The organism is Faecalibacterium sp. Marseille-Q4164 (genome assembly GCF_017377545.1).
Classification (GTDB): Bacteria; Bacillota; Clostridia; order Oscillospirales; family Ruminococcaceae; genus Faecalibacterium; species Faecalibacterium duncaniae.
Genome location: NZ_JAFREJ010000001.1, coordinates 400,361 through 515,703 on the forward strand (window position 1 = coordinate 400,361; position 115,343 = coordinate 515,703).

111 protein-coding genes, 1 tRNA gene and 1 other annotated feature (2 of these 113 running past the window's edge) are annotated in these 115,343 nt (G+C 57.1%); of the genes, 48 read left to right on the forward strand and 64 right to left on the reverse strand.

Features of this window, described 5'->3' with window-relative positions:
* The 11 genes from J3352_RS01915 to tyrS form a co-directional block, all read left to right on the forward strand.
* Positions 1-288: the 3' portion of a glycoprotease gene (locus J3352_RS01915; RefSeq protein ID WP_005933703.1), read on the forward strand. 651 nt of this gene lie to the left of the window's left edge; only the last 288 of its 939 coding nucleotides appear in the window; its start codon lies off the left edge, out of view; the stop codon is at positions 286-288.
* Positions 279-1,502 carry an exodeoxyribonuclease VII large subunit gene (xseA, locus tag J3352_RS01920; RefSeq protein ID WP_005933704.1) on the forward strand — a complete coding sequence of 408 codons (1,224 nt, stop codon included), beginning with the start codon at positions 279-281 and terminating at the stop codon, positions 1,500-1,502. Before J3352_RS01915 ends, xseA begins: the two co-directional genes overlap by 10 nt.
* Positions 1,480-1,695, forward strand: coding sequence for an exodeoxyribonuclease VII small subunit (gene xseB / locus J3352_RS01925; protein ID WP_223383781.1), 216 nt, complete (start codon positions 1,480-1,482; stop codon positions 1,693-1,695). Before xseA ends, xseB begins: the two co-directional genes overlap by 23 nt.
* Before the next feature lie 12 nt (positions 1,696-1,707).
* Complete coding sequence (locus J3352_RS01930; protein WP_097771969.1) at positions 1,708-2,589, forward strand: polyprenyl synthetase family protein; 882 nt, start codon at positions 1,708-1,710, stop codon at positions 2,587-2,589.
* 28 nt (positions 2,590-2,617) lie between these two features.
* A complete protein-coding gene (locus J3352_RS01935; RefSeq protein WP_005934165.1) occupies positions 2,618-3,088 on the forward strand; it encodes a divergent PAP2 family protein in 471 nt (156 codons plus the stop codon).
* 36 nt (positions 3,089-3,124) lie between these two features.
* The gene (gene dxs, locus J3352_RS01940) at positions 3,125-5,002 is read left to right on the forward strand and encodes a 1-deoxy-D-xylulose-5-phosphate synthase (protein WP_005934168.1); all 1,878 of its coding nucleotides are present in this window, start codon (positions 3,125-3,127) and stop codon (positions 5,000-5,002) included.
* Entirely contained in the window at positions 4,999-5,802 is an 804-nt protein-coding gene (locus J3352_RS01945) for a TlyA family RNA methyltransferase (protein ID WP_035394439.1), read from the forward strand. The genes dxs and J3352_RS01945 overlap by 4 nt, the downstream gene beginning before the upstream one ends.
* A 34-nt stretch (positions 5,803-5,836) precedes the next feature.
* Positions 5,837-6,688: an NAD(+)/NADH kinase gene (locus tag J3352_RS01950; protein ID WP_097771968.1), complete on the forward strand. Its 852-nt coding sequence runs from the start codon at positions 5,837-5,839 to the stop codon at positions 6,686-6,688.
* A gap of 28 nt (positions 6,689-6,716) precedes the next feature.
* On the forward strand, positions 6,717-7,205 hold the full coding sequence (locus J3352_RS01955; protein WP_005934198.1) for an arginine repressor: 489 nt from the start codon (positions 6,717-6,719) through the stop codon (positions 7,203-7,205).
* 18 nt (positions 7,206-7,223) lie between these two features.
* Entirely contained in the window at positions 7,224-8,900 is a 1,677-nt protein-coding gene (gene recN, locus J3352_RS01960; protein WP_005934201.1) for a DNA repair protein RecN, read from the forward strand.
* A gap of 34 nt (positions 8,901-8,934) precedes the next feature.
* Positions 8,935-9,187 (forward strand) — a binding site (T-box leader).
* Positions 9,188-9,253: 66 nt separating this feature from the next.
* Complete coding sequence (gene tyrS, locus J3352_RS01965) at positions 9,254-10,471, forward strand: tyrosine--tRNA ligase (protein WP_097771967.1); 1,218 nt, start codon at positions 9,254-9,256, stop codon at positions 10,469-10,471.
* A 96-nt stretch (positions 10,472-10,567) separates the two neighbouring features.
* Here the strand turns inward: tyrS and J3352_RS01970 are convergent, their stop codons facing one another.
* The 5 genes from J3352_RS01970 to asd all read right to left on the reverse strand — a co-directional run bounded on the left by J3352_RS01970 (position 10,568) and on the right by asd (position 15,265).
* Entirely contained in the window at positions 10,568-11,035 is a 468-nt protein-coding gene (locus J3352_RS01970) for an ACT domain-containing protein (protein ID WP_097771966.1), read from the reverse strand.
* A gap of 36 nt (positions 11,036-11,071) precedes the next feature.
* Positions 11,072-12,364 carry a CapA family protein gene (locus J3352_RS01975; protein ID WP_242699840.1) on the reverse strand — a complete coding sequence of 431 codons (1,293 nt, stop codon included), beginning with the start codon at positions 12,362-12,364 and terminating at the stop codon, positions 11,072-11,074.
* Positions 12,365-12,410: 46 nt separating this feature from the next.
* Positions 12,411-13,169, reverse strand: coding sequence for a 4-hydroxy-tetrahydrodipicolinate reductase (gene dapB / locus J3352_RS01980; RefSeq protein ID WP_097771965.1), 759 nt, complete (start codon positions 13,167-13,169; stop codon positions 12,411-12,413).
* Positions 13,170-13,247: 78 nt separating this feature from the next.
* Positions 13,248-14,141, reverse strand: coding sequence for a 4-hydroxy-tetrahydrodipicolinate synthase (gene dapA / locus J3352_RS01985; RefSeq protein ID WP_156065737.1), 894 nt, complete (start codon positions 14,139-14,141; stop codon positions 13,248-13,250).
* Between the two features lie 41 nt (positions 14,142-14,182).
* Entirely contained in the window at positions 14,183-15,265 is a 1,083-nt protein-coding gene (gene asd / locus J3352_RS01990; RefSeq protein ID WP_097771963.1) for an aspartate-semialdehyde dehydrogenase, read from the reverse strand.
* Positions 15,266-15,417: 152 nt separating this feature from the next.
* On the opposite strand from asd, the gene queA reads away from it, so the two are divergent.
* The 7 genes from queA (at position 15,418) to J3352_RS02025 (ending at position 20,393) form a co-directional block, all read left to right on the forward strand.
* A complete protein-coding gene (gene queA / locus J3352_RS01995; RefSeq protein ID WP_097771962.1) occupies positions 15,418-16,446 on the forward strand; it encodes a tRNA preQ1(34) S-adenosylmethionine ribosyltransferase-isomerase QueA in 1,029 nt (342 codons plus the stop codon).
* A 143-nt stretch (positions 16,447-16,589) separates the two neighbouring features.
* On the forward strand, positions 16,590-17,735 hold the full coding sequence (tgt, locus tag J3352_RS02000; RefSeq protein WP_097771961.1) for a tRNA guanosine(34) transglycosylase Tgt: 1,146 nt from the start codon (positions 16,590-16,592) through the stop codon (positions 17,733-17,735).
* Between the two features lie 83 nt (positions 17,736-17,818).
* Positions 17,819-18,139, forward strand: coding sequence for a preprotein translocase subunit YajC (yajC, locus tag J3352_RS02005; RefSeq protein ID WP_005934224.1), 321 nt, complete (start codon positions 17,819-17,821; stop codon positions 18,137-18,139).
* A 65-nt stretch (positions 18,140-18,204) separates the two neighbouring features.
* Positions 18,205-18,591: a TIGR04086 family membrane protein gene (locus J3352_RS02010; RefSeq protein ID WP_097771960.1), complete on the forward strand. Its 387-nt coding sequence runs from the start codon at positions 18,205-18,207 to the stop codon at positions 18,589-18,591.
* A gap of 35 nt (positions 18,592-18,626) precedes the next feature.
* A complete protein-coding gene (locus J3352_RS02015) occupies positions 18,627-19,409 on the forward strand; it encodes a hypothetical protein (RefSeq protein WP_097771959.1) in 783 nt (260 codons plus the stop codon).
* Between the two features lie 167 nt (positions 19,410-19,576).
* Positions 19,577-19,652, forward strand: a tRNA-Thr gene (locus J3352_RS02020).
* 180 nt (positions 19,653-19,832) lie between these two features.
* Complete coding sequence (locus J3352_RS02025; protein ID WP_005934230.1) at positions 19,833-20,393, forward strand: TetR/AcrR family transcriptional regulator; 561 nt, start codon at positions 19,833-19,835, stop codon at positions 20,391-20,393.
* Positions 20,394-20,608: 215 nt separating this feature from the next.
* Here J3352_RS02025 and J3352_RS14460 read toward each other — a convergent pair whose 3' ends face one another.
* Entirely contained in the window at positions 20,609-20,869 is a 261-nt protein-coding gene (locus J3352_RS14460) for an NINE protein (RefSeq protein ID WP_163397097.1), read from the reverse strand.
* A gap of 369 nt (positions 20,870-21,238) precedes the next feature.
* On the opposite strand from J3352_RS14460, the gene J3352_RS02035 reads away from it, so the two are divergent.
* The 10 genes from J3352_RS02035 to J3352_RS02080 all read left to right on the forward strand — a co-directional run bounded on the left by J3352_RS02035 (position 21,239) and on the right by J3352_RS02080 (position 32,210).
* Complete coding sequence (locus J3352_RS02035) at positions 21,239-22,111, forward strand: sugar phosphate isomerase/epimerase (RefSeq protein ID WP_005934239.1); 873 nt, start codon at positions 21,239-21,241, stop codon at positions 22,109-22,111.
* 27 nt (positions 22,112-22,138) lie between these two features.
* On the forward strand, positions 22,139-23,365 hold the full coding sequence (locus J3352_RS02040; RefSeq protein WP_005934242.1) for a Gfo/Idh/MocA family protein: 1,227 nt from the start codon (positions 22,139-22,141) through the stop codon (positions 23,363-23,365).
* A gap of 56 nt (positions 23,366-23,421) precedes the next feature.
* A complete protein-coding gene (locus J3352_RS02045) occupies positions 23,422-24,432 on the forward strand; it encodes a Gfo/Idh/MocA family protein (protein ID WP_005934245.1) in 1,011 nt (336 codons plus the stop codon).
* A 32-nt stretch (positions 24,433-24,464) separates the two neighbouring features.
* A complete protein-coding gene (locus tag J3352_RS02050; RefSeq protein WP_005934249.1) occupies positions 24,465-25,352 on the forward strand; it encodes a sugar phosphate isomerase/epimerase in 888 nt (295 codons plus the stop codon).
* A 219-nt stretch (positions 25,353-25,571) separates the two neighbouring features.
* The gene (locus J3352_RS02055) at positions 25,572-26,534 is read left to right on the forward strand and encodes a PhoH family protein (protein WP_035394446.1); all 963 of its coding nucleotides are present in this window, start codon (positions 25,572-25,574) and stop codon (positions 26,532-26,534) included.
* A gap of 52 nt (positions 26,535-26,586) precedes the next feature.
* A complete protein-coding gene (gene ybeY, locus J3352_RS02060) occupies positions 26,587-27,078 on the forward strand; it encodes an rRNA maturation RNase YbeY (RefSeq protein WP_005934255.1) in 492 nt (163 codons plus the stop codon).
* 51 nt (positions 27,079-27,129) lie between these two features.
* Entirely contained in the window at positions 27,130-28,050 is a 921-nt protein-coding gene (era, locus tag J3352_RS02065; RefSeq protein WP_005934257.1) for a GTPase Era, read from the forward strand.
* Positions 28,051-28,101: 51 nt separating this feature from the next.
* A complete protein-coding gene (gene recO, locus J3352_RS02070; RefSeq protein ID WP_035394449.1) occupies positions 28,102-28,848 on the forward strand; it encodes a DNA repair protein RecO in 747 nt (248 codons plus the stop codon).
* A 33-nt stretch (positions 28,849-28,881) separates the two neighbouring features.
* On the forward strand, positions 28,882-31,293 hold the full coding sequence (locus tag J3352_RS02075) for an endonuclease MutS2 (RefSeq protein WP_005934261.1): 2,412 nt from the start codon (positions 28,882-28,884) through the stop codon (positions 31,291-31,293).
* 86 nt (positions 31,294-31,379) lie between these two features.
* Complete coding sequence (locus tag J3352_RS02080; protein WP_156065739.1) at positions 31,380-32,210, forward strand: N-acetylmuramoyl-L-alanine amidase; 831 nt, start codon at positions 31,380-31,382, stop codon at positions 32,208-32,210.
* A 279-nt stretch (positions 32,211-32,489) separates the two neighbouring features.
* Here J3352_RS02080 and J3352_RS02085 read toward each other — a convergent pair whose 3' ends face one another.
* The 19 genes from J3352_RS02085 to hprK form a co-directional block, all read right to left on the reverse strand.
* Positions 32,490-32,999 (reverse strand): N-acetyltransferase, encoded by a 510-nt coding sequence (locus J3352_RS02085; RefSeq protein ID WP_156065741.1) that lies wholly within the window; start codon positions 32,997-32,999, stop codon positions 32,490-32,492.
* Positions 32,996-34,183: a tyrosine-type recombinase/integrase gene (locus tag J3352_RS02090; RefSeq protein WP_005934271.1), complete on the reverse strand. Its 1,188-nt coding sequence runs from the start codon at positions 34,181-34,183 to the stop codon at positions 32,996-32,998. The genes J3352_RS02085 and J3352_RS02090 overlap by 4 nt, the downstream gene beginning before the upstream one ends.
* Positions 34,184-34,201: 18 nt before the next feature.
* Positions 34,202-35,614, reverse strand: coding sequence for a DNA repair protein RadA (radA, locus tag J3352_RS02095; protein ID WP_082210792.1), 1,413 nt, complete (start codon positions 35,612-35,614; stop codon positions 34,202-34,204).
* A gap of 97 nt (positions 35,615-35,711) precedes the next feature.
* On the reverse strand, positions 35,712-36,320 hold the full coding sequence (locus J3352_RS02100; protein WP_005934277.1) for a SpoIIIAH-like family protein: 609 nt from the start codon (positions 36,318-36,320) through the stop codon (positions 35,712-35,714).
* A gap of 30 nt (positions 36,321-36,350) precedes the next feature.
* Entirely contained in the window at positions 36,351-36,860 is a 510-nt protein-coding gene (locus J3352_RS02105) for a hypothetical protein (RefSeq protein WP_005934280.1), read from the reverse strand.
* A complete protein-coding gene (locus J3352_RS02110) occupies positions 36,857-37,150 on the reverse strand; it encodes a hypothetical protein (RefSeq protein WP_005934282.1) in 294 nt (97 codons plus the stop codon). Before J3352_RS02110 ends, J3352_RS02105 begins: the two co-directional genes overlap by 4 nt.
* Positions 37,150-38,235: a stage III sporulation protein AE gene (locus tag J3352_RS02115; RefSeq protein ID WP_097771957.1), complete on the reverse strand. Its 1,086-nt coding sequence runs from the start codon at positions 38,233-38,235 to the stop codon at positions 37,150-37,152. Before J3352_RS02115 ends, J3352_RS02110 begins: the two co-directional genes overlap by 1 nt.
* Positions 38,232-38,615, reverse strand: a complete 384-nt coding sequence (locus J3352_RS02120; protein ID WP_005934290.1) for a SpoIIIAC/SpoIIIAD family protein — start codon at positions 38,613-38,615, stop codon at positions 38,232-38,234. The genes J3352_RS02115 and J3352_RS02120 overlap by 4 nt, the downstream gene beginning before the upstream one ends.
* On the reverse strand, positions 38,612-38,806 hold the full coding sequence (gene spoIIIAC, locus J3352_RS02125) for a stage III sporulation protein AC (RefSeq protein WP_005934292.1): 195 nt from the start codon (positions 38,804-38,806) through the stop codon (positions 38,612-38,614). The genes J3352_RS02120 and spoIIIAC overlap by 4 nt, the downstream gene beginning before the upstream one ends.
* Before the next feature lie 25 nt (positions 38,807-38,831).
* Positions 38,832-39,290 carry a stage III sporulation protein AB gene (locus J3352_RS02130; protein WP_005934294.1) on the reverse strand — a complete coding sequence of 153 codons (459 nt, stop codon included), beginning with the start codon at positions 39,288-39,290 and terminating at the stop codon, positions 38,832-38,834.
* Complete coding sequence (locus tag J3352_RS02135; protein WP_242651656.1) at positions 39,287-40,207, reverse strand: ATPase, T2SS/T4P/T4SS family; 921 nt, start codon at positions 40,205-40,207, stop codon at positions 39,287-39,289. The genes J3352_RS02130 and J3352_RS02135 overlap by 4 nt, the downstream gene beginning before the upstream one ends.
* 96 nt (positions 40,208-40,303) lie before the next feature.
* The gene (gene ligA / locus J3352_RS02140; protein WP_097771956.1) at positions 40,304-42,301 is read right to left on the reverse strand and encodes an NAD-dependent DNA ligase LigA; all 1,998 of its coding nucleotides are present in this window, start codon (positions 42,299-42,301) and stop codon (positions 40,304-40,306) included.
* A 126-nt stretch (positions 42,302-42,427) separates the two neighbouring features.
* Entirely contained in the window at positions 42,428-43,381 is a 954-nt protein-coding gene (locus tag J3352_RS02145) for a ketopantoate reductase family protein (protein WP_097771955.1), read from the reverse strand.
* A 288-nt stretch (positions 43,382-43,669) separates the two neighbouring features.
* On the reverse strand, positions 43,670-44,644 hold the full coding sequence (gene pfkA / locus J3352_RS02150) for a 6-phosphofructokinase (RefSeq protein ID WP_097771144.1): 975 nt from the start codon (positions 44,642-44,644) through the stop codon (positions 43,670-43,672).
* A 238-nt stretch (positions 44,645-44,882) separates the two neighbouring features.
* Positions 44,883-48,398, reverse strand: coding sequence for a DNA polymerase III subunit alpha (locus tag J3352_RS02155; protein ID WP_156068730.1), 3,516 nt, complete (start codon positions 48,396-48,398; stop codon positions 44,883-44,885).
* Positions 48,395-49,339 (reverse strand): DNA-binding protein WhiA, encoded by a 945-nt coding sequence (gene whiA, locus J3352_RS02160; RefSeq protein ID WP_156065744.1) that lies wholly within the window; start codon positions 49,337-49,339, stop codon positions 48,395-48,397. Before whiA ends, J3352_RS02155 begins: the two co-directional genes overlap by 4 nt.
* A 36-nt stretch (positions 49,340-49,375) precedes the next feature.
* Positions 49,376-50,239 carry an RNase adapter RapZ gene (gene rapZ, locus J3352_RS02165; protein ID WP_097771954.1) on the reverse strand — a complete coding sequence of 288 codons (864 nt, stop codon included), beginning with the start codon at positions 50,237-50,239 and terminating at the stop codon, positions 49,376-49,378.
* Between the two features lie 13 nt (positions 50,240-50,252).
* A complete protein-coding gene (murB, locus tag J3352_RS02170; protein ID WP_005934317.1) occupies positions 50,253-51,191 on the reverse strand; it encodes a UDP-N-acetylmuramate dehydrogenase in 939 nt (312 codons plus the stop codon).
* 27 nt (positions 51,192-51,218) lie between these two features.
* On the reverse strand, positions 51,219-52,154 hold the full coding sequence (gene hprK, locus J3352_RS02175) for an HPr(Ser) kinase/phosphatase (protein WP_005934318.1): 936 nt from the start codon (positions 52,152-52,154) through the stop codon (positions 51,219-51,221).
* 328 nt (positions 52,155-52,482) lie between these two features.
* On the opposite strand from hprK, the gene J3352_RS02180 reads away from it, so the two are divergent.
* From J3352_RS02180 to J3352_RS02190, 3 genes are read left to right on the forward strand one after another with little or no spacing between them, the layout of a single operon-like run.
* A complete protein-coding gene (locus J3352_RS02180) occupies positions 52,483-54,285 on the forward strand; it encodes a Na/Pi cotransporter family protein (RefSeq protein WP_005934320.1) in 1,803 nt (600 codons plus the stop codon).
* Positions 54,282-54,971 carry a response regulator transcription factor gene (locus J3352_RS02185; RefSeq protein ID WP_005934321.1) on the forward strand — a complete coding sequence of 230 codons (690 nt, stop codon included), beginning with the start codon at positions 54,282-54,284 and terminating at the stop codon, positions 54,969-54,971. Before J3352_RS02180 ends, J3352_RS02185 begins: the two co-directional genes overlap by 4 nt.
* A complete protein-coding gene (locus J3352_RS02190; RefSeq protein ID WP_156065746.1) occupies positions 54,968-56,317 on the forward strand; it encodes a cell wall metabolism sensor histidine kinase WalK in 1,350 nt (449 codons plus the stop codon). Before J3352_RS02185 ends, J3352_RS02190 begins: the two co-directional genes overlap by 4 nt.
* Here the strand turns inward: J3352_RS02190 and J3352_RS02195 are convergent.
* The 3 genes from J3352_RS02195 to J3352_RS02205 all read right to left on the reverse strand — a co-directional run bounded on the left by J3352_RS02195 (position 56,314) and on the right by J3352_RS02205 (position 59,578).
* Positions 56,314-57,300, reverse strand: a complete 987-nt coding sequence (locus J3352_RS02195; RefSeq protein ID WP_156065747.1) for a hypothetical protein — start codon at positions 57,298-57,300, stop codon at positions 56,314-56,316. The genes J3352_RS02190 and J3352_RS02195 overlap by 4 nt on opposite strands.
* Positions 57,297-58,052 carry a hypothetical protein gene (locus J3352_RS02200; RefSeq protein ID WP_156065749.1) on the reverse strand — a complete coding sequence of 252 codons (756 nt, stop codon included), beginning with the start codon at positions 58,050-58,052 and terminating at the stop codon, positions 57,297-57,299. The genes J3352_RS02195 and J3352_RS02200 overlap by 4 nt, the downstream gene beginning before the upstream one ends.
* A gap of 71 nt (positions 58,053-58,123) precedes the next feature.
* Positions 58,124-59,578: a spore germination protein gene (locus J3352_RS02205; protein ID WP_156065751.1), complete on the reverse strand. Its 1,455-nt coding sequence runs from the start codon at positions 59,576-59,578 to the stop codon at positions 58,124-58,126.
* 66 nt (positions 59,579-59,644) lie between these two features.
* Between J3352_RS02205 and J3352_RS02210 the strand changes: the two genes are divergently transcribed.
* On the forward strand, positions 59,645-60,352 hold the full coding sequence (locus tag J3352_RS02210) for a DUF421 domain-containing protein (RefSeq protein ID WP_156065753.1): 708 nt from the start codon (positions 59,645-59,647) through the stop codon (positions 60,350-60,352).
* On the forward strand, positions 60,349-60,717 hold the full coding sequence (locus tag J3352_RS02215) for a DUF4363 family protein (protein ID WP_156065755.1): 369 nt from the start codon (positions 60,349-60,351) through the stop codon (positions 60,715-60,717). The genes J3352_RS02210 and J3352_RS02215 overlap by 4 nt, the downstream gene beginning before the upstream one ends.
* Positions 60,718-60,815: 98 nt before the next feature.
* Here J3352_RS02215 and nrdR read toward each other — a convergent pair whose 3' ends face one another.
* From nrdR to J3352_RS02385, 34 genes are all read right to left on the reverse strand, one after another.
* Positions 60,816-61,283 carry a transcriptional regulator NrdR gene (gene nrdR, locus J3352_RS02220; protein ID WP_005934334.1) on the reverse strand — a complete coding sequence of 156 codons (468 nt, stop codon included), beginning with the start codon at positions 61,281-61,283 and terminating at the stop codon, positions 60,816-60,818.
* 48 nt (positions 61,284-61,331) lie between these two features.
* Positions 61,332-63,677 carry a protein translocase subunit SecF gene (secF, locus tag J3352_RS02225; RefSeq protein ID WP_156065757.1) on the reverse strand — a complete coding sequence of 782 codons (2,346 nt, stop codon included), beginning with the start codon at positions 63,675-63,677 and terminating at the stop codon, positions 61,332-61,334.
* An 87-nt stretch (positions 63,678-63,764) separates the two neighbouring features.
* A complete protein-coding gene (locus J3352_RS02230) occupies positions 63,765-65,048 on the reverse strand; it encodes an aminotransferase class I/II-fold pyridoxal phosphate-dependent enzyme (RefSeq protein ID WP_098922302.1) in 1,284 nt (427 codons plus the stop codon).
* Between the two features lie 218 nt (positions 65,049-65,266).
* Positions 65,267-66,586 carry an ATP-dependent Clp protease ATP-binding subunit ClpX gene (gene clpX / locus J3352_RS02235; protein WP_097771158.1) on the reverse strand — a complete coding sequence of 440 codons (1,320 nt, stop codon included), beginning with the start codon at positions 66,584-66,586 and terminating at the stop codon, positions 65,267-65,269.
* A gap of 59 nt (positions 66,587-66,645) precedes the next feature.
* Entirely contained in the window at positions 66,646-67,242 is a 597-nt protein-coding gene (locus J3352_RS02240) for an ATP-dependent Clp protease proteolytic subunit (protein WP_097771159.1), read from the reverse strand.
* 153 nt (positions 67,243-67,395) lie between these two features.
* The gene (gene tig / locus J3352_RS02245; RefSeq protein WP_156065759.1) at positions 67,396-68,712 is read right to left on the reverse strand and encodes a trigger factor; all 1,317 of its coding nucleotides are present in this window, start codon (positions 68,710-68,712) and stop codon (positions 67,396-67,398) included.
* 223 nt (positions 68,713-68,935) lie between these two features.
* Positions 68,936-69,619 carry a metallophosphoesterase gene (locus J3352_RS02250; protein ID WP_097771945.1) on the reverse strand — a complete coding sequence of 228 codons (684 nt, stop codon included), beginning with the start codon at positions 69,617-69,619 and terminating at the stop codon, positions 68,936-68,938.
* Between the two features lie 37 nt (positions 69,620-69,656).
* Positions 69,657-71,117, reverse strand: coding sequence for a threonine synthase (thrC, locus tag J3352_RS02255; protein WP_156065761.1), 1,461 nt, complete (start codon positions 71,115-71,117; stop codon positions 69,657-69,659).
* Positions 71,118-71,215: 98 nt separating this feature from the next.
* Complete coding sequence (locus tag J3352_RS02260) at positions 71,216-71,578, reverse strand: YraN family protein (RefSeq protein WP_156065763.1); 363 nt, start codon at positions 71,576-71,578, stop codon at positions 71,216-71,218.
* On the reverse strand, positions 71,578-72,222 hold the full coding sequence (gene rnhB / locus J3352_RS02265; RefSeq protein ID WP_156065765.1) for a ribonuclease HII: 645 nt from the start codon (positions 72,220-72,222) through the stop codon (positions 71,578-71,580). The genes J3352_RS02260 and rnhB overlap by 1 nt, the downstream gene beginning before the upstream one ends.
* The gene (ylqF, locus tag J3352_RS02270; RefSeq protein ID WP_005934353.1) at positions 72,219-73,139 is read right to left on the reverse strand and encodes a ribosome biogenesis GTPase YlqF; all 921 of its coding nucleotides are present in this window, start codon (positions 73,137-73,139) and stop codon (positions 72,219-72,221) included. Before ylqF ends, rnhB begins: the two co-directional genes overlap by 4 nt.
* Positions 73,136-73,687 (reverse strand): signal peptidase I, encoded by a 552-nt coding sequence (gene lepB / locus J3352_RS02275; RefSeq protein WP_005934355.1) that lies wholly within the window; start codon positions 73,685-73,687, stop codon positions 73,136-73,138. Before lepB ends, ylqF begins: the two co-directional genes overlap by 4 nt.
* A gap of 92 nt (positions 73,688-73,779) precedes the next feature.
* Positions 73,780-74,121, reverse strand: coding sequence for a 50S ribosomal protein L19 (gene rplS, locus J3352_RS02280; protein WP_035394456.1), 342 nt, complete (start codon positions 74,119-74,121; stop codon positions 73,780-73,782).
* A gap of 215 nt (positions 74,122-74,336) precedes the next feature.
* Positions 74,337-74,981 carry a TIGR03936 family radical SAM-associated protein gene (locus tag J3352_RS02285; RefSeq protein ID WP_156065767.1) on the reverse strand — a complete coding sequence of 215 codons (645 nt, stop codon included), beginning with the start codon at positions 74,979-74,981 and terminating at the stop codon, positions 74,337-74,339.
* Positions 74,956-76,818, reverse strand: coding sequence for a TIGR03960 family B12-binding radical SAM protein (locus tag J3352_RS02290; protein WP_005934358.1), 1,863 nt, complete (start codon positions 76,816-76,818; stop codon positions 74,956-74,958). The genes J3352_RS02285 and J3352_RS02290 overlap by 26 nt, the downstream gene beginning before the upstream one ends.
* Before the next feature lie 40 nt (positions 76,819-76,858).
* The gene (locus tag J3352_RS02295; protein ID WP_156065769.1) at positions 76,859-77,344 is read right to left on the reverse strand and encodes a peptidase; all 486 of its coding nucleotides are present in this window, start codon (positions 77,342-77,344) and stop codon (positions 76,859-76,861) included.
* The gene (locus J3352_RS02300) at positions 77,341-77,904 is read right to left on the reverse strand and encodes a M23 family metallopeptidase (protein WP_156065771.1); all 564 of its coding nucleotides are present in this window, start codon (positions 77,902-77,904) and stop codon (positions 77,341-77,343) included. The genes J3352_RS02295 and J3352_RS02300 overlap by 4 nt, the downstream gene beginning before the upstream one ends.
* Positions 77,905-78,001: 97 nt before the next feature.
* Complete coding sequence (gene ppk1, locus J3352_RS02305) at positions 78,002-80,323, reverse strand: polyphosphate kinase 1 (RefSeq protein ID WP_156065773.1); 2,322 nt, start codon at positions 80,321-80,323, stop codon at positions 78,002-78,004.
* Positions 80,324-80,371: 48 nt separating this feature from the next.
* Positions 80,372-80,722 carry a helix-hairpin-helix domain-containing protein gene (locus tag J3352_RS02310; RefSeq protein ID WP_156065775.1) on the reverse strand — a complete coding sequence of 117 codons (351 nt, stop codon included), beginning with the start codon at positions 80,720-80,722 and terminating at the stop codon, positions 80,372-80,374.
* A 71-nt stretch (positions 80,723-80,793) separates the two neighbouring features.
* Positions 80,794-81,630, reverse strand: a complete 837-nt coding sequence (locus tag J3352_RS02315) for an HAD hydrolase family protein (RefSeq protein WP_156065777.1) — start codon at positions 81,628-81,630, stop codon at positions 80,794-80,796.
* Entirely contained in the window at positions 81,627-82,571 is a 945-nt protein-coding gene (locus tag J3352_RS02320) for an RluA family pseudouridine synthase (RefSeq protein WP_097771932.1), read from the reverse strand. Before J3352_RS02320 ends, J3352_RS02315 begins: the two co-directional genes overlap by 4 nt.
* Positions 82,572-82,574: 3 nt before the next feature.
* Positions 82,575-83,060, reverse strand: a complete 486-nt coding sequence (gene lspA, locus J3352_RS02325) for a signal peptidase II (RefSeq protein ID WP_097771174.1) — start codon at positions 83,058-83,060, stop codon at positions 82,575-82,577.
* A 101-nt stretch (positions 83,061-83,161) separates the two neighbouring features.
* On the reverse strand, positions 83,162-85,954 hold the full coding sequence (gene ileS / locus J3352_RS02330) for an isoleucine--tRNA ligase (RefSeq protein WP_097771931.1): 2,793 nt from the start codon (positions 85,952-85,954) through the stop codon (positions 83,162-83,164).
* Between the two features lie 39 nt (positions 85,955-85,993).
* Complete coding sequence (locus J3352_RS02335; protein WP_097771930.1) at positions 85,994-86,791, reverse strand: DivIVA domain-containing protein; 798 nt, start codon at positions 86,789-86,791, stop codon at positions 85,994-85,996.
* A 21-nt stretch (positions 86,792-86,812) separates the two neighbouring features.
* Positions 86,813-87,634 (reverse strand): RNA-binding protein, encoded by an 822-nt coding sequence (locus J3352_RS02340; RefSeq protein ID WP_097771929.1) that lies wholly within the window; start codon positions 87,632-87,634, stop codon positions 86,813-86,815.
* A complete protein-coding gene (locus tag J3352_RS02345) occupies positions 87,618-88,082 on the reverse strand; it encodes a cell division protein SepF (protein WP_035394461.1) in 465 nt (154 codons plus the stop codon). The genes J3352_RS02340 and J3352_RS02345 overlap by 17 nt, the downstream gene beginning before the upstream one ends.
* Before the next feature lie 107 nt (positions 88,083-88,189).
* Positions 88,190-89,497, reverse strand: coding sequence for an HlyD family efflux transporter periplasmic adaptor subunit (locus J3352_RS02350; RefSeq protein ID WP_227610638.1), 1,308 nt, complete (start codon positions 89,495-89,497; stop codon positions 88,190-88,192).
* Between the two features lie 5 nt (positions 89,498-89,502).
* A complete protein-coding gene (gene miaA / locus J3352_RS02355; protein WP_097772320.1) occupies positions 89,503-90,423 on the reverse strand; it encodes a tRNA (adenosine(37)-N6)-dimethylallyltransferase MiaA in 921 nt (306 codons plus the stop codon).
* Between the two features lie 13 nt (positions 90,424-90,436).
* On the reverse strand, positions 90,437-92,587 hold the full coding sequence (gene mutL, locus J3352_RS02360; RefSeq protein ID WP_097771927.1) for a DNA mismatch repair endonuclease MutL: 2,151 nt from the start codon (positions 92,585-92,587) through the stop codon (positions 90,437-90,439).
* A 39-nt stretch (positions 92,588-92,626) separates the two neighbouring features.
* Positions 92,627-95,242 carry a DNA mismatch repair protein MutS gene (mutS, locus tag J3352_RS02365; RefSeq protein ID WP_097771180.1) on the reverse strand — a complete coding sequence of 872 codons (2,616 nt, stop codon included), beginning with the start codon at positions 95,240-95,242 and terminating at the stop codon, positions 92,627-92,629.
* A 120-nt stretch (positions 95,243-95,362) separates the two neighbouring features.
* Positions 95,363-95,770, reverse strand: a complete 408-nt coding sequence (locus J3352_RS02370; RefSeq protein WP_005934385.1) for a YlbF family regulator — start codon at positions 95,768-95,770, stop codon at positions 95,363-95,365.
* A gap of 69 nt (positions 95,771-95,839) precedes the next feature.
* Positions 95,840-97,222: a tRNA (N6-isopentenyl adenosine(37)-C2)-methylthiotransferase MiaB gene (gene miaB, locus J3352_RS02375; protein ID WP_005934386.1), complete on the reverse strand. Its 1,383-nt coding sequence runs from the start codon at positions 97,220-97,222 to the stop codon at positions 95,840-95,842.
* Positions 97,223-97,322: 100 nt separating this feature from the next.
* A complete protein-coding gene (locus tag J3352_RS02380; RefSeq protein WP_005934387.1) occupies positions 97,323-97,709 on the reverse strand; it encodes a Fur family transcriptional regulator in 387 nt (128 codons plus the stop codon).
* Between the two features lie 23 nt (positions 97,710-97,732).
* Complete coding sequence (locus J3352_RS02385; RefSeq protein WP_005934388.1) at positions 97,733-99,007, reverse strand: replication-associated recombination protein A; 1,275 nt, start codon at positions 99,005-99,007, stop codon at positions 97,733-97,735.
* A 188-nt stretch (positions 99,008-99,195) separates the two neighbouring features.
* Here J3352_RS02385 and nth point away from each other — a divergent pair, with 188 nt between their 5' ends.
* The 12 genes from nth (at position 99,196) to J3352_RS02445 (ending at position 109,343) form a co-directional block, all read left to right on the forward strand.
* Positions 99,196-99,897 (forward strand): endonuclease III, encoded by a 702-nt coding sequence (nth, locus tag J3352_RS02390; protein ID WP_005934391.1) that lies wholly within the window; start codon positions 99,196-99,198, stop codon positions 99,895-99,897.
* A complete protein-coding gene (locus J3352_RS02395) occupies positions 99,894-100,226 on the forward strand; it encodes a GlsB/YeaQ/YmgE family stress response membrane protein (RefSeq protein WP_005934393.1) in 333 nt (110 codons plus the stop codon). The genes nth and J3352_RS02395 overlap by 4 nt, the downstream gene beginning before the upstream one ends.
* 137 nt (positions 100,227-100,363) lie before the next feature.
* On the forward strand, positions 100,364-100,681 hold the full coding sequence (locus J3352_RS02400; protein WP_005934395.1) for a PadR family transcriptional regulator: 318 nt from the start codon (positions 100,364-100,366) through the stop codon (positions 100,679-100,681).
* Complete coding sequence (locus J3352_RS02405) at positions 100,678-101,184, forward strand: DUF2812 domain-containing protein (RefSeq protein WP_097771920.1); 507 nt, start codon at positions 100,678-100,680, stop codon at positions 101,182-101,184. Before J3352_RS02400 ends, J3352_RS02405 begins: the two co-directional genes overlap by 4 nt.
* Positions 101,185-101,336: 152 nt before the next feature.
* A complete protein-coding gene (locus J3352_RS02410) occupies positions 101,337-101,837 on the forward strand; it encodes a MarR family winged helix-turn-helix transcriptional regulator (RefSeq protein WP_156065779.1) in 501 nt (166 codons plus the stop codon).
* Positions 101,830-104,079, forward strand: coding sequence for an ABC transporter ATP-binding protein (locus tag J3352_RS02415; RefSeq protein WP_156065781.1), 2,250 nt, complete (start codon positions 101,830-101,832; stop codon positions 104,077-104,079). Before J3352_RS02410 ends, J3352_RS02415 begins: the two co-directional genes overlap by 8 nt.
* A 1-nt stretch (position 104,080) precedes the next feature.
* The gene (locus J3352_RS02420) at positions 104,081-105,892 is read left to right on the forward strand and encodes an ABC transporter ATP-binding protein (RefSeq protein ID WP_156065783.1); all 1,812 of its coding nucleotides are present in this window, start codon (positions 104,081-104,083) and stop codon (positions 105,890-105,892) included.
* A 127-nt stretch (positions 105,893-106,019) separates the two neighbouring features.
* The gene (locus J3352_RS02425; protein ID WP_156058160.1) at positions 106,020-106,781 is read left to right on the forward strand and encodes an AzlC family ABC transporter permease; all 762 of its coding nucleotides are present in this window, start codon (positions 106,020-106,022) and stop codon (positions 106,779-106,781) included.
* Positions 106,778-107,089 (forward strand): AzlD domain-containing protein, encoded by a 312-nt coding sequence (locus J3352_RS02430; protein WP_005934408.1) that lies wholly within the window; start codon positions 106,778-106,780, stop codon positions 107,087-107,089. Before J3352_RS02425 ends, J3352_RS02430 begins: the two co-directional genes overlap by 4 nt.
* Before the next feature lie 144 nt (positions 107,090-107,233).
* Positions 107,234-107,725 carry an RNA polymerase sigma factor gene (locus tag J3352_RS02435; RefSeq protein WP_117476140.1) on the forward strand — a complete coding sequence of 164 codons (492 nt, stop codon included), beginning with the start codon at positions 107,234-107,236 and terminating at the stop codon, positions 107,723-107,725.
* On the forward strand, positions 107,722-108,513 hold the full coding sequence (locus J3352_RS02440; protein WP_097771915.1) for a zf-HC2 domain-containing protein: 792 nt from the start codon (positions 107,722-107,724) through the stop codon (positions 108,511-108,513). Before J3352_RS02435 ends, J3352_RS02440 begins: the two co-directional genes overlap by 4 nt.
* Positions 108,510-109,343 (forward strand): sugar nucleotide-binding protein, encoded by an 834-nt coding sequence (locus tag J3352_RS02445; protein WP_156065785.1) that lies wholly within the window; start codon positions 108,510-108,512, stop codon positions 109,341-109,343. The genes J3352_RS02440 and J3352_RS02445 overlap by 4 nt, the downstream gene beginning before the upstream one ends.
* Before the next feature lie 170 nt (positions 109,344-109,513).
* On the opposite strand, the gene spoIVA is transcribed toward J3352_RS02445, so the two are convergent.
* Positions 109,514-111,010 (reverse strand): stage IV sporulation protein A, encoded by a 1,497-nt coding sequence (gene spoIVA, locus J3352_RS02450; protein WP_097771913.1) that lies wholly within the window; start codon positions 111,008-111,010, stop codon positions 109,514-109,516.
* 184 nt (positions 111,011-111,194) lie between these two features.
* Between spoIVA and J3352_RS02455 the strand changes: the two genes are divergently transcribed.
* Positions 111,195-112,208 carry a hypothetical protein gene (locus tag J3352_RS02455; protein ID WP_156065787.1) on the forward strand — a complete coding sequence of 338 codons (1,014 nt, stop codon included), beginning with the start codon at positions 111,195-111,197 and terminating at the stop codon, positions 112,206-112,208.
* A gap of 50 nt (positions 112,209-112,258) precedes the next feature.
* On the opposite strand, the gene J3352_RS02460 is transcribed toward J3352_RS02455, so the two are convergent.
* Positions 112,259-113,110 (reverse strand): MurR/RpiR family transcriptional regulator, encoded by an 852-nt coding sequence (locus J3352_RS02460; protein ID WP_005934417.1) that lies wholly within the window; start codon positions 113,108-113,110, stop codon positions 112,259-112,261.
* Between the two features lie 506 nt (positions 113,111-113,616).
* Between J3352_RS02460 and J3352_RS02465 the strand changes: the two genes are divergently transcribed.
* Together J3352_RS02465 and J3352_RS02470 are read left to right on the forward strand one after the other, a co-directional pair.
* Positions 113,617-114,969 (forward strand): ABC transporter substrate-binding protein, encoded by a 1,353-nt coding sequence (locus tag J3352_RS02465; RefSeq protein WP_156065789.1) that lies wholly within the window; start codon positions 113,617-113,619, stop codon positions 114,967-114,969.
* Between the two features lie 135 nt (positions 114,970-115,104).
* A protein-coding gene (locus J3352_RS02470; protein WP_035394544.1) for a carbohydrate ABC transporter permease crosses the window boundary here: on the forward strand, positions 115,105-115,343 show its 5' end (the start). The gene runs 688 nt beyond the window's last position; 239 of the gene's 927 nt are visible here — the first part of the coding sequence; it begins with the start codon at positions 115,105-115,107; its stop codon lies off the right edge, out of view.

Below are 115,343 nucleotides of genomic sequence, written 5' to 3' on the forward strand. Positions count from 1 at the left end.
GAAAATCAGTGCAACGCCCTGCTGAATGAGGGCAAAACCCCGGAGTATGTCTGCAAATACTGCCTGCTCTGTGTGGCAGACACTGTGGTCAAGATGACAAAAGCCGCCCAGAAGGAATACCCCGGCCTGCCGGTGGTTTGTGCGGGCGGTGTGATGAGCAGTGATATCATCCGCGCCTGGGTGCAGCAGCGCCTGCCGCAGGTGTATTTCGTGCCCGGGCAGTATTCCAGCGACAACGCCATCGGTGTGTCCATTCTTGCCGCACAGGGGGCTGGATTATGGCTGTAGTGATCTCAGTCTCGGCCCTGAACCGGTACGTCAAGAATCTGCTGGACGTGAATGATGTTCTGTTCGATCTGGCCCTGCGGGGCGAGATCGCCAACTTTGTGCAGAACGCCCGGAGCGGGCACTGCTACTTTTCCCTGCGGGACGAAGCCGCCAGCGTCAGGGCTGTGATGTTCCGCTCCGATGCGCGGCGGCTGGGCTTCCAGCCCGAAGAGGGCATGAAGGTGGTGGTGCGCTGCCGTGTGACCCTCTACGAGCGGGACGGTGCGTTTCAGGTCTATGTCAACGACATGTTTCCGGACGGCATCGGTTCGACACAGCTGGCCTTTGAACAGCTGAAGGCAAAACTGGACAAAGAAGGACTGTTTGCACCGGAGCATAAAAAGCCGCTGCCCCGGTTCCCGCAGTGTATCGGCCTTGTTACCAGCAAGACCGGTGCTGCACTGCAGGATATCCGCAATGTCATCGGTCGGCGCTGGCCCGCAGTGCGTCTGCTGCTGGCTCCTGTGAATGTGCAGGGCTTTGAAGCGGCAGAGGAGATCGCCGATGCCATTACCCGGCTGGACAAAAGCGGGCTGGTGGACGAGATCATTGTAGCGCGCGGCGGCGGAAGCCGGGAGGATCTGTGGGTATTCAACGCCGAGGTCATTGCCCGGGCGGCCTACCGCTGCAAAACGCCCCTCATCAGCGCCATTGGTCACGAGATCGATTTTACGATCCTGGATTTTGTGGCAGATCAGCGCGCGCCCACGCCCTCAGCGGCGGCAGAGCTTGCTGTGCCCGACCGTGCCGAACAAGGACGAAAATTATGCACTTTGGAAGAAAATATTCACAATTGTATCCAATTTAAGCTGAGTTTATGTTATAATAGGCTGGAACAGACCGAACAGCTGCTTTCCCGTGCTGGTGTACAGGCAGCGCTGGAGGAACGTGCTGCCCGCCTGGATACTCTGGCCGGGCGGCTGCAAACTGCCGCCAGAGGTAAGCTGCAGGCCGGAGAGCTGCGTCTGAAGCATACGGCAGCACTTGCCGCATCCCTGAACCCCTACGGTGTGCTGGCCCGCGGCTATGCCATGGTGCAGGACAATAGGGGAAGGATCTGCACGCCGGATGCGCTCCGGCCCGGGCAGACCTGTAAACTCCGGGGCACGGAACACCGCGTGACCTGCACGGTCAATACAGTGGAGGAACTGGATGAGAGCACCCAAAAGCTTTGAGGATGGAATGACCCGGCTGGAAGCCATCCTTGAACAGATGCAGCAGCCGGAAACAACGCTGGCGGAATCGGTCAAACTCTATGCCGAAGCCGCATCCCTGATGGATTATTGTAACGGTACGCTGGAAAAGGCCACGCTGCAGCTGGATGAGATCGACGCGCAGCGGGCCCCCCGGCCGGATGCCGCACATTAAGGAGGAAGTTTCATGGATTACGCGAAGCAGTATCAAGAGTATCTTGCCCGGGCAAATCAGGCACTGGAAAAGGCCTGCGAGACTTTTTTGCCCGAGGAATCTGAGGTCTGCCGGGCTGCCCGTTACAGCCTGCTGGGCGGCGGCAAACGCATCCGCGCAGTGCTGGTTCTGGCCGTGTGCGATATGCTCAACGGCAGCGCTGAAGCAGCCGAGCAATTTGCGGCGGCGGTCGAGATGCTGCACTGCTATTCTCTGATCCATGATGACCTGCCCTGCATGGACAACGATGACCTGCGCCGGGGCAAGCCCAGCTGCCACAAGGCCTTTGGTGAATCCACTGCTATGCTGGCCGGCGATGTACTATTGACCGAGGCGTTCAACGTGGTCGCAAATGCGCCGGCTTCGCCCATTGTCAGTGTGCAGGCCGCAAAGGCCTTGGGCGCTGGTGCGGGCAGCCATGGCATGGTTTACGGGCAGGAGCTTGACCTGAAATATGAGGCACTGGCTGCCACCGAGGAGCAGCTGCGGCTGATCCACCGGAACAAGACCGGTGCGCTCATCAATGCTGCTGTTCAGATGGGTGCTGCCGCTGCTCAGGCCAATGAGACCCAGTGCAAGGAGCTGGAGGACTATGCTTTCGGCATTGGTCTGGTGTTCCAGATCGTGGACGATGTGCTGGATGTGACCAGCACCGCCGAACAGCTGGGCAAACCCATTGGCAGCGACAGTGAGAACGGCAAGACCACCTTTGTGACCTTGTATGGGGCCGAGGGTGCCATGGAGCTGGCAAAAAAACTGAACAACGAGACCTGCGCCTCCCTGCACGAGGAATTTGGCGAAAAGGCCGCTTTCCTGGAGCAGCTGGCAAAAGAGCTGCTGGTGCGCCGCAGCTGATCCGAAAAAATAAGAAGGTGGAACTACCATGCAATTTATCCATAGCGTCCTGACGTTCAATGAGATCCTTACAGTATCCCTGTTGTCCTGGTTTGTGGCGCAGGTGCTCAAGACCATCATCAACTTCGTCCTGCTGGGCAGGTTCCAGCTGGAGCGGATGTGGGGCGATGGCGGTATGCCCAGTGCCCACAGCGCCACGGTAACGGCCATGGTCATTGCTACGGCACGCAGCGAGGGTATCCATTCGGCTATCTTTGCGGTGGCCGCAGTTGTTGCCATCATCACCATGCACGATGCTATGGGTGTGCGCCGCGAGACCGGCGAGCAGGCCAAGGTGCTGAACAAGATGCTGGAGCAGTGGATCGAAGTGACCGAGAAAAACAATCCCTTCCTGCAGAATATGCACCTGAAAGAGATGGTTGGTCACACTCCGCTGCAGGTTATGGCCGGTTTTGCACTGGGTATACTGGTCGGCTTCCTCTATCCTATGGGCCTCTGAGCGCCCCATTTCAAAACGTGAGAAGGACGTGAATTTATGAATTCGCCTTTGCTGGAGAAAATCTCTCAGCCCAGCGATCTGAAAAAGCTGTCCAGTCAGCAGACCGTGCAGCTTTGCGCAGAAATCCGTGAATTTCTTCTGGATAACGTATCAAAGACCGGCGGCCATCTGGCATCCAATCTGGGTGCTGTGGAGTTGACGGTGGCTCTGCACCGGGTGCTGACCACCCCCACGGATGAGATCGTGTTTGATGTGGGCCATCAGTGCTATACCCACAAGCTGCTGACCGGCCGCCGCGAGGGCTTTGCCAAGCTGCGGCAGCTGGATGGCATTTCCGGTTTCCCGAACCCCAACGAAAGTGAGCATGATGCTTTTATTGCCGGTCACGGCAACACCGCGCTCTCGCTGGCTGTGGGCATTGCCTGGGCCAAAAAGCTGCGGGGCGAGCCGGGACAGGTGGTTGCCCTCATTGGTGACGGTGCCTTTACCGGCGGTATGGTCTACGAGGGGATGAACAATATCGGCGGGCTGGACAATCTGCTGGTCATCCTGAACGACAACAAGATGTCCATTTCCAAGAATGTGGGCGCGTTGTCCCGCTACCTGAGCCATCTGCGCACCACCAGCCGCTATTACGATGCCAAGGAAAATGTGCGTTCCTTTCTGGATGGCGTGCCTGTCATCGGCCCGCCGCTGAAATCTGCGATCCAGAACAGCAAGGCTATGGTGCGCAGGGCAATGTATCATTCGACCATGTTTGAGGATATGGGCTTCCACTATTATGGTCCTTTTGATGGTAACAATGAGCCGGAGCTTGAAGGAATCCTGCGCGATATCCACAGGCAGCCCGGCCCCCATTTCCTACATGTCGTGACCAAGAAAGGCAAGGGCTATGCCCCGGCTGAGAGCAACCCCGGTAACTTCCACGGTGTTTCGACCTTTGATCTGGTCAACAGCATCCCAGACCCTGAGGTGGCTCCCAAGGAGTCTTTCTCGACGGTGTTCGGCAATGTCCTGAACAAGGAGGGCGCGGAAAACCAGAAGATCTGTGCCATCACGGCCGCAATGAAGTATGGTACGGGCCTGCAGTTCTTTGCACACACCCACCCCAAGCGCTTCTTTGATGTGGGCATGGCAGAGCAGCATGCTGTGACCTTTGCAGCGGGCCTTGCCAGCCAGGGAATGCTGCCGGTAGTCTGCATCTACTCCACCTTCCTGCAGCGTTCCTATGACCAGATCATCCATGATGTGAACCTGCTGAAGGAGAATGTTGTCCTTGCCATCGACCGTGCCGGTTTTGTTCCGGCAGACGGCGAGACCCATCAGGGAATCTTCGACCCGGCCTTCCTCAGTCAGGTGGGGATCCCTGTCTATTCGCCCTCCAACTATGCCGAACTGCGGCACTGGCTGCCCATCCTGCTCAGTGATGAGATGCAGGGCCCCCGGGCAATCCGGTATCCCCGCGGTGGTGAGAGCGTAGCACTGGCGCAGTTTGGCTGTTCCGGCAGGGAATATGACCGGCTCTATACCGCCCCTGATGCCAAGGCTGTAATGGTCAGTTACGCCGACGAAGTCGAGGATGTGCTGACTGCGGCGAAGCTTCTGGGCAAAGAGAACGTTCCCTGTGATGTTTATAAGCTTGTAAAGATATATCCCTTTACACCTGAGCTTATTTCTGAAATTTCAAGATATGACGTTGTTTTGTTTGCGGAGGAATGCGTAGCCTGCGGCGGCATCGGTGAGCATCTGGAAATGGCTCTGCAGAAAGCAGGCTGGCAGGGTGCTTATATCCACCGTGGTGTGGAGGATGTGCGTCTGCCCCATGCGACGGTTCCGCAGATCAAGCAGAGCACCGGCCTGGATGCTGAACATCTGGCACAGGCCATCCGTACATGGAAAGGAGCAGAATCTTGAAGATTCGTTTGGATCAATATCTGGTTCAGCATGGTCTGATCCAGAGCCGTGAGCGCGCCAAGGCGATGATCATGTCCGGCGTGGTCTTTGTCAATGAACAGAAGGTAGACAAAGCCGGTGAGATGATCAAAGAGGATGCCAAGGTGGAGGTGCGCGGCCATGATATCGGTTATGTCAGCCGCGGCGGCCTGAAGCTGGAAAAGGCGATGCAGTGTTTTCCGCTGACCCCCAAGGGGAAAGTCTGCATGGACATTGGCGCATCCACCGGCGGCTTTACCGACTGTATGCTGCAAAATGGGGCAGTCAAGGTCTACGCAGTGGATGTGGGCTACGGTCAGCTGGCATGGAGTTTGCGCACCGATGAGCGAGTGGTCAATATGGAGCGCACAAACATCCGCAACGTGACCCTTGACCAGCTGGCAGAGCCAATCGAGTTTTTCAGTGTAGATGTCTCTTTTATCTCGCTGCATCATATTTTCCCGGTGGCGCAGGCCATCACCACTCCGGACGCTATGGGTGTCTGCCTGGTCAAGCCTCAGTTTGAGGCTGGCCGCGAAAAGGTGGGCAAAAACGGCGTTGTCCGTGACCCTGCCACCCACCGTGAGGTGCTGCACAATGCCATGGGCTATGCTGCTGCCAACGGCTTCAAGGTCTGCGGACTGGATTTCAGCCCCGTCAAGGGCCCTGAGGGAAACATTGAATATCTGATGTTCGTTCAGAAGAGCGATGAACCCGGTGCGCTGGATGATTCGGTTGCTGAACAGGTGGTGGTATCCAGCCATTCTACGCTGGACCGCTGAACCATAATCCATAAAATCAGGGAGGGCGCGGACGATGACCGTCTACATTTCCCCAAACCCCGGCAAGGCTATGGCCTACGGCATTTCCCAGCGTGCGGCGCAGATCCTGCTGACCCATGGGGCACAGGTGCTGATGCAGGACGGCCTGCAGGCCGAGTGCATGACCATGGGCGTGGAGTATCTGACCCAGAAGGAATGCCTGGAACGGACGGATGTCATCCTGACCATCGGAGGAGATGGCACCATCCTGCATGAAGCCAACCTCTCACTGGAATACAGAAAGCCCATTCTCGGCATCAATCTGGGCCGGTGCGGCTTTCTGGCTACCTGTGAGGTCGATGAAATGGAAGCCAAGCTCTCCGCCGTAGCCCGGGGTGAATATTTTCTGGATAACCGGATGCTGCTTTATGTCCGTGTGCTGGGGGATGACAGCTGGGAGGGCCATGCCCTGAATGATGTGGTTATGACCAAGGGCCGCCTGCAGCAGGCAGTGGATTTCAGCATCTATTGTGATGATATCCTGGTGGAGCATTACCGGGGCGATGGTGTCATTGTGGCAACGCCCACCGGCTCCACCGCTTATTCTCTGGCGGCAGGCGGGCCGATCCTTGATTCTCAGACCAAGGGCATCGTTGTCACACCCATCTGCCCCCACAGCCTTGCCAGCCCGGCCATGGTTTTTGCGCAGGAGCGCAAGATCAACCTCTGTGTGGGCCAGGTGGCAGATGAAGAAGTTTTTATCAGTTGTGATGGGAATGCGGGCTATTCCGTAAAAGCCGGAGCCACCGCGGAGGTGCGGCTGTCTGATCAGGTCGTGCAGCTCATCACCTTCAGCAAGGCCGACCAGTTCCAGGCCATTGACCAGAAACTGCGCGGCAGACGATGACACAAACACAACGAAGGGAGAAGATCACATGGGACGCACCAGCCGAGGGGATAACAAAAGCAAGCAGCAGCGGCAGCAGACCATCCTGCGTCTGATCCAGGAGAATCCCATCAGCCGACAGGAGACTCTGTTGGAGTACCTGAGCAAGGAAGGTTTTGATGCCACACAGGCGACCATTTCCCGCGATATCCGGGAGATGAACCTTGTCAAAGCTGCCACCACCACCGGCTACCGCTATGTTTCCAGCCACAGCGAGGCACTTAACCCCAAGATGCAGGCCCGGTTTGAGACCATCTTCCATGAATCTGTCCTGGGGGTGGACTTTGCGGGCCATGTGGTGCTGGTAAAGTGCTACTCTGGCATGGCCAATGCGGCCTGCGAGGTGTTTGACGCACTCAAGTGGAAAAATGTGGTCGGCACCCTTTCTGGTGACGATACCTTTCTGATCGTGGCCCGCTCAGAGCGGGACGCAAAGACCATTTGCACCGAGCTTGGGCATTACATCGGGCAGAAATAAAGGCAGGAGAGAACGAACATGTTGAGCAGTCTGCAAATTGAAAATGTTGCAGTCATCCAGAAGGCCAACGTGCATTTTGAGAAGGGCCTGAATGTCCTTACCGGCGAGACCGGTGCGGGCAAATCTATCCTGATCGACTCCATCAATGCCATTCTGGGCAACCGCACCTCCAAGGATCTGGTGCGCACGGGGGCTGCAAAAGCAGTCATCCGGGCGGCATTTGATGATGTTCCGCCTGCAGTGCTGGACAGCCTGGAAAAGGCAGGATATGAGCGCTCAGAAGCGCTGACCCTGAGCCGTGAGATCACTGCCGAGGGCAAGAGCACCTGCCGCATCAACGGAATGCCTGCCACAGCAGCCATTCTGCGGGAACTGTGCGGTGGGCTCATCAACATCAACGGCCAGCACGATTCCGTAGGCCTGTTGAACCCGGCCCGCCATGAGGGTATCCTGGATGCCTACGCCCAGAACGGGGCGGTGTATCAGGAGTATTATGCTGTTTACCGGGAGCTTATCAAGGTCAAAAAGGAGCTGGATGCCATCATCACCGATGAGGGTGAAAAACAGCGAAAGATCGATCTGCTGAGTTATCAGGTACAGGAGATCGAGGATGCCAGCCTGACCGCAGGCGAAGAGGAGACGCTGATGGCCCGCCGTAAGGTGCTGGCAAATGCCTCCACCATCCGGGAGCGCATCTCCCAGAGCTATGCGCTGCTTTCGGGCGGAGATGATGCCCCGGGTGCCGTTGATCTGCTGGGGGAAGCCTCCAATGCGATCGATGGAGCCGCCCAACTGGACAGCGGCCTTTCTGCTGCCGCCGGACAGCTGCTGGATCTTTATTACACCGCAAAAGACCTTTCTGCTGACCTGATCGGGCGGCTGGAGGGCTACGAGACGAATGATGCAGAGCTGGATGAGATCGAACAGCGGATGGATCTGATCTACAAGCTCAAGCGAAAATACGGTGATACTGTGGAAGATATCATCGCCTTTGGACAGCAGGCAAGGGAAGAGCTGGACCGCATCCAATTCTCACAGGAGCGGACAGAGCATCTGCAGGCTGAAAAGCATCGGCTCTATGTACTTGCCCGGGATAAGGCCGAGGTGCTGACCCAGACCCGCCTGAAAGCCTTTGAGGAATTGAACAGGCGCATCTCCGGCACACTGGATTTTTTGAACATGCCCGGTGTCCGCATGACCCTGCGCCATACCCGCGGCCCGTTGGCCAGCCATGGCCAGGACAGCGTGGAGTTTTATATTTCCACAAACCCCGGTGAGGATCCCAAGCCGCTGGCAAAAATCGCTTCCGGCGGTGAACTGAGCCGTATCACGCTGGCAATCAAAAATGCCATGGCCGATAAGGACGCAGTGCCTACGGTCATCTACGATGAGATCGACAGCGGCGTATCCGGCAAGGCGGCCAGCCGCATCGGTGAGGTGCTCAAACAGAGCGCAAAAGATCACCAGATCCTCTGCATCACCCACACAGCGCAGATCGCTGCACTGGCCGACTGCCATCTGCTTATCCAGAAGAATATCACGAATGAGCGAACCTATACCGAGATCCACCCGCTGGATACCGAGGGAAGAGTGGACGCACTGGCGCATATCATTTCTGGTGACCATGTCACGGAGCTTTCCCGTGCCAATGCCAGAGAGATGCTGGGGCTGGCCGAGCATGAAACCGGTGATTGACAACCCTGCTGATTTGTGCTAAACTGATTTTTGTTGAAAGACGTTGAAGGGAACAAGTACCTTGTTAGTGTCTGCCCAGAGAGACCCCGGTTGGTGCAAGGGGTGTGCAGAACAACAGGGGAAATACCTCCCGGAGTTGCAGGCTGAATGCTTTGGCTAGTAGGCTGTGCCGCGTGCGAGCGTTACAAACGCAGGAGTGTATCCCATCTCTGTGGGGCGCACTCGTGAGGCCGTTTCCGTGAGGGGGCGGCAAACAGAGGTGGTACCGCGATTTTCTCGCCCTCTGCCAAATTCATTTTTGGCAGGGGGCGTTTTCTTTTGTCCTCTGCCCGATAAAACAGGAGGATAATCCCATGACCCTTTACGAAGAACTGCAGGCTCGCGGTCTGGTAGCCCAGATCACCGACAATGAGATCATTGACCTCATCAACAACGGCAAGGCCACTTTCTATATTGGCTTTGACTGCACTGCAGACAGCCTGACTGCAGGCCATTTTATGGCCCTGACCCTGATGAAGCGCTTGCAGATGGCTGGCAATAAGCCCATTGCCCTGATCGGCGGCGGCACCACCATGATCGGTGACCCCTCTGGCCGTACCGATATGCGCAAAATGCTGACCAAGGAGGATATTGCTCACAATGCAGCCTGCTTCAAGAAGCAGATGGAGAAGTTCATCGATTTTTCTGAGGGCAAGGCTCTGATGCTGAACAATGCCGACTGGCTGCTGAACCTGAATTATGTTGAGCTGCTGCGTGATGTGGGTGCCTGCTTCTCCGTCAACAACATGCTCCGCGCCAAGTGTTATGAGCAGCGCATGGAGAAGGGCCTGTCCTTCCTTGAGTTCAACTACATGATCATGCAGAGCTACGACTTCTACTACATGTTCCAGCACTACGGCTGCAATATGCAGTTCGGCGGCGATGACCAGTGGAGCAACATGCTGGGCGGCACTGAGCTGATCCGCCGCAAGCTGGGCAAGGATGCCTACGCGATGACCATTACTCTGCTGACTGATTCTCAGGGCAAGAAGATGGGCAAGACTGCAGGCAATGCGGTCTGGCTCGACCCCAACAAGACCAGTCCCTTTGAGTTCTACCAGTACTGGCGCAATGTCGGCGATGCTGATGTGATGAAGTGCATCCGGATGCTGACCTTCCTTCCGCTGGAGCAGATTGATGAGATGAGCACCTGGAAGGATCAGCGTCTGAACGAGGCCAAGGAGATCCTGGCCTACGAGCTGACCAAAATGGTGCACGGCGAGGAAGAGGCTGAGAAGGCCCAGAACGCTGCCCGTGCCCTATTCAGCGGTGCTGCCGACACTGAGCACATGCCCTCCACTCAGCTGACCGAAGCGGATCTGACCGATGGCTCCATCGGCATTCTGACTCTCATGGTCAAGGCCGGTCTGGCCGCTTCCAACGGCGAGGCCCGCCGCCTGGTTGTGCAGGGCGGTGTCCTGGTGGATGGTGAAAAGGTGGGCGCTCCCACTGTCAGCTTTACCGCTGATCAGCTGAAGAACGGTATCGTCATCAAGAAGGGCAAGAAGATCTACCACAAAGTGACTCTGTAATCTTTTAGAACCAGCGTATGATAAAAGCCCGGCGGCATCCGATTTTGGATGCCGCCGGGCTTTTTACGTTTGTGTAATGTTTATAGAGAAGGGCACTTACAGCCCAAAGGCCTTCTTCAGCACATCGTAAGCGGAGTCCTCGTTCTCACTACGCACCAGCAGAGAAATATCCAGATCGCTGGTGGTGATGAGCAGAACCTCGATGTCAGCCATGGCCAGTGCGTTCAGGGCCCGGGCAGCTACACCGCAGCTGGTGACCATGTCCTCACCGAAGAGGTTCAGCTTGGAGTAACCAACGCTGATCAGCGGGGAAGCCTTGGCATCCTTGTCGAGATTGGCGGCAGAAATGGCCTTCATCACCAGTGTCAGATCACTGGCAGATGCGGTAAAGCTGAAATCAATGTTGGTACCGTGAGGGGCGCTCTGACTGATCATATCCACCACAACGCCGGTATCGGCAAAGATCTGCAGGTAGCGGGCCAGGCTGTTGCCCTTGAACTCCACATCCTGCACACTGATCATCATCAGGCTGGGCTCAATGTTGATTTTGGAAACACCATACATAATGAACACTCCAATCTGCCCCAAAGGGCTGCAAATTCAGGCGAGCGCCAAAAACGCGCTGTTGATGTTGGTCTGTAATACGTTCTGGATGTACTCTATCCCAAAGCTGGGGTAGGCGGCCCGGACACCGTGCGCCTGCGCCAGCTCCGGCGTATATTCCTGGAAGAGGTAGGTGCGGACGTTGGATTTACCGGCATCATAGTGGGTCACGGTGGGATGTAATTGCGGGGAAGCGACAACGCAGTAAACGCTGCCATCCGGGTCCGTCGTCTTGTTCAGCTCCAGTGTCAGGATGGCACCGATGAGCTGATCCGGTTTGCTCTGGGTGCTGAGGAAATTTCCCAGGGAATAGGCTACAAAGGTCTGGCGGCCATCCACAGAGATCTTCCACTCGGCATCCTGCACCACATGAGGGTGCGTGCCCAGAATAACATCCGCACCCCAGTCGGAAAGCTGCTGGGCGAGGTCCCGCTGGGTCTGGGTGATCTTGTGGCTATCCTCCACGCCCCAGTGAACTCCCACCACCACAAAATCGGCCAGCTCACGCGCCCTGCGCACCTGCTGTTCCATCACGTCCCGCTGGCTGGTGTAGATGACATTGGCCGTCATTGCACTGCTCTGCGGGATGCCATTGGTGTGGTCGGTGTAGGAGAGGTAGGCGATCGTCACACCGTTCACCGTCTGCAGGGGGATGGTGCCATAATCGCTCTCTCCGTACCACAGGCCGGTCGTGACCACATCTTCCGGCATCTCGTCCCAGAACCGCAGCGTTGCTGTGATACCTTTGGCACCTTTATCGTAGGTGTGATTGTTGGAAAGACTGAATACCCGGATGCCTGCCCGGTAAAGAGCCTCTGCGCATTCACCGGGGGTAGAAAAGCAGGGATAGGTGGAAGGCTCCAGTTCCTTGCTGCAGAGCGTTTCCTGGTTGATCCAGTTTACATCCTGCGCGGCATAAAAATCCAGCAGGTGCTCGTAGCAGTAGTCAAAATTATAACGCTGGCCTTCCGCTGCCCGGCGGGCTGCTTGTTTATAGATGGGAGCATGGATCAGATTGTCCCCGGTGGCCGAAAAACGCAGTGTGGTTGTAACAGGCTGCGGTTCCGGTTCGGGCGGGGGAACGCTTTCAGCGGTCGAAGGCTCGTCCTCAAAGGGGCCAAGCACGATGCCGGGAGTCTGGAAGCGCCAGAAGCCAAAGCAGGCCAATGCCGCACCAGCCACCAGCAGCACTCCCATCATCCTCAGAAAAACGGGTTTTCGTTTTCGCCGGTTCTGCAGTTCGTGCCGCGAATGTCGTTTCGTGGATGCAGCGTGTCTTGCCTGCTCCATTCCGTCAGCCCTCCTGCCGCTCAAAATGGTGGAAGACGCAGAGACCTTACAGCTCTGCGATCATGTTACCCATATTGTACAGGCCCGGCTCCTTTTTTGCAAGATAGACAGCAGCATTTATTGCGCCATTTGCAAAAACACTGCGGGAATATGCAGTATGCTTGAGAGTGATGACCTCGTCCGGACCGCAGAACAGCACCTCGTGGTCGCCCACGATGCTGCCTCCGCGCACAGAGCTGATGCCGATTTCCTTCGGGTCGCGCTTCTGGCGCACAGAGGAACGGTCGTAAACATAATGATATGCGCCGTTGTTCTCTTCGTTGATGGCATCGGCCAGCATCAGGGCAGTGCCGCTGGGGGCATCCAGCTTGTTGTGGTGGTGCTGCTCCACGATCTCCACATCATAGTCTGCACCCAGAATGGCCGATGCACGCTTGCACAGCTCCGACAGCAGGTTGATGCCGATGGACATGTTGGCGCTCTTGAACACGGGCACAATGCGGGACAGCTGCACCACCTTCAGCTGCAGCTCTTCGGAAAGGCCAGTGGTGCAGACCACGATGGGCATCTTGTGTGCTTCGCAATAGGTCAGTGCCTTTTCCACAGCAGCAGGAGCGCTGAAATCAATGATGACATCGCCCTTGCCGTCCAGCTTTTCCAGACTGTCGTATACGGGGATGCCGTTCTGTTCACCGTCCTGCTGGTCGATCCCGGCGACCACGCGGCAGTCACTCCGGTTTGCAATCATCTCGCAGAGGGCGTGACCCATCCGGCCGCCAATGCCCTGAATGATAATATCCGTCATTTTTGTTTCCTCGTTTTCTGTTGTAACGGCAAATGCCCGGGAGGAACCAATTCCACCGGGCATTGTGCGTTGTTTCGTTTATTCCCGAATCAAACCTTCGGCCTCCAGTGCCTGCTCGATCTTCTCCTTGTGGGCATCACTGGGCTCGACCAGCGGCAGACGGCAGGAACCGGCCTCCCAGCCCAGCACATTCATGGCGTACTTGACAGGGATGGGATTTACTTCGCAGAAGAGTGCATCCGCCAAGGGCAGGATCTCCAGCTGCAGCTTGCAGGCAGTTTTGGTGTCGCCCTCAAACCATGCCTTGCAGCAGTTGTGCACCAGCTCAGGCTTGACATTGGAGACCACACTGATGACACCCTTACCGCCCAGAGACAGCAGGGGAACCACCTGATCATCGTTGCCAGAGTAGATGTTCAGCTCGTCACCGCACAGCTGAGCGATCTTGGCCACCTGAGAGATGTTGCCGGAGGCCTCCTTGATGCCGTTGATGAGCGGATTCCGGCTCAGCTCCAGCGCTGTCTCGGGGGTGATGTTCAGGCCGGTACGGGAAGGCACATTATACAGGATAACAGGGATGCCGCCCGCCTCGGCCATAGCGGTAAAGTGGGCCACCAGACCTGCCTGCGTGGTCTTGTTGTAATAGGGGGTCACAAGCAGCAGGGCATCGGCACCGCAGGCAGCAGACTTTGCTGCCAGTGCACAGCCGTGATCGGTATCATTGGAACCAGCACCCGCAATAACAGGCACCCGGTGATTGACCGTCTCGACCGTAAACTTGATGGCGGCCAGCTGCTCCTCATCGGTCATGGTAGAGCATTCGCCGGTAGTTCCGCAGATCACAATAGCATCGGTGCCCCGTGCAATCTGATCTTCAATGATGCGGCCCAGCTCATCAAAGTTGATGCTGCCATCTTCGTACATGGGGGTGATGATCGCCACCGCCGCGCCGGTAAAGACAGGATTCTTCATAGTATAAAACTCCTTTGTACGCTCCGTCAGGAATGTGTTGTTCAGTCAAAATAGCCCTTTGCTGCCAGCAGCTCAGCCAGCAGCACGGCACCGCCGGCAGCGCCGCGCAGGGTGTTGTGGCTCATGCAGGCGAACTTGTAGTCAAACAGGGTGTCCTCGCGCAGGCGGCCGATGCAGACAGCCATGCCGTTCTCTGTGTTGCGATCCAGCTTGGGCTGAGGACGATCGGGCTCAGTGAAGTAGTGCAGGAACTGCTTGGGTGCACTGGGCAGGTTCAGCTCCTGTGCAGGGCCGCGGAAGTTAGCCCAGGCCTCGAGCATCTGCTCCTGGGTGGGCTTTTTGTCAAAGCTTACAAATACGGCAGCGGTGTGGCCGTCAGAAACGGGGACACGGAAGCACTGCGCAGTGATCGTGGGCTTCTCGGCGTTGACGATCTGATCGCCCTCGATGTGGCCCCACAGCTTCAGCGGCTCGCGCTCGCTCTTCTCTTCCTCACCGCCGATGTAGGGGATGACGTTATCTACGATCTCGGGCATCCGGTCAAAGGTCTTGCCTGCACCGGAAATGGCCTGATAGGTGCAGACCAGAGCCTTGTTGACACCAAACTCCTTCATCAGAGGATGCAGGGCAGGCACATAGCTCTGCAGGCTGCAGTTGGACTTGACCGCAATGAAGCCGCGCTTGGTACCCAGACGCTTGCGCTGGGCAGGGATGATCTCAATGTGGTCCGCGTTGATCTCAGGCACGACCATGGGCACATCCGGGGTAAAGCGGTTTGCGCTGTTGTTGGAGACCACAGGGCACTCGGCCTTTGCGTAAGCCTCTTCCAGTGCCTTGATCTCGGCCTTGGGCATATTGACTGCGCAGAAGATGAAATCGACCTGAGAAGCGACCTCTTCCACCTTGGCGGCATCCAGCACGACCATCTTCTTGACGCTCTCGGGCATCGGGGTAGTCATTGCCCAGCGGCTGCCAACGGCCTCCTCATAGGTCTTGCCTGCGCTGCGGCCGGACGCGGCCAGCGTGGTCAGCTTGAACCAGGGATGATTCTCAAGCAGGGTCACAAAACGCTGCCCCACCATGCCCGTTGCGCCAACGATACCAACTTTATACTGTTTTTCCATTTCCAGCACCTTTCCTTTCAATAAAAGCAAATTTACATCGAACACGGCTTGCAAACCAGCCGACCTTGCAATATAATAGATACTGTTTATACAGATTTTATGATAACATTGATACGGCACTCGTGTCAATCATCGGAAAGGCAAATGCAAAGATGTTAAAAAAAGATTTTTGGTACGATTTACCCAAAGAACTCATTGCACAGGAGCCTGCAGACCCCAGAGACTCGGCCCGGCTCATGGTTCTGAGCCAGAAGGACGACAGCATCCAGCACCGGATTTTCCGCGATCTGCCGGAATATCTTGAGCCGGGTGACCTGCTGGTGGTCAACAACTCCAAGGTGCTGCCCGCTCGCATCGTGGGTGTCAAGCAGCCTACCGGTGCTGTGTGCGAGCTGCTGCTTCTGCGGCAGGTCAAGGGAGATCAGTGGGAGTGCCTGGCAAAGCCCGGCAAGCGGATGCAGCCCGGTACCAAGGTTAGTTTTGGTGACGGCACCCTGACCGCTGTGGTGGACGAAACGCTGGAGGATGGCAACAAGTTTGTTACATTCTATTATGACACCGAGACCCTTTATGAAAAACTGGATGAATTTGGCAAGATGCCATTGCCACCCTACATCACCAAGCAGTTGGAAGATCAGAGCCAGTATCAGACGGTCTATGCCAAGGAGCTGGGCAGCGCTGCTGCACCCACGGCAGGCCTGCACTTCACCCCGGAGCTGATGGATACCATCCGTTCCAAGGGTGTCGGCATTGCCGAGGTTACCCTGCATGTGGGTCTGGGAACCTTCCGCCCCGTGCAGGAGGACGAGATCTCGGATCACAAGATGCACAGTGAGTGGTATTCCATCAGCGAGGAGACTGCTCAGCGCATCCAGGAAACCAAGGCCGCTGGGCACCGCGTGATCGCCGTTGGCACCACCAGCTGCCGCACGCTGGAAGCCGCCGCCGCAAAATATGGCGAGATCAAGGCCTGCAGCGGCAATACCTCTATTTTTCTCTACCCGGGTGTCAAGTTCAACTGCATCGATGGCCTGATCACCAACTTCCACCTGCCGGAAAGCACCCTCATCATGCTGGTCTCTGCCCTCTACGGCTACGAAAAGACCATGGCTGCCTATAAAGTTGCCGTAGAGGAAAAGTACCGCTTCTTTTCCTTCGGCGATGCGATGCTGATCCTGTGATCCCTCAGCACCCGCTCTCCCAAAAGCCCAAAACACTGCCGGAACCGTTTCGGCAGCTCGGTATCCACCACTTCTGAACCTGCCGCCTGCCCGGCGGCACAAGGCTGTACGGCTGTTTTCCGTACACAGAAAGGAAAAAACTTATGCCTTCTTTGACCACTTTTAAGCTGCTCAAGCAGGAGCACAACGCCCGGCGGGGCGAGTTCAAGACCGTACACGGCACGGTGCAGACCCCGGCTTTCCAAAATGTTGCCACCGCCGGTGCCATCAAGGGTGGCCTGTCCGCGCAGGATCTGCAGCAGATCGGCACCCAGGTGATGCTCTGCAACACCTACCACCTGCATCTGCGCCCCGGTGATCAGCTGGTAGCCGATATGGGCGGCCTGCACAAGTTTACCCGCTGGAACGGCCCCATCCTGACCGACAGCGGCGGATTCCAGGTGTTCAGCCTGTCCAAGCTGCGTAAGATCACGGAGGAAGGCGTGACCTTTGCCTCTCATCTGGACGGCCACCGCATCTTTATGGGCCCTGAGGAGAGTATGCAGATCCAGGCAAACCTGGGCTCCACCATCGCAATGGCCTTTGATGAGTGTGTGGAGAATCCTGCCCAGCACGCGTACTCCAAAGCCAGCTGTGAGCGCACCACCCGCTGGCTCAAGCGCTGCAAGGCTGAGATGGCCCGCCTGAAGCAGGAGGGTAAGGCCACCAACCCTGACCAGCTGCTGTTCGGCATCAATCAGGGATGCACCTTTGCTGACCTGCGTGTAGAGCACATGAAGCAGATTGCGGAGCTGGAGCTGGACGGCTACGCCATCGGCGGCCTGGCCGTGGGTGAGCCTGCTGAGGTGATGTACGAGATGATCAGTGAGGTGGAGCCTTATATGCCCAAAGATAAAATCCGCTATCTGATGGGTGTCGGCACCCCCGGCAACATGATCGAGGCAGTTTCCCGCGGCGTGGATCTGTTTGACTGCGTCATGCCCAGCCGCAATGCCCGCCATGGCCACCTGAACACCTGGGGCGGCATTATCAACATCAAGAACGCAAAGTACGAGCGGGACGAGCGTCCCATTGACCCCACCTGTGGCTGCCCGGCCTGCCGGAACTACTCCCGTGCCTATATCCGCCACCTGTTCAAGGCAGAGGAGCTGCTGGGCATGCGTCTGGCCGTTATGCACAACCTGTGGTTCTACAACCACCTGATGGAGCGCATCCGCGATGAGTTGGATGCAGGCACCTTTACCGCATTCCATGACCGTTATGTCAAGCTGCTGGATACAAGAATTTGAGCTTTTTCATGCTTTTCCCTTGCAAGAGGGAGCAGAAGCGGTTATAATGAGTTTATCTGAATTTTGAGAGGAGACTTTGTCCCATGCAATTTCTGACTACTACCACTGAAAGCTATATCAGCCTGTTCTTCACACTGGCTCTGATGCTGGTCCTGCTCTACTTTATGATCTATCGTCCCCAGAAGAAGCAGGAGAAGAAGGATGCTGCCATGCGTGCAGCTCTGGAGATCGGTGATCAGGTCGTGACCATCGGCGGTATTGTTGGCCGTGTGGTCGCCATCAAGGATGACACCTTTGTTCTGGAGACCGGTTCTGACCGTGTGAAGATCCGCTTCACCAAGAATGCGATCAGCTCTGTTGAGAAGCTGAACATGGACAATGCTCCTGCCAACGCAAAGAAGTAATCTCTAAAAGCAAGGTCTTTTTTACCCGCCCCTCTGCATACAGTAGTGCAGGGAGGCGGGTTTTTATGTTGGAACAGAAGAAGTTACCCATCCTGGAAGCACTGGCTGCATTCGGCATTGGTGGGATATTCACCGCCGCCTGCATGGCCGGGCTGGCCTACCTGATGGCAAACCAGAGCCTTGCGCAGAGCATTGCCTGGCCCATGGTCAGTGCCATTGTCTGTGCCGGGAGCTTTTGCAGCGGCTGGCTCATGGCGTTTTTCTATCACAGCAGAGGCCTTATCTGCGGTGCTGTACAGGGCGGACTGTTTGTTCTGCTTCTGCTGGGGTTCGGTCTTTCGGAGGGCATTGAACCAACGGAAATGCAGCTAACCCGCTTTGCACTGGTATTCGTTTTTGGCTGTCTGGGCGGGGTGTTCAGCATCTTGCGTACAGAACGGCACCGGCATTGAGAATTTACAGCAGAAAAACAGGAGGACAGGGAAGTATGTGGGTCTATCAGGAAACACCGGAAACCGCAGCGGCAAAAGCACTGCCCGAAGCAATCATGCCGACAGCACAGGAAGAGCAGCTAAAACAGAAAAACGGTGGAGTTCTTCCTGAGATATCGCAGGAAGAAAGGCAATCCATCCCGGCGGCGTTCTCTGAAAGGTACGGAAATACACCGGAGAGAGCCGCTGCATGCCGCAGCAAGCCGAGTGAAGGAAGTGCCCTTCTGGCGGCGGCGTACCTTCTGGGAACCTTTCTGGCGGGTGTGGCGGCAGCGCGTTGTGTGGCAGGCGATGCTGAAACGCTTTCCTATTACTTGAACTGCTGGCAGGGCCTGTTTTCTGTGCAGGATGCCGCCGGGGCAGTGCGCCTGTTCCGAACGGAATTTTTCACTGTGGCAGGTGCACTGACGGCAGTGCTGTTCCTTGGGCTTTCCGCCCTGGGGCCGCTGCCCATCTTCCTTTTTACGATGCTGTATGGGACAGGCTCCGGATTGCTTTCGTCCAGGCTGCTTGTGGATTTGAACCCACGGACAGCATTTGTGCTGCTCTGTGTCTGCGGTATCCCTGCATCCCTTGCGGCCGGAACGCTGTGCACATTCGGCGCATCCGCACTGCAGGTAAGCGGAAGGCTCTGTTCAGCCGCCTTCGGGCGCGGAGGACAGGCCCCCAGCACAGGCGCGCTTTTGGGTCAGTTTGCCTGGATGCTGTTTCTGCTCCTGCCACTTTGCGGTGCGGCAGTGGGAATGCTGTATCTGGCAGGGCAGGCGAAACTTATATGAGCTGAAAAAATTCCCTGGCAAAAGAGTTCGTGAAGCTTACGATAAGAATTGAATAGGGCAAATCATTACGAGATGGCTTTTTGCAAAGTTCCGGAATTGTTTTTGCGTAGGGAGTACTTGACAGGTATTCTCTTTTATGCTAAACTATCTATCGTTGCAGAACGCGTGCTACTGTGGCTCAGCTGGTAGAGCAGCTCACTCGTAATGAGCAGGTCGCCTGTTCGAATCAGGTCAGTAGCTCCAAAAGTCCTATGAATCTACGATGAATTTCGTCTGGTTTATAGGACTTTTTTGTTATTCTGTTTCTGTACAAAAAAGATTCTCGCATCGTTTTTGCATCTGTAATGTGATTGTTTGCAGATTTCAGAGAATATGGTACAATAAAGCCAATCATTTTGAGGAAGGAGCTGAACACAGCGCACAATGTACACGAACCATATCAACCCCGTTGCGCAGAAAAATCAGGATGCATTTTGTACGGCACTGTTTCAGCTTTTAATGAAAAAGCCGCTGGAAAAGATCTCCGTCACAGAGCTGTGTCACATGGCAGACCTCGACCGAACCACCTTTTACCGCAGCTTTGAATCCAAGGACGATGTGCTGGATTACTATCTCGACCGGCAGATGACCCTGCTTGCGGGGCAGTTGCCTGCGTACAGTACCCTGGAAAAAAACCTGACTGCGCTGTTCCGCTGGACGTATGCGGAGCGAAAGAACCTTTGTGTCCTGATGGATTGCCATCTGACCAGTTTTTTCAGTGATGCGTTGAGCGAGAAGATCATCCTTGTTCTGATCTCCAACATCGAAGTCGGGGATGCAAGACAGTTTGTGCCATGGCCCGTTTCATTGCCGGGCGAAAATCGATACTTCCGCAACTCGTTCATCGGGGCATATATGGGTTTTTTCAACAGCTGGCGCTATGGAAACTTTGCAGAACGACCAGAGGATCTGGCCAAATGTATGGCTTCGTTCTATCTTCGCTGAGAAGGGTGAGACGGGATGGCGGACTTGCGGAAAGAGGAGTTGTTCCCAGCGGATGCATTTGGCTTGTTCTATCTGCAGATTACACGTATCCCCGGCGGATGGCACCGCCATGCAGAGTATGAGATCTTCTACCACATGCATAGAAAAATCCCCTCAGAGATTTCTGACAGCATTGTCAGAGCTCTGAGGGGATTTTGCGTGTCATGAAACGGAGATCAGATTTCGATCATTCCATTTTCATCCTTCGCGATGGGGAGCGCAATCAGGAGGTCAACCAGAGCAAATGCAAGGCCGAGACCGGTCCAGCCGACAAGCAGGTAGAAGATGCCCAGTTTCCAGCGGTGCTCCAGAAAGCGGTGTGCTCCGCACCAGCCCAGAAAAATGGTGAAGTAGGGACGCTGCTCAGGGTCATTGGTCAGGCAGGACTGAGCCGACTTGGTAACGACGCACTGGCAGGTGTAGCCGATGATGTACAGCCTTTTCGATTCTTAAAAGTCTGCCACGGCCCTTAAGAATCAAAGGAGCCGATCTCCAAGACCTAATATATCAGTTTGTTCGATGATTGTCGTGTGTAAATCCTGTGCCATTCACATTGTAAATCCTGCTGTTCTGTTTTTCGCTGCCAAAAAATCAAAGTCAAAGATGGACATTTTGCACAGTTTTTCTCCCTTTTTCACCCCACAAGATTGGTTTGATGCACCTTGTTTTATGATATGCAACAAAACGGCAAAAACTGTTGCACAATGTGCTAAAAAAACCAAAAAAGATTTGTGCGGCATTTTTTTAACAATTGTGATATATTAGTTACAGTAAGGCTTGTATCCTACACAAAAAAGGAGATTTTTATGAAGGATATTTATATTTCCGGCTTTGCCGATGAGATCAGCTCTTCTTTTGATGAGCAGCTCAAGACAGTCCGTGAGCTTGGAATGCAGTACATCAGCCTGCGCAGTGCAGATAAAAAGGGAATCGCTGACTTTACCGTTGAGGAAGTCAAGACCGATCTGCTGCCCCGCCTGCAGGCCGCTGGTGTTGGCGTTTCCAGCCTGGGCAGTCCCATTGGCAAGGTCAAGATCGACGATGAAGAGGGCTTTGAAAAGCAGTGTGCTCAGCTGGAAACGCTGTGCGAGATCGCTAAGGTCCTGAATTGCAAGTACATCCGCATGTTCAGCTTCTTTATGCCGGAAGGCAAGGATCCTGCCGACTATCGTGACGCTGTCATCGAGAAGCTGCGCAAGTTCATTGCCATTGCTGAGAAGCACGACGTGATCCTGATGCACGAAAACGAGAAGGATATCTATGGTGATGTTCTTTCCCGCTGTGTTGACCTGATGCAGACGCTGAACAGCGCGCACTTCAAGTCCGCATTCGACTTTGCAAACTTTGTACAGTGCGGCGAGGATACCGCCAAATGCTGGGATGCTCTCCGCCCGTACATTGTATATATCCACATCAAGGATGCCGTTTCTACCGACAAGGAGAATGTGCTCTGCGGTACCGGCGAGGGAAAGATCCCCGAGCTGCTGCACAAGGCCATCGTGGAAGAGGGCTATACCGGCTTCCTGACCCTTGAGCCGCATCTGGTGCTGTTTGACAGCCTGCAGAGCCTTGAGACCACGGATGCAAAGAACATCATCCGTGAGAACAAGTATAAAAACGGTGCTGAAGGTTACGCCGCACAGTATCACGCACTGTGCGATATTCTGGCAAAATTCTAACGTAACAGAAAAAAGGAGAAGATTCAAATGGAAAAGACTGAAGGAAAGATTCGTTATGGCCTGATCGGTATCGGTGCTCAGGGCGGCAGCTATGCTCGCTTCCTGACCAACGCTCCCGCTCCGTTCCCCGGCATGGTCTGCGCACCGTGCCCGGACAACTGCGCACTGGGCGCTCTGTGTGATATCGACCCCGAGAAGGAGAAGATGTGCAAGGAGCAGTACCCCGATGTTCCCTTCTTCAAGGATTGGAAGGATATGATCGCCAGCGGCACTGTTGATGCCATCATCACCACCGTTCCTCACTACCTGCACCACGAGATCTCCATCTACGCTATGGAGCATGGCATGAACGTTCTGTGCGAGAAGCCCGCCGGTGTCCGCAGCAAGGATGTTCAGAAGATGATCGCCTGCGCTAAGGCTCATCCCGAGGTTTCCTTCGGCATCATGTTCAACCAGCGTACCAACAAGCTGTATCAGAAGATCAAGGAAATCGTTGCCAGCGGTGAGCTGGGCGAGATCCGCCGCTCTCAGTGGATGATCAACTCCTGGTGGCGTCCTGACAGCTACTACCAGCAGAGCGCATGGCGTGCTACCTGGGGCGGCGAAGGCGGCGGTGTCCTGGTCAACCAGGCTCCCCATCAGCTCGACCTGTGGCAGTGGATCTGCGGTATCCCCGTGAAGGTTTTCTCCAAGAACATCAACGGCTGCCATCGTAACATCGGCGTTGAGAACGACGTGACCATGCTGGTCGAGTTCGCTAACGGCGCTACCGGAACCTTTACCACCTGCACCCACGATGCCATCGGCACCGATCGTCTGGAGATCGACCTGGACGGCGGCAAGATCGTTGTTGACAACAGCAAGACCGCTCATGTCTACCACTACATCGATAAGGAAGGCAACCCCTGCACTGAGGATTACCTGAACGAGCACATGAACATGATGGAAGTTGCCATGCTGACCAGCGGCAACGGTGCAGGCTCCAAGCTGTACACCGAAGAGACCTTTGAGAACAACGATGGCTGGGGCTTCCAGCACACCACCGTTATGCAGAACTTTGCTGCTCACATCCTGACCGGCAGCCCGCTGCTGGCTCCCGGCGAGGACGGCATCAATGGTGTCAACCTGGCAAACAGCAGCCAGCTGTCTGCATGGACCGGCCGCGAAGTCTCCAACCCCTGCGATCCCGAGGAGTATGCTGCTGAGCTGAACAAGCTGATCGAGGCTGAGGGCAAGTTCCCCGTCCGCGAGTAATCAGTATCCCTGAAAAAAGCAATGCCTGTTCCAGGCTTACAAGGAGTTGCGTTTCCATGAAAAGAGCTGCGATCATTGGCTGCGGCACCATCTTTCAGGTTCATCTGCCCATCATTGTGGCAAATCCTGAGATCGAACTGTGTGCCGTGTGCGATAACAATCCCGCTGTGCAGGAAAAGCTGCCTGCTGCAGCAAAGGCCGTGCCGTTCTATACGGACTATGAGGAGCTTCTGGAAAAGGAGCATCCCGATGTGGTACATCTCTGCCTGCCGCATTACCTGCATGTGCCCGTGTCGGAGTACTTTGCTTCCCACGGTGTGAATGTCTTCTGCGAGAAGCCGGTGGGTCTGAACACCGCACAGGCCAAGGAGTTCGTGGAATTTGAGGCTGCGCACCCTGAGGTCAAGATCGGCATCTGCCTGCAGAATCGTCTGAACCGCACCACCGTTGAACTGAAAAAGATCATTGATGGCGGCGAATATGGCAAGGTCATCGGCTGCCGCGGCTTTGTACCCTGGTTCCGCGGCAAGGCTTACTATGACGAACAACCCTGGCGCGGCCAGCTGGAAACTGCTGGCGGCGGCTGCATGATTAACCAGAGTGTCCACACGCTGGATCTGCTGTATTATCTGTGCGGCGACATCGATGCCATCCATGGCTCGGTGAATCAGCTGGCAGATTACGGCATTGAGGTCGAGGACACCGTAGCTGCCCGCCTGCACTTTGCTAATGGTGCAAACGGTGTGTTCTTTGCCACCAACTGTGATTACACCAACGAGAGCGTCCAGATCAAGGTTGCCTGTGAAAAGGCTTCCTTCCTGATCGAGGATGATGCTTTGTTCCGGATCGACGCAGATGGTGTGCGCACCAAGCTGTGCGAGAATGAGAAGCTGCCCGGTGCCAAGTTCTATTTTGGTGCTTCTCATGGCATCCTGATCAACAAATTTTACCGTGCCATTGAGAACAACACAGACGATTACATCCATGTAAGAGATGCGGAAATGAGCATCCGGCTGATCGATGCCATCCATGCAAGCAGCAAGGCTGGCCATCCCGTTGCTCCGTGACCGCAAAACACAGATAGAAGGAGAAATGAACCATGGCAAACAAAGGTTTGATCGGTGTTCAGATGAGCACCATTGCCCCCGCTAAGATGCCTCACTTCGACGCATACGAGAGCATGGGCAAGCTGGCTGATATCGGCTATCACTGCGTTGAGATCTCTCAGGTCCCCATGACCGCTGAGAACGTTGCAGGCTTCCGCAAGGCTATCGACGAGCTGGGCCTGAATGTCTCTTCCTGCACCGCATCCACCTCTCCCATGCTGCCCGGTATGCCCGGCGAGTTCCTGTGCAATCCCGACGACTATAAGAAGATCGTTGAGGACTGCCGTAAGCTGGACTGCGATATGCTGCGCATCGGCATGCTGCCCATGACCTGCATGGGCAACTACCAGAAGGCTGTGGATTTCGCCAAGGAAGCAAATGAGTATGCTCTGAAGCTGAAGGAAGACGGCATTGACCTGTACTACCACAACCATCACGTAGAGTTCGTTCGTTACGACGGCGAGTTCCTGCTGGACATCATCCGCGCAAATGCTCCTGCTCTGGGCTTTGAGCTGGACAGCCACTGGATCCACCGCGGCGGCCAGGACCCTGTTAAGTTCATCAAGAAGTATGCCGGCAGCATCCGTCTGGTCCACCTGAAGGATTACCGCATCGGTGAGATGCCCATCCCCGAGGGCGGCGTGGACTTCACCAGCAAGGAAGGCATGATGAAGTTCATGAGCAACTTCACCAACATTGTGCAGTTTGCTGAGGTTGGCGAAGGCACTCTGGATATGCCCGCTATCATCCAGGCTGGCCTGGAGGGCGGCGGCGAGTACTTCCTGGTGGAGCAGGATGACTGCTATGGCCGTGATCCGTTCGATAGCCTGAAGATCAGCCACGACAACCTGGTCAAGATGGGCTTCGGCGACTGGTTCTAATTGAAAAGTTTCTGAGGAGTCGTTTTTTACGATCCGATAAAATGAAATCGATGCTGTTTTGCGGAAATGCAGAGCAGCATCGATTTTTTATGTTTCAGGGTTCTGCTTTGTAACACGCTCCAAAATGTTGAAAATATTTTGTGCAAGTTTCACAGTTTTCTATTTGAGCCTTTGGTGGTACAATAGATGTGGAAATTCATAAACCGCTGGAGGAGCTACATGGCCGAAAAAAGTATTGAGTTGGATAGTGTGGAGATCGCCGCTGCCATCTTTGGCAACTGTGACCGCAACATTCGTCTATTGGAAAAGGAGTTCTCTGTCACGGCAGTCTGCCGGGGTACGATGCTTCGCCTCTCTGGCGAGGAGGCCAACGTGGCCGCTGCTGTGCGTGCCGTGGAGGGGATGCTGCTCCTGATCGAAAACCACACGCCGCTGGAGGATCAGACGGTGCGCTACTGCCTGAGCCTTGCTCACGATGGAAAGGAGCAGCGTGTCCGGGAGCTGACTGAGGATTTTGTCACGGTCACGGTCAAGGGCCGCCCCATCCGCCCCAAGACACTGGGCCAAAAGGAATATCTGAATGCTATCCGCAAGAACGCGGTGACCTTTGGCGTGGGTCCCGCCGGTACCGGCAAGACCTATCTGGCCGTTGCAATGGCGGTCAAAGCGTTCAAGGCCAAGGATGTTTCCCGCATTGTGCTGACCCGCCCCGCCGTGGAAGCAGGTGAGAAGCTGGGTTTTCTACCCGGTGATCTGCAGCAGAAGGTGGACCCTTACCTGCGCCCTCTCTACGATGGCCTGTTCGATATGCTGGGTGCTGAGACCTATGAGCGCCTGGTGGAAAAGCAGATCATTGAGGTTGCTCCGCTGGCATATATGCGCGGCCGCACGCTGGATGATTCCTTTATCATCCTGGATGAGGCGCAGAACACTACACCGGAGCAGATGAAGATGTTTCTTACCCGTATGGGTGTAGGTTCCAAGGTGGTTGTGACCGGCGATGTGACCCAGATCGATCTGCCGGACCGTACCCGCAGCGGCCTTGTGGATGCGCTGCACATTCTCAAGAACGTGGATGGCATTGCACAGTGCTATTTTACGGAGAAGGATGTTGTCCGCCATCGTCTGGTGCAGGAGATCATCAAGGCCTACGAAGCGGCTGCGCACCCGGCCAAGCGTTGAAACCGACGCGGAAAGCTGCAATTGCAGCATAAAATGAAGGGAGAGGAATGTTATGTCCAATAAAGTTTTGATCACCAATTCACAGAAAGCCGTAAAAGTGCCTTCGGGCCTGCGGATCCTGATCCGCCGCGCCTGCAACGCTGTGCTGGAATATGAGCACTTCGATGAGCCTGCTGAGATCAGCGTGACTTTTGTGGATAACGCTGCCATTGCAGAGCTGAACAACCAGTATCGCAACAAGCCGATGCCCACCGATGTGTTGAGCTTTCCTCTGGGAGAAAACGGCGTTTACGACGTGGATGAGAACAACGGCTGCAAGATGCTGGGGGATATCGTCATCAGCATGGAACGTGCTCAGGAGCAGGCAACGCTCTACGGCCATCCGCTGCAGCGTGAGGTCGCCTTCCTGACCGTTCACTCCATGCTGCATCTGCTGGGCTATGACCATGAGAACGGTGGTCTGGAAGCTATGCGGATGCGCGAAAAGGAAGAGGCTGTGCTGACCCAGCTTGGCCTGCCCCGCACCGTCAGCTATACGGAATGATCACAGATTTCGGCAAAGGATAGGAGTTCAATTTTGAAAAACGCAGCACCCATGCAGCAGCATTACGATACCTCATCTGTGTTCGTGGCGGTCATCGGCCGCCCGAACGTGGGCAAATCCAGCCTAACCAATCGTCTGGTGGGGGAGAAGGTGGCCATTGTTACCTCCAAACCCCAGACGACCCGCACCCGCATCACCGGCGTTGTGACCCGCGGCCCTCTGCAGTATGTTTTGCTGGACACCCCGGGCGTGCATAAGGCCCACAATAAGCTTGGCAAGCGGATGGACAAGACGGCCAGCGATTCCATCGCGGATGTGGATGTCTCCATGATGCTGTTTGAGCCATACGGTGCCCTGAATGAGCCGGAAATGGTTCTGGTGGACGCTCTGCGCAGCAGCGGCGGCCCTGCCATTGCAGTCATCAATAAAACCGATCTTGTCAAGGAGCCTGCTGATCTGGAAGCCCGCAAGGCTGAGCTCAAGGAGCTGGGTGTGTTTGATGCCATTTACACCGTAAGCGTCCGGGCAGACGACCACTGTGAGGAACTGTTCGATGCCCTGAGCCAGTATGCTGTGGAGGGCCCGCACTACTTTGACGATGATGCCTACACCGATATGCCGGAAAAGGAACTGGTGGCGGAGGTCATCCGTGAAAAGGCACTGCTGTATATGCGGGATGAGATCCCGCACGGCATTGCGGTCGTGGTGGAGCGTTTCAAGGAGCGCCCCGGTACAGATCTGGTGGATATCGATGTAAATATCTACTGCGAGCGCGAGAGCCATAAGGGCATGGTCATTGGCAAGGGTGGTGCGATGCTGAAAAAGATCGCCAGCTCTGCCCGTGCGGACTGCGAAGAGTTTCTGGGCTGCCGGGTCAACCTGCAGTGCTGGGTCAAGGTCAAAGCAGATTGGCGGGACAATGAGTTTCTGCTGAACAACTTTGGCTTCAAACAGAACCCGAATAATCGTTGATTTTTCTCTTTACATTGCCCGGGACACTGCTCGGGCAGGGAGAATATGCAGATGGATACGATCGTAACACCTGGGCTTGTGTTAAAAGAGACCCGGTACAAGGAATCTGACCGGATTCTGACCATTCTTACACCGGAGCTGGGGGTCATTTCGGCCTCAGCACAGAGCAGCCTGCGGCTGAAGAACAAATTATTCAGCGCCTGCGGGCTTTTTTGCTACTCTGAATTTGTGCTGCTGCCCGGCCGGAATATGTACACCATCCGAGAAGCGGAAGTGCGCAACGTATTTCATGGCATTTCCTCCACCATCGAGGGGATGAGCCTTGCCATGTATCTTGCCGAGATGGCGGCGGCACTTTCTCCTACGGGGGAGGAAGCTGCCAAGGAACTGCGCCTGCTGCTGAACTGCCTGTATATGATCAGCGAGGGTAAAACCGACCTGCATGTGGTCAAGGCTGTGTTTGAGCTGCGCACCATGAGCGAGTGCGGCTTTCTGCCGCAGCTGGTCTGCTGCAAGATCTGTGAAAAATACGATGGCCCCGCGTTTTATCTTGACCCGCAGGAGGGCATTCTGCTCTGTGAGGACTGTGCGAAAAAGGCGGGCAAGACCTGCAATCTGGACACGGGTGCCTTGTATGCCTTGCGTCATATCTGCCTTGTAGAAGATAAGAAAATATTTGCATTCAAAATCTCGGTCGGCAGTCTGGCAAAGCTGTCTGCGGTGGCAGAGCGCTACGCTTTGACCCACCTGGACAAACCGCTGAAAAGTTACGACTTTTTGAAATCCGTTCTGCCTTGACCGGGATAAACAATTTTGATATAGGGAACAAACATGGAAACAAGCTATTTGAAAACTTTAGAGCTTGATAAGATCATTGCGCGTGCATCCGAGGGCTGCGTGTGCAAGGAAGCTAGAGAGCAGCTGCTGGCTCTGGAGCCTCAGTGCGACCCTGATGAGGTGCGTTACGCGCTGGAACAGACCGATGCCATCAACAGTCTGCTCATCAAAAACGGGTCTCCGCGCTTTGGCGGGGTAGAGGGTGTCAGCTCTCTGGTAGCCCGTGCGGTCAAGGGCGGTGTGCTCTCCATGGGGGAACTGCTGATGGTGGCCGGCGCTCTGCGCAACTTTCAGAACCTGACCAGCTGGTATGGCTCCTCGGAACATGATGCCCTGCCTACAGATGATCTGTTCTACGCGCTGGCACCTCAGCCCGGGCTGGAGCAGCAGATCTCCAGCGCCATTCTGGCTCCGGATGCCATGGCAGACACGGCTTCCCACACCCTGAACGAGCTGCGCAAAAAGATCCGCGCTACGGAGAACAGCATCCGCGACCGGCTGGAAAGCATGGTTCGCAATATGGATACCTCCAAGTATTTGCAGGAGAGTGTGGTCTCCATTCGCAATGGACGGTATGTTGTGCCCGTTAAGAGCGAGTATCGCGGCGAGGTGAGCGGCATCATCCATGATGTCTCGTCCACCGGTGCTACTGTCTTTGTGGAGCCGCAGGCGGTCGTGGAAGCAAATGCACGCATTCTGCAGTATCGTGCACAAGAAGCGCAGGAGATCGAACGCATTCTGGTGGCATTTACGGCACAGGTAGCTGCCATTGAGCCTCAGTTCCAGTACAGCTACAAGGCAATGCTGGAAATTGATGTGCTGTTGGCAAAGGCTCGTCTGGCTCTGGATATGAAGGCATTCAAGCCCTCTGTCCGCACCGACAGCTCCTTTTCGCTCATCCGGGCGCGTCATCCGCTCATTGACCCCAAAAAGTGTGTACCTGTGGACATTGCGTTGGGTAAAGAGTACGATTCGCTCATCATCACCGGCCCGAACACCGGCGGTAAAACCGTCACCCTGAAAACGGCGGGTCTGCTGTGTGCAATGGCACAGTGCGGCTTCCTGATTCCTGCCGATGAACGCAGTGAGATCTGCGTGTTCGATGAATTTCTTGTGGACATCGGTGATGAGCAGAGCATCGAACAGAGCCTTTCTACTTTCTCCGGCCACATGAAGAAGATCACCGGTATTCTGGAACTTGCCATGCCGCACACGCTGGTCTTATTGGATGAGCTTGGCGCGGGTACTGACCCTGCCGAAGGTGCAGCGCTGGCCGTGGCCATCATCGAGGAACTACGCCGCCGCGGTGTGCTGCTGATGGCAACCACTCACTACGCCGAACTGAAGGTGTTTGCGCTGGAAACCAAGGGTGTAGTCAATGCCAGCTGTGAGTTTGATCTGGAGACACTGCGCCCGACTTACAAGCTGAGCGTAGGTGTGCCCGGCAAGTCCAACGCCTTCCTCATCAGTGAGAAGCTGGGCATCCCGGAGCGTGTCATTGAGGCAGCCCAACAGCATCTGTCTGCCGAGGATAAGCGCCTGGATGCAGTTTTGGGCCAGCTGGACGACCTGAAGCTACAGCTGAAAGAGAGCCAGGACGAGGTTGAGGAGCTGAAGAATGAGGCTTCTCACCAGCTGGAGGCCGCTCAAAAAAAGCGGGATGAATTGATCCAGCAGGGCGAAAACGAGTTGGAAGCTGCCCGTGCCAAGGCCCGTGCGCTGGCACAGCAGGTGGAAAGCAAGGCGTATGCACTGACCGATGAGCTGCGCCAGCTGCAGAAGGACGAGCGCCTGAGCACCCAGCAGAAAGCCCAACGTGCCCGCGAGATTGCAAAGAAAGAGTCTGAAAAGCTCTTTATCGGTACCGAGGTGGTGCATAACCCTGTCAAGGAGTTTGTCCCACTGAAAGAAGTCAAGGTAGGGCAGGAGGTCTGCATTGCAGAGCTCAACCAGCTGGCCACCGTGCTGGCACTGCCGGATAAAAACGGCGATGTTCTGGTGCGTGCCGGCATCATCAAGACCAAGATCCCGCTCAAGGGCCTGAAGCAGCCGGATAAGCTCATCAAAGAGCCTCAGCCCAAAACCAAGGCACAGCAGCGCTATTCCCGCCTGACGGGCGATGCAAACCGGCTCAACGGCAGAGTAGAGCGTGTGCAGCGTTCGGCCAAAATGGAGCTGAATCTGCTGGGCCTGACTGTGGATGAAGCTCTGCCTGAGGTGGATGCTTATATCGATCGCGCCATTCTGAACGGTCAGACAGTGGTGTATCTGATCCATGGCAACGGTACCGGTGCTCTGCGCACCGCGATTCATAAACATCTGCGCGGCAACCGGATGGTCAAAAGCTTCCGGCTGGGACGTTACGGTGAGGGCGAGAGCGGTGTGACCGTGGTTGAATTGAAGTAAAAACATACCGGGAGTTTCCCGGCAGCGCCCGTCCGGAAGATCATTCTTTGGGCGGGCGTTTCTTATAAAACGGCAGGGATGTCATCATGGCAAAACATTCGGTACAGCGCAAAAGAAAGAAAAGGAGCAATAGTTTTTCCTTTGGCAGAGCAGTGGTTCTGGTTCTCTGTTTTATTGGTGTCAGTTTTGGGCTGTATCTGTGGCAGGCGGCTTTCTCCATTGGACAGCCAACACCGACCGTAGACGATGATGATTTTCGTCCGACCATTGGTGAGCCGCCGTACCGTATTGTGATCGATGCAGGACATGGCGGCTCAGATCCAGGGGCAAGGGGAGTGGTGCAGGAAAGCGAGATGACCGCTGCCACAGCGGAGGCTTTGAGCGCCTGGCTGGAGCGTGACCCCAATTATATCCCACTGACCACCCGGGAAAGTTACGACAGCACCGCAAAACCTGCTGAACGCGCCGCTGCCGCCAATGCACAGGATCCGGATCTGTTGTTGTCTGTCCACGGCAATTCGGCACCCGAAGGCTCCAGCGCAGCCGGGTTTGAATGTTATCCGGCTGTTCCGGGACGAGCATACCATCAGGAGAGCTATTATTTTGCAAAGCAGCTTGCCGGGGCTATGCAGGCGGCAGGGGCCAGCCTGCGGGGACGCGGGGGAATCCGATATATCTATTACCAAGGGGAAGTAAAACAGTTGGTGGAGAGCAGCCACAAGGAAGTGCGGGTAGAGCGCAGCTTTACGATTCTGGAAGATGTAAATTGTCCAGCAGTGCTGGCAGAGCAGTGTTTTGTGACCAGCGATACCGATGTAGCCCAGTTCGGCAGTAAGGACGGATGTAAGCGGACTGCGCGTGCATACTATGAAGCAATCTGCGCATACTTTGAAACCACACCATTGTCGGAAGAGTGATGGGTACATATTTTCTATAACAACAGTTGATCGGTCAGACCCTCTGAGATCTCAGAACCAGCAGCGGGAAGAGAGAGGAGGGTCTGATTTTTTGATTATTCTCTTTTCATATAATGCAGGTTATGCGAAACATAGGGGAGTGAAAAAGCCCTCTTTTCCAGTTTTAGGCGTTTTTAAGGCCGCCTCGGCTCAATCTGAGCTCCGGCGGCCTGTTTTACAATAACTGTGTATTTTGCGTTTTTTACACACGTTTTTCCTGTTATTGATCTGTTTGATCTGTTACAGCATCCGATTCATTACAACGACCGTATAGTCCTGCGTGTGATTTCTCAATCCGGTATCTGTGAACTGATTCTTTATCCAGAACGATTCACTTTGCTTGTTGCCATCCACATAACCCAGCCGGATATACTCGTAACCCAGACTGTGCAGATACACACACAGCTCTGTGATGATCCTGCTTCCAATGCCATGTCCCTGTACAGAACGTTCCATCATAAAGAATCCGATGAAGCAGCTTCGTTCCGTTGGATAATGGTCAATAAAGTCCATCACAGCCACAAGCTGCTCGGCATCATCAAAAAATCCGAGATAATACTTATCCTGAGGTTCGTCCATTTTGCGCTGCGGCAAGGCACACATATCATCCCGAATGCTTCCCTCAGTTACAAATGGCGGACAATGTTCATAAAACTGTGTGTTTTTCTCACAAAGAGCTAAAATCAGCGGAATATCGCGCTTTGTCAACATCTGCACATGATAACTCTTAGAGAAGTTGATATAGTTCATACAGTTTCCTTATCCCCGGGCATAGAAGAGATATCCACCCGGATGCCATCATTGGCAGCACCCTCAAAAGCTTCCATCGGGCTGGCAGCTTCTTCAACATCCATCGAATCGGCGTTATTTTTCACTCTGTTCTCCCCTGCTGCCCGTTTTGTTGTATCCAAGCGTGCTTTTTCGGGTGTGACCGTGCCCAGCGGGTTCTGCTCAATGGCGGCACGCACCTGAAATTCTTGCAGATGCGTATAAATTTGCGTTGTACCCACACTGCTGTGACCCAGCAGCTGCTTAAGGGTCAGAATATCCACATTGCCGGTCTGATACATCAGCGTTGCCGCAGTGTGACGCAGCTTATGGGTGGAAAAGCCCTTGAGCCCGGCCGCTTTCATGGCACCGGTGACGAGCTGCTCCACCCTGCGGTTGGAAATGCGCTCCTTCCGGCGGCGCGTCACAAACACAGCCTTTTCCTTTGGATTCAGGCCCTCCATCGTGTTGCGTTTGGCCAGGTAGAGCTGCAGGGCTTCGACGCAGGCCTCATTCAGATAGACCATCCGTTCCTTGTGGCCCTTGCCAAAGAGCCTGATCTGCCGCTGTTCCAGGTCGATATCGCCCAGATCCATGCCCACCAACTCAGAAAGCCGCATTCCGCAGTTCAGGAACAGAACCACCATGCAGTAATCCCGCTCCGGAAAATCGCTCTGATATTGCGTGCTCTCCAGCAGATCCATGGACTGTTCCGCTGTCAGATATTTTGGCAGGACTTTATCCTGCTTGGGCGGCTTGATGGAGGCAGTCGGGTTCTCTGTCAGCTTATTGACCTGATTGACCAAGTAATCATAAAAGCCGTGCAGGCTGGCCAGCCGCCGGGCGGTCGAGGATTTCTTGTTGCCGCATTCGCGGTTCAGAAAATAGAGGTATTCATAGATGTCCTCTTTGCTCACACTGCCCCAGAAGGCCGTATCCAGACCCTTGGGGTCAATATCCTTGATCTCCGTATCTGCCGGAACCAGCCCGCGGCGGCGTTTCATAAAACGGGAAAAACCGCGCAGATCGCAGTAATAACTGAAGGCCGTGTTGGCGCTTTTGCCCGCGATCACCTCCAGGTACCGCACATATTCCACAATATCCGGCGAAGCATCATCAAACGGCGGATGCTTGCCCGGATTTTTTTCATCAAGATAGATCGACATAGTTTCTCCGTAAATTCGTTACAACCGGTCTGATTTCAATGCATGGATCGCATCCGAGATATAAGCCGCACCTATCAGCTTCATGCCCGGATAATCTGCCGGGTTCAGGTGGGCAAGGCTATGTTTTGGCACCACAGCCCGCTCAAAGCCGATGCGCTCGGCTTCCCGCAGGCGTTGTTCAAGGTTGGGCACACTGCGCACCTCACCGCCCAGACCCACTTCCCCAATGGCAATGAGCTTATCGCTCACGGGGCAGTCCAGCAGAGACGACACCATACACAGGCAGACCGCCAGATCGCAGGCAGTATCCCGCAGGGCAATGCCGCCCACTATGTTGATATAGACATCCAGATTGCCAAAGAAATACCCTGCCCGTTTTTCCAGAACGGCAATGAGCAGATTCATGCGGTTATAATCATAGCCGCTGCAGGCACGGCGCGGTGCCGGGAAATTCGTTTTGGTGGCAAGGGCCTGGATCTCGCTTAGAATGGGGCGGCTGCCCTCCATCGTACAGGCGACGCAGTTACCGGAAACCCCCAGCGGACGGCCTTCCAAAAGCATCTGGGAAGGGTTTTCGATCTCCTCCAGCCCCTGCCCTGTCATATCAAACATGCCCAGTTCATTGGTGGAGCCATAGCGGTTCTTGGCAGCTCGCAGAATGCGATAAGGCAGCATTTTGTCGCCCTCAAAGTAGAGCACAGTATCCACGATGTGCTCCATGACCTTGGGGCCTGCAATGGCTCCGTCTTTGTTGACATGGCCCACAATGAACATGGGGATCTCCTGCTTTTTGGCTACCGCCAGCAGACGGGCGGCGCTCTCCTTGACCTGACTGACCGTACCGGCCGAGGAAGAAAGATCCATACAGCGCATCGTCTGGATAGAGTCGATGACTACAAGCTCCGGCTTTTCCTTTTCAATCAGGCCGCAGATCTCGTCCACATCGTTCTCCGCAGCAAGATAGATGTTCTCCTGCGGCACTTTCAACCGCGCAGCACGCAGTTTGACCTGACGGACAGATTCCTCACCCGTGATATACAGAACAGAATGCTGGTTGGAGATGGCACCGCAGAGCTGCAAAAGCATCGTAGATTTGCCAACACCCGGTTCTCCGCTGAGCAAAACCACGCCGCCCAGCACGATGCCGCCGCCCAGCACCCGGTCAAGCTCCGATATGCCGGTCAGGATGCGGCTTTTCTCTTCCGTAGTGCTGATATCGGCCAACCGCCGGGCCGTCAGCGAGGTGACACCCTCCTGCCGGGCAGGTGCTGCCGCTTTGCTGCTGGAAAGCCCTGCCTTGGGCGCTTCCGCAACAACATCCTCATTCATGGTATTCCAGCTGCCGCAGCTGGGGCAGCGGCCCATCCAGCGCGGGCTGGTTTCACCGCAGTTGGAGCAGACGTAAACAGTTTTGAGCTTTGGTTCCTTCATGGTGCACTCCCTGCAAAAACGCCGCTGGAAAAGCGGCGCTCAATTTCATTGTTCTGTTTTAGTTTACCACATTCTGTTGTCTGCCGCAACTGCTCCCTTACTTTACCTCAACAACGGTGATATTTTGGGCTGTCACACTGCTCTTGCTCAACACAATGTCACGGATCTGCGCTACCTGTGCAGCCGTTAAGGCATCGCCCGAGGTCATAACAGTCAGATCGGCCCGACCTGACTGCAGAAAGCAGAGACAATCCGCAAACCCCTTGGCCTTGACCAGTGTCTCGATCTCGTTTTCCGCGTTGAGATCCGCAAGGTTTCCGGTCAGCTGGCTGGTATACTCCTTCTTTTCTTCCGTGGAGAGAGAAGCGGATTTCAGCGCTTTCTGAATGCTGTCCATGGCTTCATCGTGGGCTTTGGTCCGCTTGAGCCGCGCTTCTTCAAAGAACTTGGAGCCGCTGTTGTTTGCAACGCTCACAAGCTGAGCTTCGCCATAATTCTTGTTGGCACTGGAAACCGCTTCGGCTTCAGTCATCAGTTCATCCGTAACGGGAACGGTCTCCTGACTGACGGCAGAGACGTTGACTGCATCCTCTTCCAGCGTCACACCGGTGCGGGCATACTGCCAGTTCAGATAAACGGCAATGACCAGTGCTGCTGCCAGAGTAATGGCTGTTGCTTTGCGGGTATTCTTCGAGATGGCTCTCATAGCTGTTTCCTCCTTATATTACATGGTGCGTTATCCTTTGCGCTGTTCTACACAAATTCGATTGGCCGAAAGATCCAGCAGTGCCCGGACAAGCTCTGTGATACGAGCGGCGACCCGGACATCTCCCCCACCATCACAGACAACAGCCACACCGCAGACGGCAGGCAGATAGGTCGTCTCTTCCAGGGCGGAGCCATCCTCCAGCAGAACATGGGTCTCCTGGTTCTGCATCTGGCCGGACTGCGTATCCACAGCATAGATCGTTTCTTCCCCACTTTCCAGTGTCACCATCACAACGGTTTTTCCTGCCCCATCGAGCTGTTCGATCAGCTCTGTCAGCTGTGTTTCCAATTGCTCCCGGTAGGCAGTTTCTGAAACAGCAGCAGAACTGCCTGCATTTGCTGCGGTTTTTGCGGGGGTCGAGAATAATTCTGAGAATAAGATCAGCAGCATTGCCGCCACACCCAGAATGATTGCGAGCTGGGTGCGGTTTTGCTTCTGGAGCAAACCGGCAAAGAGGCTCTGTTCCCTGCTCTTCATCCGGAAAGGTTCCCCTCCTTTGCTTCCTGTCCGCTGCTGCGGGCATCCAGTTCAGCCTGAATGGCATCTTCCAGCGTGCCCATGGATGCGGGCGAAAGATCCGGCACAGAAAAGGACTGAACTTCTGTCCGGAGCTGAGGGATGACCTGTAAAAGCACCACTAAAATATATAGTCCAGCCACGGCTTTTATGCACCGTCGGGCCCAGCTGTTTCCTGTGAGCCGGGCCAGCAGCTCTGCGCAGATACAGGCAGTGCAAAAGACCACAGCTGCGCTTTTCAATGTCTGCATCAAACGCCTCCCAGCATAAAAAGAAGTGCGGTTCCTGTTACGGCCAGCCCGAAAAAGAGCGCGATACAGGCCATCATACACCGGACAGCAGAAGCAAAACAGGTAAGCAGTGCCTGTCCACGGTTGTTTCCGGTCAGGCTGCACAGCGTACCGCAGAGAATGATACATCCCAGATGCGCAAGCATCCCGAGATACAGTGGCAGAAACTCAGCCAATAAAATCAGGATAGCGGCCATTCCAAGGCCGCTTTTGAGCAATTGGATGCCTGCCAGAACAGCCTCGGAAGCATCGCTCAAACTCTGCCCCACAATGGGAATGGTGCCGGTGAGAAACTGTCCTGTGCGCAGCGCCGTTCGGTCGAGCTGTGCGGCAGAGATGCGCTGGAATCCCAACAGTGCAGCCAGCAGCTTTCCAGTAAGGGAAAGTCCCTTTTGCAGCAGTGTCCCTGCCGCTTTGCACAGGTTCCCCAGGCAGCTCTGTTCCGTGATACAGCAAGCCATGCTCAATGCAAGGAAGCATTCCAGAATGGGCGGTACAAAGGCCGTCAGGGCCTGTGCCAGCAGACAAAGCAATGTCAGAAAAAAGCCGCTTGCGGCGGCCCCGGCACTTGTCTCACCACCCATGATCAGAACACCGGCATAGACAGGAAGAAAACCGGAGAGAAAGCGGTTCCAGCTTTCGATCTGCGCGCACAGCTGCCGGGCAATTTCAAGCAATGGTTCCCACAGGAGGATCCCACACCCACCGGCGCAGACAGGATCACACCAGCTGTGATCACCTTCCTCCCCCAGAAACAGACTGACTATGGCAGACAGGAGCAGAAACAACAGCAGTGCGGCATAACCGCGGATGCTTTCCCGCAGTGTCTGGAACAGAGACGAAGTGCAAAAACTTTGCAGAACGCTCCACGGGTCTTCTGCTACCTGCAAAGCATCCACAGGGCTTTGGTCAAGATAAGGCTGCCAGAGCTCTGCTCCCGGCAGCTGTGTGTGCAAACCGGCACTCTCTGCCGCAAAAACTGTCGGGGCGCACAGGCAGAGGCTTGTTCCCACCAGCAGAAAAGCCCACCACTTCCAGTTCTTCATCTTGCAATGCTCCCAATCGTCTGCAGGATCTCTTCCAGCAAGGGCCACGCCGCTGCCAGTACAAGACACCGACCTGCCAGTCCAACACACCACCCTAAAGATTCTGCCCCGGCTTCCTCACACAGGGTGCGGGTATAATCTGTCAGCAGAACGATAGCCGCACTCCGTACAAGGCAGGAAAAAGCCCCGCTGTCAGCTTGTCCAGCCAGGCGTGCTATGCCGGAAAGTACTGTCCGGATGCTTGTCCCTGCCCGCACCAGCAGCACCAGCGCTGCCCCAAGGGAGAGCAGGAGTGCATAGGCGGGGGCCTGCTTTTCCAGAACTGCATAGAGCAGTGCCGCGAGCAGCGCAATGCCGAACACAGCCACGGCTGCACTCATAGTGCAAACAGCGACTTGATGGTAACGAACAGCACACTGATCTGTTTGACCAGGATGGACAGCACGACCACCAGACCGGCCAATGTCGTCATCATTGCCTGATCCTCCCGCCCGGAGCGGATCAGCAGTTGGTTCAGCACGGCAACAATGATGCCAATGGCCGCAATTTTGAAGATAAGGTCAATCTCCATCCGCGTCCTCTCCTTTTGAGCTGATTCATCCCAGCAGAATGGCAGCTGCAAGCCCGACGGCCAGGCCCAGCTTGTGCGAAAGCATCGACTGCGTCCGGGCCGCAGCTTCACCTTCCTGCAAGGCTGCCTGAAACTGTGCCTGATACAATTCAAGCCGTCTGCACTCCTGCTCCGCTTCCAACCGCCCCAGGCCTGAAAAACATTCTGAGAAGCGGGTGCGTTCTTCTAAGGTCAGGGAGGGAAAGGGCTCCAGCGTTTGTAACGAAACCGTTTCTGGTGGAAGCTGCCCATCCTGTATCAATTTCCGGCAGAGAAGATTCAGGTCACTGCGGCGGAAGCTGATTTCCTGATGCAGCGTTTCCAGCAGATCCAGGGTTTTGCGCAGGGCTTCCAGATGCGCCTGCGCCTGCTGATGAAAGCTGTCGCCTGCGCACCAGCCGCAGACGACAAAACAGCAGACACTCAACCAGCGCAGAGGGCTCATAGAAACCGCACCTCCCCGATGCAGCCGGGTGCTTGTCTACCGGTCAGCCAGACGAGCACCCGCACCGCGCCGCGCTCCATCAGATATTTTACCTGTGGGCGCATGGTCGCCTCTTCGGGTGTGGCAGCATGAAGGGTGGCAATAAAATCCACCCCGCTGAACAGGCCCTGCTCCAGCGCTGTGACCTCATCCAGACCTCCCAGCTCATCCAGCAGGATCACCTGTGGCGAAAGGGTGCGCAATGCCATCTGCACTGCTTGTCCCTTGGGGAGCCCGGCAAGAACATCCAGCGCCTCGCCGTGTGTATTCCCGGCAAAGAGCTCCCGCCGTTCATCAATGACCGAAAGGATCTTCTGCTGCCGGACGAGCTCCCGGGCAATACTGCGCAGCAATGTGGTCTTGCCGCTGCCCGGCTCTCCAACAAGAAGCATCCCGATGAAATGCCCCCGCAATGCTGCGGTCAGTTCCTGTGGAAGCGGAACGGTCTTTTCCCGGGCAATGCGCAGGTTGACAGAGGTAAGCTCCTGCAGAACCGTGCCCTGTTCCGGGTTTTGCAAAAAACGCCCGCCAAGCCCTGCCCGACAGCCATTTTCCAGTGTAACATAGCCCTGTGCGATCTCTGTCTGATGGGTATGGACTGAACCGCCGCAGAGGGTGAACAGGATCTCTTCCATCTGCAACGGGGTCAGCTGCATCGTTTGCAGTGCATTCAGTTCAGGTGCCAGCTGTGCAGGTGTGCAGCTGCACCCCTGCACCGTAAACTGTGGAGCACAGCCCAGCCGGAGCCGCAGCTCATGTACAGTTTCCGCATCTTTTGACGGGAGCTGCCCCAGCGGCCTTGCCAGCCATTGGGGCAGTGTCTGCACCACCTGATAATACTCGTCCATCTTCTGTTCTCCTTCCGTGTCCTTTGCCATCAGTGTATGCACCGGCCCGGAGGTTAGAACCCGCAGGGCGCAGAAAAGCCCGCACAGCATCCAAACTGTACGGGCTTTTTAGAACAGGTTTTCTGATTATTGCTGGGACTTATCCTCTGCGATCATAGCAAGAAACTCTACCTCGGTCAGCACAGGCACACCCAGTGCCTGTGCTTTGGTCAGCTTGGAACCTGCGGCGGCACCAGCCACCACATACGCTGTTTTTTTGGAAACAGAACCGCTTGCTTTGCCGCCATTCTTTACGATAAGTGCCTCAGCTTCACTGCGGGAGAGTGTTTCCAGCGTTCCGGTCACGACCAGCGTTTTCCCGGCGAGCTTATCGCCCTTGGGCTCCCCCTTCCATTGCATGTTCACACCGGCATCGGCCAGACGGTGCACCAGATCCGTTGTGCCATCCTTGGCAAAGAATTCAGTCACGCTCTGGGCCATCACGCCGCCAAAACCATCAATCTCGCCGATCTGCTCCTCGGTTGCTTCCCGGATGGCCTGCAGAGAGCCAAAATGCTCTGCCAGCAATGCGGCGGCTTTATCGCCGATGTTGCGGATTCCAAACGCAAACATCAGCTTATCCAGATTGTTCTGCTTGGAAGCTTCGATCGCCTGCAGAAGATTGTTTGCGCTCTTTTCCTTGAACTTTTCCAGCGTGAGCAGCTGCTCTATTGTCAAGTCATAGAGATCTGCCGCAGAGTGTACCAGCCCTTTATCCACCAGCTGCGTGGCGACCATGGTGCCCAGACCGTCGATGTCCATGGCATCCCGGGATGCAAAGTGGATGATATTGCGGAGTGCCTGTGCGGGGCATTCCGGGTTGACACAGCGCAAAGCAGCTTCATCTTCCAGGTGCACTGCCGGAGCACCGCAGGAAGGGCAAAATTCCGGCATCTGGTAAGGCTGAGCGTCCGGTTCGTGGCGGGTCACACCGATGACCTCCGGAATGATATCACCCGCCTTGCGCACCTGAATGGTATCTCCGATACACAGACCCAGTTGACGGATAAAATCTTCATTGTGAAGGGTGGCACGGGAAACCGTGGTACCTGCCAGAAACACCGGGTCAAAACAGGCGGTGGGAGTCAGAACGCCGGTGCGTCCCACGCCGACTTCAATACTGCGCAATGTGGTCTCCTTGACCTCGGGCGGATACTTGAACGCAATGGCCCAGCGCGGGAATTTGTTGGTGGAGCCCAGCAGTTCCCGCTGTGCAAAGTTGTTCACCTTGATCACAGCACCGTCCATATCAAAATCCAGTGCTGCACGGTTCTGGCCGATCTGCTCGATCTCTGCAATGGCATCCTCGATATCATGCACGATATGATAACGCGGGGAGACCGGCAGGCCCAGACTCTTGAGGTAGTCGAGGCTTTCGGCATGGCTGGTCAGTTCCCTGCCCCGCACCTGCTGGACGTTGAATACGAAGATGGACAACCCCCGGCTGCCGGTGATCTTAGAATCCTTCTGACGCAGAGACCCTGCGGCAGCATTGCGCGGATTTTTGAACGGTGCCGCACCCTGTAATTCCTGTTCCGCACAAAGGTGCTGGAAGGCATCGTGCGGCATGTAGACCTCGCCGCGCACTTCCAGATATTCCGGGGCATTTTTCAAAGTCTTTGGAATACGCTTGATAGCCTTGACATTGGCTGTCACATCTTCACCCACCACGCCGTCGCCGCGGGTGGAAGCACGCACAAGTACGCCGTTCTCATATTCCAAGCTGCAGGAAAGGCCGTCGATCTTGATCTCGACGACATATTCCGGCTCGATCCCGGCTTCCCGTACCCGGCGGTCGAAATCGCGCAGTTCATCGAAGGAAAACGCATCCAAAAGGCTTTCCATCTTCACAGCATGTGTCACCTTGGCAAAGCGCCCGCTGGGGGTTCCGCCCACTTTCTGGGTCGGAGAATTCGCAGTGACCAGCTGCGGGAATTCTGCTTCCAATGCTTTCAGCTCCCGGGTCAAAGCGTCATATTCAAAATCCTCCAGCTCCGGGGCATCCTGATCATAGTATAAACGGTTGTTCCTTTCAATGATCACGCGTAGCTCTTCCGCGCGTTTGCGTGCCTGTTCCAGTTCCACGTTCGTTTACTCTCCTTTTCCCAATACCAATACTGTAATTATACCATATTTCAAAAGCAAAATACAGCCAAAAGTGCTGCCGGTGACTCGGGAGTGAACGTGCCGAATCCTAACAAGACAGTCGCTTTATTTTGCCCAGGTGGGTTCCTCCGTGCCATCATAATCGAACAGGCCGTCATTTTTCTCTTCCATGGCCTTGATCATGTGGTAGGTGTATTCGTTATACGGCGTGGGAATCCCAAGCTCCTTTCCCATCCGCATCAGCGCTCCCGAGAACATATCGATCTCTGTATGCCGTCCGGCATCCAGATCCTGCAGAGTGGAATAACGGGCTGTGGCAGGAACAGCGCATCCGTGGCTGACGGCATCTGCGATGCGCAGATCAATGCCCCGTGCAGTTGCAATGGCTTCCAGTTCCCGGCGCAGGCCATCGCTGATGGCTTTCATGTGGACGCTGTCCCGGTAGCAGCCCACACCGGCTCCCAGAATCGCCTGCGGCAGATTGTTGCAGACGTTCAGCCGGAACTTGCTCCACATCTCTTCCTGAATGTGTTCCGTAACCCGGAAGTTGACCCCGGAATCCGTGAACAGTTCCCGCACTGCCTTGACACGTTCACTCTCAAACGGTGCAAATCGCTCGCCATAGATTACACCAAGTGTTGCATCCGGGTCAAAATGGTAACCATCCGCTTCCTTGTGAGACGCAACCTTGATGAAGGAATACAGCAGATGCTCTGCACCCACCTGTGCGGCGATCAGCTCCTCGCTGTCCACACCATTCATCAGACTCATCACAACGGTATTGCTGCCGACAGCGGTCTTGATGCTTTCCAAAGCTCCGGGCAGTGAGCCATATTTCAGTGCAACGACCAACAGGTCTACGCCCTGCGCTTCCTGCGGGGTCCAGACCTCCGGGCGGTAAACTGCTCCATTGATGGCGCAGCCGCTTTCTTTCAGCCGCCGGGCACGGTCACCTTCCGCGATCACACCCAGACGGATATTATCCTTTTTAGAAAGCCCCCAGATGATGTAAGAGCCCACCGCTCCAGCGCCCAAAATGGCAACAGATTGTATTTTCATGTTAGATTCCCCCTCTTTGATTTGTCCGATTCCATTGTAGCACGAATTCGATTTGCTGGAAAGAGAAATGAAAATGCAAAGCTATTTTTGCACATAGATTTTACAGCAATTTGATTGCAGCGGATGCTGATGTGCCGCGGGGCAGCGGATATGCTGGGCGCAACCTTCAAATTGACCGCAAACGGTGCCAAAGTGCTTTAAAGCAGAACAAAAAGCCCCCGGAGAACTTTTTGCGGTTCTCCGGGGGCTGATTTTACGCGTTATAAAACATAGATACGTCTGTTATTCTCAGATAGAAATCGTATTACAAACGTCAATGAGCACCGGGTCCAGTGTCTTGGTCATCTCCAACGCCTCATCCACGGGGTAATCCACGAGGTGCTCACCCTTCATACCAACGATACGGTTGTACTTACCCTGCTCCAGCAGGCAGACAGCGTGATAGCCCATTGCGGAAGCATTCACGCGGTCACGCAGAGTGGGAGAGCCACCGCGCTGGACATGGCCCAGAATGGTAGCACGGGTATCGATGCCGGTGCGGGCCTGGATCTCGTTGGCGATCTCCTGAGAGTGGCCGATGCCCTCGGCAACGATAACAATGAAGTGGCGCTTACCGGTGCGCTGCGTCTCGGTGATCTTATCCAGAATGTCGTGCTGCATATCGAATTCCTTTTCGGGCAGCAGCACAGCCATGGCACCGGAGGCAATGGCAACGTTCAGAGCGATGTAACCCGCATTGCGGCCCATGACCTCGACCACGCTGCAGCGGTCATGGCTCTGGGTGGTATCGCGCAGCTTGTCGATCATTTCCAGGGCGGTGTTCATTGCGGTATCGTAGCCGATGGTGTAATCGGTGCAGGCGATATCATTATCGATGGTGCCGGGCAGACCGATCATCGGAATGCCGCGGTGTGCCAGCTCACGGGCACCACGGTAGGAGCCGTCGCCGCCGATGACCACCAGCGCGTCAATGCCCAGCTCACGGCACTTTGCAGCGCCCTTGTCCTGACCCTCCTTGGTCTTGAACTCCAGGCAGCGGGCCGTATACAGGATGGTGCCACCGGCAGAGATGATATTGGAAACGCTGCGCAGGTTCATTTCAAAGCACTCGCCGTCCAGCAGGCCATTGTAGCCGCGCTGAATGCCGATCATACGGAAGCCCTTGTGCAGGCCTGCACGGACAACGGCGCGAACTGCAGCATTCATACCCGGAGCGTCGCCGCCGCTGGTCAGCACACCAATCGTTTTGATTTGCTTTTCCATGGAAAGATTCCCTCCAATTGTTTCGTCATTTACCTATGGAGCACTTACCCTCTCTCTTTGGGCACCAGCTCCATCGCCTTGCTCAGATCATAACTTGCCTTTAGACATTATAACACAGTTCCCGCTTGAATCCAATACCTTTTTGGCACTTCGTTAAAAGTTTATTAAAATTCACAGGCGTACGTCTTGGTGTTGTTTTTGGCACACGTGCACCTGGTTTGAATCGTTCCTGCGCATGTCATTTTGTTGCAACATTCTTTTCGCCCACGATGCGCTGCAGTTCCTCAAAGAAAAGCGGATGCCCTGATGTATACAGCCTGCGGGGAGCCGCCAGCTTCTGTTTTGTGTCCTCCAGATAGAAGATCACCGGCATATCACCGTCAAAAATCTCCAGCAAATTGACCACCTTGGCGTACTCCGGGCTCGTGCGGGAGGGCAGCCGGACGTAGAGCCGCCGGGCTGCATCCCGCATCTGATTAGGGCGGTTGGCCTGCGGCCTGACGGGGTTATAGCCCTCAATGGGCGAGATACTCTCGGCGACCAGGCGGGCAGGTTCATCCTCTCGGATAGACAGGCGGCCCTCAATGACCACGACCGCGTTATCGTGCAGCACGTCCCGGAATGTTTCCAGTGTGCGCGGGAACACGATGACCTCCATGGTGCCGGTCAGATCCTCTACGCTGGTATAGGCCATCATGCTGTTAGTCTTTGTTGTCACCATTTTGCTCTTGACGATGGTGCAGACGATGCGGACATGGCTATTGTCCGGCACATTGGCATCCTCACCGGTCAGAGCTTTGATGGTGTGGGTGGCAAACTGAGCCGACTGCTCCCGGTAGGCATCCAGCGGATGACCGGAAAGGTACAAGCCGCTGACCTCTTTCTCCTGTTGGAGCAGCTCGGCGTGGGTATACTCAGGGCAGGGCTTGATCTCATAGCTGTCGGTGGCAGACGTATCGTGCGTGCCGCTCATCATCGAGAAGAGGTCGATCTGACCATCCAGATTCTTCCGGCTGTCACTCTCGATGCTCTTGAGTACGCCCTCAGTTGCTTCGACCAGACTGCGGCGGTTGGAGCCGAGATTATCAAAGGCACCGGCCTTGATGAGGCTTTCCACAGTGCGGCGGTTCAGCTCGGTACCATGCATCCGTTTGCAGAAATCGTACAGGCTGGTATAAGGCTTTTCCTGCCGCTCCTCTACGGAGCGCTCGATCAGCCGGGTGCCGACATTTTTTACGGCGTTCAGGCCAAACCGGATCCGACCGCTGTCCTCTGCAGTAAAGCCGCTGCCCGAGATATTGATATCCGGCGGCAGGACCTTGATCCCCAGCCGGGCGCACTCGCCGGAATACTCGATGACTTTGCCGGTGTTGTCCAGGACACTGGTCAGCAGCGCAGCCATAAACTCGCTGGGGTAATGGCACTTGAGGTAGGCTGTCTGGAATGCCACATAGGCATAACAGGCGGCATGACTCTTGTTGAAGGCGTAGGATGCAAAGCTGGACATCTCATCGTAAATTTCGTTTGCAACCTTTTCCGAGATGCCGTTTGCCACACAGCCCGGGCACTCGTTGCCGGGGTCTGTGCAGCCGTGGACAAAATGTTCCCGCTCCGCCTCCATCACAGCGTGTTTCTTCTTGCTCATGGCACGGCGGACATTATCTGCCTGCCCGAACGAAAAGCCCGCCAGCTCCCGGAAGATCTGCATGACCTGTTCCTGATAGACGATGCAGCCATTGGTCACATCCAGAATGTGGGCCAGCTGCGGGGTCTTATAGCTGATTTTGTCCGGTTCATGGCGGTTGCGCAGGTAGGTCGGGATGGAATCCATCGGGCCGGGGCGGTACAGGCTGATCAGAGCGATGACATCTTCCAAATTCTGCGGCTGCAGGCCCACCAGCACCTGCTTCATACCCGAGGATTCAAGCTGGAACACGCCTTCGGTCTCACCCCGGGAGAGCATTTTGTAGGTTTCAGGATCGTCATAATCCAGCTTGGCGATGGAGAAATCCGGTTCTTTTTTCTGAATGGCCAGCTCCGCATCCCGGATGACCGTCAGGGTGCGCAGGCCGAGGAAGTCCATCTTCAGCAGGCCCAGCTCCTCGATCTCCGTCATGTTGAACTGGGTCACGGGCAGGCCATCGTTGGTGGCAAGGGGCAGATAGTAATCCGTTGGTTCCGGGGTAATCACAACACCGGCTGCATGGGTAGAAGCGTGGCGGGGCATTCCCTCCACCTTCATGGCAGTGTCGAGCAGTTCCGTCACCTTCGGGTCCGTTTCATACATCCGCCTGAGCTCCGGTGAGACCTCCAACGCATGTTTGATGGTCATTTTGAGCTCCGCCGGGACCTGCTTTGCCACTACATCCACTTCCTGATACGGCATTCCCATCACACGGCCCACATCGCGAATCGCATTGCGGGCAGCCATGGTGCCAAAGGTAACGATCTGAGCTACATGATCAGCGCCATACTTGCGGTTGACGTAGTCGATCACCTCCTGGCGGCGCTCGTAGCAGAAGTCCACGTCGAAATCGGGCATACTGACACGTTCCGGGTTCAGGAAGCGCTCAAAGATCAGGTTATAGCGAATGGGGTCAATGTCAGTGATGCCCACGCTGTATGCTGCGATACTGCCCGCACCGGAGCCACGGCCCGGGCCCACCGGGATCCCCTGGCTCTTGGCATAGTTGACGTAATCCCAGACGATAAGGTAATAGTTGGTATAGCCCATCGTCTTGATGACACTGATCTCGTAGTTCAGACGGTCTTTGTTGGCCTGCGGCACATTGGAACCGTAGCGGCGCTCCAGACCCTCCCAGCAGAGCTTTTCAAAGAACGCCTGGTTGTCCATGCCGCCGGGGGCCTTATAATACGGAATTTTGGTGTTACCAAACTCAAAATCAAAATTGCACTGGTCGGCAATGATCTGTGTGTTGGCACAGGCATCCGGCACCATGGCAAACAGATCGTACATCTCATCCGTTGTTTTAACGTAGAATTCGTCGGTCTGGAACTCCATACGGTCGGCATCCTGCATGGTTTTTCCGGTCTGGATGCAGAGCAGGATCGCCTGCATCTTGGCATCCTCCTTGCGCAGGTAGTGGGAATCGTTGGTGGCTGCCATAGGGATGCCGGTCTCCCGTGCCAGCTTGATGAGCTGAGGCAGCACAATGTTATCCTCTTCCAGCCCGTGATCCTGCAATTCAATGTAGTAATTGCCCTCACCAAAGAGGTCGCGATACCACAAGGCAGAAGCCTTAGCGCGCTCGTAATCGCCGGACAGGATCGCCTGCGGGATCTCACCCGCCAGGCAGGCAGACAGGCAGATGAGGCCTTCGTGGTATTGTTCCAGCAGCTGCTTATCCACACGCGGCTTGGAGTAGAAGCCCTCGATAAAGGCGGCAGAAACCAGCTTGGCAAGGTTTTTATAGCCTGTCTCGTTCTTGCACAACAGAATCAGATGATTGTTGCCATCGATCTTGTTCACCTTATCAAAGCGGGTGCGGGTGGCCACATAGACCTCACAGCCGATGATGGGTTTGATGCCCGCCTTTTTGGCTGCCTTGTAAAACTGCACACAGCCGTACATCACACCGTGGTCGGTGCAGGCAATGGCAGTCTGGCCGCACTCCTTCACCCGATCCATCAGCTGGTCAATGCGGCAGGCACCGTCCAGCAGACTGTATTCTGTATGGATATGGAGGTGGACGAAGTCTCTTCCCTGCTTATTGCCCTCACTGGGTTCGATCATTTCGTTTCCTCCTTTTCCGCGTTTTCTTCCAATCTTCTGCGCAGATCCTCTGCCAGCGCTTCCAGCTTCTTCATCCGGTGCGAAAGCCCCGATTTGCTCACGGGCGGGTCAAAACAGGCACACAGAGCTGTCAGGGACAAGTCCGGATTTTCCATTCGCATGGCCGCAGCCTGCTGCAAGACCTCGGGCAGTGTTTCCAGCGCACCCTGCTCCTGCAAAAAACGGATTGCACGGGTGGTCTGGGCATTGGCCCGGGCCGTTTTGCCCAGATTTGCGGTATCACAATTGGTCTGACGGTTGATCTGGTTGCGCAGCTGCTTGACTGCCTTCTGGGCATTCATCCGGGCCGAAGCTTCTGCCGCTCCCATAAACGCAAGGATGCGCTCCACGCTGGCGCTGCTTTTGACGTAAATCAGGTTTACGCCGTTGCGGCGGGTACGGTGGGGCGCAAATTCATGCTCAGCAAGCAGGGCCTCAAAATCCTTTGCAAGGTTGGTGCGTCCGGTCAGAAATTCCAGATTATACTCCTTCTGTGGGTCCGTCACAGTGCCGCCGCACAGGAACGCCGTGCTGATATAGGCACTCACGCAGGTCTGACACCGGATGAGCCCCGGGTCGATCTGCAAGCTTGTCTCGCTGCCCGTGGTGCCGAACAGCTCGTGCATCCGGCGCACCTGCTCCGGTTCCCGGATGCCGAACTCATATACCACACCGCTGGGGCGGGGCTTTTCCAGCACCGCGCCCTGCACGCCGCAGCGGGCAAACAACTGTTCGGCCACACGGGCGGTCAGCTCCTGTTCAGTCTGCAGCACAAGGCCCCGTGCATCAAAATATTTGGCAAAGCAGGCGATGCCATAGGCTGCCGCCCGCACACAGCAATCCTTTTGCAGCTGCAAACTGCGCTGTGCGATCTCTTCCCGTGCCTGGGATGCAAAACTCATGTCGCTCTCATTTCTGTTCTCACGGGCTCTGCCGGGTCAGCGCGCCGCATCACGGTGCTGAATGCCGGTCTGATAGCCCAGTTGTTTGCAATATTCCGCGATTTTCCGCGCAAAGGTGATCGAGCGGTGCTTGCCGCCCGTGCAGCCCACTGCAATGGTCAGCTGGCTTTTCCCCTCCTTGACATAGAGGGGCAGCGCATACTCCAGAAAGCTTTCGTACCTGCGCAGCAGTTCCTTTGCCTCCGGGTGACCCATGACAAAATCCACCACTTCCTCATCCAGCCCCGTTTTATGCTTGAGCTCCGGGATATAGAAAGGGTTGGGCAGGCAGCGGACATCCAGCACCAGGTTCGCATCCTCTGGGATGCCGAACTTGAAGCCGAAGGACATCACGGTGAGCCGCATTGCTGCCTTTGCCCCGCCATCTGGCGCAAACAAATTACAAATGCGCTCCTTGTTCTGGGCCGTGGAGAGAAACTCCGTGTTGATGGTGTAGTCTGCCCGCTCCCGGAAGGGCTGCAGGATCTGCCGTTCCTTTGCCAGCGCTTCCCGGGTGGAGATTCCCTCGGCAATGCTGATGGGATGGCGGCGGCGGGTCTCGCTGTAACGGCGCATCAGTACATCATCCGGGGCATCGATGAATAAGATCTCATACTCGATGCCCTGCTCATCCAGCTGGTGCAGCGCCTGTTCGATCTGCTCGCTGGTGTGGCAGCCGCGCACATCCATGGAGAGCGCTACCCGCTTGAGCTGGTTATCGCCTGCCTTGGAGAACGCCGTGATGCTGGGCAGAAGCTCTGCCGGAACATTGTCGATACAAAAAAAGCCGATATCCTCCAGTGCGTTCATCGCAACCGATTTTCCCGCACCGGAAAGCCCGCTGACGATCAGAAGATCCATACCATTTTCCCTCTTATGCCTTGACCACTCGAATTTCCTTTTCCAGGTCGTACCCGGTCTTTTCCTTTACGACTGCCCGCACCTCATCGCAGAGGGCCAGCACATCAGCGCAGGTCGCGCCGCCCAGATTCACCACAAACCCGCAGTGCTTCTCGCTGACGGCAGCACCGCCGTGGCGATAGCCCCGCAGGCCGCACTGGTCGATGAGGGCAGCCGCAAACGCTCCCACCGGCCGCTTGAAGGTGCTGCCGGCGCTGGGCTTATCCAGCGGCTGCTTATCGATGCGCTTCTGCATCAGCTCATCCATCCGGGCCTTGATGGCTGCCGAATCTCCACGCTTCAGGTGGAACTTTGCGCTCAGGATGCAGCCGCCGTTTTCCTCAAAGATGCTGTGCCGGTAGGAGAGGTCGAGGTTTGCGGCATCTTCTGTCACGATCTCACCTTCTCTGGTCAGATACGTCACAGAGACCAGCACATCCTTCATCTCTCCGCCGTAGGCACCGGCATTCATATAAACTGCACCACCCACTGTGCCGGGGATGCCATAAGCAAATTCCAGGCCAGTCAGGCTGCTGTCCAGCGCCGCCTTACACAGAGCAGAAAGCTTCAAGCCCGCACCTGCGATGACTGCATCGTAGACCGCCCCAGGCTCTGCACCCGGATGGCTGACGTTTTCCAGAAAACCGATTCCCATTTTCAGAGCCGTGGTATCCACGACCACGCCCCGGTAGCCCCCATCCTCAAACAGGATGTTACTGCCGTTGCCCAGCAGGTAATATTTCACGTCGCACGCTTTGCACAGTGCGATCACGCGGCAGAGCTGTTCCTCCGTCTCCGGCCGGGCAAAAACATCCGCCGGGCCGCCAATTTTAAAGGTGCAGTGGGCAGCAAGGGATTCGTTCTCGGCAAAGCGGATCTCCTCCGCCTGCAGCTGTTGTTTCAATCGTTCCATAAAACAGGATTCCTTTATCTGTAATCTTCATTCAACGGTGCCGTCCAGACCCAGACGGATCAGCAGCTCCTTGGCGGCATTATAGCCCATCCGCTTCTGGCGGTTGTTGATGGCGGCGGTTTCCAGCACAACGGCCAGGTTGCGTCCCGGGGAGACCGGGATGCTGGTGCTGGGGATGTTCACGCCCAAAATCTCGTAATATTCGCTCTCCAGTCCGGTGCGCTGATAGTTCTTGGTGGGGTCCCATGCTTCCAGCTGGACCACAAGATCCAGGCTCTCGCTCTCCTTGACCGCACCCACGCCGAACACACGGGCCACATTGACGATGCCGATGCCGCGCAGCTCGATAAAATGGCGGATGTTCTCCGGAGCTGTGCCCATGATCTGGCGGTTGGAGACCTTGCGCAGCTCCACCGCGTCATCCGCCACCAGACGGTGGCCGCGCTTGACCAGCTCAATGGCCAGCTCACTCTTGCCGATGCCGCTGTCGCCCAGGATCAGGATCCCTTCACCATACACCTCCACCAGCACGCCGTGGCGTGTGATGCGGGGTGCCAGCTCCAGATTCAGCACGCTGATCAGACTGCCCATCAGGGTGCAGGTCATCTCGTTGGAGCGGAGCAGGGCCACCCCGTGCTTCTGAGCCAGTTCCAGCATCTCGGGAAATGGTTCCAGTTCCTCACTGCGGCAGACGATGACAGCCGGAGGCTGCTGGCCGAACAGCTGGTCCAGCCGCTCGTACCGCTTCTCGGCAGAAAGACCAGAAAGAAAGTTCATCTCGGCCAGACCCAGGATCTGCAGCCGGAGCTTATCAAAGTAATCATAGTATCCGGCAAGGAACAGGCCCGGGCGGTTGACCTCCGCAATCTCGACATTGATCTCTTCCAGCCCTTTCGGGGTGTAGACCACATCCAGACTGACCTTTTCCGTCAGCTTCTTCAGCGAAACATTGAAATTCGCCATCGTTCTTCCTCCTGCACAAATGTTTCCTCTCCCTGCCCGGCAGCACACCGGGTGCGGGGCACGCTTTTTCTTTCCCTTATTATAAACGAGATGGTTTCGGATTACAATGATTCTGCCGGAAAATCTTCATTCTGGAGCCTGCATCCCGTTGCATCCTCCCTCATATCCCTTTATAATAGAGATGGTACATCCCTGCACCGGGAAACAGTCATTCACTTTACACGCTTTTTACATTCTCTGGATTTCCGATTTTACATTCAGGCTCTATACTCATAAATAGGAGAACATTCCGTCAAATAAACGTGTCAAACAAAGCGAGGAACTTCAAATGACTGTTTTTAATGTATTTTCCCTGCTGGGCGGCCTGGCCTTGTTCCTGTTCGGTATGGACATCATGGGCAAGGCGCTGGAAAAGCAGGCCGGCGGCCAGCTGCAAAAGGTCCTGAGCAAACTGACTGACAACCCGCTCAAGGGCTTTTTCCTGGGTCTGTGCGTCACTGCCGTGATCCAGAGCTCCAGCGCCACCACCGTTATGGTGGTCGGCTTTGTCAACAGCGGCATCATGGAGCTGCATCAGGCCATCGGCGTTATCATGGGCAGCAATGTGGGCACCACGGTCACCAGCTGGATTCTGAGCCTTTCCGGCCTGCAGGGCGACAGCTTCCTGATCAATATGCTCAAGCCCACCTCCTTCAGCCCGGTGCTGGCCTTTATCGGCATCCTTCTGTACATGGGCAAAAGCGAAAAGCGCAAGGGTGTTGGCACCATTCTGATCGGCTTTGCTGTGCTGATGACCGGTATGACCACCATGTCCAATGCTGTGCTTCCCCTGCAGAACGAGGCGTGGTTCACCAGCTTGTTTATCCGCTTCTCCAATCCTCTGCTGGGCGTTCTGGTGGGGGCCGTTGTCACCGGCATCATCCAGAGCTCCAGTGCCAGCGTTGGTATCCTGCAGGCACTGAGCGCCACCGGTGTCATCACCTACGGCAGTGCCATCCCCATCATCATGGGCCAGAACATCGGCACCTGCGTCACCGCGCTGATCTCCTCTGTGGGTGCCAACAAGAATGCCCGCCGCGCCGCCATGGTGCACCTGTACTTTAACATCATCGGTGTCACCCTGTTCCTGGCTATTTTCTATGGTGCAAACCTGCTGCTTGACTTTGCCTTTGTCAATGAGACAGTCACTGCCTGGGGCATTGCCGTGGTCCACTCCATCTTCAACCTAACGGCCACCGCTGTTCTGCTGCCCTTTGCAAATGGGCTGGAAAAGTTGGCCATCCTCACCATTCCGGACGATGCCGAAAAAGAGAGCTTTGCTCTGCTGGATGAGCGCCTGCTGAACACTCCCGCCGTGGCTGTGGAGCGTGCCCGCGCCGCCACTGCAGACATGGCCGAGCTGGCCCGTGTGGGCGTGGTGCAGGCCATGAGCCTGACCCACAAGTGGGACGATTCCCTTGCCCAGAAGGTGCGGGAGGAAGAGGAAAAGGTGGACAAATATGAGGATGCACTGGGCACCTATCTCGTCAAGCTGTCCAGCCGTGAAATGAGCCATGCCGACAGCCAGAGTGTGAACACTCTGCTCCACACCATCAGCGATTTTGAGCGCATCAGCGATCACTCTGTAAATGTTCTGAGCTCCGCCGAAGAGATCCACGCCAAGAGCATTGAGTTTTCCAAGGATGCACAGGAGGAACTGCAGGTGCTGGAGGGGGCCGTGCAGGATGTGCTGAGCCGCACCACCGATGCATTCCGCAAAGGCGATCTGCATCTGGCCGGCAAGGTCGAGCCGCTGGAGACCGTTGTGGATGAACTGGTGCGTGCCATCAAGGCCCGCCATGTGGCCCGCCTGCAGACCGGCAGCTGTTCCATTGAATATGGTTTTGTTCTGGAAGATCTGCTGACCAACTACGAGCGTGTCTGCGACCACTGCAGCAATGTGGCTGTTGCCCAGATCGAGGTGGCACAGGACAGCTTTGATACCCACGCTTATCTGAACGACCTGCGCTACGGCAACGAGACCAAGGAAAGTGAACAGTTCCAGCGCCGTCTGGATCGTTACCGTGAGCGCTATCTCTTCCCTGACAGCGACACTGCACCCGCAGCCGCAAAGGAGGAATCCAACAAATGATCTACATTGTAGAAGACGATGCCGCCATCCGCGAGCTGGAGCAATATGCACTGCAATCCAGCGGATACGGAGTACAGAGCTTTGAAACCTCTGAGCCTTTCTGGCAGGCCATGCGCGCCGCGGAGCCTGAGCTGGTCATTCTGGATGTGATGCTGCCCGGTGAGGACGGTTTTTCCATCCTGAAAAAGCTCCGCAATACCCCTGCTCTGCGCCGCCTGCCCATCATCATGGTCACAGCAAAATCCAGCGAGCTGGATACCGTGCGCGGGCTGGACTGCGGTGCAGATGATTACATCACTAAGCCTTTTGGCATCATGGAATTTCTGAGCCGGGTGCGGGCCGCCCTGCGCCGCTCTGCCCCCGAGGAAAAGCAGAATGTTTATGCCTTCCATGAGATCCTGCTGGACAACGCCCGCCACAGCGTGACTGTGAACGGCACCCATATTGACCTGACTTACAAGGAATACAGTCTGCTGCGCCTGCTGCTGGAAAACACGAACCTTGTCGTGACCCGCGAGACCATTCTGCAGGTGGTATGGGGCACCGATATTTCTGTTGAAAGCCGCACCGTGGATATGCACATCCGCACCCTGCGCAAAAAGCTGGGGGACGCGGGCAGATATATCTGTACCGTGCGCAAGGTCGGCTACAAGCTGGCCGACAATGAGGAGGGCGAGGAAGAATGAAACCGCAGAGCATGGAAGAAAAAATCAGTTACCGGCTGTTTTTCATGGGCTTCGTCGGTCTGGTCTGCACCGCCGTGCTCTGTCTCTTCGTCTTTCACAAAGCGTTCCGGGAACAGGCGTGGACCTCGCTGGAGCATCAGGCTGATCTGGTTTCCGCCGGATACGAGCAGCTTTCCTCTCCGGATCAGCTCTCCGTGTTCGTCAACGGAGACCTGCGCATTACCCTGATCGCAGCAGATGGCAGTGTGGTGTTCGAATCCGCCACTGACCAGCAGATGGAAAACCATCTGTCCCGCCCGGAGATCCAGCAGGCCATGCGGGAGGGTGTAGGCCGTAACTGCCGCGATTCCCAGACCATGGGGTACGAGACCTACTATTACGCCATGCTGCTGCCCGGCGGCGATATCCTGCGTGTGGCCCAGGATTCTGAGACCATCTGGTCAATCTACGACGCGGCCCTGCCCGCCATCATCCTGAGCTGCATCCTGATGATGGGTGCCGCAGCGCTGATTGCCGGGCTGCTGCCCCGCAGTCTTGTCCAGCCCATTCTGAAAATGACGGATGACCTTGAGCACATTCAGGAAAACGTTCCCTACCGGGAACTCATCCCCTTTGCTGAGAGCATCCATTCTGATCGGCTGCTCCGGGAAAACAACGAGAAAATGCGGCAGGATTTCACGGCCAATGTCAGCCACGAGCTGAAAACGCCGCTGACCAGTATTTCCGGCTATGCGGAACTCATTGAGACCGGCATTGCCAAACCCGCCGATGTGCCCGAGTTTGGCCGGAAGATCCATGTAGAAGCCAGCCGGATGATCCAGCTGGTGAACGATATCCTGCAGCTGTCGCACCTGGACAGCGTCAGCGAGACCCATGCACAGCCCGACATGGAAACGGTCGATCTGCTGGATGTGGCCAAGGATTGTGTGGAGCGTCAGAAACTGAACGCACAGCGCTCTTTTATTTCTCTTACCTATCTGGGAGAGAGCGCCAGAGTACTTGGCAACCGGGATCAGCTGGATGAGCTGTGCCAGAACCTGTGCGACAACGCCATCCGCTACAATCGACCCGGCGGCAAGGTCCAGCTCATCACCTCCTGCACCCGGGACGGCCATTGTACCCTGACCGTCAAGGATAACGGCATCGGTATCCCGAAAGACGCGCAGTCCAGCGTGTTCGAACGCTTCTACCGGGTGGATAAGAGCCGGAGCAAGGCCACCGGCGGCACCGGTCTGGGGCTGGCTATTGTCAAGCATATTGCCCGCATCCACAACGCCCGCATCAAGTTGGAAAGCGAAGTGAACGTTGGCACCACCATCACCGTCGTTTTTGAGACCGCCCACTAAAACTGCAAAAAGCTCACGTCTGCCTGCACCTGCGGGCAGGCGTTTTTTGTTGTCAGCGCTTCTCGCCCTGTTCCCTGCTTCAGCGCCCGGACTGCTCCCAGAGAGAGCAGATCATACCCGTTTTCCCAGCAGCGCTGAACGGTCTGCACGCAGAGTTGCTCCAGCGCCGCACACTGTGCTGCTGTGGGCAGAGCTGTGCCTGCCCTGCGCTGGCCGGTCAAGGTCACGGCAAAGCCATCTTCTACAGCTTCCACCGATACCACACAGCGCCGGAACGTCACCTGCCCGCTGCCCAGCGGAAAAGTGTGTTCTCCGCTCTGACCCAGCAGCAATTGTGCCATCTGGCTCTCTGCCGGGGTGAGCCGGGTGTTTCCTGTTTCGGTGAGCAGAAGCATTTCCTCCGTGTTTTCAATGGCACCATCCGTCAGGATAAGCACCGGAGCCAAAAGAGCGTTCCGGCTCTCGTATAGGTGCGGAGCCTGCGGTGCAGCTTCTTTCACGACCTGCAAAAGTCGTTCCGGGAACAGTTCGTTTTCTCCGTCTGCTGCGGCCAGTTCTTCCCCGGAAAGCTCCGCGCAAAAAATGCGGGCAGACAGCCCTTGTACCGGTTCCTCTTTCAACACGGTCTCCGCCTGTCGAATGGTTTTTAAAGTTGTTTCGGCATTCAAAAGCAGATACTCGCACAGCCGGTAGCTTGCTTTACAGGGTAGGCCACGCTCGGCTTCAGTCAGAGCCGTTTGCAGGGTGTTTCCCTGCCCGGTGCAGAGCTGCACCTGTGCGGCGGCATCAGAGGCATCGGCAGCGGCTTCCGGAAACTGGTAGAGCAGACCCACCGTCCAGCTCTGTGCCACCACTGTGGGCGGGGTAAGAATCAGGGCACGCACCATGCTTTTCTCGGTATTCTCTGCCCGCAAAAACACCCCGCACCAGAGCACCAGCACCCCTGCCGCCAGCCACCGGAGGGCACGTTGTTGGCCCGTCATGCGTTGTTCTCCGCAGGCGTAGCCCTGCCCCACAGCCGCCCGGCCAATTGACGCACCACCTGCACCAGCACGCAGAACCGGAACATTGCCGCTGCCAACCAGACCAGCAGCACAAGGGCATCAAACCGGGAGATGCTGCCCAGCCTGCCCGCCTGCAGAAGCTCGATGCCGGGCAGGGCATTCCCTGCCCCAAACACCAGTTCCGTACAGAGCGCAAAGCTGCCAGCCAGTATAAAAGCTTTCACCGGAAGCCAGACAGCGTACCGCACCTGCTTTGCCGGGCAGAACAGCGGTAGGGCGAAGTATTCCGGATACAGAGGCAGGATAATCGTTTGAGCATCAGCTTGCATCATCAGACTTTCCCAGTGGAACTGGCCATTCAGCCCCAGCAGGCAGAGCAGAACCGTCAGTGCCGCCGCCCAGCACAGGATCGGCGCACAGCGGACCAGTACCGAAGGTTCCAGCTTCCATCCTGCCCAGAGCAGCAGCGGGAGAAGCCCCAGCATGGCCATGGAAGAAAAATTCCCCCAGCAAAGCTCCTGCGCCTGACGGAAGGTCTCCACAGCCTCCCAGACAAACCAGAGTCCCAGTCCTCCGCAGACTACCCGGGAACGCAAGTCTGTACCCAAAAAACTGTCTGCACGCTGCTCTGCCCCGGCTGTCAGGGCGGTGATCAGAACCAGCGCCAGTGTCATGGGCAGGCCGCGCAGCAGAAAACTGCGGGCTGTTACAGGCGCACCCGTCTGTAACACACACCGAGCGAACTCCGCAGTGAGCACACTCAAGGTCAGTGTTTTTTCAGAGAAACAGGATCGTTCCAACTTCAACCACCTCGTTTTTGCCAAATGGTAAAGGGCTGCCGGGAAAGTTTTGGGTAGCTGCGCCGGGTCACACCGTCCGGCGAGAGCGGCACCTCGGGGAAGATGACATCCCGCAGGTAGGGCACACCCAGCGCCGAGACCCGGGTCAGCCCAAATAACACGCCCAGTGCGCAGGCGGCAAGTCCCACCGGGCCAGCCACCCCTGCTGCCAGCAGCACCACCAGCCGCAGAACAGTCGCCACCTCGTAAAGCGAGGGCGTGACGAACACCGCAATGGACGCGGCAGCAGCGGTCAGGATGACCGGTGTGCTCATCAGTCCGGCGGCAATGGCGGCATCCCCGATGATGAGGGCCGCGATCAGGCTGACAGAGTGCCCCAGGGTCTGGGGCATCCGCAGGCCAGCCTCCCGAATGATCTCCAGCATCAGGATCACCAGAAGCATTTCCCCAAACAGCGGCAGCGGCGTTGCCTGCTCGGCGGCCTCGATTTTGAACAGCAGCTGGGGCGGCAGGAGTTCTGGCAGGTAGACTGCCCAGCAGACGAACACGCCCGGTAGGAAAATGCTCAGGTAGAACGAGATATATTTCAGCACCCGCAGAAAGGATGCAAAATAGGCCGTTCCTGCATAGTCATCCAGGCATTCAAAGTTTTCGCAGAACAGGGTGGGCAGGATCAGCGCTGAGGGGCTGCCATTGACCAGAATGACGAATTTCCCCTCTCGCAGCTTTGCCGCTGCCACAATAGGCCGTTCGGTATAGCGCACAGGAGCAAAGGTTCGGATCTTACAGGGAAAGAGCCATGGTACAAAGTAGCTGGAATCCAAAAGCAGCTGCGGCCTGGCCCGTTGCAAGGTCTGCCGCACCTTTTGCACCGCTTTTGGGTCTGCCGTATCCCGGCAGTAACAGAGAGCATACTCCGTTTTCATCTCACAATCGGCTTGATTGATCTCAATGACCAGAGCATCATTGCGGAAGCACCGCCGCAGCAGACTGGTATTCACCCGGAGCAGATCCGCAAAGCCTTCCCGGGAGCCGCGGAGATTTCCCTCCCCTGCCGGTTCATCCACCGAGCGGGCGTTCAGGCTCTGCACCGAAAAGGCGATACCTTTTGCGCATCCGTCCAGCAATAGCACTGCCATGCCCGCTGTCATCCGCCGGATCAGGGCCTCCCAGTCCTCCACAGGGTCAGGCTCTGCGGGCAGTGCGGAGTGCTCAAACAACAGCGCAAACACCTGTTCCCCGGTCAGCTGTTCTGCCGGGCCGGGCGGTGTGCGGCGGCTGGCGGCATCCAGCAGCAGCTGCCACAGCCCTTTCAGGCTGGCCATTCCATCAAACAGAACGATGGCTCCTTTGCAGTGGTAAAGCTCAAGCTCCTTCGCATAAAAATCTGCCGATTGGCCAAACCTAGCGTTGAGCTCCGCAAGGTTTGCCGCCAGATGGCTGGAAAGCTGTTCCATTTTGCCGCCCCCTTTCTGGTAGCTTGTCCGCCGGGGCGGCGGTTATACGCTGGGAGGTGTTCCGGTTTGAAACTCTTGATCTTCCGTACCATTCTGATCTATCTCTGCGTCCTGTTTGCCATGCGGCTGATGGGCAAACGTCAGCTGGGGGAACTGCAGCCTGAGGAACTGGTATCCACCATCCTCATCTCCAATCTGGCTTCCATCTCCATTGAATCTGAAGAAGTGCCGGTCACAGCCAGTCTGATTCCCCTCTTTCTCATTGCAGCGCTGGAGCTGCTGGGATCGATCCTCAGCTTCAGAAGCCAGCGCTTTTTCAACCTGATGTCCGGGCGGCCCAAAACCGTCATCCTGAATGGTAAGATCGATCAGAACGCTCTGCGCACCCTGCGGCTGACTGCCGCCGATCTGATGGAGGCGCTGCGCGGCAAAGATGTGTTCGACCCCCGGGATGTCTCCTATGCGGTCGTGGAGACCAACGGCAGTCTCTCGGTGGCTCTGCGCCCGGAAAAGGAACCGGCTACCCTCGCCGACCTTGGGGCAAGGGTACAGCGGGCACAGGCCACCATCCCCTTTGTGCTGGACGGGCAGGTGCTTGCCGAAAACCTGACCACCTGCGGCAAGGATGCTGCCTGGCTGGAACGCACCGCACAGGCCAACAGCCTGCTTCTGGAAGAGATCCTGATCCTGGCGGGCAACGATACCGAGGATTATTTTCTGCTGAAAAAGGATCCTCGTCAAACGGCGGGGCTCCGGCAAGGGGGTGCGGCATGAAACGTATTTATGTCTGCATTGGCATCGTAGTCCTGCTGCTGGCGGCAGCCTTTTACAGCAGCTTCCGGGTACAGCAATTCGCGGAGGATATCTCCAATGACATCGACACCGCCATGGAGGATATCCGGAACAGCGATCTGACCGGTGCACGGCAGGCACTGGCCGAAGGAGCCGAGCTCTGCGACACCATGCGGGAGGGCATGAACCACCTGCTCCGCACGCAGGACTTCACGGAGCTGGAAGCCGCCCTGCGCGCCGCCGATGGCCATCTGGAACTGAATGCACCCGAGGAAGCCTTCGGGGAACTGCGCCGGGCGCAGGTTCAGGTAGAGACCCTGGCCTGGCTCTCCCATCGTATTCTTTGAGGGTATTTGTACTGAGCTGAACATTTGAGGTGAGCACAACAAAAAGCCAGGCTTTCTCGTGAAGTTCACGAAAAAGTCTGGCTTTTAACGCTGGAACCTTAGTTTTTCTCTTTGCGGTCGCCCATCAGCTTTTTCAGCTCTGTGAAAAAGCTCTCGACATCGGCAAACTGCTGGTAAACCGAAGCAAAGCGGACATAGGCCACTTCATCGATCTTTTTCAGCTCCTGCATGGTCAGTTCACCAATGCGCACACTGGATACCTCGCGGTCATAGGAGCTCATCAGGCTTTGCTCAATGCTGCTGACAGCCCGTTCCAGTGCATCGTAGCTCACCGGGCGCTTGGCGCAGGCCCTCAGCATTGCGTTGAGCAGCTTCTGACGATCAAAAGGCTCACGGGAGTTATCCTTTTTGATGACGATCAGCGGGACGGTCTCCACCACTTCATAGGTCGTAAACCGCATGCGGCAGCGCAGACACTCGCGGCGGCGGCGGATCCGCTCACCGTCTTCGGTCGGGCGGGAATCGATGACCTTGGATTCCTCATCGCCGCAATAGGGACATTTCATAAATCGTTCCTCCTGATGTTGGTTCTTGGCCTGTCGGGCAAAACACGGTCAGGCTTTTTTGGTTTCAGCCTTTTTGCTCTTGCGGTCGTTCCACAGCACCCAGGCGGAGGTGGAAACACAGAGCGAGGTATACACGCCGCTCAGCATACCCATCATCAGCGGGAAGGCAAAGGTAAAGATGCTGTCCAGACCGTACAGCTTGGAGACCACGCACATCACTCCCAGTGCCATTACAGTGGTCACCGTAGTGATGATGGTACGGCGGGCAGACTGGTTGACCGAGTGGTTGACCAGCTCCTCGAACGGGGTCTTTTTCCCCATCAGGGCACGGTTCTCGCGGATGCGGTCATAGACCACAACCGTATCGTTGATCGAGTAGCCCAGAATGGTCAGCATGGCGGCAATAAAGTTGCCGTCCAGCGGGGTGCGCAGCAGCACAAAGGTGCCAAACACCACCATCAGGTCGTTCAACAGGGCCAGCACAGCCATCAGGCCACCGGTCAGGCCGCCGATCTTCTTGAAACGGAAGCCGATATACAGCAGGATGAGCAGCAGGGAGAACACCACAGCCACCAGACTCTTCTGCAGGAACTTGGTGCCCATGGCAGCGCTGACATTGCTCAGGGACAGCTGGGCAAAGGCATTGTCCGGGTACTGTTCGTTCAGGGAGGTCAGCAGATTCTCCACCTGATCGGTGGTCACGGTCTCGTTGCCGGGCATGGAGATCTTCAGGGTCTGCTCCCCGGTGGCGACATTCTCGCCGGTCTGCAGGGTCAGGCCGTTGTTTTCCAGTGCGGTGGAGGCGGTCTTCTGAACTTCGGAGGTGCTGATCTCACCCTGATAGCTCAGGGTGATCATGGCACCGCCCGTAAACTCCGTATCCAGCCGGACACCGAACACTGCAGCACACAGGATGATGGCCGCCATCAGGCAGGTGGAGATGGTCAGGAAGCGCTTGCGCAGGCCCACAAAGTCGATGGGCTTCTTTTCCTTGACTTCCTTGCCGGGTTTGACAGCACCATAGAGCCAGGGATTCCGCAGGGCCTTGATGGAGGCTGCACCGCGGATCATCACACGGGTGGCAAACACGCCGAACACAAAGTTCAGCAGAACGCCGGTCAGCAGCGTGTAGCCAAAAGCGTAGATGGTGCCTGCGGTGGAGGGCCCAAAGGCAAAGAACACGAAGTGCAGAGCCTTGGCGAACAGGCCGTCAGAGGGGCCGAAGGCACCCATCAGCACGATCGCCACAATGACGATGGTCACGTTGCCATCAATGATGGGGGTCAGACCGCGGGCAAAGCCGCTCTTGAGCGCGCCATCCAGAGATTTGCCGTTGTTCAGCTCCTCCTTGATACGCTCGGCGGTGATGACATTGGCATCCACACCCATACCAATGGCCAGGATGATACCTGCGATGCCTGGCAGAGTCAGGGTAAAGCTCTCAAACACCGGGAAATAGCCGGAGACGAAAGCCAACGTTGCCGCCACCTGACCGGCCAGTGCAATGCAGGCCAGGAAGCCGGGCAGACGATACAGCAGCGTCATCAGCACCACGATGAGGGCATAGGCAATGAGGCCGGCCAGCACCATGGCGCTCAGGCTGTTCTCGCCCAGGCTGGGGCTGACAGTGGAATAGCTGTCCACAGTCAGGGCAAAAGGCAGTGCACCGGAATTGATCTGGCGGGCCATCTTGACCACGTCCTCCTGCGTGAAGGGATTGGACGCGGAACTGGTGATGATGGCGGCACCATCGGTGATGGCCGCATTGACCGTTGCGGTGCTCACGTTCTGATCATCCAGCCAGATGCTGATGGTTCCACTGCTCTGGTAGAGCTCCGTGGTGGCATCCCCGAAGGCCTTGGCACCCTCGTCGTTGAACTTGAGGGCCACATAATATTCGGATGTACTGCCGCTCACCGGGCCGTACTGAGCAGCTGCGCTCTCGACCATGGAGCCGTCCAGGATCAGTTCGCCGTCTGCACTGCTTCCCTTGCGGAAAGTCAGGTAGGCGGTGCTGCCGATCTCTTCAATGGCGGCTTCGGGGTCAAAATCGGTCTCGCCGGACTGCCACGGAAACTCCAGGATCAGGCGGTCGGAGTCATAATCCACATACAGCTCGTAGTCGGTCACGTTCAGGCCGACCAGACGATTCTCAATGACCAGCTGGGCAGCGTCCAGCTGATCATCGGTGGCATCGTAGTTGTCCGAGGGGGCAAACGTTACGTTGACACCGCCCTTGATATCCACGCCAAAGCGGATATCCTGCGCTCCCTTGATGTAGGTCTTGGTCACATCACCGTACTTGACTGCCACACCAAAGAATGCCGTGTAGACAAACGCGGCGACCAGGAGCACTGTGACAACAAGCTGCCATGCTTTGCCTTTCGTCTTCATAAAAAACAGGAAACCTCCAAAATATAATAAACCTCCGCCGCGCAGAAAAACCTCTGCACGGAGGAGATTTTTTGCAGAATAAAACGCTTACTCTGCCTTTTCGGCCAGTAGCTTTTCGATGACTGCCAGCTTTACGCAGACGCAGAGCAGATCAGATGCGGTCTCCACCTCGTCCAGGCTGGGATAGGTGGGCGCGATACGCAGGTGGGAATCCTGCGGGTCCTTGTGGTAGGGATAGGCGGAACCGGCACCGGTCAGGGTCAGACCGCACTCCTTGCACAGCTGGGCCACACGCTTGGCGCAGCCGGGCATAACGTACAGGCTGATGAAGTAACCGCCCTTGGGGTTCGTCCAGTGAGCGATGTCGCCGCAGGGGGTCAGCTCCTCGGAAAAGGCCGTCTTGACGGCATCAAAGCAGGGGATCAGGCGGCGGCGGTGCTTTGCCATGTGGGCCAGCACACCCTCTTTGTTCTTCAGGAAGCGGACATGGCGCAGCTGGTTCATCTTATCATAGCTGATGATCATCACGGAGAAGCGCTTGCACATATACTTCATGGAGTCCACGCTGCATGCAATGGCGGAAACACCTGCACCGGGGAAGGTGATCTTGCTGGTGGAGGTGAACATGAACACACGGTTCTCCGTGCCGTACTTCTTGCTCTCGTTCAACAGAACAGGGGTCTCGATGATCTCCTCGGTCAGGTGGTGGACGATGTAAGCCTCATCCCAGAAGATCTTGAAATCAGGAGCAGCGGTCTTCATCTTGGCCATCCGGTCAATGGTCTCATCGCTGTAAGTATAACCATCCGGGTTGGAATACTGGGGCACGCACCAGATGCCCTTGATGGTGTCATCCTCGGCCACCAGCTTCTCCACAATGTCCATATCGGGGCCATTGGGGGTCATGGGCACGCTGATCAGCTCAAAGCCGTACTCCTCGGTGATGGCAAAGTGGCGGTCATAGCCGGGCACCGGGCAGAGGAACTTGCGCTTTTCCACCTGAGACCAGGGGCAGGGAGACTCAGGGAAGCCGAACACATAGCCAATGTTGATGAGGTTGTACATCAGCTGCAGGCTGGAGTTGCCGCCCACGAACACTTCCTCGGGCTTGACACCGAACACATCCGCAAACAGGACACGGGCCTCGTGCAGGCCCTCAAGATCACCATAGTTGCGGGCATCGGTGCCTGCGTCGGTGGTGTAATCGTTCATCTGCAGCAGACCCATTGCCAGATCCATCTGGTGAGGGCCGGGCTTGCCACGGGCCATGTTCAGCTTCAGGTTCATGGCCAGAAACTTTTTGTACTGCTCATTCAGCTTTGCCTTTTCGGCAGTGAGCTCCTCACGATTCATCTCAAGATAGTTTGCCATTGAAAAACACACTCCTTTATCGTACTTCCAATTTCCCACAGTATCCGATGCCGGGTGTTTCAGGAGTTCCTGCCAGAGAGTTCTCCCACCACAGTCATCCAGACTTTAATATTATACCGCAACTCCGGGCGCGAAACAAGCGAATTGCAAAAAAAGCCCCGCCAAAGCCGAAGCATTTGGCAGGGCATCCCTTCCCTGCTGTCTGCAGAGTGCAGATATCAGCTCAGGGCGGTCTGGTTCTTATACCGTTTGCGCACAGCGCCGTATTCCAGATGGGCCTCGCCGCCCTCCACGGTGTCCTTGTCGATGGTGACACGGATGATGGTGGGGTCATTGGGCACATCATACATGACAGGCAGCAGGATGCCTTCCATGACGCTGCGCAGACCGCGGGCACCGGTCTTGCGCTCAATGGTCTTGCGGGCGATCGCGTGGAGGGCCTCGTCGGTGAACTCCAGCTCTACACTGTCCATGCTCAGCAGCTCTTTGTACTGCTTGACCAGGCTGTTGCGGGGCTCCTTGAGCACGCGTACCAGTGCGTCCTCGTCCAGATCATCCAGCACGGTGATGACCGGCAGACGGCCGATCAGCTCAGGGATCAGGCCAAACTTGACCAGATCGTGAGGCTCCACCTTGCGCAGCAGGGCACGCTGGGCATCCTCGGAGTTGTCCTTCAGGCTGCTGCCGAAGCCCAGTGCAGAGCGATCGGTGCGGCGCAGGATGTATTTATCCAGGCCATCAAAGGCACCGCCGCAGATGAACAGGATGTTGGTGGTATCGATCTGGATAAACTCCTGCTGGGGGTGCTTGCGGCCGCCGTTGGGCGGCACGTTGCTCACGGTGCCCTCCAGGATCTTCAGCAGCGCCTGCTGCACACCCTCGCCGCCCACATCACGGGTGATGGAGGGATTCTCGCTCTTACGGGTGATCTTGTCGATCTCATCAATGTAGATGATACCCACCTGTGCCTTCTGCACATCAAAATCCGCCGCCTGAAGCAGCTTGAGCAGGATGTTCTCCACATCCTCACCCACATAACCGGCCTCGGTCAGGGTGGTGGCATCCGCAATGGCGAAGGGCACCCCCAGCATCTTGGCCAGGGTCTGAGCCAGCAGAGTCTTGCCGACACCGGAGGGGCCCAGCAGCAGAACGTTGGACTTCTGCAGTTCCACATCCGCACCTTTGCCGCTCAGGATGCGCTTATAATGGTTGTAAACGGAGACCGCCAGCACACGCTTGGCCTCATCCTGACCAATGACATACTGGTCCAGCCCGTTCTTGATCTCAGCCGGGGTCAGGATATTGATATCCAGACCATCCACAGCCTGCATCCGGGTACGGCTTGCGCCGCGGCCCGGGCGGCCGTTTGCTTCCGGGTGCTCCGGCTGATCCGAGAGCAGATCATGGCACAGGCCGATGCACTCGCTGCAGATGTTGACACCGGGGCCGATGATCATCCGTTCCACTTCGTCCTGATGCTTGCCGCAGAAGCTGCACACCAGGTCTTTTTCATTTTTGCCGGAATTGTTGTTTGCCATAACTGTTATTCCTTATTCTGGGTCTTTGCGCGCAGGGCTCTCCCCCGCGCCTTTCAGTTTCAGCGGTGGGCGATGACCTCATCGATCAGGCCGTATTCCTTGGCTTCCAGCGCGGTCATATAGTTATCGCGCTCGGTGTCCAGCTGGATCTTCTCCAGCGGCTGGCCGGTGTAATCGCTGAGCATGTGATTCATCTTATCGCGGATATACACCATGTGCTCAGCGTGGATCTTGATATCAGTGGTCTGGCCGGAAAGGCCGCCGCCCTGACCGCCGATCAGCGGCTGATGGATCAGGATCTCGGAGTTAGGCAGGGCAAAGCGCTTGCCCTTGGTGCCGCTTGCCAGCAGGAAGGCACCCATGGAAGCGGCCATGCCCATGCAGATGGTGGAGACATCACACTTGATATACTGCATGGTATCGTGGATGGCCATGCCCGCGCTGATGGAGCCGCCGGGGCTGTTGATATACAGGCTGATATCCTTGTCCGGGTCCTGCCCTTCCAGGTACAGCAACTGCGCCACAACAAGGCTTGCGGAGGTGTCGTTGACATCCTCGCTCAGAACGATGATGCGGTCATTCAGCAGACGGGAGAAGATATCATAGGAACGCTCACCATGTGCCGACTGTTCGACAACGTAAGGAACAAAACTCATAAAGTTCGCCTCCTGATACGAAAAATGATTCTATTTGCAAAATTGACCGATACGGCAAAAGAAACAGGGCCGTATCGGTCAATTTTAACAACCTTTGTTTACAGGGTACGCTTCAAACAGCGTTTCCTGCAAATTGCGGCCTTGGCAGCTGGATTATTCAGCGTCCTCGGTCTTTTCAGCCTCAGCGGCCTTCTCCACGATGTTGGCGTGGCTCTTGATGAAGTCGATGGCCTTGTTGATTGCCAGATCCTTCTTCAGGTCGTCAACGTTGACCAGCTCACGGACCTTGTCCTCTTCCATCTTGTACTGGTCAGCGATGCGCTTGATCTCAGCGGAGACATCCTCCTCGGAAGCCTCGATGTTCTCAGCAGCGGCAACAGCCTCCAGAGCCAAGCGGATCTTGACCTGCTTCTCAGCCTGAGGCATAAAGGAAGCACGGAACTGATCCACGGTCTGGCCCATATACTTCAGGTAGTCTTCCAGGCGCAGACCCTGCTGCTCCACACGGAAGGCGAAGTCATTGACCATCTCGTCCATACGGGTATCGTACATAGCCTGGGGGATCTCAGCCTCCATGCTCTCGATGACCTGATCGACCAGAGCGTTCTCAACAGCCAGGTCATCCTGCTTGTCCAGCTGCTCCTGGTTGTCCTTGCGGATGGACTCCTTGAACTCTTCCAGAGTGTCGTACTCGGAGCAGTCCTTAGCCAGCTCGTCATCCAGAGCGGGCAGCTCCTTGTACTTGACCTCGTGCAGCTTGATCTTAAAGACAGCAGCCTTGCCAGCCAGCTCAGCAGCCTGATACTCCTCGGGGAAGGTGACGTTCACGTCGAACTCCTCACCGGCGGAGTGGCCAACGATCTGATCCTCGAAGCCAGGGATGAAAGAGCCGCTGCCCAGGGTCAGGTTGTAGTGCTCAGCCTTGCCGCCCTCAAAAGCGACACCGTCCACAAAGCCCTCGAAGTCGATATCAGCGATATCGCCATTCTCAGCAGCACCCTCGCGGGTCAGCTCACGGGCGTTGCGCTCCTGCACGCGCTTCAGCTCTGCATCGACGCTCTCGTCGGTAACAGTATGGACAGTCTTCTCAACGGTCAGACCGTTGTAGTTGCCGACCTTGACTTCGGGCATCACAGCGACCTTGACGGTCAGGGTCACGCCCTCGGTCTCGCTGGCAGCATCCACGGAAACCTCGGGACGGCCAACGGGCTCGATGCCAGCTTCCTTCACAGCTGCCTCGTAAGCAGCGGGGAACAGCTCATTGATGGCATCATAGGTAAAGACATCAGCGCCGTACATCTTCTCGATCAGAGAACGGGGAGCCTTGCCCTTGCGGAAGCCGGGCACGGAGTACTTCTTGCCCTCCTTCTTGAAGACATCGGCCACTGCGCCCTTAAAGGCCTCAGCGTCGATGGAGAACTGCAGCTCTGCCATGCTCTTCTCGAGCTTTTCGCACTTGATGAAATTCATTTTGTGTATCCTCCACTCAAAAATTCTATTGCGTTGGGGACAGGTTTTCTTCCCTGTCTCCTGCAACCGCGCACCGCGTCCTGTATCTTCTGTTTGCGAAATGCGGGGACGCGCGCGCTCAATTGGGTGCAACAATCGCGTCAAAACTTATTATAGCACGTTCCAGACACAATTGCCAGACCAAATTTTGACTTTTTGTTCTTTTTGCCCACACTTCCCACCTTTAATTGATGCGGTAGGGGCAGAAACGCAGGCCATCGGCACTGACAAGCTTATACCGGATGCCGTCCACATCGCCCTGCACCGCGTACCGGATGGCGTTTCCGTGCAGGTGGCCGTAGTAACAGCGGGTGATGCCGTAGGCCTTCAGGGTGGCCACGATCTCAGGGGCACTGGTGCCGGTGTAGACCGGCGGATAATGCAGGAACACCAGCTTCTCCAACCCCGGTTCCGCAGCATCCAGGCTCATTTTTAAGCGCCCGATCTCGCGGTTCATCACTTTTTCATCGTGGGGTTCTCCCACATCGAACAGCCAGCCCCGGGTACCGCACAGCGCATACCCCTCCACAGAGTAGGAGTTGTTGTGCAGGATGTGCAGGGTGTCAAAGCCCTCAGCCTTGAGGTAAGCGTTCATCTTGTTGGCCGTGGTCCACCAGTAATCGTGGTTTCCCTTCATGATCAGCTTCTGGCCGGGAAGCTCCTGTAAAAACGCAAAATCCCTGCGCGTATCGTTCAGGCGCATGGCCCAGCTGATATCCCCCGCCAGCACGATGGTGTCCTCGGGTTTGATCAGCTTGCGCCAGTTGCGCTCCAGCCGCTCCATATAGCCGTTCCACCCCGGAAAAACATCCATGGGTTTGGAAGCGCCCAGTGAAAGATGGGTATCGCCAAGCACATAAAGTGCCATTCATTTTTCTCCTGTTCTAAGTCCGGCAGGACAAGGTTTATTCCTGATAGCTCAGCGCCACCTGTGCGATCTGCTCCGGGTCGATGACGGTATTGAACCGCTCGGCCTTCTGCCGCAGGGCAGCAAGGCTTGCGGGTGCAGTGCGGCCGGTGGCTGCTTCCAGCTCCTGCATGGCCTCAAAGTCGTTCTGCGGGGCAGTGTGGCCCAGAGCCTCCAGCACGCTGCGGGGGAACTTGTAGGGGGAGGCGGTGGACAGCACTACCATGGGCACACCCTCGCGCTTGTGACGGCCCGCCACATGGAAGGCCACAGCGGTGTGGGTATCGCAGAGATAGCCATCCTGCTCATAGCGGGCACGGATCTCCCCTGCCACCTCTTCCTCGCTGCTCCAGCCGCAGCCAAAGCTTTCCCGAATGGCGGCCAGCGTCTCGGGCCGGACGGTATAGCTGCCGGTTTCAGACAGGCTCTTCATCAGGCTCGCCACCTCGGCATCGCTGCCGGTGACGTGATAGAGCAGGCGCTCCAGATTGGAGGACACCAGAATATCCATGCTGGGAGAAGTGGTCTTGAAGAATTCCCGCTTGGCAGTATAAGTACCGGTGGTCAGGAAATCGGTCAGGACGTTGTTCTCATTGGAAGCGCAGATCAGTCTGCCCACCGGCAGGCCCATCTGCTTTGCATAGTAGCCCGCCAGAATATCGCCAAAATTGCCCGTAGGCACACAGAAGTCCACCTTGTCACCAAAGCGCACCTTCCCTGCCTTGAGCAGCTGGGCGTAGGCGGCAAAGTAGTAAACGATCTGCGGCACCAGACGGCCCCAGTTGATGGAGTTTGCACTGGACAGGCGGATGTTCCGCTTTGCCAGCTCGGCAGCAATGGCTGGGTCGCCAAAGACCTTCTTCACGCCGGTCTGGGCATCATCGAAGTTGCCGCGCACAGCGTAGACCGCCACATTTTCGCCTTCCTGGGTCACCATCTGCAGGCGCTGGATCTCACTGGTGCCGCCCGTGGGGAAGAACACCGCGATCTCCACACCCGGGATATCGTGGTAGCCATCCAGCGCGGCCTTGCCGGTATCGCCGCTGGTCGCCACCAAGATCAATGTTTTCTCGGTGCGGTCAAGATTTTTCTTTGCCTCCACCAGCAGCTTCGGCATCAGCTGCAGGGCGTAATCCTTGAAGGCGCAGGTCGGGCCGTGCCACAGTTCCAGAGAGTACACCTCATCCGAAACAGGGGCCAGATAGCCCGCCTTTCCGCCAAAGGCCGCACCATAGGTGGCCTTGGCGGCCTCCTGCAGGAACTCCTGCGAATAATCAGTCAGATACTGCCCCACGATGGCAGCAGCCATCTCGGGGTAATCCAGCGCACAGATCGCCTTGACATCCACCTGCGGGAAGCTCTGCGGAACAAACAGACCGCCCTCATCCGACAGGCCCTGTGCAATGGCCTGAGAGGCACTTACCACGCGGTTATGATCTCTCGTGCTGAAAAACTGCATTGTCGTCGCTCCTTTTTGCCAGCGGGGCCCGCATTGGCCCCATGTTTGTGGCAGCGGCAAAAGCCTTTTTCTGCCTTTTCCCACCAATGCACCCCGCATTACGCGGTAAATGCACCCTTTATAATATGTACCATCCAGCGCCCGCTGTCAAGAGGGGTCACCTCGGCAACGTCAAAACGAATCGGTTCATCACTCTGTCCGGTGTGCTGGAGATAATATTCCGCGGTGCGGATGAGCCTGCGCTGCTTGGCAAGGGTCACGGCCGCAGCAGGCGCAGCCAGCGGGTCGGGGCTGCGGGTCTTGACCTCACAGAGCACCAGTGTGCCGTCCGGCTCCCGCAGGATGAGGTCGATCTCCCCCATCCGAGTGCGGTAGTTGTGGGCCACCAGCTCACATCCCTGCTTCTGGTAATACCGTGCGGCCACAGCCTCACCGGTGCGGCCGGCCTCAGCCCGATCCATCACTTGCCCTCCGGCCAATAGCCCTGCTTTTTCAGGAAGCTGCGGCGGTAGAAGGGCTGGATCCCGTACTGCTCGATCAGTTCATAATGGAGCTTGGTCGGATAACCCTTGTGTTTTGCCAGCTGATACTGCGGGTACTGCTTGTCCAGCTCCATCATATAGCGGTCACGGCTGACCTTTGCCAGGATCGATGCCGCGCCGATGCTGGCGCTGGTGGCATCGCCCTTGACCACCGGCTGGGCGGGGAGCTCCAGCGCAGCCGGGACACGGTTTCCGTCTACCAGCACAAGATTCGGTACAATGTCCAGTCCTTCCGCAGCCTGCTTCATGCCGCTCATGGTGGCGTTCAGGATATTATCCCGGTCGATGATCTCCGGGCCTACAAAGACGATCTTATAGGCCAGCGCCTTGTCGCAGATCTCATCAAAGAGGGCTTCCCGTTTTTTCTCGGTCAGCTTCTTGGAGTCGTTGATGCCGTACACCGGCTTCTCCGGATCAAGGATACAGGCCGCCACAACGACCGGACCGCACAACGGGCCGCGGCCCGCTTCATCCACACCGGCAAAAAAGCCGTACTGCGCACGGATGGCGGCATCATACTCGTACAGAGGGGCAGAGATCTCCTCGTCAGAACGCCGTTTCATTCGTCGTCCTCCTCGGCAAAATCCGCCAGATCATCCCGCTGGGGCGGGCGCTCCAGAGAGATGCGGCCCCACTTGCAGGCGCGGAACTCGTCCACCAGCATGATGGCACAGCGTTCGGTGTTCACCTCGCCGCCGCGCACCAGCAGACCGCGCTTGCGGCCGATGGCCTCCAGCAGTTCGTAGGGCGGCAGAGCCAGCGTCTCTGCATCCAGCTTGTAGCGCTGGGCCACGAGATCGGGGTAATTGCGGCGCACCTCATCCAGCAGGTTCATGGCCAGTTCTTCCACATCCAGAATATCATCCTTGATGGAGCCGATGAAGGCCAGATTAGAAGCAATGGTCTTGGAATCAAACTTTTTCCAGAGCACGCCGGGCATATCCAGCAGGTCAAACTTTTCGGTGCTGACCCACTGCTTGCCCTTGGTCACGCCGGGGCGGTCGGCCGCCTTGGCACGGGCAGAACCTGCAAAGGTGTTGATGAAGGTGGATTTGCCCACGTTGGGGATGCCGCAGAGCATCACCTGAGTTTTGGCACCACCCATACCACGGTTCTGGCGGCGCTCCAGCAGCGAGGCCAGCTCCTTTTCAATGGCGGTCTGCACCGCCTTGGCACCGCCCTTCTGCTTGGCGCTGATGGCCACACAGCCTGCATCGGCGGCGTGGAAGTATTTGATCCACTCCTCTGTCACAGCAGGATCGGCCAGATCTGCCTTGTTCATCACATAGAGCTTTGGCTTGCGGGCCGTAATGCGCTCCACCTCGGGGTTCAGGCTGGAAAGTGGAATGCGGGCATCCAGCAGCACCAGACTGGCATCCACATGCTGGATCTCCGTCTCCATCATCCGCAGGGTCTTGGTCATGTGGCCTGGGAACCATTGGATGTTATATTGATTTGCAAAGCGGGTATCGTTGTTCATTTTACCACCCCAAAATCCGAAAAGGGCAAAAAGCAGAGCAGCACTTTGCCCAGAATATCGCGTTCATCAATGCAGCCCACATAGGACGAGCGGCTGTCCAGCGAGGCGTTGCGGTTATCGCCCATCACAAACACCGTGCCCTCCGGCACCGTGTACGGAAACGTTACGTCATAGCCAAGATAGGTCGGTTCAGCGATATAGGCTTCCTGCAGCACTTCCCCGTTCACCGAAACCGTGCCCGCCTGATAATCAATGTTCACCACATCGCCGCCTTTGGCAATGACACGCTTGACCAGCGGCTTACCGTAGGCTGTGTAGCTGTCCACGATGACCACATCGCCCCGCTGGGGCTCGTAGCCCGCGCCCCAGACGATCAGCTTATCGCCGTTCTGCAGGGTGGGCACCATGGATTCGCCGTCCACCTGAATGATGCGGAAGAACAGCGAGAATACCAGCACCAGCACCAGCGCGGCGGAGATCAGCGCCTCGTACCACTCAAACACATTCTGTCCGCGCACAGTTTCCTGTGTTGAAGTATGCTTTTCCATTTCCCGATGCACCTCACAATCTTGTCTGGCCCGGAATAAAGAAAAAAGGGACAACAAGTTGTCCCTTTTCTCCCGGTTTTACGCGGGGATCATCAAATATCGCTCTTGACCTTAGCAGCCTTGCCGGTACGACCACGCAGATAGAACAGCTTGGCGCGGCGGACCTTGCCCTTGCGGACAACGGTGACCTTCTCAACGAAGGGGCTGTTGATGGGGAAGACACGCTCAACGCCGACACCGTAGGAAACGCGGCGAACGGTAAAGGTCTCTGCAACGCCGCCGTGCTTCTTAGCAATGACGGTGCCCTCGAAAGCCTGGATACGCTCACGCTCGCCTTCCTTGATGCGAACGTCAACGCGGACGGTATCGCCAACGTTGAACTGGGGCTTCTCAGCCTTGATGCTGCCTTCAGAAATAATCTTCAGTGCGTCCATTTTTGAATCCTCCATTTGTTTTTAGACGTTCATGCACGGCACCTTGCCGTCAGAGGACCGCCCGTTTAATGATATTGTCATTAACCCCGCTGTGGTATCAGCGGACACTAACGCCTTAATAGGATAGCACAAAACGCCCGTAAAATCAAGCGATTTGCCCAAAATAATCCCAAAAATTTTCTGTTCTGCCCAAAAGGCATTCTTTGCCCGGGAAATCAGGCAAAGAGCTGCCGATTCGCCGTCAGGAAGCGCTTGCGCAGGATGCCTGCGCTGGCGGCAGGCAGACCAAACTTTTCTTCCAGAAAGCCGGTGAGCAGCGAGGGATTCAGGTTCAGCTCCTGTGCGGCAGGCAGGCAGAGCTCCATGCAGACACGATCCCCTGCGGTGGTATATTCCACCTGCGGAATGTGATCCTTGAGCTCTACGATCTTTTTGCCCTTTTTGCTGTGCTTTTCCACCGGGGCGCTTTCCAGCGCGTTATACTGTTCCAGCACAGCCGCTGCCGCTGCCGGGTAGGTGATCTGGTAGCAGGCAAAGGCGATGAGGTCAGCCTTCATCTGCACCGGGCCCACATGGGTGATGCGGATGCCGGTGGGCATGATGGCGTTCAGTTCGGTCTGCCACTGGGCAAAGTCCGGGTTCTCAGCCTCAGTCTTGACATCCACGCACTCACACTCGCTCTCCTGCCCCAGCGAAAGCGGGCAGGCAAAGGTCATGTAGATGTGGGGGTTGAAGCCCAGCGTGTGCCACACAGGCAGGCCGCTGCGCTTGAGCACCCGCTGCATCACCCGCTGCAGATCCAGCAGGGAGATGTAGGAGGCCTCATTCTTTTTCTCAAACGAGATTCTGACTGTAATCAAAGCAGGGACCTCCTAACAGATGATTGGCACCGCAGCCATGGCAGGCGCGGTTGCAGGGCTGGGTGGTCTGGGCGGCAAGGGCCTTGTTGTACTCCCGCACCAGATATTCGTGGGTCACACCGTAGTCCATGTGGCTCCACGGGGTCACCTCGTCCAGCCCAATGGGACGCTGGCAGTAGAACTTGGGATCAATGCCCAGATCCTCAAACACCTGCATCCAGGTATCATACTTGAAGCACTCTTCCCAACCGTCAAAGTAACAGCCCCGTTTGTAGGCTTCCAGAATAACAGGAGCCAGACGGCGGTCGCCCTTGGCGAACACACCCTCCAGAAAACTGGTGGTGCTGTCGTGATAGTTCACCTTGATCTTGCGGCTGTGGACGCTTTCCAGCAGGTGCTTCTGCTTGGCCTGCAGGCTTTCCTCCGTGTCCATGGGCACGAACTGGAAAGGCGTGTGGGGCTTGGGCACAAAGCAGGCACAGCTGATGGTTACCTGCACACCCCTGCCCTTGGCGTGCCTGGGGTTGGAGTAATAGAGATCTACCACCTTCTGGGCGGTCTCGGCAATGCCCTCGATGTCCTCCATCGTCTCGGTAGGCAGACCCATCATAAAGTAGAGTTTGACCGAGGAATAGCCGTTGGCAAAGGCCAGTGAACAGGTCTTTTCGATCTCGTCCCAGGTAACATTCTTGTTGATGACATCCCGCAGGCGCTGGGTACCGGCCTCGGCCGCAAAGGTCAGGCCGCTCTTGCGCACCTTGGTAGTCTTTTCAATCAGGCTCTGGGAGAAGTTGTCCATCCGCAGGGAGGGCAGCGAGAGGCTGACGTGCTCCTTGGGGGCCCACTCATTCAGATCATCCAGCAGTTCTTCCAGCTGGCCGTGGTCGGAGGTGGACAGGCTGGACAGGCTCAGCTCCTCATAGCCGGTGTTGGCACACAGATCCTGTGCCGCCTTATTCAGCAGACTGGCATCCCGCTGGCGCATGGGGCGGTACAGGAAGCCTGCCTGACAGAACCGGCAGCCGCGCACACAGCCGCGCAACACCTCAATGCTGGCGCGGTCCTGGATGGCCCCCACCATGGGCACAACAAAGTTCGTTGGCGGAGCAAACTCGTTCAGATCCTTGATGATGGCCTTGGTGATGACCGCCGGGATGCCCGGCTCGTTGGGGGTAATGGCCTTGACCCGGCCGTCCTCAAAGTAGGTCACATCGTAGAAGGCAGGGATATAGACCCCGGGGATCTTTGCAATGCGGCGCAGCAGCTCCTTTTTGGAGACACCGCCCTCTTTCTTGGCACGCTCGATCTCGGCGCAGATGGAAGGCAGCTGGTTCTCACCTTCACCCAGCTGGATGACATCAAAGAAATCCGCAATGGGCTCCGAGTTGCAGGCGCAGGGTCCGCCCGCCACGATCAGGGGCCAGTGCTCGTCACGGTCCTTTGCGTAGAACGGAATGTGTGCCAGATCGAGCATGGCTAGAATGTTGGTATAGGAAAGCTCGTACTGCAGGGTAAAGCCCACCGCATCAAAATCGGTCAGGGGGTCCTTGCTTTCCATGGTGTACAGGGGCAGGTCCAGCCGCTCCATCTCAGCCTTCATATCCAGCCAGGGCATAAAGGCCCGCTCACACCACCAGTTCTCGTGGCTGTTGAGCAGCTCATACAGGATCTTCTCACCGAGGAAGGACATGCCCACCTCGTAGGTATCCGGGAAGCAGAATGCAAACCGGACATCCACCTTTTCTTTGTCTTTATACACGCTGCCCGGTTCGCCGCCGGTGTAACGGCCCGGCTTCTGCACCCGGCCCAGCGCTTCTTTTAGCTTGGGATCAAACATCAAGTTCCTCCATTGACAGAACAGTTTTACTTCATTCGTTTTATTGTACCCGATTCTGCCGGGAAATGCAATCATTGTTTTGGAGGCACCACCATCCGCACGCCGCCAGCTGTGCCCCATCCAGCGGCGGGATGGGCAGGAGGTTGAAGGCCCCAGTCAGGAGGTTGGCCGCCAGAAAGGCACTGGCCCGGATGGTGGCCCGCTGTTCCAGCCGAAGTATCCAGAGCCCGGCCAGCACAAAATTCACCGCAGGGCCTGCCGCGGCAAGGAGAGCGGTCTGCCACAGGGTCATTTCCCTGCCCCGGGTGCGCATACAAAAGCCGGTAAGGGTGACTTCAATGACCGGAAACTGCCCAAACAGGGCAAGATATACTCCGATGTGCCCCCACTCATGCAGGAATGCTGCCAGCAGCCCCAGCCGCAGAAACCCGCTTGCATCGAAATAGAGCAGAACGTACAGCGTCCCGCAGAGCAGCAGTGGGTCCCGGAACACAAGCGGCCCATACCGGAATCGATGCCGCATCATGGCAGGCTCAGTGCGGCAGAAGGATCATACCGGATGCCGCCTGTCAGAAATTCAAAGTGCAGGTGTGCCCCGGTGGCACGGCCCGTCTGTCCGGCAGTGCCCAGCCGCTGGCCCGCTGCAACCACCTCCCCGGCCCGGACATAGAGATACTGCATGTGGGCATAGAGCGTTTCCTGCCCGTCCCCATGGGTCAGCCGGACATAGTTGCCGTAAGCGGTTCCACGCCGGGCGGCGGTCACCACGCCGTCCAGTGCCGCAAGGACCGGTGTGCCCTCCTCGCAGGCAAGATCCACGCCCCGGTGGAAGGCTTTTTCCCCGGTAAAGGGATCCTTCCGCCAGCCATAAGGGTCAGAGACACGCCACGCCGCCGTTTCCAGCGGGAAGCAGAGGATCTGCCCCGGCTTTGCCTGTTTCAGGCTGGCTCCCGCCGGGACATTTTTGCCCGCACAGACCGGGAGCACCCTGCCCGCCAGCAGAATGATCAGCAGCACCGTCAGAGCCAGCACCGCCGCCCGTTGATATCGCTTGTGTTTCCCTGCTCGTCCATGTTTTGCCTGCATCTTTTCGCCCTCCGTTCTGGAAAGTGTATGCAGAAGGAAGATCACTGAGAACCAAAACACCCCCTGGGAGATTTCCCAGAGGGTGCTCTTTCCGCATTTACCGGCGGAGCCAGTCATGGAGCCGCTGGAAGAGGCTGGGGTGCCCGTGCCGTTCCGCGCGATCAACATCGTGCGGAGCGGGTGCGCTCTGCACAGCCGGAGCAGGTGCTGCTTTCACCGTGGCAGGCTGTTTTGCTGGCTCTGGGGGCTGCTCCGCCACCTGAACCGGCTCCGGTCTCGTTTCGGGCTCAGACGGCCGTTCCGGTGCCTTTATTTCAGGCTGTTCCGGTTCTGCCGCAGGAGCAGCATCCCGGGCGAGCCAGTCATCCCGGAGCAGATCGTACATGTCCATCTGGCCGTTGACAAGGGGCTCACCGGGGGCCGCTTTCATCTTCTGATAGCTGCCGTCTGCCCGCATCTCCCGGGCATTGACGTTATCCCGCAGCTGCAGCTGCAGGATATCGCTCAGCTTCTGGATGAGGACAGGGTCCTCCACCCGGACACCCACCTCCACGCGGCACTCGGTGTTGCGGGTGAGGAAATCACCGGAGGCGATATAGATGCGGGTGGTCACGCCATCGAAGAAGCTGTAGATGCGGCCATGCTCAAGGTAGCGGCCCACCAGACTACGGATATGCAGGTTCTCGGTCTTACCTGGCACCTCGGCGCGGACACAGCAGATACCGCGCACAATCATATCAATGCGGACCCCCGCACAGCTGGCTTCTTCGAGCTTCAGGATGATATCCCGATCCGAGATGGAGTTGTTTTTCAGGATCATGGATGCCGGGCGGCCCAGCTTGGCTGCATTGATGACCCGGTCCATCTCGTCCAGCAGCACGCTCTTGAAGCGCAGAGGAGCCACCAGCATCTTCTCGGTGGTCTCCGTCAGCTTCTGCACGGCAAGGTTCTGGAACACGTTGGAGGCTTCCTCACCGATGCCCAGATCTGCCGTGATGAACGAATAATCGGTATAGAGCTCGCTGGTCTTTTCGTTGTAGTTGCCGGTGCCGATCTGGGTGATGTAGCTGTAGCCCTGCGGGCCCTTCTTGGTGATGAGGGTCAGCTTGGAGTGCACCTTGTAATCATCAAAGCCATAGAGGATAGTACAGCCAGCCTCTTCCAGCTGCTTGGACCAGTCGATGTTGTTCTGCTCGTCAAAGCGGGCACGCAGCTCCACCAGAGCCACCACTTCCTTGCCGTTTTCGGCGGCTTCGATCAGGGCCTGCACGATCTGGGATTCCCGCGCCATCCGGTAAAGGGTCATCTTGATGGAGATGACCTCCGGATCCCGCGCGGCCTTTTTCAGCATCGCGATGAAGGGGCGGATGGACTGATACGGATAACTGAGCAGGACATCGTGCTTTTCCACCTCGGCGGCAAGGTCATAATCCTGGGGCGGCAGCATGGGCCGGGCCGTGGGATAGAACAGCTCCGGGTTTCCCTCGGCCTCCATTTTACCGGTAAGCTTGTAGAAGAAGCTCAGATCCAGTGGGCTCTTCTGGGCAAACACCCGCTTATGGCTCAGCTCTAATTTGTCGCAGAGGAGACGAAGGATCTCCTGCGGGGCCGTGGGAGTTACCTGCAGGCGGACAGCGGCCAGCTTGCGGCGGCGCTTGAGCAGGTCGGCCATGATCTCGCGGTAATCAATATCATGATCCATCATGCCCTCTTTTACATCAATGTCGGCGTTGCGGGTGACGCGGAACAGACACTTTTCCTGGACGGCATCCTTGCCAAAGATGAGGGACGCGTAATGCAGCACCAGTTCCTCTGTCAGGGCAAACTCGGTCTTGCCCTCCCGGCGCACCAGGATCAGCCGCTCCATCTGGCTGGAGATAGGGATCATGCCAAGGCTCTGGCCCTCTTTCTCCTTGAGCAGAGCACCGAGGTAGATCTCCTTATTGCGCAGGAATGGGAACGGGTGGCGGTTGTCCACGATCTGCGGGCTGAGGATGGGGAACAGCTCGTTCTGGAAGTATTTTTTCCAGAAACGCTCCTGCTCCTTATCCATCGCATCGAAGTTTACCTTTTTATAGCCGCAGGCATCCAGATTTTCCAGCGCCTTCTCGTAGTATTTATCGCAGTCCTCCTGCAGATGGGCAACCTTGGGCATGATGGCGTTCAGCTGTTCCTCGGCCGTCATGTTGGTCTTGTTCTCACGCTTGTCTTTGTCCTTCTGACTGCGTGCAAGGTTGGCGCGCTCCTGCAGAGAGCCCACACGCACCATGAAAAATTCATCCAGATTGGAGCCATAAATGGCAAGGAATTTCACCTGCTCTGCCAGCGGGACATTCTTGTCCTTGCCCAGCACCAGCACACGGCGGTTAAAGTCCAGCCAGCTGAGTTCACGGTTGATGAAGATCGTATCCTCTTTCATAGTAGTTTACTCCCTTTTTCCCTGACCTGCGGCTTTCGCCGCAGCGCTTCAGCTCACATAAGCAAGTCCATCCCACTCAGCCACCACCGCTTCTGTCAGGCCGGGCACGGCGGCGGCCTCTTCCACCGCAGCAAAGCGCCCGTACTGCTCCCTGTATTCGATGATGGCCTGGGCGCGCTGTTCCCCCACCCCCGGCAGGGTGCAGAGAGCGTCCTGCCCGGCGGTGTTCAGATCGACCCGCGCCAGCTGGATGAGCGGTGTTTCACTCCCGGCTGCACGGCCCGGCCCTGTCTGCCGCGGAACGGCAAACCCAAACGCCAGCGCGACGCATACCGCGCAGACAAGGGCCGCTGTCCACAGAAATCTCTGTTCTGTTTTTGTGAGACTGGCTTTCTTCATCCCATTGTACCCGACTTTCTCTGAAAAAGAAAGCCCTCTGCGGAGAATTTGCAGAGAGCTTTACAATGATTTTACGCAGAAGTTTCTGCACGGCGCACCATGCCATACAAAAGCTCTGCCGCTGCACCGGCATCGTGGTCAGTCAGGGTCATCCGGTTGGCGGCAAGGCGCAGTTCAGGCGCGGCATCCGCAGGCACAACGCTCTCCCCCGCCAGATGGACAAGGTCGAGCATCTGGGTGCAGCCGGCCAGCACCGTCAGCTGCTCGGCAGCATAGCCGGAGGGAGGGCAGACGGCGTTGAGCATGGTACTGCCTGAGACAAGGCCCGGGGTAAGCACCAGCGTATCCGGTGCAAGGCGCTCCGCATGCAGGAAGGCTGCCGCGTCCCCCAGCGCCTTTTGCAGCGTGGGCAGAATGGGCATCTGCTTTTTGTCCTGATAGAACAGGATGCGCAGAACGTCCTCGCCCTTGACATCGGCGGCGTTGCTCAGCACAAAGGGAGTCCACTCCTGCTTGAGGTGGAACACCAGCCCCTCGCTCATCCGCACAGCACGGGTGGAGCCATCGCGCATCTGCAGGGCAATGCCCACGCCGGACAGGGAGGGCAGCATCTTCAGGACAGACTCCTCCATCCCCTCAAAGCTGCACAGCGCGGTGCCGGAGCCCTCCGAAAAGTTGTAGGCCAGTGTGCCGCCGCAGACCAGTGCGGGCGCACTGAGCCGCACCCCGCCCAACAGAGAGCGGACCGCCCGGGGCGAGCGCTGAGAGAAAACGGTCAGCCTACCGCCCCTGCTGGCAAAAAGCTGCAGCACGTCCCGCTGGAGCTGGGGCAGGTTGCCTGCGGCATCCAGCAGCAGGCTGTCCAGATCACAGAGGACTAAGGTCTGGTCAATGGTCGTCTCTTTCATAGGGTATTTCCTCCTGTGCGCTGACGGAGCGTGGTCAAGAAGCGGGTGAAGTAATCTGGCAGCTCAGAATCGAACCGCAGGTGTTCCCCCGTGATGGGGTGAACGAACCCCAGCGTTTTTGCATGCAGGCACTGACCATGCAGGCTGGTGATGCAGTTGTGGGGGCCGTACACCGGGTCGCCCGCCACCGGGTGGTGGATGGAAGCCATGTGAACGCGAATCTGGTGGGTACGGCCCGTTTTCAGGCGGCACTCCAGCATCGTGAACTCGCCCAGCCGTTCCAGCACCTTGTAGCCGGTGTAGGCGTACTTTGTGTGGGGCTCACTGGCCGGATAGACCGCCATCTTCTTGCGGTCGGTCTTGCTGCGGCCCAGGTTGCTCTCCACAAAGCCCTCATCCTGGGCAAAGCCGCCATAGACGATGGTATTGTAGGCCCGCTCCACGCTGTGCACTGCCATCTGCTGGGAAAGGCCGATGTGGGTTGCATCATCCTTTGCCACCACCAGCAGGCCGCTGGTGTCCTTATCGATGCGGTGGACGATGCCGGGCCGGATCTCGCCGCCAATGCCGGAAAGGCTGCCCTTGCAGTGCCAGAGCAGAGCGTTGACCAAGGTGCCGTCCGGGTTGCCGGGAGCCGGGTGGACGACCATCCCTTTGGGCTTGTTGACCACCAGAAGGTGTGCATCCTCATAGATGATGTCCAGCGGGATCTCCTGCGGCACAGCCTCGATGGGCTTTGCGTCGGGGATCTCCAGCAGGATGATATCCCCTGCCTTGAGCTTCAGGCTCTTGGCCGGGGCCTTGCCGTTGCAGAGCACATGGCCCTCAGCCACAAGGCCCTGCAGGGCACTGCGGGAAAGGCCGGTGTCCTCGCCGCTCAGAAAGCGGTCGATGCGCTGGCCTGCGCCCTCGGCTTCTACGATGTATTCACGCTGCTCCATGGCTTACTGCTCCTTCGGGCCCTTTTTCGTATCCTCGTGCAGCTCCTCCAGGAAAATGACCAGCACCCAGAGTGCCACACCAACGCAGACACAGATATCTGCAAAATTGAACACTGCGAACCGCATGAACAGCAGGTTGATGTAATCCACCACCTCGCCGTTCAGCACACGATCGATCAGGTTGCCGATGCCGCCGCCCAGCACCAGGATGAGTGCGGCCTGCTGCAGACGGTTGTTCCGGCTGCGGAAGAACAGCCAATAAGCAACCAGCAGCAATGCTGCGCTGGTTGCAACGATCAAAAACAGCTGCTTGCCGCTGAGCAGGCTGAATGCCATGCCCTGGTTGAGCACGAACCGCAGCTCCACCACATGGGGGATCAGCGGCATTGCGCCCACCGGCTGCAAAGCGCTGACAGCCCAGAACTTGATGGCCTGATCGAGGCCGACCAGCGCCGCAACGCACAGCAGATTGAAGATCACAAATGCCATAAAAATACTCCCAACGGCGGCATGCTGCCGCCTGTGTTCTGATACCAAAAAGCGGCGCTCCCTGCTCGAAAGGAGCGCCGCAGCGTTTAATTCAGGAAGGCTTATGCTTCCACCACGCTTGCGCAGCGTGCGCAGAGGGTGGGATGTGCGGCGTGGGTGCCGATGTCTGCGGAATACTTCCAGCAGCGTTCGCACTTTTCGCCGGTGGCATGTGCAGCAGCAACGCCCAGACCCTCAACAGCGGAGGCAGAACCACCCTCGCCCTTGACCAGCTCCACATGAGAGACGATCATCAGGTCAGCCAGCTCGTCCATGGGAATGCTGTTCAGCAGGTCATAGACGGCATCATTGCAGTACAGGGTAACGGAAGCTTCCAGAGAAGCACCGATGGTCTTTTCTGCACGGGCCTGCTCCAGCACCTTCTTGACCTCGTCACGGACAGCAATGAGCTGTGCCCACTTGGCCTTGAAGGCATCGTCTGCAGCATACTGGCCTGCCTTGGGCATTGCCTCGAACACAACGTACTTGTTCATGCCTTCGGTCTTGGGCAGGAAGTCCCAGATCTCCTGGCTGGTAAAGCAGAGGATGGGGGCAATGATCTTGTCCAGAGCGACCAGAATCTTGTACATGGTGGTCTGGGCAGCCTTACGGCCCACACCGTTGGTGCAGTACAGGCGGTCTTTCGTCACATCCAGATAGAAGTTGGACATGGCAACAACGCAGAAGTTGTAGACGGCGTGATAGACCTTGTTGAAGTCATACACATCGTAGCCGGCCTTGGCATTCACGATCAGGTCATCCAGAGCAGCCAGTGCCCAGCGGTCGATCTCCTGCAGCTGGTCATCTGCCACACAATCGGTGTTGGGGTCAAAGCCATCCAGATTGCCCAGAATGAAGCGGGCGGTGTTGCGGATCTTGCGGTATGCCTCGCTCAGCTGCTTGAAGATATTCTTACCGGCGCGCACATCCACAGTGTAGTCGGAAGAAGCGACCCACAGGCGGATGATATCCGCACCGTAGTCCTTGATGATCTCGCTGGGCTCCACGCCGTTGCCGGCGCTCTTGTGCATCTGCTTGCCCTGCTCGTCCACGACCCAGCCGTGGCACAGAACGGACTTATAAGGTGCGCAGCCCTTGGCAGCCACGCTGGTCAGCAGGCTGGACTGGAACCAGCCGCGGAACTGGTCGCCGCCCTCCATATACATGTCGGCCGGGAAGCTCAGCTCCGGGCGCTCCTCCAGCACGGCAGCGTGGGTGGAACCGGAATCGAACCAGACATCCATGATGTCGGTATCCTTGGTCCACTCGGAAGCGCCGCACTTCTCGCAGACTTCGCCTGCGGGGATGATCTGCTCTGCCTCGTACTTGTACCAGGCATCGGAGCCCTCCTTGCGGAACAGCTCGCTGACAGCCTTGATGGTGGCATCGGTGATGTGGTAAGCGCCGCACTTCTTGCAGTAGAAAGCCGGGATGGGCACACCCCAGGTACGCTGACGGCTGATGCACCAGTCGTTGCGGTCACGGACCATGCCCTTCATGCGGTCGTGGCCCCAGTCAGGCATCCACTTCACGGTGTCGATGGCCTTGTAGACATCGTCACGGAACTTGGCAACAGAGCAGAACCACTGCTCGGTGGCACGGAAGATGATGGGGTTGTGGCAGCGCCAGCAGTGGGGGTACTGATGCTTGATGTGCACCTGACCCATGATGACACCGGCTTCGGTCAGGTCGGCCAGAATGGTCTTGTTGGCAGCCCAGACACGCTGACCTGCGTACTTACCGGCCAGCTCCGTCAGGCAGCCGCCGTCGTCCACAGGAACAGTGATGGGCACGTTGTACTTCTGAGAAACATTGAAGTCATCCACGCCGTGGCCGCCTGCGGTATGGACGCAGCCGGAACCGCTTTCCAGCGTGACATGGTCACCCAGGATGACGGTGCCCTCCTTGGGCAGGTAGACGTGATGATAGCGCATCAGCTCGAACTCAGCGCCGGAAACAGGCTCGCCCACGATCTCGTAGTTCTCGATATGGCAGGCATCCATCACGCTCTTGACCAGCTCGGTGGCCATGATATGGTACTCCTCGCCGATCTTGACAAAGGAATACTCAAAGGCACCGTTCAGGCAGATGGCCTCGTTGGCGGGCAGGGTCCAGGTGGTGGTGGTCCAAATCACGAAGTAGGTCTTATCCATCGGGATGCCGTGCTTTGCCAGCACACCGTTGGGATCCTGAGAAACGTGGAAGCGGACGAAGATGGAATCGCAGTCGTCCTCGCCGTACTCGATCTCTGCCTCAGCCAGAGCGGTGCGGCAGTCGGGGCACCAGTACACAGGCTTCAGGCCCTTGTAGATGTAGCCCTTCTTGGCCATCTCGCCAAAGATCTCGATCTGGCGGGCCTCGAACTCAGGCTTCAGGGTCAGGTAGGGGTGCTCAAAGTCACCGATAACGCCCAGACGCTTGAACTGGTCGCTCATAATGTCGATATGCTCGGTGGCAAACTTTTCACAGATCTGGCGCAGCTCCAGCTTGGAGATGTCCTTCTTCTTCTCGCCCAGAGAGGACAGAGCCTTCAGCTCAATGGGCAGGCCGTGGGTATCAAAGCCGGGCACATAGGGAGCCTGGAAGCCCTCCATGTTCTTGTCGCGGATGATGATATCCTTGATGATCTTGTTCAGGGCGGTGCCCATGTGGATGTTGCCGTTTGCATACGGAGGGCCGTCGTGCAGGACAAACTTGGGCTTGCCGTCGTTGTGCTTGATCAGGTTGTTGTACAGGTCATTCTTCTCCCAATCCTCCAGCATGGCGGGCTCCTTCTTGGGCAGACCGGCACGCATCTCAAACAGAGTCTTGGGCAGATTCAGGGTACTGTCGTACTGAGACTTATTCTTAGCCAATGGTTACACACTCCTCTAATTTACTAAAACGCTTTGGGATCACTCGCTGAACTTCACGCCCTTAAAAGCGGCGTAGTCCGGCGCTGCAGCCTCATCCTCGGCGGCAGGGGCCGGGGGCGGGTCGAGCTTGAGCTGGCTCTCGTCCTGTGCCCAGAACTCCTCGCTGGTCTTTTCATCCGCAGGGGTCTCGTCCTCAGCATCCACATCCGCTGCAGCGGGCTGTGCCTCGGCGATCTCCTCGGTCACAGCGGCGGCAGTGGTCTCGGCAGCTGCCGCCTCATCCTCGGCAGGAACATCCTCTGCGGGCTCCTCTTTCTGGAACTCAGGCAGGCGGCTCAGAGACTCAACATGGCTGCGGTACAGGTTCAGCACATCGGACTTGAAGCGGGTCACTTCCAGCCGGACGCGGTCATACTCGCGCTCCTGGGCAAGCTTTTTCTCGTTTGCCTCGTTGATGATCTCATCCGCACGGTCACTTGCCTTTTGCAGCAGCTCGTTGGCATCACGGATAATATCATCACCGCGCAGATTTGCGCGATGCAGGATCTCTTCCGACTTCTGGTTTGCTTCCCGGATGACATTCTCACCCATCCGCTGGGCATTGATCAGCGCGCTCTTGAGCATATCGCCGTCAGCCTCGTAGCTCTCCATTTCCTTGTGCAGACGCTGATTCTCGGCGGTCAGCTCAGCGATCTGGCGGCGCAGCTCCTCAGCCTGATCTTCATCCTGCTTCAGCTGCTCCTCTACTTTATCCAGGAAACGGTCCACCTCTTCGGTCCGGTAGCCGCGGATGTTCTTTTCAAACTGTGCAGCACGCACATCCTGCGGGGTCAGCATAGTGGTTTCCTCCCTTTTTATTCAATATTGAAAAAACTCGATGATCGATCGGTCTTTTTTGCTTTTTCCGGGCAGGGCCGTCAGGCCAAAGCGCCCCTTGCCGCGCACCGTGAACACATCACCCTCATACACCGGGGCGTGGGCGCTCTCTGCAGGCAGGTGGTTGATCTCCACCCGGCCCGCCGCGATCCACTCACACGCCTGCCCGCGGCTGCAATGGAGCATGGCCGCAAGCACAGCGTCCAGCCGCAAAGAGGACACGGTGGCTGTCTGCGTTTTGCGCTCTGCCTGCGGGAATTCGGGTACCTCATCCAGCGAAAGCAGCGTGGTGATGACCTCTGTCCGGCCCACCTGCAGCAGTTCCCGGCAGATGAGCTCCCCCGCCGTTTCCAGCGCAAAGACATAGGCAGTGCCCGGCGTATCGGCCGGAAGCACGATATCTCCCAGCGCTTCACGCCGCAGCTCCAGCCCCATCAGGCTGCCCAGATAATCCTTGTGGCCCGGCAGTACCGCCCCGGAAAGGGTGTGACAGGTCAGCTTCACACAGCACAGCGGGCTTGCAGGGTAGCAGCCCTCCGGCTCCAGGCAGAGCAGCTTCCGCTCTGCTCCGGGCCAGCCGCCCTCAAAATGATGGTCGCTCTCCGGCACATCGGCACGGTTCAGCGCCGCGCGGGCCAGATCCTGTTCCCTGTCGCTCAAAAAGCCGGAGTAGCGGGCAATGCCGCGTCCCTCGGCCGCGCGGGCCAGATCTTCTACATGGCGCATCAAAAAGCGCTCTTCATCGGTGCGGGCGGGCACAAAGCCCCGCACTGCCCTGGGAGCAGGATCAATAGAACGCGCCATTGTTCTCCAGCTCGTCCAGCAGATCGCCCATAATGTCCACGTTGTACGGGGTAATGATGAAGGTGCTGTTGGCAACGCGCTTGATCTGGCCGTTGTTGGCGTAAGCCACACCGGACAGGAAATCCACCAGACGGCGGGAAACTTCCTTGTTGGTAGACTCCAGATTCAGCACGACCGTGCGCTTGTTGTTCAGGTGGTCTGCAATGGTGCTGGCATCCTCAAAGCGCTCGGGCTTTACCAGAACGACCTTGAGCTGGGTGGTGGCGTGGATGTTGACCACCTTGTTCTTCTTCTGGGCACCCTCCACCGGCTCTTCCTCTGCATCGTCCATGCCAACGCCGAGACCGCTGTTGTTGTTCACCATCTGGGGGCCATCGTCGATGTACTGATCGTCGTAATCGTCCTCACCGCCGAAAAGGCCCTTTTTGAGACTATCCACGAAAGACATAGTATCTGCTCCTTTCATTCGGGCAGCCGCAGCTGCCTGGCGCCTTTTGCAAAAGAGATGCAAATAGCTTTTACTATTATCGGATTTTTTGCCGCAGATGTCAATAACTACAAAAGTTTTCCATCATACAAATTTTGTCCGGAGACAATAATCTCGTCATAAAGCCGAACCTGACTGACAGAACCAGCCGTTCCGCTGGGCAAAACGATGAGGTCATCGCCATCCGTGATCTGCGGATGGGCATCGTCCACAGGGTCGATGCGGCAGAAGCGGGCCAGGTTGCCGTACTTCACATACACGCCGGGGATGTAGTTCTCGCCCTGACCCTCTGCCTCGGAGCCGTCCTCCTTGAGGTAGTGCACCGCAGCAGCAGGCACCCGCAGGCCGGTGTTGCGCCCCACGATGATTTGGGCATCGGCACAGTTCAGCCGGAGCACATCGCCGTTGATGATCTCGCAGGAGAGGACGAAGCGGGCAATGTCGTTTTCCGCATCGATGTTCACCTCGCTGACCTTTGCCTTGAGGGGCGTTTCCACCTGACCGGGAAAGCGGATCTCAACGCTCTTGGTCAAGGGCTTGCCGTCCCTGCCCAGCAGCTTTTCCGCCTGTTTGGCCGAGCACACCCCGGCATAGTACCAGGTAAAGCCCGAAACGATCTTTCCCGCGCAGCCGTCCAGCGCGATCTCCGGAGAGGATTCAACGTAAGCTTTCAGGTTGGCTGCATCCAGCGCAAGGATATCGGCAGAACCTGCGTTCAGCCGCCCGGAACTGGAGCTGCGGATGAAATAGCCCGTCTGCGGGGCCGTGATCTGGGACGGATTGCCCAGCTGGGACTGCACCGTGGCGGCCTGCTGGGTCAGCGCGGTGATCTGGTCGGAGAAGCTGGCCACCTCGCCGGTGATGACCCAAAGCTTGTTCTGGGCCAGAATGTAATTTTCCTTCTCCGCATCGGTATCCTCGTAGTCCCCTGCATCCAGCGAATCCATCAGGTCGTACAGAGCAGCGGAACGGTTCTTGCGCAGGGATTCCAGCTGCACCGAAGTGGTGTTCTGGGAGCGCTGCAGCAGGTCGATCTGGTCATTGATCTGGGTCAGCTGCTGGCGCAGGGTGGCCTGCGCTGCATCGCTGTAGATCTCAGCCACCGCTGTGCCTGCCGAAACACGCTCGCCATCTGCCACCAGATACCCCAGCGTGCCGCCGCCCGCAACGTAGCTTTCCTCGAACAGAAGCACGCCTTCGGCATCCACAGTGTCCTCCACCGTAGCCAGCAGGGCGGTCTCGTAGGTATTGGGCGGAAACAGCACCTGCATTGCCTGATAGCCCACATACAATGCCGCCAGCAGCAAAAACACGATAACGACAGCGGCCAGCGTTTTCAGTGCGCCGGAAATGCCCTCGCGGTTTTCTTCCTGCATATCGCTCATCCTTTCGCTAAAAATTCATTTGTGAGACATGCGGCCTGTTCCCGGACATCCGGAGCCGAGGCATCCAGCCAGCAGATGCCTTCCATGTGGCGGAACCAGGTCAGCTGGCGCTTGGCATAGTTGCGGGAAGCCTGTTTCAGCTTCTCCACACAAGGGGCAAGCGCGCTCTCCCCCGCAAAGTAGGGGAAGAATTCTTTATATCCGATGGCTTGGGCCGCCGTCTTATAAGTATCCCGGTGTTCCCACACATGTTTTGCCTCGTTCAGCAGATCCTGCTCCATCATCTGATCCACTCGCAGGTCGATGCGGCGGTAGAGCTGGGCGCGCTCCGGGAAATCCAGCCCAAGGATCAGAGAACGGTAGGGCTTTTCGGGCGGGAGTGAGTCAGCTTTCTGCTCACTGAGCTTTTTGCCGGTGGCGCGGTAATGCTCCAGCGCCCGCAGCACCCGGACATGGTTGTTCGGATGGATGGCCGCCGCCGCTTCGGGGTCCACTGCCTGCAGCTCCGCATACATGGCTTCCGGACCCTTTTGGGTCAGTTCTGCGGCCAGCTGTTCCCGCAAACCGTCCGGCGTTTTCTCAGCAGCAAAGCGGACACCATACAAAAAGCTCTGGACATAGAGCCCGGTGCCGCCCACGAGGATGGGCAGATGTCCTCTGCCGGAGATCTCATGCTCCAGCGCTCCGGCCAGCGCGGTGAAATCTGCCACGCTGAACGGTTCATCAGGCTGCAGGATATCCACCCCATGGTGCGGAATGCCGCGAGTCTCCTCGGGGGTCACCTTGGCGGTGCCCACATCAAGCCCTTTGTAGATCTGCATCGAATCGGCGCTGATGATCTCCCCGCCGAACTGCTCGGCCAGCGCAACGCCCAGCGCGGTCTTGCCGGAAGCCGTGGGGCCGACCACGGCCAGCACCGGGTGCTTTTTGTTACACGATCCGTCCAAACTGCTTTTCCAGCTCCTTCCGGGTCAATTTAAGGACACAAGGCCGACCATGGGGGCAGAAGGGCGGCACCTCGCCCGAGAGGATCTTTTCGGCCAGTGCCATCAGCTCCTGCGGGGAGGTCTTATCCCCCGCCTTGATGGCCGCGCGGCAGGAGATGGAATGGAGCACCCACTCGGTCTTTTCGCTCAGGGCATCTCGGCTGCCCTTGGAGAGCTTATCCGCCAGCTCCACCAGCAGATCCTCGGCACTGCCCTGTTCCACATCCGCGGGCACAGAGCGCAGGAACACGCTGTTGCCGCCAAAGTCATCGATCTCCAGTCCTGCGCTTTCCAGCAGCTCAAGGTTGGAGAGGAGGGCAGTCTTTTCCTCCGCCGACAGCTCCACCACCAGCGGCTCCAGCAGCAGCTGGGCTGGAACATCCCCATAGTCTGCCGCCAGTTTTTCGAAGAGCTGACGCTCGTGGGCGGCATGCTTATCAATGATGCAGATCTCTTCCCCGCGCTCAGCGAGGATGTAGGTCTTGAAGATCTCACCCACATAGCGCAGAGGGGCAGGACCTTCCTGCACGTCAAAGCCCAACTGTTCCGGCGTATCCTCGGCAGCAAAGGTCTGCTGCGGAGCTGGGGCGGCAGGCATTTCCTCCTTGGGGGCAGGATCCCATGCCGCCATGTGGTCCTGATGTTCGGGCAGATCTACGCCGTCCGGCTCAATGTCCAATGCACCTTCTCCCAGCGCTGCGGCAAAGGCGGGTGCTTCAGGCTCACTCTCCGTGGGAGCTGGTGCCGGGCTGTGCAGGGTGGCATCCTGCCGGATGGGCAAGCCCGATGCAACCGTTGTCCAGCTGTGCTCTGTCGGCTTTTCCTCGGCAGTGCCCGGCGCAGGCAGGATATCCGGGTGGTTTGCAGGTGCCGGACGGGACGGCGGTGCTGCTGCCGGTGCCGGAGTGAAGCTCCGGAAGCTCCGCTGGGGCTGAGGGGTATGCTCATGGAGCGTTCCCGGCTCAGCCTGGCCCGGAATGATGGCAGAAAGCCCTGTAAAGTTATTCTTCTTTACATCATTTTCTGCCGCGTTATCATTTATTTCCGATTTGTTGGATTCTTCATCTTTTTTATCCTCTTCAAAGGCGAAACGCCGCTCTCCGGTGCCCGGTTGGGCCAGTGCCAGCTTGACAGCGTGATAAACGAGGTCAAAGATATCGTTTTCCCGGGCAAAGCGTACCTCAGTCTTGGCCGGGTGGACATTGACATCCACAAGGTCAGCGGGCATTTCCAGAAGCAAGATTCCTCCAGGGAACTTGCCCTGCATCGTGGTGCCTTTGAACGCTGTTTCCATGGCTGCCATCATGGTGCGGTTGCGGACATAGCGCCCATTGATATAGAAATACTGCATACTGCGGCTGGCGCGGCAGCTCCTGGGCTGGGTGATGAGGCCCCACACCCGGTAGACCCCCTCCTGATTGTCCAGCTCCATGAGGTCACGGCTGAATTCCCGGCCCAGCACCGCGTAGGCGGCACTGCGCAGCTTGCCGTCACCGGGGGTGACATACTGCAGCTTACCCTCCCGGACAAACTTGAAGCTGACCTCGGGGTGGCTCAGGGCCACATGGGCCACAATATCCGCCACAAAGGTACCCTCACTGGAATCCTTTTTGAGGAACTTCATCCGGGCCGGGGTGTTGTAGAACAGATCCTGCACCCGGATGGTAGTGCCCACGCCGCGTGCACCGGGCTCCAGCGGATAATCCTCGCCGCCCTCGATGCGGTAGACGGAGGCGCACTCGTCGTTCTCAGTACGGGTCAGTACTTCTACCCGCGCCACGCTGGCAATGGAAGCCAGCGCTTCTCCACGGAAGCCCAGGGTGTGGATATGGTTCAGATCATCCTCCGTCCGGATCTTACTGGTGGCGTGGCGGATGAATGCCGTAGGGATATACTCTGCTTCAATGCCCGAACCGTTGTCGCTGATCTCGATCAGCTTCACGCCGCCTGATTCAATGGTCACGGTGATCTGGCTTGCCCCGGCATCGATGGCGTTTTCCAGCAGCTCCTTCACCACGGAAGCAGGCCGCTCCACCACCTCACCGGCTGCAATGAGCTCCGCCGTGTGCTTGTCCAGAACATGGATGACTGCCATATTCGTTCCCTCCCCTGTTTTTTAGGATTTTTCAGGAAATCAGCCGTTCAGGCTGCCCTTCAAGGTCTTTTTCAGCTCGTACAGGAAATTCAGCGCTTCAATGGGGGTCAGCGTTTCCACATCCAGCGCATCCAGTTTTTCCAGCACCTCGCTGGGCACTGCGGGAGAGTTATACTCCTGCAGCGCGTCAAAGTCCATCTGCTCCACCTTGTTCTTGGGGGCAGTGGCTTCCAGTGCGCGCAGCACTTCGTGGGCGCGGCGGGTCACGGTGCCGGGCAGACCGGCCAGCTTTGCCACCTCAATGCCATAGCTGTCATCGGCAGGGCCGCGGACGATGCGGCGCAGGAAGGTGATGTCCTCACCCCGCTTTTTCACCGCAATGTTGTAATTTTTCACGCCGCTGATGGTGCCCTCAAGGTCTGTCAGCTCGTGGTAATGGGTGGCAAAGAGGGTTTTGCAGCCCAGTCCCTTGGCAGGGTCGCTGATGTGCTCCACCACGGCGCGGGCAATGCTCATGCCGTCAAAGGTGGACGTGCCGCGCCCGATCTCATCCAGCACCACCAGACTGCGGGAGGTAGCGTTCTTCAGAATCTCTGCCACCTCGGTCATCTCCACCATAAAAGTGGACTGACCTGCCGAAAGGTCATCCGACGCGCCGATACGGGTAAAGATGGCATCCACTACACCCACATGGCACTCTCTGGCCGGAACAAAGGAACCGATCTGTGCCATCAGGGCAATCAGCGCATTCTGGCGCATATAGGTCGATTTGCCCGCCATGTTAGGGCCGGTGATGATGAGGCAGCGATCTTCGCCGCAGTTCAGGGTGGTATCGTTGGGTACGAACAGACTGCCCTTGAGCATCTGCTCCACCACAGGGTGGCGGCCCTCCACGATGGTCAGCTGGTCGCTCTCATCCACAGTGGGGCGGCAGTAGTTGTTTTCTGCTGCCACCTGAGCCAGAGCGGCCAGCACGTCCAGCTCTGCCACGGCGTTGGCTGTACGCTGGATGCGGTCGAGCTGGGCACCAATGCTTTCCAGCAGCTCATTGAACAGCCGGTGTTCCAGAGCGATCAGCCGCTCGTGAGCACCCAGGATCTTATTTTCCAGCTCCTTGAGCTCTTGGGTGATGTAGCGTTCGCCGGTGGTCAGGGTCTGCTTGCGGATGTAGCTCTCCGGCACCTGTGCCTTATAAGAGTTGCTGACCTCGATGAAATAGCCAAACACGTGGTTATAGCCGATCTTCAGCTTGGGGATGCCGGTCTCCTGCCGCAGACGGGTCTCGAGCTGAGCCAGCACGCCCTTGGTGTTATCGCGGATGGAACGCAGCTCGTCCACCTCGGGGTGGTAGCCCTTGGCAATGACACCACCATCCTTCAGGGTAGAAGGTGCGTCAGGGTCCACAGCGGCATAGATCTTGTCCTTGATATCGCTCAGCGGGTCGATCCTGGAGACGATTTCGCTGAGCTCGGCACAGCCGCAGCTTTCGGCCTGCTGGCGCAGGCTGGGCAGGCGCTCACAGGTCTGTGCCATGGCATAGATCTCTTTGGGCGTGGCTGAACCGTAGACCGTGCGGGTCATCATACGCTCCAGATCAGCGATGTAATGCAGTTCTTCGATCAGATCGCCGCGCTGTACGGTTTGGTTGACCAGGCTTTCCACAGCATCCAGACGGTGGTTGATGGCATCGCTGGAAAGCAGCGGCTGCTCAATCCAGGTGCGGAGCAGCCGCTTGCCCATGGCAGTGCTGGTCTTGTCCAGCACCCAGAGCAGGGTTCCCCGCTTCTCGCGGCCCCGCAGGGTCTCGGTGAGTTCAAGGTTGGCCCGCGTCACAGGCGAAAGCTGCATATACTGGGCTTCGTTGTAGCTGATGACGGTCTTCAGGCGCTCCACACCTTTGATCTGGGTGGTGTGCAGGTATTCCAGAAGTGCGGCCATGGCAAACCGCACCAGACCTTTTTTATCAATAGAGGTCGTCTCATCCCAATTGCGGCCAAACTGGTTTTCCAGCGAGATGGCCACCAGACCCGGGGCGTAGCGTTCCTCTTCCACCAGCTCCACAGAGCAGGTCATATTCTTTTTGATATAGCCGGTCAGCTCACGGCAGTCCAGCATTCCGGGATTCATCAGCACCTCGCTGGGATGGTAGCGGCAGAGCTCCGCGATCACGGCAGGCACGATCTTCTCCCGTTTCAGCTCGGTGATGTGGGCCGTGCCGGTGGAAACATCGGCAAAACAGATGCCCGCCGCATTTCCTTTCAGAAAAATGCTTGCAATGTAGTTGTTTTTGTCATCCTGCAGCATACTGCTCTCGATGACAGTGCCCGGCGTGACCACCCGGATGATATCGCGCTTGACCAGTCCCTTTGCCTTGGACGGGTCCTCCATCTGCTCACAGATCGCCACCTTGTATCCCTTGGCGATCAGGCGGGCCACATAGCCCTCGTAGCTGTGGAAGGGCACGCCGCACATGGGGGCACGCTCTTCCATGCCGCACTGCTTGCCCGTCAGGGTCAGGTCCAGCTCCCGGGAGGCGGTCAGCGCATCGTCAAAGAACATCTCGTAAAAGTCGCCGATGCGGTAAAACAGGATCTCGTCCTTATACTGCTTCTTGATGTCCATATACTGCTGCATCATGGGCGACAGTTCTGCCATAATCGTTCACCTTTCCTGCGGGCTATGCCGCTTTGCTTCTTTCCGTCGGTTTGCAGTAAGTAACTGCGAATGGAAGGAAAACGCGGCCTGCGATTTGCAGCCGCGTTCTCATTTTACCTGTTAGTGGCAGCCTCCGCAGGTGGAGCAGCTGCCGGTGCAGGATTCACTGGGCTCCTGCACGGTCATGGGGTCGCCGCCGTTCATTGCGGTGTTGATGATGGCATCAATGTAGTTGACCAGGTTCTCGCAGTCGCGCTTTGCCTCGTTGTAAGCAGTCATACCCTCGTCAGCCATGATCTTGCCGTACAGGTCGTTGACCTTGGTGTTCAGCTCGGCGATGCGCTCATCACTGCGCTCGCTCTTGCTGATCTCGTTGTTCAGATCCATGCGGGCCAGATTGAACTCCCCGATGAGATTCTGCAGCTCCTCATCCTTGTCGTTTGCCTTGCGGGCCTGATCCAAAGCCAGGTAACGGGGGTCAGTCTGCAGTGCCATGGCGGCGCGCTTGAACAGATCGATGCAATCCATAATCAAAAATCTCCTTTGATGTGTTTGTTTTTATAGTTATATTATCATTGAGGCCGGTGTGCCCCGGGATCACGTTTCCAGTTCGCCCAGCAGGACAGTGGCGCGGGCACCGGTCAGGTGCACCTGTGCGTAGCTGCCCATCAGGGCGGGGTCAGCGGCAAACTCCACGGTCAGGTTGTTGTCCAACCGGCCGGAGAGGGTTCCGTCGCTGCGGCCATAGCCTTCCACCAGCACCCGGACAGTCTGGCCCACCTGCTGCCGGACCAGATCCATTGCGATCTCGTCCTGCACCTTGAGCAGGCGGGTCATCCGGTCAGTTTTTTCCGCGCGGGGGGTGGGGTCGGGCATTTCCGCTGCCTTGGTGCCGGTGCGCTTGGAGTAGATAAAGGTGAACAGCTGCATGTAGCCGACTTTCTTCACCAGTTCCAGCGTGTCCTGGAAATCCTCCTCCGTTTCCCCGGGGAAGCCCACGATGATATCGCTGGAGAAGGTGATGCCGGGCACCTTTTTGCGGGCGTACTCGATCAGCTCCATGTACTGCCCGATGGTGTAATGGCGGTTCATCTTTTTCAGCAATTCATCCGAGCCGCACTGCACCGGCAGGTGCAGGTGCTTGCACAGGTGGGGCTGGGCCGCAATGGTATCGATCAGCTTGTGGCTGGCATCCTTCGGGTGGCTGGTCATAAAGCGGATCTGGTAATCGCCGGGCACAGCGCAGAGCAGATTGAGCAGATCAGCAAAGTCCACCTGTTCCTCCAGGCCCTTTCCGTAGCTGTTCACGTTCTGGCCCAGCAGAGTGATCTCCTTGTATCCTGCTTCCACCAGCCCCCGGAACTCCGCCAGGATATCGCCGGGCTTGCGGCTCTTCTCACGGCCCCGCACATAGGGTACGATGCAGTAGGTGCAGAAATTGTCGCAGCCGTACATGATAGGCAGCCAGGCGCGGAACTCACTCTCGCGCCGGATGGGGATGTTCTCCACGATGACCGGGCGCTGGGCAGGCTCCATCAGCACGCGCTTATGCTTCTGCAGCTTCTGAGCAATGAGCTGGGGCAGCGTATCGATGCCATCCACGCCAAAGACCAGATCGACATAGGGATAGCTCTTGCGCAGCTTTTCCACCACATGTTTCTGGTTGGCCATACAGCCGCACAGGCCGATCATCAGGCCGCGCTTTTTCTCCTTCAGGCCCTTCAGTGCACCCACATTGCCGAACACGCGCTGCTCGGCGTGCTCACGCACGGCGCAGGTGTTGAAGAGGATGAGGTCTGCATCCTCGGGCTTATCGCACAGGCCGTAGCCGATATCCACCAGCACGCCCTTGATGCGCTCGCCATCGTTGACGTTCTGCTGACAGCCATAGCTGTGTACAAAGGCCAGCGGCGGGGTGTCGTAAGCCGCACGCACCAGCTCCGCAGCCGTTTCGTTGTGTTCAAAGTTAATGTATTCCAATAAAAACCATCCTTATTTTTCAAAAGCTCTTTTTAGTATACCCTCTTTCTGCCATAAGGGCAAGTGGGAAACCGCAAATTTCAGAATCCTTCGGGGCAATTCAGCCTTCTGCCTGCTTTTTGGCGCATGCTTCACACAGGCCGAACAGCACCACAGCGCAGTCCTGCACCACAACATCCTTCTGGCGGCGCACCAGCCTCATCACCTGTTTCTCATCCACATCGGCATCCACTACGCCACCGCAGGCTGTACAGTAGAGGTGGCTATGCCAGCACAGGGTGTGATCAAAACGATCCGCCCTGCCCGGAATGGACACCCGGCGCACCCTGCCTGCCTCCACCAGACTGTTCAGGTTGCGGTAAACGGTGCCCAGGCTCAGGCCCGGGCACTCCGGGGCCGCCTTATCAAAGATCTCTTCGGCGGTGGGGTGGTCGCAAAGTTGCTCCACGGTGCGCAGCACCAGCTCCCGCTGTTTGGAATAACGCATCTTCCTCTCTCCTTCTCTTCCCTTTATACGTTCTCTTCGCCCTTGATCCGCGCCCAATATGCGCGGGAGGCCTGCTCGTTCTTGTTTTCTCCAAAGGTGTAGTATTTTGTATTCTTGAGCACATCCGGCAGATATTGCTGCTCGACCCAGTGGTTGGGGTAATCGTGGGCATACTTGTAATTCTGGCCCTTTACCAGCGCATCCTCGCCGTCATAGTGCTTGTTCTGCAGCTGGCGGGGAATGGGCCCGGTGCGCCCGGCCTGCACATCCGCAATGGCGGCGTTGATGGCATCATGGGCACTGTTGGATTTTGGGCTGGTCGCCACCAGCACAACTGCATCCGCCAGGGCCAGCCGCGCTTCGGGCAGGCCCACCGCGTTGGCGATATCCACCGCCGCCTTGACGATGGGGATGATCTGCGGGTAGGCAAGGCCCACATCCTCGCAGGCGCACACCATGAGCCGACGGCAGGCAGAGGGCAGATCCCCGGCTTCCAGCAGCCGGGCCAGATAGTGGAGCGCTGCATCCGGGTCGGAGCCGCGCATGGATTTCTGGTAAGCCGACACGATATCATAGTGGTCATCGCCGTCCCGGTCGTACCGCATGGCAGTGCGGCGGGTGACCTGCTGGATCATGTCCAGCGTGATGTGTTTTCCCTCCGGTTCGGGAGCCGCCGCCGTCACTGCAAAATCAAGGCAACCCAGTGCCTTGCGCAGATCGCCGCCCGCGCTCTCGGCAAGATAGGCACAGGCATCGTCCTCCATCCGGATGGGCGTACCCTCGCTCTCTGAAAGCTTTTTCAGGGCGTTCCGCAGCCCCTGCTCCACATCTGCAGCTGTCAGCGATTTAAACTCGAACACGGTGCAGCGGGAAAGCAGTGCATTATAAATGTAAAAATATGGGTTCTCAGTGGTGGAGGCGATCAAGGTCACAGTTCCGTCCTCAATGCACTCCAGCAGGCTTTGCTGCTGCTTCTTGTTCAGATACTGGATCTCATCGAGGTACAGCAGGATGCCCCCCGCCCCGGCCAGTGTGCCGATATCCTTGAGCACTGCCTTGATATCCCCCGTGCCGCAGGAAGTGCCGTTGAGCTTGTGCAGCGTCATGCCGCTGTTCTCGGCAATGATGCGGGCCACGGTGGTCTTGCCAGTGCCGGACGGGCCGTAAAAGATCATGTTGGGGATGCGGCCGCTCTCGATGGTGCGGCGGAACACCCGCCCCGGGGCCAGCAGATGCTGCTGGCCGCAGACTTCGGCCAGCGTTTTGGGGCGCATACGCTGCGCCAGCGGTTCATTCATCGGGCGTTCCCTCCTGTACTGCCCTGCTGTTCTGCATGGGCCTTATATAAAAATAGTATACCTCATTTTTACACGAACAGCAAGAGCAATAATGAAAATCATTCTCAGATGGATGCCACAAACCCCATTTACAAAAAAGTCGAAACATGCTATTATCATAGTACATTTACGGGAAACGAGGGGTTCAGATGAAGAAAGCTGCTGCGGCAGAAGATCTCTCTGCCAAAAAGGAGCTGGCGCTCCAGGTCATCGACCGGCTGAAAACAGAATATCCGGATGCAGCCTGCACGCTGGATTACGACCACGCCTGGCAGCTGCTGGTCAGTGTCCGGCTGGCGGCTCAGTGCACCGATGCCCGGGTGAACATTGTGGTACAGGACTTGTTTGCAAAATACCCCAATGTAGCAGCGTTGGCTGCGGCAGAGCCCGATGAGATCGAAGCCATTGTCAAGCCCTGTGGGCTGGGCCGTAGCAAGGCCCGGGATATCTCGGCCTGTATGCGGGTACTGCGGGATAAATACAACTGCAAAGTGCCCACCACCTTTGAAGAGCTGCTGGCACTGCCCGGCGTGGGCCGCAAGAGCGCCAACCTGATCATGGGTGATGTGTTCTGCAAGCCCGCCATCGTCACAGACACCCACTGCATCCGGCTGTGCAATAAAATCGGACTGGTGGATGGCATCAAGGAGCCGCAGAAGGTGGAGATGGCCCTATGGAAGATCATTCCGCCGGAGGAAGGCAGTGACCTGTGCCACCGCTTTGTGATGCATGGCCGTGCTGTCTGCAATGCCCGCAAACCCGAATGTGAAAAGTGCTGTCTGAACGACATCTGCCGGTACGCGGCAGAAAATGCCGTTCCCACAAAAGAAACCAAGGAGGCTTCTGTATGATCACTTTGTCTATCCTGATTGTCCTTGCCCTGATCTGCGCTCTGGTGGGCGTGCTGATGGGCCTGTTCTCTCTGATCGGCCTGCTGGCTTCCCTGCTCGTGGGCGTGCTGGTAGGCGCTCTGGCCGGTCACATCGCCAACCGCTTTATGGGCACCCAGACCTCCACCGGCCGCAACATCGTGCTGGGCATTCTGGGCAGCTTTGTGGGCGAGTTCCTGTTCGGCCTCATCGGCATCCATGCCACCGGCAGCATCAGCTCCTTTGTTATCTCGGTACTGGGTGCCTGCGTCTGCATCTGGGTGGATAACCGACTGTTCCACGATCGTTGACCGGTTTTCTCTGGTTGTTTGTCTTTGCTCTCCCCTCCGGGAGAGCTTTTTTATTTTCAGCCCCTTGACAGTTATATCGTGAAGCGATATAATGCATCCATGATATATCGCATAGCGATACAAAGCGAGGTGATATAATGGATCATCCGGCACTGACGGAATCCACCTACTACATCCTGCTTTCCCTCTATCATCCGCAGCATGGCTACGGCATCATGCAGGAAACCCAGCAGCTCTCCGGCGGAAGGGTACGGCTGGCTGCCGGAACCCTGTACGGTGCCCTGAATGCCCTGTGCGAAAAGGGGTGGATCTCTCCCCTGCCCATGGAAAGCGGAAGCCGCAAAAAAGAATACCAATTGACCTCCGCCGGGCTGAAGGTGCTCAAACAGGAGCTGGTCCGGCTGGAGGAGCTTGCTGCCAATGGCCGCGCCATTTTACAGGAGGAACAGGTATGAGTGAAACAAAAACGCTGCATCGGAATTTCTGGGTCTGGGAATTTGAAAAAGAAGAACGCTGGCTCAACGAAATGGCGCAGGAGGGCTGGGCCCTGCAGAATGCCGGGTTCTGCACCTACACCTTTGAAAAGACGGAACCCGGCCAGTACATCATCCGGCTTGCCATGCTGGACAGTTCCCCGGATTTTGAAAGTTTCATGGAAGAGTTGGAAGCACAGAGCGTTGGGCATTGCTTCAGTTGGGGATATTTCCGCCGCAGCGCCCAGCTAGGTCCCTTTGATATGTTTTCGGATGTGGATTCCCGTATCTCCCACCTGAACAAAATTGGACAGATGGTGAGGCTGCTCTGTCTGGCAAACCTTCTCATCGGCGTTACCAACACCTTCAGCGGTGCATCACTGGCATGGCTAAACCTGCTTTGCGCCACGTTTTTGGCCTACGGGCTGGGACGTATCAGCAGCAAACGAGAGAGTCTGGTGGAAGAACGTCAGCTCCACGAGTGATTTTTTCTCCTTGATGTGCAGGATCTTCAGAGTTTTCAAAAAGTTCATTTTTACCCGCTTGCATTCCGATGCAGGCGGGTATATTATTGTCATTAGCAAATAGTTATCATGTGTTAAGTATTTGCATCCGTCAAGTGATAAGGAGGATTCGTATGCCGCAGAAGAGCGCACCGGAACTGTTCGCCGTGGTCCATTATCTGCATCGGCTGAGCACAGAAGGCAAACGCGGTGCCAAAATGGCACTGGAAAGCTGCCCCAAGTGTCATTTCATCATGCTGGAAGGCGTGCTGATGACCATTGAAGAGCATGGCCAGAATGGCACCATCTATGTTTCCGATCTGGCTGCCGCCGTCAAACAGCCCCTGCCCGCTGTTTCCCGCGCGCTGCGCCAGCTGGAGCAGGATGGACTCATTGAGCGGATCACAGACCCCAATGACCGCCGCAAAACGCTGGTGCGCCCCACGGAAAAGGGGTTGGATGCCAGCCGCCAGGTCGAAACTGCCATCAGCCGTTACTTTGAGCGGGTCATCTGCCGCATCCCGGAAGAGCAGCGGGAGCAGCTGTTCTCCCTGACCGGTGTACTGCTGGAGGCTGTGGAAGCGGAAAATGCGGAGCAACAAGCAAAATTGAAGGGAGAAAACGAAAATGGGTAAAATTTTCAAGCAGCTGGCCCGCCACTGGGCCGCCTGCCTTGCCGTGGTGGCTCTGCTGTTCGTGCAAGCCTACTGCGACCTTTCCCTGCCGGATTACACGAGCAGGATCGTGGACACCGGCATCCAGCAGGGCGGCATTGAAAGCCCCCTGCCGGAGACTGTGCGCCAAAGCACACTGGATACCCTCTCGCTTTTGATGAGCGAAGAGGATGCGGATGCACTGCAGAATGCCTACGGATATTATCTTCAGGACGATGGTGTTCTGAAGCTCCGCAGTGACCTGACCGATGCTGAGCGTACCGCTCTGGAGGAGGCCGTTACCACACCGGATATCGTGCTGTATATGGCGGCGGCGCAGAATGCCAACGCCCCTGCCGGGGATGAAGCAGAAGCCATGACCGCTGCTCCTACGGCAGAAGATCTGGATGCCGTTTGTGCCCAGTTCGCAGCCATGGCCCAGATGCCCGGCTTTTCACGGGAAATGATCCAGCAGCAGCTGGCCAGCGCCATGGAACAGGTGGACGAGACCACCCTTTCCAGCATGGCAAGTCAGGCTACTCTGCTGGTCAGCCTGGAATATGAGGCACAGGGCGTTTCCCATGATGTGCAGATGGCCTACCTCTTCCGGGTGGGTGGCCAGATGCTGGCCCTGACCCTGCTGATGGTGGTCGTTGCCATTCTGGTGGGCCTGATCGCCTCCCGCGTCTCAGCTTCCATCGGCCGGGAGCTGCGCAGAGAGACTTTCTCCTCGGTCATCCATTTTTCCAACGCAGAGATCGAGAATTTCTCCACCGCTTCCCTGATCACCCGCACCACCAATGATATCCAGCAGGTGCAGTTTACCTGTGTCATCCTGCTGCGCATGGTGGCCTACGCTCCCATTCTGGGCATCGGCGGCGTGATGCACGTCACCCAGGGCAACACCGGCCTTGCCTGGATCATCGTGCTGGACGTGGCCGCTCTGCTTCTGCTCATCACGGTTCTGATGAGCGTCGCCATGCCCAAGTTCAAGATTATGCAGACGCTGGTGGACAAGCTGAACCTCGTCAGCCGCGAGATCCTGACCGGCGTGATGCCGGTGCGTGCATTCAGCCGCGAATCCTTTGAGGAAAAGCGTTTTGATGCTGCCAGCCGGGAGCTGATGGGCACCCAGCTGTTCACCAACCGCGCCATGGTGGCCATGATGCCCTTTATGACCCTGATCATGAACGGCACCAGCCTGCTCATCGTCTGGTTCGGCGGCAAGGCCATGGATGCAGGAAACATGCAGGTAGGCGAGATGATCGCATTCATCACCTACACCATGCAGATCGTCATGTCTTTCCTGATGCTGGCCATGGTGGCCGTGATGCTTCCCCGTGCCGGTGTGGCCGCTGACCGTATCGACGAGGTCTGCCGCACCAAGGCTTCCATCCATGATCCGGACGCTGCCGCCGCAAAGCCCGCCCTTGAAAAGAAGGAATGGGATGGCGTGGTCCGGTTCGAGGATGTCAGCTTCCGCTTCCCCGGTGCCGACAGCGATGCGCTGGAGCACATCAGCTTTACCGCAAACCCCGGCGAGACCACAGCCATCATCGGCTCCACCGGCTGCGGCAAATCCAGCCTGCTCAACCTCATCCCCCGCTTTTATGATGTCACCGGCGGCCGCGTGACCATTGATGGCATCGATGTGCGGGAGATGCCGCAGGAGCAGCTCCACAGCCTTTTGGGCTATGTTCCCCAGAAGGGCATTCTGTTCAGCGGCACCATCGAGAGCAATCTGAAATTCGGCGGTGCGCAGATCACCGATGCGGGCATGAAGAAGGCGGCTTCCATCGCACAGGCCACCGAGTTCATCGACGCAAAGCCCGAGGGCTATGCAAGCCCCATTGCACAGGGCGGCTCCAATGTATCCGGCGGCCAGAAGCAGCGGCTCTCCATCGCCCGTGCCATTGCCAAGGAGCCGAAGATCTATCTGTTCGACGACAGCTTCTCTGCCCTTGACTACAAGACGGATGTCACCCTGCGCCGTGCGCTGAAGGAAGAGACCGACAACGCCACTGTGATCATTGTGGCACAGCGCATTTCCACCGTCCTCCACGCCAATCAGATCCTGGTGCTGGACGACGGCAGGCTGGTGGGCAAGGGCACTCACGCGCAGCTCATGGCCACCTGCCCTGAATATCAGGAGATCGCCAGGAGCCAGCTGAGCCAGAAGGAGCTCAACCTGCAAGACCTGAACACCGGAAAGGAGGATGAGTGATATGCCGAGACCCGGAAAACAGACCACCGAGCGCGCCAAGGATTTCAAGGGCACTCTGCGGCAGCTCCTCAGCGCATTGAGCCAGTATAAGCTCTCCCTCATCGTTGTGATGGTCTTTGCCATCCTTTCCACCATCTTCAATATCGCAGGCCCCAAAATTCTGGCCAAGGCCACCACGGCCCTTGCCACCGGCTGGATCGCCAAGCTGCGGGGGATCGGCGGCATCGACTTTGCCTACATCGGCAAGATCCTGCTCATCCTGCTGGCCATGTACCTCTGCTCCGCCGCATTCAGCTTCATTCAGGGCTGGCTGATGACCGGCCTTTCCCAGAAGGTCTGCTATGATTTTCGCCGCCAGATCAGCGAAAAGATCAACCGCCTGCCGCTGGCCTACTTTGAAAAGCGGACAGTCGGCGAGGTGCTCTCCCGCATCACCAACGATGTGGACACCCTGGGCCAGAGCCTGAACCAGAGCGTGACCCAGCTCATCACCAGCATTACCACCATGATCGGCGTGCTGATCATGATGCTGTCCATCAGCCCCAAAATGACCCTGATCGCACTGCTCATCCTGCCCGTCTCTCTGGTGCTGGTGATGCTGGTGGTCAGGTTCAGCCAGAAATACTTCAAGGCCCAGCAGGCCACCCTGGGCGTTGTGAACGGTCAGGTGGAGGAGGTCTACTCCGGCCACAATGTCATCAAGGCCTTCAACCGGGAGGCCGCCGTGCTGGAGGACTTCAACGCCGCCAACGACAAGCTGTTTGAATCCGCCTGGAAGAGCCAGTTCCTCTCCGGCCTGATGCAGCCCATTATGAACTTTGTGGGCAACCTGGGCTATGTAGCCGTTGCCATCGTCGGCAGCATCTTTGCCGCCAACGGCATCATTACCATCGGCGATATCCAGGCTTTTATCCAGTATGTCCGCAATTTCACCCAGCCCATCCAGCAGCTGGCACAGGTGTCCAACATGCTGCAGAGCATGGCCGCCGCTGCCGAGCGCGTGTTCGAGTTCCTGAACGAGCCCGAAGAGGATCAGCTGGCCGACCCTGCCCGCCGGGCAGACCCTGCCTGCATTGATGGTCAGGTCACCTTTGACCATGTCCGGTTCGGTTATGTGCCCGAAAAGACCATCATCCACGATTTCAGCTGTAAGGTGCAGCCCGGCCAGAAGGTCGCCATCGTTGGCCCCACCGGTGCCGGCAAAACCACCATGGTCAAGCTGCTCATGCGGTTCTACGATGTGGATTCCGGCTCCATCACCCTGAACGGCCACGATATCCGCGACTTTGACCGCAGTGCCCTGCGCGAGGGCTTCGGCATGGTGCTGCAGGACACCTGGCTGTTCAAGGGCACCATCATGGAGAACATCCGCTATGGCCGTCTGGATGCCACCGACGAAGAGGTCATTGCCGCCGCCAAAGCCGCCAATGCCGACCACTTCATCCGCACCCTGCCCGGCGGCTACCAGATGGAGCTGAACGAGGACGCTTCCAACGTCAGTCAGGGCCAGAAGCAGCTGCTGACGATTGCCCGGGCCATTCTGGCCGACAACCGCATCCTGATCTTGGACGAGGCCACCAGCAGCGTGGACACCCGCACCGAACAGCGCATCCAGACTGCTATGGACAACCTGATGCGGGGCCGTACCAGCTTCGTCATTGCCCACCGCCTGTCCACCATCAGGGATGCCGACCTGATCCTGGTCATGCGGGACGGCGACATTGTGGAGCAGGGCACCCACGACCAGCTCATTGAGGCCGGCGGTTTCTACGCTGACCTGTACAACAGCCAGTTTGAGGATGTTGTGGATTAAGCCACGCTCCCTTCTTTGAAAAAGGCTCAGGTTTTTGATCGAAACCTGAGCCTTTTTCTTTTGTCAATTCCTACCGGATGTGCTATACTTATTTTTGTGTCTTGAAGTAGGAAAGGAGTAACCACTCATGGAAACCACTCAAAAGCCCTACGCATTCAGCCGCAAGGTATTCTGCGAGGGGATGCGGGATGGCGTGCCCATTGCGCTGGGCTATTTTGCTGTCTCGTTCTCATTGGGCATTGCAGCCCGCAATGCGGGGCTGACCCCCATTCAGGGCTTTTTTGCAAGCCTGTTCAACAATGCTTCTGCCGGTGAGTATGCAGCCTTTTCGCTGATCGCTGCCGGTGCCACCTATTTGGAAGTTGCCATCATCACCCTGATCGCCAACGCGCGCTACCTGCTGATGAGCTGCGCTCTGGCCCAGAAATTTGCCCCAGGCACGCCGTTCTTTCACCGGCTCATCATCGGCTACGATGTCACCGACGAGCTGTTTGGCATCACGATCGCACGGCCCGGCTATCTGAACCCGTTCTACACCTACGGTGCCATTGCGCTGGCAGCCCCCGCCTGGGCCATGGGCACAGCGCTGGGCATCATTGCGGGCAACCTGCTGCCCGTGCGTGTGGTCAGCGCCCTGAGCGTGGCCCTGTACGGCATGTTCCTGGCCATCATCATTCCCCCCGCCCGGAAGAACAGAGTCGTTGCCGTGCTGGTGATGCTGAGCTTTGCCCTGAGCTTTGCCTGCGGCTGTCTGCCCGGCATCGCTTCCCTTTCGGACGGCACCCGCACCATCCTGCTGACGGTGCTGATCTCCTGCGGGGCAGCCGTTCTGTTTCCTGTTACACCCGAAGCACCGGAAACTGCCGGAACTGAGGAGGTGCAGGCATGACCTACAATAATTGGGTCTATATCGCCGTGATGGCCGCTGTTTCTTACGCCATCCGTGTGCTGCCGCTGACCCTTATCCGCAAACCCATCAAAAACCAATTCATCCAGTCCTTCCTCTACTATGTGCCCTATGTAACGCTGGCCGTGATGACCTTCCCGGCCATCATCAACGCCACCCAGAGCCCCATTGCCGGTGCTGCCGCGCTGGTAGTGGGCATCGCCGCTGCATGGTTCGGAGCCAGTTTGTTTCAGGTGTCCGTCTCCTGCTGTGCCGTGGTGCTTGTGCTGGAACTGTTTTTGGTGCACTGAGCTTTCTGCCGCTGTGGTTCTGGGTAGGCCATGGCGGCTTTTTGGTCTTTGAAAATTTTTTCGGAAAACTTGTAACGTTCCGGCGGTTTTGCCGTCTTATGGGCGAACCGGTTCCAAAACACACCAAAAAGGAGGGATGCGCACATGGAGCACCGCAGTTTTGAGCAGATTTATCTGCAGTATTACAAGCCCGTGTACGCTTACCTGATGACATTGTGCCAAAACGAGGAACTGGCAGCAGAACTGACCCAGGAGACCTTTTACAAGGCGCTGGATGCCATTGACGGGTTCAAGGGCGGCTGTGCACTGAATGTCTGGCTGTGTCAGATTGCCAAAAACACCCTGACGGATACATACCGGCGGCAGAAGCGGGAACTGCCCCCGCTGGACGACACTCTGACGGATGTGCCCAGCCCCGCCCCCCTGCCGGGGGAGGAACTGGAGCAGCGGGAAGGAGCACTGAGCCTTTACCAGAAGCTTCATGCCCTGCCCGAACCGTACCGGGAGGTGTTCTGGCTGCGGGTCTACGGCGAACTGACCTTTGCAGAGATCGCCGCACTGCACCACAAGACCGAAAGCTGGGCGCGGGTGACCTTTTACCGCGCCCGAATGAAAATGAAGGAGGCCATCTTATGAAACTACCCTGCTACCTGGTTCAGGACCTTCTGCCCCTTTATAAAGATCACGTCTGCGACGAACAGACTTCCGCCGATGTGGCAGAGCACCTGAGCGACTGTGCCGCCTGCTCTGCCCTGCTGGCTGAAATGGACGCCCCGCCCCAGGAAACTGCGGTACAGGAAGAGCAGGCCGCTGAGGCCGCTGAGGCCCTGAGCACCGTAAAAAAGAATCTGCGCGCCCGGCAGGTAAAAATCACGCTGGCCGCTGTGGGCGGACTGCTGGCCCTGATCTGCGCTTTCTTTGGCTGGCGCTACTGGATGATGCACTCTTATGTGGACCTGCCGGTCGAAGATCTTGTAGTAGAAGAGACCCATGAAGTACTTCCCTCTGATTCCTACGGGTCTATCCACACCATTCAGAAAAATGCAGTCAGGAATGCAAAGACAGGAGTTTATTACACCACAGTCGGCTATCAGGTACGTTATTACAGGGACACCCCCATTGTGTTCCTGAGCGTCACACAGACCCGGTGGGAAGCCCTGATGCGCACGTTCAGTAAAAACAACGAGCCTATCTGGTTTGAGGTTTCAAGTCCTTACACGCTGTTTGTTACGCGGGACACCTATTTGACCCTGCGGGCCGCCCGGCTCATGCCAGAGCAGGATGAACTGATTGACATTCTGGCAGATGATGCAACGCTGACCCGTTACGATGGCGGTTTCTCGTGGACTGATACTTCTAAGACCGTCAGCATTCTTTTAGAACAAGTGCGTTTTGCAAAAGTACGCGCAAGGAAAACATCATGAAAAAAATCTTAATTTCCGGCTCCTCCGGCTTTGTGGGTTCCCGGGTACTGCACCAGTGGCAGGGCCGTGCAGAGCTTTTCACCTTCCCGCGCGGATCTCTGGCTGCTGCCGATGAATCCGCCATTCGCCGTTTTGCGGAAACCATGCAGCCGGATGTCATCCTGCATCTGGCGGCATTGTCCGATACCGGCTACTGCCAGCAGCACCCGGAGGAATCCCGGCGTGCCAACGTTGATCTGCCCATCTGGATGGCAAAAGCTGCACGGGACACCGGGGCCAAGCTGATCTCATTCAGCTCGGATCAGGTGTACGCAGGTGTGACCCAGCCCGGCCCCCTGCCCGAAACGCTGCCGCTCTCCCCCGCCAACACCTATGGTCAGCACAAGCTGAAGGCCGAGGAGCGGGTCCTTGCGCTCTGCCCGGAGGCAGTGCTTCTGCGGGCCCCTTGGATGTACGATCTGCCCGGTGATGGCCTGCCCCTCCGGGGCAATCTGCCGCTGAACCTGCTGCAGGCCGCACAAAACGGTACTCCCGTTCGCTTTTCACCGAACGACCACCGGGGTATCAGCTGGGTGCGGGAGGTGGCGGAACAGCTCTTTCCCGCCTTGCAGCTGCCCGGCGGTGTGTACAATTTTGGCAGCGGGAACGATGCCGACATGGTCACAACGGCCCGGCAGTTTGCCGAAGCGCTGGGCGTGCAGGTGCAGATCGAGCCTGCTGATTTCTCCCGCAACCTTGTGATGGACAGCTCAAAGCTGGCCGCACAGGGGATTCGATTCCATGATACATTGAGCAGTTTTGAAGGCTGTTTGAGGTTTTATCAAAAATAAGAACGACCCTCTCCGCCAATGCTCCGCATTGCCACCTCTCCCAAAGGGAGAGGCAATTGCAGCTTCAAGGTAAGATTCTGCAAATCAGCAGTTTTCTTCCTGTCAGATGCGTTGGCTCCCCCTTCGGGGGAGCTGGCACGCGTCAGCGTGACTGAGAGGGTCGTTTTATGTTACAGCAGAATACAGATCAATCCGGTGCAGCCATCGTTGATGACCTGTTCCAGCGTTTCCTGCAGGCGGGTGCGGGCTTCCTGTGGCATGTGGAGGAGCTTGTTCTGCAATCCCTCATTCACCAGTTCATGCAGGCTCTTGCCAAAGATGTTCGATTCCCACAGCCTCTCCGGGTCGGCTTCAAAATCGCCCAGCAGGCTCTGCACCAGATCCTCGCTCTGCTTCTCGGTGCCCACAATGGGGCTGATTTCGGTATGGATGACAGCTTTCATCATATGGATGGAGGGTGCGCTGGCTTCCAGCCGGACACCGTACCGCCCGCCCTGCCGGACGATCTCCGGTTCCTCCAGCGAGAGCTCCTCAATGCTGGGCATCACGATACCGTAGCCGGTGGCTTCCACCTGTTCCAGTGCACTGCGGATCTTCTCGTACTCCCGCTTTGCCCGGGAAAGCTCAATGATGCAGGGCATCAGGCCTGCTTCATCGCCAATTTCCAGCCCCGTCTGCTCACTGAGGACGCGGTAGAACACCTCCGGCTTCAACAGAACGGTCACCCGCACTACGCCGTCGGAAAGGTTCATGCCGCTCAGGGCGGACTCCTGCACCGAATCCCCGGCCAGCGCTCCGGCACTGTTCTGGGCCGGAACATCCTTCATCCGGCTGATCTTCTCTGAAAACTGGAGCGCCGCCGTGTAGATCTCGTTCTGGAGCCAGTGGCCCTTTTCCAGCATCGTCACCCAGCGGGGGATGGCAAAATCCAGCTCCCGCACCGGAAATTCGTAGAGGACACGCTGCAGGATGGACAGCAGGTCATCTTTTTGCAGATCCAGGCAGCTCACCGGCAGGACCGTGCGTCCGTATGCCTGTTCCAGCTCTGCAGCCAGAGCCTTTGTCTCCGGAGCATCCGGGCGGGTGCTGTTAAGCAGGATGACAAAGGGTTTGCCCAGCGCTTCCAGCTCTTCCACCACCCGCTTTTCGGCGGGCAGGTAGTTTTCCCGGGGGATCTCGCTGATGGAGCCATCGGTGGTGACCACGATGCCGATGGTGGAGTGATCCCGGATGACCTTGCGGGTGCCGGTCTCAGCGGCAAGGTCAAAGGGGATTTCCTCCTCGAACCAGGGGCTTTTGACCATGCGGGGCTTCTCGTCTTCCTCGTGGCCCATGGCTCCCTCCACCATATAGCCCACACAGTCGATGAGCCGGATGCGGCATTCCCCGCCGCCCTCCAGTTGGAGCGGCACGGCCTGCTCCGGGATGAACTTCGGTTCTGTGGTCATGATCGTTCGCCCTGCCGCCGACTGCGGCAGCTCATCCCGGGCCCGGAGCTTTGCGTCCGCCGGGCCGATGGCGGGCAGCACCAGCTGCTCCATAAACTGCTTGATGAGGGTGCTCTTACCGGTGCGCACCGGCCCCACCACGCCAATCAGGATCTCCCCGCCGGTGCGTGCCCCGATCTCCCGGCAGACAGTGGCTTCCAAACACTCCTGTTTTTCCAAATTGCTCTCTCCTCTCTCCCGTCCGCACCGGGCGGCAAGGCCGCACCTTCTGCGTCTGCTTCTCGGAAACAGTCTATTCGGACAGGCGGCAGGATATGAGCGGCACCTGGCGAAAAAGCGTCGGTTGACAGAAAATCTTTCCTACGCTACAATAGAGAAAACTGTATGGAAAGGTGGAACGCAGATGGAGTGGAAGGTTTATTTTGAGGACAATCCGGGCTGTCACCGCCCGCATCGGGGCCGCCCCGGGCAGGAAGTGTCCTGCGGGGCACACTCGGTGTGGGGCGGGCAGCATTTCATCATCCCGGCGATTTACCTTTGTGGAAAAGGGCTGGTTGTAGACATCTGCCGCCGGGTGGAGCGTGAAGCGATCGAAGCGCATTACCAGAAGTTGGCCGCTTACGAAGGGATGGATATTGACGAATGCCCGCCGGAAGCTGTCGAACTGGCCGAAGCCGAGGACCCGTTTGGTTCTTTTGACTATCTGCCAAGTGTAGCCATCAACGGCAAAACCGTGGAGTACAGCCGCGGTGCCGGGGAATATTATAACCCCCTCCGCTCCGAAGAGGAGATCATTTGCAGCGGTGAACAGGCGGCGCGGGATATCGTGAAGCACTACGGGCTTGACCCGGAACAAGGCTGGGATCTCCGGCAGTGGAGCTTTCCCTGGGCGACAAAGCGCAGGCCGGCCCACATCACCAGCCTGACACTGACCCTCACCCAGCGGGAACAGCCTGCCGAAGCGGTGCAGTTCACGGCAGCGCCCGGAAAGGTCGTGGAGTTTGCCCACCCCGTCACCGGTGTGCCCTGCGTGCTGACGGTCAAGGACCTGAAACCGGCCCGGCTGCCGGAGAATGACCTCCCCCACATGGGGCCGCCCATGGAATGGCCCCGGGAATTTGTGGAAATGACTTACACCCTGACCCCCGCCGTGACCACCGGCTGGGTGCAGGTGAACGACTGCGCCTCTAGTGATAAGCCCATCCGGAAAAGCGACGCACCCACAGAAGATGGAGCCATTGGCATCATCGGCGGGGCAGACGGCCCAACGGCGATCTTTGTGAGCGGAAAGCAGCAGGGTGATACCCGCACCGCCTGTTCCTCGCTCCACTTTGCGCCGGTGGAACCGGAAAATATCCGGTGGAAGGTGACCTACTACCAGAAGCAGTTCCCGGATGAAACTATAGCGCTCTTATAACGAAAAGACAGGCGGCTCCAACCAAAGTTGGATGCCGCCTGTTTTACTGTTCAGATCAACTTGATGGCCACCGCCTCGCTGGTGCGGTCCTGGGCTTCGTTGGTATGCTCGGGGTCATCCAGCATATAGCGGAGCAGAAGCACCTCGCCCACATAAAGCACCGCCACCTTGATGGGGATGCTGCCGGAATCCAGCGGGCTTTCCTGCGCGCCGCACCGCAGCACCACATCCGCCATGGCTGCGCCGGGCGAATCCTCATAATGGGTGAGCAGAATGATCTTTGCGCCGGATGCCTTGGCCGTGCGCAGCGTTTCCAGCATATCGCGGGTCGCGCCGGAATAGGAGATGAAGAGCACCACATCCTCCGGGCCCATCAGGCTGGCAGCCAGGATCTGCAGATGACTGTCCCCTGCGGTGCGGAACTTGTTGGACAGGCTGGAAAAGCGGGCGCAGATATCGTTGGCCAGCAGCATACTGCCGCCCTGACCCAGGCAGAACACCTGCCGCGCGGCACGCATCAGATCCACAGCCTGCTCCACGGCTTCGGGCGAAAGAGAATTCTGGGTACCGTTGATGGCAGTGAGAAACAGGCCGCTGGCGTGCTCACACAGACTGGCAGTGGTAGCGCCCGGCTCCGGCTCATGCTGGTTGACCAGCGCACCGGTGGCGTTGGCCTGCGCCAGCGAAATGCGCATCTCATGGTAGCCCTCAAAACCCAATGCCCGGCAGAAGCGGAACACCGTTGCCTCTGCTACCTTGCATTCCCGCGCAAGGGAGGAAATGGAAAGGTACTGTGCCTCGTCGGCATGGTGGACAAGGTAATCTGCCACAGCACGGCCGGATTTTGTCAGTTCGTCCTGCCTTTGCTGCAGCAGCTCCCAGAAGTTTGTGGTCGTAGACATGATGGTCTCCTTTTTCCTGCTCCGTTTCCCGCCGGAAGGGCTGGCCGCACACGCCAACACCATTGTCGGGAAGTTTTCCTTTAAGAAAAGTATAAAAGAATCCCAACCGCTTGGCAAGAGGGGCTTTGACTACAAATTCAGGTTCGTTTCTGTGCAGAGCGCCCAAATTCGCCGCATTAGTATGACTTATTTGTGAAAATCCTTTTCAATTTGCCGGATTTCCCCCTCTTTTTTGAGTGAAAACTATTTTCACCAGCGAAAAGCGTGATTTTTCTACAATGGTTACAAAATAGCTACAACTTTCAAAATTTCCGTGAATTCTGCCCAAAAGACCAGTCTTTTCGCTAAAATTGTGCGACATCCACAAGAAAGCCCTTTCATTATTGGGCAGACAGCCGATAGACAAAATGAAAATATTTTTCTATAATAAGGCCAATAGAAGCGGTTCCCACACGAGGGCCGCAAAGTAGAATCGCACTACATCAATGAGTAAGGAGAAGTTTCTTATGAAAAACAGTATCTCTCGCCGCTCTTTCCTGAAGGCCGTGGGTGTCCTGAGTGCAGCCGGTGCACTGGCCGCATGCGGCGGCAGCTCCTCCAGCAGCACTGCTGCTTCCTCCACTGCAGCTTCTGCAGCGGCAAGCACCGCAGCTGGCGCAAACATCAAGCTGTGGACATACCCCATCGGCGGCTGGGGCAAGGACGAGACTGTGCAGGAGCTGATCTCCAGCTTCAACGCAAAATATCCCGACATCAAGGTCACCGTTGAGTACCTGGATTACACCAATGGTGATGACCAGGTCAACACCGCCATCGAGGGCGGCAGCGCACCCGACCTGATCATGGAAGGCCCCGAGCGTCTGGTTGCCAACTGGGGCAAGAAGGGCGTTATGGCTCCCCTGAACGACCTGTGGACCGACGATGCCAAGAAGGACATCTACGCTTCCGTTGAGTCCGCCTGCAGGAACGAAGCCGGCGACTACTATGAGTATCCTCTGTGCATGACCGCACACTGCATGGCCGTGAACATGACCAAGGTCAAGGAAGTGGGCGCAGACCAGTACATTGATACTGATAAGCACACTTGGAGCACCGACGGCTTCCTCAAGACCGTTGACGCACTGTACAATGGCGGTTATGAGAATGTTGCAGCCATCTACTGCAGTGGCCAGGGCGGCGACCAGGGCACCCGCGCGATCATCAACAACATGTACGGCGGCACCTTCACCGATGCCGAGCACACCAAGTACACCGCTGACTCCCCCGAGAACATCAAGGCCATCCAGGCTCTGTACGATGCCAAGGGCGTGAACTTTGATGCTTCCATCAACGGCGGCGAGGAGATCACCCTGTTCCGCAACGGTACCCTGCAGATGGCATTCTGCTGGAACATTGCACAGCAGCTGAACTCCGACAACAACGATGCCGGCCTGACCAACAGCGGCGACGAGATCTTCCCCATGGCCTTCCCCACCGAGAGCGGCGATCCCAAGCTGTGCGGCGGCATCTGGGGCTTCGGCATCTTCGACAACGGCGACGAGGCCAAGATCGAGGCAGCCAAGACCTTTATCGACTTCATCGCTGCTGACCCCGACCAGGTTGGCGCAAGCGTTCTGGCTTCCACCTACTTCCCCGTTCGTGAGAGCGTTGGCGACATCTACGCCGGCAACGACATTATGAGCGAGTACACCAAGTTCATGGGCTTCCTGGGCGATTACTACCAGATCACCCCGGGCTGGGCAACCGCTCGTACCGAGTGGTGGAACATGCTGCAGCGCGTTGGCACCGGCGAGCCCGTTGAGCAGGCCGTTGCTACCTTTGTTGAGAACGCAAATGCTGCCGCTACTGCCGAGGCATAAGCGCACCGCCTGAGTTTTTCATCGTAACGTTATAAACCTTGCCCCTTCCTCGATAATCCCGGCGAGGGAGGGGCATTCTTTTTTGCAAGTTCCGTCGGGAGCCGGTCATTTTACCGGAGCTAAACGAAAGGTTTGGTGATTTTCTTGGCTGCTACCACCGTAAAAGTCAAAGAGCCAAAGCGCAGCCGCGCACTGGTCCGGCAGGAGACCATCGCATCCTATCTCTTCCTTCTGCCCAGCCTGATCTTCTTTCTGGGGTTCGTCATTTACCCCATGATCCTCTGCGTGGTCACGAGCTTCTTTGATTCCACCATGAACCGCGCCGATGTCTTTGTCGGCCTTGCAAACTACAAAGAACTGTTCGCCGATAAGAT

Coding starts and splice junctions, on each gene's coding strand:
- tgt (WP_097771961.1), top strand. CDS start 16,590: ATGCCTTCTTTGACCACTTTTAAGCTGCTCAAGCAGGAGCACAACGCC.
- clpX (WP_097771158.1), bottom strand. CDS start 66,586: ATGGCAAACAACAATTCCGGCAAAAATGAAAAAGACCTGGTGTGCAGC.
- J3352_RS02435 (WP_117476140.1), top strand. CDS start 107,234: ATGGAGCACCGCAGTTTTGAGCAGATTTATCTGCAGTATTACAAGCCC.
- tig (WP_156065759.1), bottom strand. CDS start 68,712: ATGAATTTCATCAAGTGCGAAAAGCTCGAGAAGAGCATGGCAGAGCTG.
- J3352_RS02400 (WP_005934395.1), top strand. CDS start 100,364: ATGGATCATCCGGCACTGACGGAATCCACCTACTACATCCTGCTTTCC.
- tyrS (WP_097771967.1), top strand. CDS start 9,254: ATGACCCTTTACGAAGAACTGCAGGCTCGCGGTCTGGTAGCCCAGATC.
- J3352_RS02250 (WP_097771945.1), bottom strand. CDS start 69,619: ATGGCACTTTATGTGCTTGGCGATACCCATCTTTCACTGGGCGCTTCC.
- nth (WP_005934391.1), top strand. CDS start 99,196: ATGAAGAAAGCTGCTGCGGCAGAAGATCTCTCTGCCAAAAAGGAGCTG.
- murB (WP_005934317.1), bottom strand. CDS start 51,191: ATGGAACGATTGAAACAACAGCTGCAGGCGGAGGAGATCCGCTTTGCC.
- J3352_RS01930 (WP_097771969.1), top strand. CDS start 1,708: ATGGATTACGCGAAGCAGTATCAAGAGTATCTTGCCCGGGCAAATCAG.
- secF (WP_156065757.1), bottom strand. CDS start 63,677: ATGAAGACGAAAGGCAAAGCATGGCAGCTTGTTGTCACAGTGCTCCTG.
- rnhB (WP_156065765.1), bottom strand. CDS start 72,222: ATGAAACGGCGTTCTGACGAGGAGATCTCTGCCCCTCTGTACGAGTAT.
- J3352_RS02090 (WP_005934271.1), bottom strand. CDS start 34,183: ATGTCGATCTATCTTGATGAAAAAAATCCGGGCAAGCATCCGCCGTTT.
- J3352_RS02340 (WP_097771929.1), bottom strand. CDS start 87,634: ATGGCGCGTTCTATTGATCCTGCTCCCAGGGCAGTGCGGGGCTTTGTG.
- era (WP_005934257.1), top strand. CDS start 27,130: ATGCAGCAGCATTACGATACCTCATCTGTGTTCGTGGCGGTCATCGGC.
- J3352_RS02380 (WP_005934387.1), bottom strand. CDS start 97,709: ATGCGTTATTCCAAACAGCGGGAGCTGGTGCTGCGCACCGTGGAGCAA.
- mutL (WP_097771927.1), bottom strand. CDS start 92,587: ATGGCAGTCATCCATGTTCTGGACAAGCACACGGCGGAGCTCATTGCA.
- J3352_RS02345 (WP_035394461.1), bottom strand. CDS start 88,082: ATGTCTTTCGTGGATAGTCTCAAAAAGGGCCTTTTCGGCGGTGAGGAC.
- J3352_RS02100 (WP_005934277.1), bottom strand. CDS start 36,320: ATGAGAGCCATCTCGAAGAATACCCGCAAAGCAACAGCCATTACTCTG.
- J3352_RS01950 (WP_097771968.1), top strand. CDS start 5,837: ATGACCGTCTACATTTCCCCAAACCCCGGCAAGGCTATGGCCTACGGC.
- J3352_RS02395 (WP_005934393.1), top strand. CDS start 99,894: ATGATCACTTTGTCTATCCTGATTGTCCTTGCCCTGATCTGCGCTCTG.
- ylqF (WP_005934353.1), bottom strand. CDS start 73,139: ATGAACAACGATACCCGCTTTGCAAATCAATATAACATCCAATGGTTC.
- J3352_RS02410 (WP_156065779.1), top strand. CDS start 101,337: ATGCCGCAGAAGAGCGCACCGGAACTGTTCGCCGTGGTCCATTATCTG.
- pfkA (WP_097771144.1), bottom strand. CDS start 44,644: ATGGAAAAGCAAATCAAAACGATTGGTGTGCTGACCAGCGGCGGCGAC.
- yajC (WP_005934224.1), top strand. CDS start 17,819: ATGCAATTTCTGACTACTACCACTGAAAGCTATATCAGCCTGTTCTTC.
- J3352_RS02055 (WP_035394446.1), top strand. CDS start 25,572: ATGGCCGAAAAAAGTATTGAGTTGGATAGTGTGGAGATCGCCGCTGCC.
- J3352_RS01970 (WP_097771966.1), bottom strand. CDS start 11,035: ATGTATGGTGTTTCCAAAATCAACATTGAGCCCAGCCTGATGATGATC.
- J3352_RS02155 (WP_156068730.1), bottom strand. CDS start 48,398: ATGATCGAACCCAGTGAGGGCAATAAGCAGGGAAGAGACTTCGTCCAC.
- J3352_RS02300 (WP_156065771.1), bottom strand. CDS start 77,904: ATGCAGGCAAAACATGGACGAGCAGGGAAACACAAGCGATATCAACGG.
- J3352_RS02445 (WP_156065785.1), top strand. CDS start 108,510: ATGAAAAAAATCTTAATTTCCGGCTCCTCCGGCTTTGTGGGTTCCCGG.
- J3352_RS02075 (WP_005934261.1), top strand. CDS start 28,882: ATGGAAACAAGCTATTTGAAAACTTTAGAGCTTGATAAGATCATTGCG.
- J3352_RS02040 (WP_005934242.1), top strand. CDS start 22,139: ATGGAAAAGACTGAAGGAAAGATTCGTTATGGCCTGATCGGTATCGGT.
- J3352_RS02260 (WP_156065763.1), bottom strand. CDS start 71,578: ATGGATCGGGCTGAGGCCGGCCGCACCGGTGAGGCTGTGGCCGCACGG.
- spoIIIAC (WP_005934292.1), bottom strand. CDS start 38,806: ATGGAGATTGACCTTATCTTCAAAATTGCGGCCATTGGCATCATTGTT.
- dapB (WP_097771965.1), bottom strand. CDS start 13,169: ATGACGGATATTATCATTCAGGGCATTGGCGGCCGGATGGGTCACGCC.
- J3352_RS02290 (WP_005934358.1), bottom strand. CDS start 76,818: ATGTTTGATCCCAAGCTAAAAGAAGCGCTGGGCCGGGTGCAGAAGCCG.
- nrdR (WP_005934334.1), bottom strand. CDS start 61,283: ATGAAATGTCCCTATTGCGGCGATGAGGAATCCAAGGTCATCGATTCC.
- J3352_RS02105 (WP_005934280.1), bottom strand. CDS start 36,860: ATGAAGAGCAGGGAACAGAGCCTCTTTGCCGGTTTGCTCCAGAAGCAA.
- recO (WP_035394449.1), top strand. CDS start 28,102: ATGGATACGATCGTAACACCTGGGCTTGTGTTAAAAGAGACCCGGTAC.
- J3352_RS02240 (WP_097771159.1), bottom strand. CDS start 67,242: ATGAGTTTTGTTCCTTACGTTGTCGAACAGTCGGCACATGGTGAGCGT.
- rapZ (WP_097771954.1), bottom strand. CDS start 50,239: ATGGATCTTCTGATCGTCAGCGGGCTTTCCGGTGCGGGAAAATCGGTT.
- xseA (WP_005933704.1), top strand. CDS start 279: ATGGCTGTAGTGATCTCAGTCTCGGCCCTGAACCGGTACGTCAAGAAT.
- J3352_RS02085 (WP_156065741.1), bottom strand. CDS start 32,999: ATGAACTATATCAACTTCTCTAAGAGTTATCATGTGCAGATGTTGACA.
- J3352_RS02425 (WP_156058160.1), top strand. CDS start 106,020: ATGGAAACCACTCAAAAGCCCTACGCATTCAGCCGCAAGGTATTCTGC.
- J3352_RS02420 (WP_156065783.1), top strand. CDS start 104,081: ATGCCGAGACCCGGAAAACAGACCACCGAGCGCGCCAAGGATTTCAAG.
- J3352_RS02335 (WP_097771930.1), bottom strand. CDS start 86,791: ATGCTGACCCCGCAGGATGTGCGTGCTGCACAGTTTGAAAAGAACATC.
- J3352_RS02015 (WP_097771959.1), top strand. CDS start 18,627: ATGTGGGTCTATCAGGAAACACCGGAAACCGCAGCGGCAAAAGCACTG.
- ybeY (WP_005934255.1), top strand. CDS start 26,587: ATGTCCAATAAAGTTTTGATCACCAATTCACAGAAAGCCGTAAAAGTG.
- J3352_RS02215 (WP_156065755.1), top strand. CDS start 60,349: ATGAAACGTATTTATGTCTGCATTGGCATCGTAGTCCTGCTGCTGGCG.
- J3352_RS02120 (WP_005934290.1), bottom strand. CDS start 38,615: ATGAGTGCAGCCGTGGCTGTGTTCGGCATTGCGCTGCTCGCGGCACTG.
- J3352_RS01955 (WP_005934198.1), top strand. CDS start 6,717: ATGGGACGCACCAGCCGAGGGGATAACAAAAGCAAGCAGCAGCGGCAG.
- rplS (WP_035394456.1), bottom strand. CDS start 74,121: ATGGACGCACTGAAGATTATTTCTGAAGGCAGCATCAAGGCTGAGAAG.
- J3352_RS02115 (WP_097771957.1), bottom strand. CDS start 38,235: ATGAAGAACTGGAAGTGGTGGGCTTTTCTGCTGGTGGGAACAAGCCTC.
- J3352_RS02130 (WP_005934294.1), bottom strand. CDS start 39,290: ATGAGCCCTCTGCGCTGGTTGAGTGTCTGCTGTTTTGTCGTCTGCGGC.
- J3352_RS02110 (WP_005934282.1), bottom strand. CDS start 37,150: ATGCAGACATTGAAAAGCGCAGCTGTGGTCTTTTGCACTGCCTGTATC.
- radA (WP_082210792.1), bottom strand. CDS start 35,614: ATGAAGGAACCAAAGCTCAAAACTGTTTACGTCTGCTCCAACTGCGGT.
- J3352_RS02310 (WP_156065775.1), bottom strand. CDS start 80,722: ATGAAGAAAGCCAGTCTCACAAAAACAGAACAGAGATTTCTGTGGACA.
- whiA (WP_156065744.1), bottom strand. CDS start 49,339: ATGAGTTTTGCATCCCAGGCACGGGAAGAGATCGCACAGCGCAGTTTG.
- J3352_RS01935 (WP_005934165.1), top strand. CDS start 2,618: ATGCAATTTATCCATAGCGTCCTGACGTTCAATGAGATCCTTACAGTA.
- J3352_RS02315 (WP_156065777.1), bottom strand. CDS start 81,630: ATGAAAGAGACGACCATTGACCAGACCTTAGTCCTCTGTGATCTGGAC.
- J3352_RS02320 (WP_097771932.1), bottom strand. CDS start 82,571: ATGGAGCAGCGTGAATACATCGTAGAAGCCGAGGGCGCAGGCCAGCGC.
- ppk1 (WP_156065773.1), bottom strand. CDS start 80,323: ATGAAAGAGGATACGATCTTCATCAACCGTGAACTCAGCTGGCTGGAC.
- recN (WP_005934201.1), top strand. CDS start 7,224: ATGTTGAGCAGTCTGCAAATTGAAAATGTTGCAGTCATCCAGAAGGCC.
- J3352_RS02405 (WP_097771920.1), top strand. CDS start 100,678: ATGAGTGAAACAAAAACGCTGCATCGGAATTTCTGGGTCTGGGAATTT.
- J3352_RS02135 (WP_242651656.1), bottom strand. CDS start 40,207: ATGGCAAAGGACACGGAAGGAGAACAGAAGATGGACGAGTATTATCAG.
- J3352_RS02185 (WP_005934321.1), top strand. CDS start 54,282: ATGATCTACATTGTAGAAGACGATGCCGCCATCCGCGAGCTGGAGCAA.
- J3352_RS02385 (WP_005934388.1), bottom strand. CDS start 99,007: ATGAATGAACCGCTGGCGCAGCGTATGCGCCCCAAAACGCTGGCCGAA.
- mutS (WP_097771180.1), bottom strand. CDS start 95,242: ATGGCAGAACTGTCGCCCATGATGCAGCAGTATATGGACATCAAGAAG.
- J3352_RS02025 (WP_005934230.1), top strand. CDS start 19,833: ATGTACACGAACCATATCAACCCCGTTGCGCAGAAAAATCAGGATGCA.
- J3352_RS02195 (WP_156065747.1), bottom strand. CDS start 57,300: ATGACGGGCCAACAACGTGCCCTCCGGTGGCTGGCGGCAGGGGTGCTG.
- J3352_RS02460 (WP_005934417.1), bottom strand. CDS start 113,110: ATGTCTACGACCACAAACTTCTGGGAGCTGCTGCAGCAAAGGCAGGAC.
- J3352_RS02455 (WP_156065787.1), top strand. CDS start 111,195: ATGGAGTGGAAGGTTTATTTTGAGGACAATCCGGGCTGTCACCGCCCG.
- J3352_RS02010 (WP_097771960.1), top strand. CDS start 18,205: ATGTTGGAACAGAAGAAGTTACCCATCCTGGAAGCACTGGCTGCATTC.
- J3352_RS02415 (WP_156065781.1), top strand. CDS start 101,830: ATGGGTAAAATTTTCAAGCAGCTGGCCCGCCACTGGGCCGCCTGCCTT.
- J3352_RS02080 (WP_156065739.1), top strand. CDS start 31,380: ATGGCAAAACATTCGGTACAGCGCAAAAGAAAGAAAAGGAGCAATAGT.
- J3352_RS02035 (WP_005934239.1), top strand. CDS start 21,239: ATGAAGGATATTTATATTTCCGGCTTTGCCGATGAGATCAGCTCTTCT.
- queA (WP_097771962.1), top strand. CDS start 15,418: ATGTTAAAAAAAGATTTTTGGTACGATTTACCCAAAGAACTCATTGCA.
- thrC (WP_156065761.1), bottom strand. CDS start 71,117: ATGCAGTTTTTCAGCACGAGAGATCATAACCGCGTGGTAAGTGCCTCT.
- J3352_RS02430 (WP_005934408.1), top strand. CDS start 106,778: ATGACCTACAATAATTGGGTCTATATCGCCGTGATGGCCGCTGTTTCT.
- J3352_RS02050 (WP_005934249.1), top strand. CDS start 24,465: ATGGCAAACAAAGGTTTGATCGGTGTTCAGATGAGCACCATTGCCCCC.
- J3352_RS02370 (WP_005934385.1), bottom strand. CDS start 95,770: ATGGATTGCATCGATCTGTTCAAGCGCGCCGCCATGGCACTGCAGACT.
- J3352_RS02440 (WP_097771915.1), top strand. CDS start 107,722: ATGAAACTACCCTGCTACCTGGTTCAGGACCTTCTGCCCCTTTATAAA.
- J3352_RS02190 (WP_156065746.1), top strand. CDS start 54,968: ATGAAACCGCAGAGCATGGAAGAAAAAATCAGTTACCGGCTGTTTTTC.
- J3352_RS02205 (WP_156065751.1), bottom strand. CDS start 59,578: ATGGAACAGCTTTCCAGCCATCTGGCGGCAAACCTTGCGGAGCTCAAC.
- asd (WP_097771963.1), bottom strand. CDS start 15,265: ATGGAAAAACAGTATAAAGTTGGTATCGTTGGCGCAACGGGCATGGTG.
- lepB (WP_005934355.1), bottom strand. CDS start 73,687: ATGGAAAAGCATACTTCAACACAGGAAACTGTGCGCGGACAGAATGTG.
- xseB (WP_223383781.1), top strand. CDS start 1,480: ATGAGAGCACCCAAAAGCTTTGAGGATGGAATGACCCGGCTGGAAGCC.
- J3352_RS02180 (WP_005934320.1), top strand. CDS start 52,483: ATGACTGTTTTTAATGTATTTTCCCTGCTGGGCGGCCTGGCCTTGTTC.
- hprK (WP_005934318.1), bottom strand. CDS start 52,154: ATGGCGAATTTCAATGTTTCGCTGAAGAAGCTGACGGAAAAGGTCAGT.
- J3352_RS01975 (WP_242699840.1), bottom strand. CDS start 12,364: ATGGAGCAGGCAAGACACGCTGCATCCACGAAACGACATTCGCGGCAC.
- dxs (WP_005934168.1), top strand. CDS start 3,125: ATGAATTCGCCTTTGCTGGAGAAAATCTCTCAGCCCAGCGATCTGAAA.
- J3352_RS02465 (WP_156065789.1), top strand. CDS start 113,617: ATGAAAAACAGTATCTCTCGCCGCTCTTTCCTGAAGGCCGTGGGTGTC.
- J3352_RS02145 (WP_097771955.1), bottom strand. CDS start 43,381: ATGAAAATACAATCTGTTGCCATTTTGGGCGCTGGAGCGGTGGGCTCT.
- J3352_RS02230 (WP_098922302.1), bottom strand. CDS start 65,048: ATGGCAAACTATCTTGAGATGAATCGTGAGGAGCTCACTGCCGAAAAG.
- J3352_RS02045 (WP_005934245.1), top strand. CDS start 23,422: ATGAAAAGAGCTGCGATCATTGGCTGCGGCACCATCTTTCAGGTTCAT.
- dapA (WP_156065737.1), bottom strand. CDS start 14,141: ATGAAGAATCCTGTCTTTACCGGCGCGGCGGTGGCGATCATCACCCCC.
- J3352_RS02295 (WP_156065769.1), bottom strand. CDS start 77,344: ATGATGCGGCATCGATTCCGGTATGGGCCGCTTGTGTTCCGGGACCCA.
- J3352_RS02350 (WP_227610638.1), bottom strand. CDS start 89,497: ATGCAGGAAGAAAACCGCGAGGGCATTTCCGGCGCACTGAAAACGCTG.
- lspA (WP_097771174.1), bottom strand. CDS start 83,060: ATGGCATTTGTGATCTTCAATCTGCTGTGCGTTGCGGCGCTGGTCGGC.